This window comes from Marinobacter sp. CH_CUG1437-1 (assembly GCF_037029655.1).
Lineage (GTDB): Bacteria > Pseudomonadota > Gammaproteobacteria > Pseudomonadales > Oleiphilaceae > Marinobacter > Marinobacter salsuginis.
This window is the reverse complement of sequence record NZ_JAYMEW010000003.1, coordinates 1-115,343: the sequence shown is the minus strand read 5'-3', so window position 1 is coordinate 115,343 and position 115,343 is coordinate 1. Positions and strand designations below refer to the sequence as shown.

The 115,343-nt window shown below is 57.0% G+C and carries 107 protein-coding genes (1 of these 107 running past the window's edge); 49 read left to right on the top strand and 58 right to left on the bottom strand.

Features of this window, described 5'->3' with window-relative positions; translation table 11 throughout:
* The 4 genes in view from WA411_RS09245 to WA411_RS09230 are tightly spaced (at most 33 nt apart) and all read left to right on the top strand, a layout consistent with a single transcriptional unit that may run on beyond the window.
* Positions 1-30: the end of a PrkA family serine protein kinase gene (locus tag WA411_RS09245; RefSeq protein WP_291906508.1), read on the top strand. 1,893 nt of this gene lie to the left of the window's left edge; 30 of the gene's 1,923 nt are visible here — the last part of the coding sequence; its start codon lies off the left edge, out of view; the stop codon is at positions 28-30.
* A 33-nt stretch (positions 31-63) separates the two neighbouring features.
* Positions 64-1,359: a YeaH/YhbH family protein gene (locus WA411_RS09240; RefSeq protein ID WP_291906511.1), complete on the top strand. Its 1,296-nt coding sequence runs from the start codon at positions 64-66 to the stop codon at positions 1,357-1,359.
* On the top strand, positions 1,356-2,915 hold the full coding sequence (locus WA411_RS09235; protein ID WP_069184451.1) for a SpoVR family protein: 1,560 nt from the start codon (positions 1,356-1,358) through the stop codon (positions 2,913-2,915). The genes WA411_RS09240 and WA411_RS09235 overlap by 4 nt, the downstream gene beginning before the upstream one ends.
* A complete protein-coding gene (locus WA411_RS09230; RefSeq protein ID WP_291906685.1) occupies positions 2,912-4,843 on the top strand; it encodes an alkaline phosphatase D family protein in 1,932 nt (643 codons plus the stop codon). Before WA411_RS09235 ends, WA411_RS09230 begins: the two co-directional genes overlap by 4 nt.
* Here WA411_RS09230 and WA411_RS09225 read toward each other — a convergent pair whose 3' ends face one another.
* From WA411_RS09225 to WA411_RS09205, 5 genes are all read right to left on the bottom strand, one after another.
* Positions 4,844-6,202 (bottom strand): TrpB-like pyridoxal phosphate-dependent enzyme, encoded by a 1,359-nt coding sequence (locus tag WA411_RS09225; RefSeq protein WP_209400307.1) that lies wholly within the window; start codon positions 6,200-6,202, stop codon positions 4,844-4,846. It lies immediately after the preceding gene.
* A gap of 38 nt (positions 6,203-6,240) precedes the next feature.
* Complete coding sequence (locus WA411_RS09220) at positions 6,241-8,319, bottom strand: TonB-dependent receptor family protein (protein WP_291906515.1); 2,079 nt, start codon at positions 8,317-8,319, stop codon at positions 6,241-6,243.
* Positions 8,320-8,480: 161 nt separating this feature from the next.
* Positions 8,481-9,218: an LrgB family protein gene (locus WA411_RS09215; RefSeq protein ID WP_209400948.1), complete on the bottom strand. Its 738-nt coding sequence runs from the start codon at positions 9,216-9,218 to the stop codon at positions 8,481-8,483.
* Complete coding sequence (locus WA411_RS09210; protein ID WP_153633917.1) at positions 9,211-9,591, bottom strand: CidA/LrgA family protein; 381 nt, start codon at positions 9,589-9,591, stop codon at positions 9,211-9,213. The genes WA411_RS09215 and WA411_RS09210 overlap by 8 nt, the downstream gene beginning before the upstream one ends.
* 15 nt (positions 9,592-9,606) lie before the next feature.
* Entirely contained in the window at positions 9,607-10,491 is an 885-nt protein-coding gene (locus WA411_RS09205) for a bile acid:sodium symporter family protein (RefSeq protein WP_291906518.1), read from the bottom strand.
* 216 nt (positions 10,492-10,707) lie between these two features.
* Here WA411_RS09205 and WA411_RS09200 point away from each other — a divergent pair, with 216 nt between their 5' ends.
* Complete coding sequence (locus WA411_RS09200; protein ID WP_291906519.1) at positions 10,708-12,177, top strand: WS/DGAT/MGAT family O-acyltransferase; 1,470 nt, start codon at positions 10,708-10,710, stop codon at positions 12,175-12,177.
* A 12-nt stretch (positions 12,178-12,189) separates the two neighbouring features.
* Here the strand turns inward: WA411_RS09200 and WA411_RS09195 are convergent, their stop codons facing one another.
* Positions 12,190-12,816: a TetR family transcriptional regulator gene (locus tag WA411_RS09195; RefSeq protein WP_291906522.1), complete on the bottom strand. Its 627-nt coding sequence runs from the start codon at positions 12,814-12,816 to the stop codon at positions 12,190-12,192.
* A gap of 196 nt (positions 12,817-13,012) precedes the next feature.
* Here WA411_RS09195 and WA411_RS09190 point away from each other — a divergent pair, with 196 nt between their 5' ends.
* Both WA411_RS09190 and WA411_RS09185 read left to right on the top strand, forming a co-directional pair.
* Positions 13,013-14,116: a ferredoxin reductase gene (locus tag WA411_RS09190; RefSeq protein ID WP_291906524.1), complete on the top strand. Its 1,104-nt coding sequence runs from the start codon at positions 13,013-13,015 to the stop codon at positions 14,114-14,116.
* 53 nt (positions 14,117-14,169) lie between these two features.
* On the top strand, positions 14,170-15,243 hold the full coding sequence (locus WA411_RS09185) for a fatty acid desaturase family protein (RefSeq protein WP_291906526.1): 1,074 nt from the start codon (positions 14,170-14,172) through the stop codon (positions 15,241-15,243).
* Between the two features lie 41 nt (positions 15,244-15,284).
* Here the strand turns inward: WA411_RS09185 and WA411_RS09180 are convergent, their stop codons facing one another.
* Genes WA411_RS09180 through WA411_RS09170 form a run of 3 tightly spaced genes read right to left on the bottom strand, consistent with a single transcriptional unit; the run spans position 15,285 to position 16,391 of the window.
* Positions 15,285-15,722, bottom strand: coding sequence for an RrF2 family transcriptional regulator (locus WA411_RS09180; RefSeq protein WP_069184461.1), 438 nt, complete (start codon positions 15,720-15,722; stop codon positions 15,285-15,287).
* A gap of 28 nt (positions 15,723-15,750) precedes the next feature.
* Positions 15,751-16,119 carry a YbaN family protein gene (locus WA411_RS09175; RefSeq protein ID WP_069184462.1) on the bottom strand — a complete coding sequence of 123 codons (369 nt, stop codon included), beginning with the start codon at positions 16,117-16,119 and terminating at the stop codon, positions 15,751-15,753.
* 47 nt (positions 16,120-16,166) lie between these two features.
* Entirely contained in the window at positions 16,167-16,391 is a 225-nt protein-coding gene (locus WA411_RS09170) for a hypothetical protein (protein WP_069184463.1), read from the bottom strand.
* Positions 16,392-16,653: 262 nt separating this feature from the next.
* On the opposite strand from WA411_RS09170, the gene WA411_RS09165 reads away from it, so the two are divergent.
* Together WA411_RS09165 and moaA are read left to right on the top strand one after the other, a co-directional pair.
* Positions 16,654-18,945, top strand: coding sequence for a nitric-oxide reductase large subunit (locus WA411_RS09165; protein ID WP_291906531.1), 2,292 nt, complete (start codon positions 16,654-16,656; stop codon positions 18,943-18,945).
* A 145-nt stretch (positions 18,946-19,090) separates the two neighbouring features.
* Complete coding sequence (gene moaA, locus WA411_RS09160) at positions 19,091-20,083, top strand: GTP 3',8-cyclase MoaA (protein ID WP_136629304.1); 993 nt, start codon at positions 19,091-19,093, stop codon at positions 20,081-20,083.
* Positions 20,084-20,140: 57 nt separating this feature from the next.
* On the opposite strand, the gene WA411_RS09155 is transcribed toward moaA, so the two are convergent.
* The 15 genes from WA411_RS09155 to WA411_RS09085 form a co-directional block, all read right to left on the bottom strand.
* Entirely contained in the window at positions 20,141-20,677 is a 537-nt protein-coding gene (locus WA411_RS09155) for a nitrous oxide reductase accessory protein NosL (protein ID WP_291906534.1), read from the bottom strand.
* Between the two features lie 14 nt (positions 20,678-20,691).
* Positions 20,692-21,522 (bottom strand): ABC transporter permease, encoded by an 831-nt coding sequence (locus WA411_RS09150; RefSeq protein ID WP_209400285.1) that lies wholly within the window; start codon positions 21,520-21,522, stop codon positions 20,692-20,694.
* Positions 21,519-22,451 carry an ABC transporter ATP-binding protein gene (locus tag WA411_RS09145; RefSeq protein ID WP_291906536.1) on the bottom strand — a complete coding sequence of 311 codons (933 nt, stop codon included), beginning with the start codon at positions 22,449-22,451 and terminating at the stop codon, positions 21,519-21,521. The genes WA411_RS09150 and WA411_RS09145 overlap by 4 nt, the downstream gene beginning before the upstream one ends.
* Positions 22,448-23,716, bottom strand: coding sequence for a nitrous oxide reductase family maturation protein NosD (locus WA411_RS09140; RefSeq protein ID WP_291906538.1), 1,269 nt, complete (start codon positions 23,714-23,716; stop codon positions 22,448-22,450). Before WA411_RS09140 ends, WA411_RS09145 begins: the two co-directional genes overlap by 4 nt.
* A 233-nt stretch (positions 23,717-23,949) precedes the next feature.
* Positions 23,950-25,845 carry a TAT-dependent nitrous-oxide reductase gene (gene nosZ / locus WA411_RS09135; protein WP_291906539.1) on the bottom strand — a complete coding sequence of 632 codons (1,896 nt, stop codon included), beginning with the start codon at positions 25,843-25,845 and terminating at the stop codon, positions 23,950-23,952.
* A 63-nt stretch (positions 25,846-25,908) separates the two neighbouring features.
* Entirely contained in the window at positions 25,909-28,008 is a 2,100-nt protein-coding gene (gene nosR, locus WA411_RS09130; RefSeq protein ID WP_291906689.1) for a transcriptional regulator NosR, read from the bottom strand.
* A 157-nt stretch (positions 28,009-28,165) separates the two neighbouring features.
* Positions 28,166-28,567 carry a ribonucleotide reductase subunit alpha gene (locus WA411_RS09125; protein WP_136629297.1) on the bottom strand — a complete coding sequence of 134 codons (402 nt, stop codon included), beginning with the start codon at positions 28,565-28,567 and terminating at the stop codon, positions 28,166-28,168.
* Positions 28,568-28,603: 36 nt separating this feature from the next.
* On the bottom strand, positions 28,604-28,990 hold the full coding sequence (locus WA411_RS09120; RefSeq protein ID WP_136629296.1) for a putative zinc-binding protein: 387 nt from the start codon (positions 28,988-28,990) through the stop codon (positions 28,604-28,606).
* A 43-nt stretch (positions 28,991-29,033) separates the two neighbouring features.
* On the bottom strand, positions 29,034-29,783 hold the full coding sequence (locus WA411_RS09115) for a Crp/Fnr family transcriptional regulator (protein WP_136629295.1): 750 nt from the start codon (positions 29,781-29,783) through the stop codon (positions 29,034-29,036).
* 348 nt (positions 29,784-30,131) lie between these two features.
* Positions 30,132-30,938 (bottom strand): peptidylprolyl isomerase, encoded by an 807-nt coding sequence (locus WA411_RS09110; RefSeq protein WP_291906544.1) that lies wholly within the window; start codon positions 30,936-30,938, stop codon positions 30,132-30,134.
* A 64-nt stretch (positions 30,939-31,002) separates the two neighbouring features.
* On the bottom strand, positions 31,003-31,680 hold the full coding sequence (gene narI / locus WA411_RS09105) for a respiratory nitrate reductase subunit gamma (protein ID WP_069184500.1): 678 nt from the start codon (positions 31,678-31,680) through the stop codon (positions 31,003-31,005).
* 23 nt (positions 31,681-31,703) lie between these two features.
* A complete protein-coding gene (gene narJ, locus WA411_RS09100; protein WP_069184477.1) occupies positions 31,704-32,444 on the bottom strand; it encodes a nitrate reductase molybdenum cofactor assembly chaperone in 741 nt (246 codons plus the stop codon).
* 10 nt (positions 32,445-32,454) lie between these two features.
* Positions 32,455-34,029, bottom strand: a complete 1,575-nt coding sequence (gene narH, locus WA411_RS09095; RefSeq protein WP_062781173.1) for a nitrate reductase subunit beta — start codon at positions 34,027-34,029, stop codon at positions 32,455-32,457.
* Positions 34,026-37,769 carry a nitrate reductase subunit alpha gene (locus tag WA411_RS09090; protein ID WP_291906549.1) on the bottom strand — a complete coding sequence of 1,248 codons (3,744 nt, stop codon included), beginning with the start codon at positions 37,767-37,769 and terminating at the stop codon, positions 34,026-34,028. The genes narH and WA411_RS09090 overlap by 4 nt, the downstream gene beginning before the upstream one ends.
* Positions 37,770-37,891: 122 nt before the next feature.
* Positions 37,892-39,160: an MFS transporter gene (locus WA411_RS09085; RefSeq protein WP_291906550.1), complete on the bottom strand. Its 1,269-nt coding sequence runs from the start codon at positions 39,158-39,160 to the stop codon at positions 37,892-37,894.
* A gap of 181 nt (positions 39,161-39,341) precedes the next feature.
* Here WA411_RS09085 and WA411_RS09080 point away from each other — a divergent pair, with 181 nt between their 5' ends.
* The 4 genes from WA411_RS09080 to WA411_RS09065 all read left to right on the top strand — a co-directional run bounded on the left by WA411_RS09080 (position 39,342) and on the right by WA411_RS09065 (position 42,813).
* Positions 39,342-41,201 carry a histidine kinase gene (locus tag WA411_RS09080; protein WP_291906552.1) on the top strand — a complete coding sequence of 620 codons (1,860 nt, stop codon included), beginning with the start codon at positions 39,342-39,344 and terminating at the stop codon, positions 41,199-41,201.
* A gap of 17 nt (positions 41,202-41,218) precedes the next feature.
* Complete coding sequence (narL, locus tag WA411_RS09075; protein WP_291906554.1) at positions 41,219-41,878, top strand: two-component system response regulator NarL; 660 nt, start codon at positions 41,219-41,221, stop codon at positions 41,876-41,878.
* 68 nt (positions 41,879-41,946) lie between these two features.
* Positions 41,947-42,477, top strand: a complete 531-nt coding sequence (ubiT, locus tag WA411_RS09070) for a ubiquinone anaerobic biosynthesis accessory factor UbiT (RefSeq protein WP_291906556.1) — start codon at positions 41,947-41,949, stop codon at positions 42,475-42,477.
* A gap of 9 nt (positions 42,478-42,486) precedes the next feature.
* Positions 42,487-42,813 (top strand): carboxymuconolactone decarboxylase family protein, encoded by a 327-nt coding sequence (locus WA411_RS09065; protein WP_136629288.1) that lies wholly within the window; start codon positions 42,487-42,489, stop codon positions 42,811-42,813.
* Between the two features lie 83 nt (positions 42,814-42,896).
* Here the strand turns inward: WA411_RS09065 and WA411_RS09060 are convergent, their stop codons facing one another.
* Complete coding sequence (locus WA411_RS09060; protein WP_291906558.1) at positions 42,897-43,259, bottom strand: DUF488 domain-containing protein; 363 nt, start codon at positions 43,257-43,259, stop codon at positions 42,897-42,899.
* A 166-nt stretch (positions 43,260-43,425) separates the two neighbouring features.
* Between WA411_RS09060 and WA411_RS09055 the strand changes: the two genes are divergently transcribed.
* Complete coding sequence (locus WA411_RS09055) at positions 43,426-43,896, top strand: cytochrome c (RefSeq protein ID WP_291906560.1); 471 nt, start codon at positions 43,426-43,428, stop codon at positions 43,894-43,896.
* Positions 43,897-43,902: 6 nt separating this feature from the next.
* Here the strand turns inward: WA411_RS09055 and WA411_RS09050 are convergent, their stop codons facing one another.
* Both WA411_RS09050 and ubiU read right to left on the bottom strand, forming a co-directional pair.
* Positions 43,903-44,793: a U32 family peptidase gene (locus WA411_RS09050; protein ID WP_136629285.1), complete on the bottom strand. Its 891-nt coding sequence runs from the start codon at positions 44,791-44,793 to the stop codon at positions 43,903-43,905.
* Between the two features lie 13 nt (positions 44,794-44,806).
* Positions 44,807-45,802: a ubiquinone anaerobic biosynthesis protein UbiU gene (gene ubiU, locus WA411_RS09045; protein ID WP_136629284.1), complete on the bottom strand. Its 996-nt coding sequence runs from the start codon at positions 45,800-45,802 to the stop codon at positions 44,807-44,809.
* Between the two features lie 292 nt (positions 45,803-46,094).
* On the opposite strand from ubiU, the gene WA411_RS09040 reads away from it, so the two are divergent.
* Positions 46,095-48,110: a methyl-accepting chemotaxis protein gene (locus WA411_RS09040; RefSeq protein WP_291906563.1), complete on the top strand. Its 2,016-nt coding sequence runs from the start codon at positions 46,095-46,097 to the stop codon at positions 48,108-48,110.
* Positions 48,111-48,181: 71 nt separating this feature from the next.
* Here the strand turns inward: WA411_RS09040 and hemN are convergent, their stop codons facing one another.
* Positions 48,182-49,600, bottom strand: coding sequence for an oxygen-independent coproporphyrinogen III oxidase (gene hemN, locus WA411_RS09035; protein WP_136629283.1), 1,419 nt, complete (start codon positions 49,598-49,600; stop codon positions 48,182-48,184).
* 206 nt (positions 49,601-49,806) lie between these two features.
* Here hemN and WA411_RS09030 point away from each other — a divergent pair, with 206 nt between their 5' ends.
* On the top strand, positions 49,807-51,339 hold the full coding sequence (locus tag WA411_RS09030) for a cryptochrome/photolyase family protein (RefSeq protein ID WP_291906565.1): 1,533 nt from the start codon (positions 49,807-49,809) through the stop codon (positions 51,337-51,339).
* A gap of 15 nt (positions 51,340-51,354) precedes the next feature.
* Here WA411_RS09030 and WA411_RS09025 read toward each other — a convergent pair whose 3' ends face one another.
* From WA411_RS09025 to WA411_RS08995, 7 genes are all read right to left on the bottom strand, one after another.
* Complete coding sequence (locus WA411_RS09025; protein WP_069181798.1) at positions 51,355-52,473, bottom strand: ABC transporter ATP-binding protein; 1,119 nt, start codon at positions 52,471-52,473, stop codon at positions 51,355-51,357.
* Between the two features lie 18 nt (positions 52,474-52,491).
* Positions 52,492-53,361: a carbohydrate ABC transporter permease gene (locus WA411_RS09020; protein ID WP_069181799.1), complete on the bottom strand. Its 870-nt coding sequence runs from the start codon at positions 53,359-53,361 to the stop codon at positions 52,492-52,494.
* A complete protein-coding gene (locus WA411_RS09015) occupies positions 53,354-54,280 on the bottom strand; it encodes a carbohydrate ABC transporter permease (protein ID WP_136629281.1) in 927 nt (308 codons plus the stop codon). Before WA411_RS09015 ends, WA411_RS09020 begins: the two co-directional genes overlap by 8 nt.
* 53 nt (positions 54,281-54,333) lie before the next feature.
* Positions 54,334-55,593 (bottom strand): ABC transporter substrate-binding protein, encoded by a 1,260-nt coding sequence (locus WA411_RS09010; RefSeq protein ID WP_291906570.1) that lies wholly within the window; start codon positions 55,591-55,593, stop codon positions 54,334-54,336.
* A gap of 36 nt (positions 55,594-55,629) precedes the next feature.
* Positions 55,630-57,069 carry a carbohydrate porin gene (locus tag WA411_RS09005; RefSeq protein WP_291906572.1) on the bottom strand — a complete coding sequence of 480 codons (1,440 nt, stop codon included), beginning with the start codon at positions 57,067-57,069 and terminating at the stop codon, positions 55,630-55,632.
* A 110-nt stretch (positions 57,070-57,179) separates the two neighbouring features.
* Positions 57,180-58,646, bottom strand: coding sequence for an ATP-binding protein (locus WA411_RS09000; RefSeq protein ID WP_291906573.1), 1,467 nt, complete (start codon positions 58,644-58,646; stop codon positions 57,180-57,182).
* Positions 58,633-59,349, bottom strand: a complete 717-nt coding sequence (locus WA411_RS08995; RefSeq protein ID WP_291906574.1) for a response regulator — start codon at positions 59,347-59,349, stop codon at positions 58,633-58,635. Before WA411_RS08995 ends, WA411_RS09000 begins: the two co-directional genes overlap by 14 nt.
* Positions 59,350-59,469: 120 nt before the next feature.
* Here WA411_RS08995 and WA411_RS08990 point away from each other — a divergent pair, with 120 nt between their 5' ends.
* Positions 59,470-60,714 carry a substrate-binding periplasmic protein gene (locus WA411_RS08990; RefSeq protein ID WP_291906575.1) on the top strand — a complete coding sequence of 415 codons (1,245 nt, stop codon included), beginning with the start codon at positions 59,470-59,472 and terminating at the stop codon, positions 60,712-60,714.
* Between the two features lie 34 nt (positions 60,715-60,748).
* Here WA411_RS08990 and WA411_RS08985 read toward each other — a convergent pair whose 3' ends face one another.
* Positions 60,749-62,437, bottom strand: a complete 1,689-nt coding sequence (locus WA411_RS08985) for an HAD family hydrolase (protein ID WP_291906577.1) — start codon at positions 62,435-62,437, stop codon at positions 60,749-60,751.
* 126 nt (positions 62,438-62,563) lie between these two features.
* On the opposite strand from WA411_RS08985, the gene WA411_RS08980 reads away from it, so the two are divergent.
* The 5 genes from WA411_RS08980 (at position 62,564) to WA411_RS08960 (ending at position 66,697) form a co-directional block, all read left to right on the top strand.
* Positions 62,564-63,403 carry a cytochrome c oxidase assembly protein gene (locus WA411_RS08980; RefSeq protein ID WP_291906579.1) on the top strand — a complete coding sequence of 280 codons (840 nt, stop codon included), beginning with the start codon at positions 62,564-62,566 and terminating at the stop codon, positions 63,401-63,403.
* Positions 63,400-63,993, top strand: a complete 594-nt coding sequence (locus tag WA411_RS08975) for an SCO family protein (RefSeq protein ID WP_291906581.1) — start codon at positions 63,400-63,402, stop codon at positions 63,991-63,993. Before WA411_RS08980 ends, WA411_RS08975 begins: the two co-directional genes overlap by 4 nt.
* Before the next feature lie 74 nt (positions 63,994-64,067).
* Entirely contained in the window at positions 64,068-64,982 is a 915-nt protein-coding gene (locus WA411_RS08970; RefSeq protein ID WP_291906583.1) for a cation diffusion facilitator family transporter, read from the top strand.
* 54 nt (positions 64,983-65,036) lie between these two features.
* Positions 65,037-65,183: a DUF2256 domain-containing protein gene (locus tag WA411_RS08965; protein ID WP_083231714.1), complete on the top strand. Its 147-nt coding sequence runs from the start codon at positions 65,037-65,039 to the stop codon at positions 65,181-65,183.
* Complete coding sequence (locus WA411_RS08960) at positions 65,180-66,697, top strand: FAD-binding domain-containing protein (protein WP_291906587.1); 1,518 nt, start codon at positions 65,180-65,182, stop codon at positions 66,695-66,697. The genes WA411_RS08965 and WA411_RS08960 overlap by 4 nt, the downstream gene beginning before the upstream one ends.
* A gap of 14 nt (positions 66,698-66,711) precedes the next feature.
* Here WA411_RS08960 and WA411_RS08955 read toward each other — a convergent pair whose 3' ends face one another.
* The 4 genes from WA411_RS08955 to WA411_RS08940 form a co-directional block, all read right to left on the bottom strand.
* Entirely contained in the window at positions 66,712-67,224 is a 513-nt protein-coding gene (locus WA411_RS08955; protein WP_069181809.1) for a hypothetical protein, read from the bottom strand.
* Positions 67,225-67,348: 124 nt separating this feature from the next.
* Complete coding sequence (locus WA411_RS08950) at positions 67,349-68,095, bottom strand: copper resistance protein B (protein WP_291906591.1); 747 nt, start codon at positions 68,093-68,095, stop codon at positions 67,349-67,351.
* Positions 68,092-69,840, bottom strand: coding sequence for a copper resistance system multicopper oxidase (locus WA411_RS08945; protein ID WP_209400231.1), 1,749 nt, complete (start codon positions 69,838-69,840; stop codon positions 68,092-68,094). The genes WA411_RS08950 and WA411_RS08945 overlap by 4 nt, the downstream gene beginning before the upstream one ends.
* A 37-nt stretch (positions 69,841-69,877) precedes the next feature.
* A complete protein-coding gene (locus WA411_RS08940) occupies positions 69,878-70,405 on the bottom strand; it encodes a cupredoxin domain-containing protein (RefSeq protein ID WP_209400229.1) in 528 nt (175 codons plus the stop codon).
* Positions 70,406-70,605: 200 nt separating this feature from the next.
* On the opposite strand from WA411_RS08940, the gene WA411_RS08935 reads away from it, so the two are divergent.
* From WA411_RS08935 to WA411_RS08920, 4 genes are all read left to right on the top strand, one after another.
* The gene (locus WA411_RS08935; protein WP_209400227.1) at positions 70,606-71,271 is read left to right on the top strand and encodes a response regulator transcription factor; all 666 of its coding nucleotides are present in this window, start codon (positions 70,606-70,608) and stop codon (positions 71,269-71,271) included.
* Entirely contained in the window at positions 71,258-72,613 is a 1,356-nt protein-coding gene (locus tag WA411_RS08930; protein WP_291906595.1) for an ATP-binding protein, read from the top strand. Before WA411_RS08935 ends, WA411_RS08930 begins: the two co-directional genes overlap by 14 nt.
* Positions 72,610-73,068, top strand: coding sequence for a Cd(II)/Pb(II)-responsive transcriptional regulator (cadR, locus tag WA411_RS08925; RefSeq protein ID WP_069181818.1), 459 nt, complete (start codon positions 72,610-72,612; stop codon positions 73,066-73,068). Before WA411_RS08930 ends, cadR begins: the two co-directional genes overlap by 4 nt.
* An 87-nt stretch (positions 73,069-73,155) precedes the next feature.
* A complete protein-coding gene (locus WA411_RS08920; protein ID WP_069181819.1) occupies positions 73,156-73,809 on the top strand; it encodes a cation transporter in 654 nt (217 codons plus the stop codon).
* On the opposite strand, the gene WA411_RS08915 is transcribed toward WA411_RS08920, so the two are convergent.
* Positions 73,806-74,723 (bottom strand): AEC family transporter, encoded by a 918-nt coding sequence (locus WA411_RS08915; protein WP_069181820.1) that lies wholly within the window; start codon positions 74,721-74,723, stop codon positions 73,806-73,808. The genes WA411_RS08920 and WA411_RS08915 overlap by 4 nt on opposite strands.
* A gap of 174 nt (positions 74,724-74,897) precedes the next feature.
* Here WA411_RS08915 and WA411_RS08910 point away from each other — a divergent pair, with 174 nt between their 5' ends.
* Complete coding sequence (locus WA411_RS08910; protein ID WP_069181821.1) at positions 74,898-75,605, top strand: Crp/Fnr family transcriptional regulator; 708 nt, start codon at positions 74,898-74,900, stop codon at positions 75,603-75,605.
* A 94-nt stretch (positions 75,606-75,699) separates the two neighbouring features.
* Here WA411_RS08910 and wrbA read toward each other — a convergent pair whose 3' ends face one another.
* Positions 75,700-76,299, bottom strand: a complete 600-nt coding sequence (gene wrbA / locus WA411_RS08905; RefSeq protein ID WP_069181822.1) for an NAD(P)H:quinone oxidoreductase — start codon at positions 76,297-76,299, stop codon at positions 75,700-75,702.
* Between the two features lie 166 nt (positions 76,300-76,465).
* Here wrbA and trhA point away from each other — a divergent pair, with 166 nt between their 5' ends.
* A complete protein-coding gene (gene trhA, locus WA411_RS08900; RefSeq protein ID WP_291906600.1) occupies positions 76,466-77,155 on the top strand; it encodes a PAQR family membrane homeostasis protein TrhA in 690 nt (229 codons plus the stop codon).
* Here the strand turns inward: trhA and WA411_RS08895 are convergent, their stop codons facing one another.
* The gene (locus WA411_RS08895) at positions 77,156-77,719 is read right to left on the bottom strand and encodes a Yip1 family protein (protein WP_291906602.1); all 564 of its coding nucleotides are present in this window, start codon (positions 77,717-77,719) and stop codon (positions 77,156-77,158) included.
* A gap of 94 nt (positions 77,720-77,813) precedes the next feature.
* Here WA411_RS08895 and WA411_RS08890 point away from each other — a divergent pair, with 94 nt between their 5' ends.
* The 3 genes from WA411_RS08890 (at position 77,814) to WA411_RS08880 (ending at position 81,416) form a co-directional block, all read left to right on the top strand.
* The gene (locus WA411_RS08890) at positions 77,814-78,950 is read left to right on the top strand and encodes an NnrS family protein (RefSeq protein WP_291906604.1); all 1,137 of its coding nucleotides are present in this window, start codon (positions 77,814-77,816) and stop codon (positions 78,948-78,950) included.
* A 254-nt stretch (positions 78,951-79,204) separates the two neighbouring features.
* Complete coding sequence (locus tag WA411_RS08885) at positions 79,205-80,836, top strand: antiporter (RefSeq protein WP_291906605.1); 1,632 nt, start codon at positions 79,205-79,207, stop codon at positions 80,834-80,836.
* Between the two features lie 163 nt (positions 80,837-80,999).
* On the top strand, positions 81,000-81,416 hold the full coding sequence (locus tag WA411_RS08880; protein WP_291906607.1) for a globin: 417 nt from the start codon (positions 81,000-81,002) through the stop codon (positions 81,414-81,416).
* Positions 81,417-81,509: 93 nt separating this feature from the next.
* Here the strand turns inward: WA411_RS08880 and WA411_RS08875 are convergent, their stop codons facing one another.
* Both WA411_RS08875 and WA411_RS08870 read right to left on the bottom strand, forming a co-directional pair.
* Complete coding sequence (locus WA411_RS08875) at positions 81,510-83,012, bottom strand: MFS transporter (protein WP_136631285.1); 1,503 nt, start codon at positions 83,010-83,012, stop codon at positions 81,510-81,512.
* 47 nt (positions 83,013-83,059) lie between these two features.
* A complete protein-coding gene (locus WA411_RS08870; protein WP_069181828.1) occupies positions 83,060-83,521 on the bottom strand; it encodes a universal stress protein in 462 nt (153 codons plus the stop codon).
* Between the two features lie 309 nt (positions 83,522-83,830).
* On the opposite strand from WA411_RS08870, the gene WA411_RS08865 reads away from it, so the two are divergent.
* Together WA411_RS08865 and WA411_RS08860 are read left to right on the top strand one after the other, a co-directional pair.
* Positions 83,831-85,153 carry an MFS transporter gene (locus WA411_RS08865; protein ID WP_291906609.1) on the top strand — a complete coding sequence of 441 codons (1,323 nt, stop codon included), beginning with the start codon at positions 83,831-83,833 and terminating at the stop codon, positions 85,151-85,153.
* An 87-nt stretch (positions 85,154-85,240) separates the two neighbouring features.
* Positions 85,241-85,699, top strand: coding sequence for an EVE domain-containing protein (locus tag WA411_RS08860; RefSeq protein ID WP_291906611.1), 459 nt, complete (start codon positions 85,241-85,243; stop codon positions 85,697-85,699).
* Positions 85,700-85,723: 24 nt separating this feature from the next.
* Here the strand turns inward: WA411_RS08860 and WA411_RS08855 are convergent, their stop codons facing one another.
* On the bottom strand, positions 85,724-87,076 hold the full coding sequence (locus WA411_RS08855; RefSeq protein WP_291906613.1) for a hypothetical protein: 1,353 nt from the start codon (positions 87,074-87,076) through the stop codon (positions 85,724-85,726).
* Between the two features lie 220 nt (positions 87,077-87,296).
* Here WA411_RS08855 and WA411_RS08850 point away from each other — a divergent pair, with 220 nt between their 5' ends.
* The 8 genes from WA411_RS08850 (at position 87,297) to WA411_RS08815 (ending at position 97,221) form a co-directional block, all read left to right on the top strand.
* Positions 87,297-87,932, top strand: coding sequence for an ion transporter (locus tag WA411_RS08850; RefSeq protein ID WP_291906615.1), 636 nt, complete (start codon positions 87,297-87,299; stop codon positions 87,930-87,932).
* Positions 87,933-87,972: 40 nt separating this feature from the next.
* Complete coding sequence (locus WA411_RS08845) at positions 87,973-89,166, top strand: tyrosine-type recombinase/integrase (RefSeq protein WP_291906617.1); 1,194 nt, start codon at positions 87,973-87,975, stop codon at positions 89,164-89,166.
* Complete coding sequence (locus WA411_RS08840; protein WP_291906619.1) at positions 89,163-91,259, top strand: hypothetical protein; 2,097 nt, start codon at positions 89,163-89,165, stop codon at positions 91,257-91,259. Before WA411_RS08845 ends, WA411_RS08840 begins: the two co-directional genes overlap by 4 nt.
* The gene (locus WA411_RS08835) at positions 91,256-93,940 is read left to right on the top strand and encodes a hypothetical protein (protein ID WP_291906621.1); all 2,685 of its coding nucleotides are present in this window, start codon (positions 91,256-91,258) and stop codon (positions 93,938-93,940) included. Before WA411_RS08840 ends, WA411_RS08835 begins: the two co-directional genes overlap by 4 nt.
* Positions 93,941-93,945: 5 nt before the next feature.
* Positions 93,946-94,452: a hypothetical protein gene (locus WA411_RS08830; protein ID WP_291906623.1), complete on the top strand. Its 507-nt coding sequence runs from the start codon at positions 93,946-93,948 to the stop codon at positions 94,450-94,452.
* A gap of 229 nt (positions 94,453-94,681) precedes the next feature.
* A complete protein-coding gene (locus WA411_RS08825) occupies positions 94,682-95,500 on the top strand; it encodes an ion transporter (protein ID WP_291906625.1) in 819 nt (272 codons plus the stop codon).
* A 229-nt stretch (positions 95,501-95,729) separates the two neighbouring features.
* Positions 95,730-96,137, top strand: coding sequence for an antitoxin Xre-like helix-turn-helix domain-containing protein (locus WA411_RS08820; protein ID WP_291906627.1), 408 nt, complete (start codon positions 95,730-95,732; stop codon positions 96,135-96,137).
* Positions 96,138-96,843: 706 nt separating this feature from the next.
* Positions 96,844-97,221 carry a multicopper oxidase domain-containing protein gene (locus WA411_RS08815; RefSeq protein WP_069184690.1) on the top strand — a complete coding sequence of 126 codons (378 nt, stop codon included), beginning with the start codon at positions 96,844-96,846 and terminating at the stop codon, positions 97,219-97,221.
* A 55-nt stretch (positions 97,222-97,276) separates the two neighbouring features.
* On the opposite strand, the gene sorU is transcribed toward WA411_RS08815, so the two are convergent.
* From sorU to WA411_RS08785, 6 genes are all read right to left on the bottom strand, one after another.
* A complete protein-coding gene (sorU, locus tag WA411_RS08810) occupies positions 97,277-97,591 on the bottom strand; it encodes a SorU family sulfite dehydrogenase c-type cytochrome subunit (protein WP_069184689.1) in 315 nt (104 codons plus the stop codon).
* Positions 97,592-97,657: 66 nt separating this feature from the next.
* Positions 97,658-98,887, bottom strand: coding sequence for a SorT family sulfite dehydrogenase catalytic subunit (gene sorT, locus WA411_RS08805; RefSeq protein ID WP_083231865.1), 1,230 nt, complete (start codon positions 98,885-98,887; stop codon positions 97,658-97,660).
* A gap of 114 nt (positions 98,888-99,001) precedes the next feature.
* On the bottom strand, positions 99,002-99,847 hold the full coding sequence (locus tag WA411_RS08800) for an anti-sigma factor family protein (RefSeq protein WP_069184688.1): 846 nt from the start codon (positions 99,845-99,847) through the stop codon (positions 99,002-99,004).
* Positions 99,840-100,424, bottom strand: a complete 585-nt coding sequence (locus WA411_RS08795; RefSeq protein ID WP_141697240.1) for an RNA polymerase sigma factor — start codon at positions 100,422-100,424, stop codon at positions 99,840-99,842. The genes WA411_RS08800 and WA411_RS08795 overlap by 8 nt, the downstream gene beginning before the upstream one ends.
* Positions 100,425-100,506: 82 nt before the next feature.
* Complete coding sequence (locus WA411_RS08790) at positions 100,507-101,964, bottom strand: cytochrome D1 domain-containing protein (RefSeq protein WP_291906635.1); 1,458 nt, start codon at positions 101,962-101,964, stop codon at positions 100,507-100,509.
* 746 nt (positions 101,965-102,710) lie between these two features.
* Positions 102,711-103,703: a YeiH family protein gene (locus WA411_RS08785; protein ID WP_069184684.1), complete on the bottom strand. Its 993-nt coding sequence runs from the start codon at positions 103,701-103,703 to the stop codon at positions 102,711-102,713.
* 745 nt (positions 103,704-104,448) lie between these two features.
* Between WA411_RS08785 and WA411_RS08780 the strand changes: the two genes are divergently transcribed.
* Positions 104,449-104,700: a methyl-accepting chemotaxis protein gene (locus WA411_RS08780; RefSeq protein ID WP_069184683.1), complete on the top strand. Its 252-nt coding sequence runs from the start codon at positions 104,449-104,451 to the stop codon at positions 104,698-104,700.
* Positions 104,701-104,991: 291 nt separating this feature from the next.
* On the opposite strand, the gene WA411_RS08775 is transcribed toward WA411_RS08780, so the two are convergent.
* Entirely contained in the window at positions 104,992-105,417 is a 426-nt protein-coding gene (locus WA411_RS08775) for a MerR family transcriptional regulator (RefSeq protein ID WP_008175593.1), read from the bottom strand.
* Positions 105,418-105,491: 74 nt separating this feature from the next.
* Here WA411_RS08775 and merT point away from each other — a divergent pair, with 74 nt between their 5' ends.
* Genes merT through merB form a run of 5 tightly spaced genes read left to right on the top strand, consistent with a single transcriptional unit; the run spans position 105,492 to position 108,452 of the window.
* A complete protein-coding gene (merT, locus tag WA411_RS08770; protein ID WP_008175596.1) occupies positions 105,492-105,842 on the top strand; it encodes a mercuric ion transporter MerT in 351 nt (116 codons plus the stop codon).
* A gap of 13 nt (positions 105,843-105,855) precedes the next feature.
* Positions 105,856-106,152 carry a mercury resistance system periplasmic binding protein MerP gene (gene merP / locus WA411_RS08765; protein ID WP_008175598.1) on the top strand — a complete coding sequence of 99 codons (297 nt, stop codon included), beginning with the start codon at positions 105,856-105,858 and terminating at the stop codon, positions 106,150-106,152.
* 2 nt (positions 106,153-106,154) lie between these two features.
* On the top strand, positions 106,155-106,394 hold the full coding sequence (gene merF / locus WA411_RS08760; RefSeq protein WP_008175600.1) for a mercury resistance system transport protein MerF: 240 nt from the start codon (positions 106,155-106,157) through the stop codon (positions 106,392-106,394).
* Between the two features lie 5 nt (positions 106,395-106,399).
* A complete protein-coding gene (gene merA, locus WA411_RS08755) occupies positions 106,400-107,803 on the top strand; it encodes a mercury(II) reductase (protein WP_008175602.1) in 1,404 nt (467 codons plus the stop codon).
* Between the two features lie 13 nt (positions 107,804-107,816).
* The gene (gene merB / locus WA411_RS08750) at positions 107,817-108,452 is read left to right on the top strand and encodes an organomercurial lyase MerB (RefSeq protein WP_008175605.1); all 636 of its coding nucleotides are present in this window, start codon (positions 107,817-107,819) and stop codon (positions 108,450-108,452) included.
* Positions 108,453-108,861: 409 nt separating this feature from the next.
* Here merB and WA411_RS08745 read toward each other — a convergent pair whose 3' ends face one another.
* A complete protein-coding gene (locus WA411_RS08745) occupies positions 108,862-109,557 on the bottom strand; it encodes a hypothetical protein (RefSeq protein ID WP_153740613.1) in 696 nt (231 codons plus the stop codon).
* A gap of 15 nt (positions 109,558-109,572) precedes the next feature.
* Positions 109,573-110,307, bottom strand: a complete 735-nt coding sequence (locus WA411_RS08740) for a HupE/UreJ family protein (RefSeq protein WP_248237236.1) — start codon at positions 110,305-110,307, stop codon at positions 109,573-109,575.
* Positions 110,308-110,819: 512 nt separating this feature from the next.
* Here WA411_RS08740 and WA411_RS08735 point away from each other — a divergent pair.
* Positions 110,820-111,098: a metal-sensing transcriptional repressor gene (locus WA411_RS08735; RefSeq protein WP_153740610.1), complete on the top strand. Its 279-nt coding sequence runs from the start codon at positions 110,820-110,822 to the stop codon at positions 111,096-111,098.
* 31 nt (positions 111,099-111,129) lie between these two features.
* Here the strand turns inward: WA411_RS08735 and dmeF are convergent, their stop codons facing one another.
* Positions 111,130-112,059 (bottom strand): CDF family Co(II)/Ni(II) efflux transporter DmeF, encoded by a 930-nt coding sequence (gene dmeF / locus WA411_RS08730; RefSeq protein ID WP_153740609.1) that lies wholly within the window; start codon positions 112,057-112,059, stop codon positions 111,130-111,132.
* Positions 112,060-112,209: 150 nt separating this feature from the next.
* Here dmeF and WA411_RS08725 point away from each other — a divergent pair, with 150 nt between their 5' ends.
* Entirely contained in the window at positions 112,210-113,520 is a 1,311-nt protein-coding gene (locus WA411_RS08725; protein ID WP_153740621.1) for an MFS transporter, read from the top strand.
* A gap of 255 nt (positions 113,521-113,775) precedes the next feature.
* On the opposite strand, the gene WA411_RS08720 is transcribed toward WA411_RS08725, so the two are convergent.
* Positions 113,776-114,042: an EAL domain-containing protein gene (locus tag WA411_RS08720; RefSeq protein ID WP_081496573.1), complete on the bottom strand. Its 267-nt coding sequence runs from the start codon at positions 114,040-114,042 to the stop codon at positions 113,776-113,778.
* Between the two features lie 133 nt (positions 114,043-114,175).
* Positions 114,176-115,279: an NAD(P)/FAD-dependent oxidoreductase gene (locus WA411_RS08715; protein ID WP_291906648.1), complete on the bottom strand. Its 1,104-nt coding sequence runs from the start codon at positions 115,277-115,279 to the stop codon at positions 114,176-114,178.
* Positions 115,280-115,343 lie beyond the last annotated feature (64 nt).

The following is a 115,343-nucleotide window of genomic DNA, read 5'->3' as shown; positions in this document are numbered from 1 at the left end:
TGGTACCTGCGGGTTCGCAAGTCTCACTAAGTCAGTGACCATTCACTGATCTGGAGTAACGCCATGGGAATGACCCACATAGTCGACCGGCGACTGAACGGTAAAAACAAGAGCGCGGTGAACCGGGAACGGTTCCTGCGCCGCTACCGCCACCACATCAAGCGTGCGGTGTCGGATGCGGTTCAGAAGCGCTCAATCACCGATATAGAACGGGGCGAGAAGGTCAGTATTCCGTCCCGGGACATTGAAGAACCCATCTTCCACCACGGCCAGGGCGGCAAACGGGAGGTGGTGCACCCCGGCAATCAGGAATTTGTGGCCGGCGACACCATCCCCAAGCCAGAGGGCGGCGGAGGCCAGGGCTCCGGACAGGGCCAGGCCAGCCCGGACGGCGAAGGTATGGATGAGTTCGCCTTCCAGATCACTCAGGAGGAATTCCTCGATTTTCTGTTCGACGATCTCGAACTGCCCAACCTGGCCCGCAAGAAACTCAAGGACACCGAGGCCTTCAAGTATATCCGCTCCGGCTTCAGCACCGAGGGGGTGCCGGCCAAGCTGGATGTCGTACGCTCGTTGCGCGGTGCCCACGCCCGACGCCTGGGCCTGGGAGGCGCGCGCAAGAAGAAGATCCGGGATCTGGAAAGACAGCTGGAAGCACTGAAATCAGCGCCGGAAGACCTGGATCCCGCGTTCAGCCACGAAGACCAGATTCAGGTTCTGGAGGAGGAAATCGCGCGACTGAAGGCGAATGTTCGCCGCATTCCCTTCATTGATGAGATCGACCTGCGCTATCGCCAGCACGTGAAAAAGCCACAGCCGGCCACCAGTGCCGTGATGTTCTGCCTGATGGACGTGTCCGGGTCCATGACCCAGATGCACAAGGACATTGCCAAGCGCTTCTTCATCCTGCTGTACCTGTTTCTGAAGAAGAACTACAAGAAGATTGAAGTGGTCTTCATCCGGCATCACACCAGCGCCAAGGAAGTGGACGAGGAGGAGTTCTTCTATTCCCGGGAAACCGGCGGCACTATTGTCTCCAGCGCCCTCAAGCTGATGCACAAGATTATCGAATCCCGGTATTCCCCGGCCGAGTGGAACATTTACGCTGCCCAGGCATCGGACGGTGATAATTGGAACGATGACTCGCCGGTGTGCGGGAAGATCCTGGCCGACAATATCCTGCCCTTGGTGCAGTATTTTGCCTACGTGGAGATCACACCCCAGGACCACCAGATGCTCTGGTACGAGTACGAGAAGATCCAGGAGCAATTCCCCCAGAGCTTTGCCCTGCAGCAGATCGCCGACCCCGGCGAAATTTACCCGGTATTCCGGCAGTTGTTCGAGAGGAAAGCCGCATGACTAACCTCATGGACCGTCCAAACTCGCCCGAAAGCGATCAGCCCAGAGCCCGGGAGCCGATCTCGACCGGTTCTGAATGGACGTTCGAGCTGATCCAGAAATACGACGACGAGATTGCCAAGTGCGCCGCCGAGTTCGGCCTGGACACCTACCCCAACCAGATTGAGGTGATCAGCGCCGAACAGATGATGGACGCCTACAGCTCCGTGGGCATGCCGGTTGGCTACCATCACTGGTCCTTCGGCAAGCAGTTCCTCAGTACCTCCAAGGGCTATCAGCGCGGTCAGATGGGCCTGGCCTACGAGATCGTGATCAACTCCAACCCCTGCATCGCTTACCTGATGGAAGAGAACACCCTCCCGATGCAGGCGCTGGTTATCGCCCACGCTTCCTACGGCCACAACTCGTTCTTCAAGGGTAACTACCTGTTCCGCACCTGGACCGACGCCAGCGCGATCATCGATTACCTGGTGTTTGCCCGCCATTACGTGGCGGAGTGCGAGGAGCGCTATGGCGTGGATGCCGTCGAGGAAATCCTGGATTCCTGCCATGCCCTGATGAACTACGGCGTAGATCGCTACAAGCGCCCTGCACCGATATCGGCTTCAGAAGAAGTGCGGCGCCAGAAGGAGCGTGAGGAGTACCAGCAGCGGCGCATCAACGATCTCTGGCGCACCATTCCGAAAATGGACGACGAGGATGACCCGGTTAGACGCGGCAAGCGCTACCCGGAAGAGCCACAGGAGAACATTCTCTACTTCATCGAGAAGAACGCGCCACTGCTGGAGACCTGGCAGCGGGAAATCATCCGCATCGTGCGGAAGCTGGGCCAGTACTTCTATCCCCAGCGCCAGACCCAGGTCATGAACGAAGGCTGGGCCAGCTTCTGGCACTACACCCTTCTACACCGTATGTACGACAAGGGCCTGGTGACAGACGGTTTCATGCTGGAGTTTCTCCAGAGCCACTCGGCGGTGGTGTATCAGCCACCGTTCAATAGCCCCTGGTACTCCGGCCTGAACCCTTACACCCTGGGATTCTCGATCTTCACGGATCTGCGCAGAATCTGCGAGAACCCCACAGACGAAGACCGGGAGTGGTTCCCGGACATCGCCGGCGGCGACTGGCTGGAAACCCTGCATTTCGCGATGAAGAACTTCAAGGACGAGAGCTTCATCCAGCAGTTCCTCTCACCCAAGGTGATGCGGGACCTTAAGCTCTTTGCGATCCAGAACGACGATCAGGAGGACGTCTATCGGGTAACCGCCATCCACGATGAACCCGGTTACCGGGACCTGCGCGAGAAACTGGCGCGACAGTACAATCTCAGTTATCGCGAACCCAACATCCAGGTATGGAATGTGGATGTGCGCGGCGACCGCTCCCTGACCCTGCGCCACATACCGGTAGACCGTGTGCCACTGGGCAAGGAAACCGACGAGGTTCTGCGCCATGTGCACAGGCTCTGGGGCTTTGATGTGCATTTGGAAAGCGTGGACGATGGCACCGTGGTGGAAGACCACCACTGCCCGCCAAGGGAACTTGAGGAGGACTGAATCTGGAGCCTGATGGCAAATTCGGGCCGGTACTGGCCGGCCCGATTCTACGTCATTCCGCGCCGGACTCACTTGTTCTGTGGCTGGTAACCAGCGAACGGACAGCGCTCGCCGTTCAGGTATTCAAAGGCAAAGAGCTCCTGCTGGATCGTCCGCTAGCAGAATCAGAGGTTTCACGGCTTCGAATTGGTACCCGTGCCTGGCTGAACCTTCTGACAATCACACCGGACTCCGCTCTGCCCCGGGACACCCCGCTTGAGTACGACCTGGGGCTCACTGGTGACGGATCCGCCCCACCCCGATGGATCCGCAGCTGGGCTACGCATCTTTGCCCGGAGAGCCGCGATCGCCCTGGCTTTACCCTGAAGTCGAAACTGGATCGCATACTCCATGGCTCCTGCCGGAGACCTCACCATCCCTCGCGAGACGGTTTGGTTCGGGTGGATGAGGAACTGCAGAAGGCACAGAGACTAGAGGACGTTCCGTCTCTGCTGCTGATGACCGGCGACCAGGTCTACGCCGATGATGTGGCCGGTCCGATGTTGCACGCCATCCAGTGCGTTATTCACCAGCTGGGTCTTTACCAGGAAGTGCTGGAAGGCGCCTCGCTTTCACACAGCAAGGAACTGACTTCGGTAGCAAATGCCTATTACCACCGGGATGAACTGCTGCCGGAATCCGAATTTAAAGAGGACCTCACCGAGCGTTTCTTTGGTGGCGTCCGCAAGCCAGTGTTCACAACCGCCAACGCCGGCAATCACCTGATCTCGTTCGCCGAGGTGATGGCCATGTACCTGCTGGTGTGGTCGCCGGAGCCCTGGCACCTTGTTACCAGCGCGGAGCCAGTCGAAGATCCGGACGAACTGGCGCGTTATCGGAAAGAACAGGCCGCTATCGACGAGTTTCGCAGAACCCTTCCGCGGGCAGCGCGGGCCATGGCTAACGTGCCCGTCTATATGATCTTTGATGATCATGACGTTACCGACGACTGGAATCTCTCGGCCCTCTGGGAAACCACCGCTTATGAACACCCCTTTTCCCGGCGCATCATCGGCAATGCCCTGCTGGGCTATCTCTTGTGCCAGGGCTGGGGTAACCAACCGGGTAATTTCGGGGACCTGATCGAACAGTGTCAGAAGCTGTTCGATTCCAGTGACGGACAACACGAGCTGGACAAGGCCATTCAGGATGAATTGATCGACCAACTGTTTCACTTCCAGCACTGGCATTACAGCCTGCCCACCTCGCCCAGACTGGTGGTTCTGGACACCCGCACGCACCGCTGGCGCAGTGAGATCCGGCGCAGCCACCCGTCCGGCCTGATGGACTGGGAATCGCTGACCGATTTCCAGCATGAGATCATGGGCGAGGACGCGGTCGTGGTGGTCTCCCCGGCGCCCATGTTCGGGGTGAAGCTCATAGAGATGATCCAGCGGGTGTTTACCTTTTTCGGCAAACCCCTGCTGGTAGACGCTGAAAACTGGATGGCGCATCGAGGCGCCGCCAGTGTACTGCTCAATATTTTCGGCCACCCCCGAACGCCCAGACACTTCGTGATTCTTTCCGGGGATGTCCACTATTCGTTTGCCTATGACGTTAGGCTGCGCCACAAACAGAATGGTCCACATGTCTGGCAGATCACCAGTAGCGGCATCAAAAATGAATTCCCCAACACCCTGCTGGAATGGCTGGACCGGCTCAATCGCTGGCTGTTTGCGCCCTGGTCGCCCCTGAACTGGTTCACCAAGAGACGGCGAATGTGGATCTCTCCCAGGCTACCGGAGGGCCGGGAAGCCGGAGAGCGCTTGTGGAACGGGGCGGGCATCGGGGATGTGAGGCTGGATGAAGAAGGCGAACCCACCGCCATCCGGCAACTGGATGCCGGCGGCGGGGGTACGATTTTTCAGCGACGCGCTAAAGAAAACTGATCAGGCGTTGACCGAGGGCAGCCCGGACAGGGCCATTGCCAGTTCCTGTTCGTCGTACTCGTGGTCGCTCAGTTCACCGGCGAAGTAGGAGGTGTAGGCCGCCATATCGAAATGGCCGTGACCGCAGAGGTTGAACAGAATCACCTCCTCCTTGCCTTCCCGCTTGCAGCGCAGGGCTTCATCAATAGCGCCCTTGACCGCATGATTGGCCTCTGGTGCCGGCACAATGCCTTCGTTCTTGGCGAACAGCACACCGGCTTCGAAGCACTCCCGCTGGGTGTAGGACACCGCATCAAACAGCCCCAGTTCCTTGGCATGGGACACAAGTGGTGCCATACCGTGGTAGCGCAGGCCACCGGCGTGGAAGCCGGGCGGTGTGAAGCCCGAACCCAGGGTATGCATCTTGGTGAGCGGGGTCATGTGGGCGGTATCGCCGTAATCATAGGCGTATTTGCCCCGGGTCAGTGTGGGACAGGCCGAGGGTTCCACCGCAACGATCCGGGATTTCTCACCGCCTCTCAGGGCGTGGCCCATGAACGGGAAGGCAATACCTGCAAAGTTGGAACCACCGCCGGTGCAACCCACGATCACATCGGGCCAGCAGTCCGCCATTTCCATTTGCTGCATGGCTTCCAGTCCGATGATGCTTTGATGGAGCAGCACATGATTGAGTACCGAACCGAGGGCGTACTTGGTGTTAGGATCCTGGACAGCCAGTTCCACGGCTTCAGAGATGGCGATGCCCAGACTGCCGGTGTGGTCAGGATTTTCGGCCAGCACTTTGCGTCCAAACTCGGTCAGCTCCGAGGGTGAGGCGACACACTTGGCACCGTAGGTTTCCATGACGGCCCGGCGATAGGGTTTCTGGTTGTATGAAACCCGGACCTGGAACACGGTCACGTCCATATCAAACAGGGAACCGGCAAAAGACAAAGAGGTGCCCCACTGCCCGGCACCGGTTTCCGTAGTCAGGGTTCGAATGCCCGCTTCCCGGTTGTAGAAGGCTTGCGGAATCGCGGTGTTCGGCTTGTGGCTGCCCGCCGGGCTCACGCCCTCGTACTTGTAGAAGATTTTCGCCGGGGTGCCGAGGGCCTTCTCGAGGCGATGGGCCCGGTACAGGGGTGCCGGACGCCAGAGATTGTAGACGTCACGCACCGGCTCCGGAATCTCGATTTCCCGCTCGGTGGTCACTTCCTGTTCGATCAGCGCCATCGGGAACAACGGCTCAAGGTCCGAAGGCTCTACCGGTTTCTGGGTGCCCGGGTGCAGTACGGCCGGCAACGGCTCAGGCAGGTCCGCCTGCAGGTTGTACCAGTATTTGGGCATCTGGCTTTCTTCGAGAAGGAACTTGGTTTGCATGAATCAAAAATCCCTACTGTTTATGTTGTTATCGCCCCTCAGAATACCCATTCCAGGCCTGCATAAAAAGTTCTTCCGGGACCGGGCTCGAAATAGCCCCGATCTTCCACCGGACGGTTCGCATTGGCGTTTATCCGCACGTTACTGAAATAGTCCTGATCCAGCAGATTGCGGATACCGGCATACAGGTTCAGGCTCTGATCCGCTATCCGGACTGAATCGCCGGCACGCAGACCAGCCAGCCAGTAATCACTGACCAGGGTCTGGTTGCTGTTCTCGGCGAAGAATTCGCCCACATACTGCCACTCGAGGGCCGCAAAACGGCCGCCTGTTCCGCGCCACTCCAGTTCGTTCACCCAGAGCTGCTCGGGCAGACCGGGAATGGCATTGCCGCTGGCATCGTTGCCCTGCTCATCGGCAAAGTCCCGTAATTCGTAATCCGCCAGGGTCAGCGCGCTGGTTACTCGCCATGCGTAGGAAAGCTCCCAGGCCAGTCCCAGTTCGAAGCCATTGCGACGGGTTTCACCGGCGTTTTCATAGAAGGTCTGATCGCCCACGTTGAAGGGCAGGATCTCGTCCTCCACCCGAATGGAAAACAGCGCCATATCATAGCTCAACCCCGCGCCCAACAAACCACGCATACCCAACTCGCGATTCAGCGCCTGCTGCGGCTCCAGTTCGGGATTGAAACCACCGCCGTTGGGGTTGGCAAACTCGGTGAAGGTGGGGGACTCGAAAGCGGTACCCAGGGTGGCGTATACCTGGTGCCTCGGTGCCAGTTTGTAGCTGATTCCGGCAACACCACTGTACTCCCGGAAGGTCCGGTTGCCCGAATCATCGCTACCGTCCTGCAGCCATTCGTCGTCTATCGCCATATGCAGCCGGTCGAACCGCACGCCCAGGGAGATGTTGAGTACGTCGCTCAGCGCCAGATCGCCCTGGCCAAACACGGCGACATTGGTGGCGCTCTGGTTTTCCGCCTGGGTCTGGCCGGTGATATCACCATCGATCGACACGGAATAACGGCGCCGATCATCGGACTGATGGTGTACATCAAGGCCGGTGACCCAGACCAGAGGCAATCCGGCCAGCATCGATTCCTGCTGGTACTGGGAACTGATGCCGTAAAAATGCCGGTCGTAGGCTATCCGGCTGCTTCCGGGAAACGGCAGTTGCTGCGCGAAATCCCGGTGGGTGTAGAAGGTATCGAGGGTGAGCTGGCCGGGCAGCACGAGGGAATCCTCCCATCTTACACCCAGGGTCTGCTGGTTCACGGTCTGGCTACTATCCAGCCTTTTGGCAAGCGCGGTGGCCTGTTCCGGATCCTCTTCGGCCTGGGGCAGGGTAAGCCCGCCGGGGTCTTCGGATTTCGGGTTATGCAGCGCGTTGAACGTTGCGGTCAGACGCCTTCCGGACTCCAGATCCCGCGCGACACGGGCGTTGAACAGCGCCTTTTCCGCCTCACTCTGCTCCCGGTGGCCATCGAATGTCAGCCACGAAAGCGTTGCTATGCCGCTGGTATCGCCATCCACGCCGTTGCCCTGTATGGCAGCCTTGCGATAGTCGTCACTGCCGCCATCCAGCCGCAGACGGCCGCCCGCCGGGAGTTCGTCGCCTAGCGCGGTCGAAATATCGATGACACCGCCGGCAGCGTTTCCGTACTGTACCGAAGCCGGCCCCCGAATAACCTCGATGCGCTGGGCCGAATCCAGATCAATGGCATCAATCTGCGACTGGCCGTCCGGCAGCGTGTAGGGGATGCCGTCCACCTGGATCCGGATACCCCGAATACCGAAAGGCGCCCTGGCCCCGAACCCGCGAGTGGACAGCCGGAGGTTCTGGGCAAAGTTGTAGCGGTTCTGGAAGAACAGGCCGGGGACGGTATCGAGGGATTCGTCCAGCTGCAGGCGCTGCTGTCCCTCACGGATGCCCGGAGCGTTGACCACGGAGACCGCTGCGGGCGTTTCATACAGGTCCCGCACCAGCCTCGGTGACGTAACCTCCAGAACCAACTCTTCCTCTCCCTGGCCTGCAGGTGGTTGGGCCGTCACAACAGGGGAGACTGAAAAGCAGATGGGAACCAGTGCCAGAGTTGCAAGGTAATTATTCTTGTTCAAAGGGCCTCCAGGGGACTCGTTATCAAGAACTTCTCCTGACAACGGGTACGCCAGCAATCGGAAAATGGTGTCATCCCATTCAATCCGGCGGAAAGCCAGTTTTAAATAATCATTTCATCTGTTTTTTATAGGACTTTGGTTGCAGGTACAAGGCGGCGAAATCAGGCGGGGATCCACGCTTCAAGCAGATCAACCAGCCAGGGCACCAGCAAAGCCGTTGCGAACGCCGAAAGTGCCATCGCCAGACCTGAGAAAGCCCCCATCTGCGAGCTTACCTGAAACGCCCGGGCGGTTCCGATACCGTGGGCTGCAACACCCATGGCGATGCCTTTGGCGGTGTCATCCCTAACCCGGATCCACTCGAAGAGTTTTGTGCCCAGAACGGCGCCGGTGATGCCCGTTATCACGACCAGGACGGCCGTCAGAGACGGGAGCCCGCCAATTTTTTCAGAGATACCCATGGCTACCGGTGCCGTTGCCGATTTCGGGGCCAGGGACATCTGGATCTCCGTAGACCCTCCGAGAACGCGGGCCAGACCAATGGAACTGCCGGCAGCGATGACGACGCCGCAGAGGAGCGAAATCGTCACGGGCAGCCAGAGCTGTCGCAACCGGGAAAACTGCTGGTACAGGGGAACAGCCAACGCCACCGTCGCCGGACCCAGCAGAAAGTGAACAAACTGCCCGCCTTCAAAATAATCACTGTAAGACGTGCCAGTGGCCAGCAACAGGATGATGAGCATGGCGACGGACGTGACGACCGGATTGGCGAGGGGATTGGAGTTGGTTTTCAGGTACAGCCGGTAGGCCAGACCATAGGCCACCAGGGTGATGGTCAGCCCAAGCAGCGGCGATGTGGAAAGGTAGACCCAGATGTCTTTCAGCCCCGGCTCAGTCATCATCTGCCTCCTTTTCCGAAACGGGCGACGCAAACCAGCGCGTGGTTACCTGCATGATCAGGGCCGTGGCAACCATGGTTATGACCGTACTCAGCAGCAGCGCGAGGGTTATTGGAATCCACTCGTCGGCGATGCGGCCGAAATGCGCCATCATTCCCACACCGGCCGGAACGAAAAGAAGCGAAAGATGGCTCAGCAAGGCGGTAGACGCCTGGTCAACGGACTCCGGGGCTTTGCCCCGGATCATCAGGGTAATGAACAGCATCACCATACCCAGCACCGGCCCTGGAATGGGCAGCCCCAGCAATCGAACCGTGATCTCACCCACCAGCTGATACACCAGTAGCAGGGTAATGCCGTTCAGGAACTGCATGACGCAGGACTCCAGTCAGGGTTTGCTTTGTAAGGTCGAAATGGGAATGATACTCCGGCCATACATGGCCAGGACAAAACCGATCGGGAACATCAGCACTCCGTATACCGCTGCCGGAATGGCCATGGCGCTGGACTCCAGCAGGGTCAGGGTAACCATCAGGGCAATGGTGCCGTTCTTCACACCCAGCTCCACCGCCACCGCAAGCGATTCTCTCTGGGTCAGCCCCGTCATACGACCCGCAGCAAGGCCCAGCCCGATACCGGCCACATTCAACAGAATAGTAGCCGGCCCTGCCTGCTTCAAAAGCTCCCAGATCTGGTCACGAACCCCGTACACCAGGGCCACAATCAGGACGGCCAGCACAATACCGCCGAAGATGCTAACGATGCTTTCTGCCTTGCGGGCAACCTCAGGGTTGCGGGTACGAACCACCATTCCAATGGCTACCGGGAAGAGCACGATACCAACCAGCATGCCGATGGTTTTCCACACCGGTAGCACAATGTCTTCCTCGGTTCCCATGTAATGCTGAAGGGCAATGTTGGTGAACAGCGGCAGGGTCAGGATGGTGATCAGACTGGCACTGACCGTCAGCACAATAGACAGTGCAATATTACCCCGTGAGAGCAGCACAAACAGATTCGAGGTCGTGCCCCCGGGGCAGGCGGCAATAATCACCAGCCCAACGGCGATGGCCGGTGGAACCGTCAGCAATGTGGCCAGCATGAAAGCAATGAGGGGCATGACCAGAATCTGGGCAACGGTGCCGACGATCATCCCTTTCGGATACACCGCTACCTGGCGGAAGTCACGTATCGTCAGGGTCATGCCGATACCGATCATGATAATAAACAGAGCAATCGGCAGTCCTGCCGAGATAAGCGGGCTGGATTCCACAACGCCTCCGGATGTTTTTGTTTTTACTGCAACCAACCGATGAAAAGTAGCACACACTGTGCCCTTTCGGGAGCTTTCAACGGCAACAGCGTGTAACGGTTAAACGCTGCAAAACCGGGGAACTTTATGACCTAAAGCATCGTGTCATGAAGCAGTTGCACGTATACTTGCATCAGACAATTAAAATACCTGGACACTGGTGGAGACACACAAGGAATGAAACGCCTGGGAACCCTGGATGCCTCTTGGCTGGCCGTAGAATCTGAAGACACCCCCATGCACGTGGGCAACCTGCAGATTTTTTCGCTACCGGAGGGCGCCCCTGACACTTTTCTGCGGGACATGGTGACCCGTATGAAGGAGACCGGCGATGTAGCGCCTCCCTGGGGTTACAAGCTTGCCTGGTCCGGATTGCTGGGCCGGGTTCTGGCGCCGGCATGGAAAGTCGACAAGAAAATCGATCTGGATTATCACGTTCGCCATTCCGCCCTGCCGCGCCCGGGCGGTGAGCGGGAACTGGGTATCCTGGTATCGCGCCTGCACTCCAATCCCCTGGATTTCGCCCGCCCGCTGTGGGAATGCCACGTTATTGAGGGTCTTGAGAACAACCGGTTTGCGCTCTACACCAAGATGCATCATTCCATGATCGATGGCATAAGTGGTATGCGCCTGATGCAACGGGTACTGACCACTGACCCCGACAAACGGGATATGCCGCCCCCCTGGTCGGTACGTCCGGAGCGTCGCCGCGGCAGCAAATCCGACTCCGAGGCCAGCGTGCCCGGCGCGGTTTCACAGGCCATGGAAGCCCTGAAGCTGCAGGCGGATATGGCGCCACGCCTGTGGCAGGCGGGCAACCGGCTGGTGCATTCGGTGCGTCATCCCGAAGACGGCCTCACCGCGCCATTTACCGGGCCCGTTTCCAAGATCAATCACCGGGTCACCGGGCAGCGCCGGTTCGCCACCCAGCATTACCAGCTTGACCGCATCAAGGAGCTTGCCCACATCTCCGGCGGCTCCCTGAACGACATTGTTCTGTACCTCTGCGGTACCGCCCTCCGACGTTTTCTGGTCGAGCAGGACGAGCTGCCAGACATTCCGCTGACCGCCGGTATCCCGGTGAACATTCGCCCCTCCGATGACCAGGGCACAGGCACGCAGATCAGTTTCATGATCGCATCCCTGGCGACCGACGAGGCGGATCCATTAACGCGGCTGCAGAACATCAAGACATCCACCCGCAGGGCCAAAGAGCACCTGCAAAAGCTGCCCAAAAGCGCCCTGACCCAATACACCATGCTGTTGATGTCACCCTACATCCTGCAATTGATGTCGGGCCTCGGCGGGCGGATGCGACCGGTGTTCAATGTCACGATTTCCAATGTGCCGGGCCCCCAGAGGACCCTCTACTACGAGGGCGCGAAACTGGAAGCCATGTACCCGGTGTCCCTGATCGCACACGGCGGTGCGTTGAACATCACCTGCCTTAGTTATGACGGATCACTGAACTTCGGCTACACCGGCTGCAGGGACACACTGCCAAGCATGCAGAGACTGGCGGTTTACACCGGTGAGGCGCTGGACGAACTGGAAAGCCTGATTCTGCCGCCAAAGGCCAAATCAGAAGCGGCGGCCAAGCCCAGGGCACCACGAAAGCCGGCGACAAAAAAGAGTAAAGCAGACTGATCGAACAGCCAGTCAGCCCGTACTTTGCCAGTGGGCAGCGCCCACGAAAATCAGTTGAAGGAAGCGGGTTGTCCGCTTCCGGATCTGTTCAATCTGATAGTCATCATCGGCTGAAACGCCGAGCAGATCGGTCAGGCTGAAGGCCACACTGCGCACTACCAGATCACAGGTCATGTCCAAATCCTGGTCGGTAAGGTGATTCACCAGCCTCAGCCTGCGCAGGTCGTTGGCAAGCTCACTGGCAAAGAAACGCATCTCGCTCCGGATACCTTCCTGAACCGCCCTGCTTTCACCGGCCAGCCCTTGAGCCATAAACAGGAAAAAGCTCCGGTTCGCCTGGGCGTGACTGATAAAAATGGCCACCGACTCTTCAATCAGTTTATCCGCCTGCGACACGTTTGCCCTGGCCTCTCGCATCATCCTGCGCAACACCAGTCCCAGCTCATCCACGAGCTGAAGCCCCAGATCGTCCATATTGCGGAAATGCCGGTAAAACGAGGTTGGCACCACACCCGCCTGACGGGTCACTTCCCGGATACCAAGACTGGCGAAATGCCGCCCCTTGCCGACCAGCGTTAACGCCGCGCTCATCAGTTTTTCGCGGGTTTCGCCGGGCTTTCTGCGTTGTTTTTCCGCCATCTTTTGTCAGTACCGCCTGCCGTCAACGAATGGTTCACAAGTGTACACATCCGAAAAAATAAAAGTACATAATGCTTGTCATTTCGAGCCATTACCAGCTGATCCATTGTGACTTTAACGCTCCGTGTGTACAGTCGTACACATTAGTGAACACTTGTACACATGGATAACGGAAAGCCTCAGGGAGGCACTCAGCATGTTAGCGAGAAACACCCAGCACAAAGCTCTGCAATGGCTTGGCAGACAGCTGTTCAACCGAAACGATCCAGAGGCATTTTTCGACCCTCTGCTTGAGCGCATCAATCCGATGTGGGTACAAGAGTACACACCGGCCCGAGTAGAGCAGGTTCTCTCTGAAACCCATGACACCAAAACCCTGGTGCTGAAACCGGCCCGACGCTGGTCCGGCTTCAGTGCCGGCCAACATGTGAACATCTGCGTTGAAGTGGATGGAGTCCGCCGCAACCGCACATTCAGCCTCTCGAGTTCTCCCCTGCTCTGGCGCGAACAGGGGCTGGTCACCCTGACCATCAAACGCCTTCCGGGCGGCCTGGTGACCAACTGGCTGCATGATCACCTGCAAACTGGTGCGGTAATCGGTATGGGCGAGGCTTTTGGCGACTTCCTGATACCAGAACCTGCCCGGCCGGTCCTGTTCATTGCTGGCGGCAGCGGCATTACGCCAGTCCTGAGCCAGCTTGAGACCATGGCGGCACAGGATTATCGGGCACCGGTGACATTGCTTTATTTCGTTCGAACCCGTGAAGACGTCATCGCCCGGGAAAAACTGCGGGCACTGGAGGCACGCTATAGCGCACTGACGCTGAATATCATTGCCACCAACGAGTCAGAAGAACCCCGCTACCTGCGTGACCGGGATCTGGAAGCGGTGCCGGGCATCAAGGCACGGCAGGTCTATCTGTGCGGACCGAAGGGGCTCATGGATCTGGCCCGGGACCTTCTGTACCGGAGGGGTATTGCTGACTCGGATATCCACAGCACCTTTTTCTCGGTGCCAACGGCGGATCTGGACAGAGCAACGCTTGGTGGCGAGGTTCAGTTTGAAACCAGTCAACTGGAAGTCGGATCCGAGGGCGATGCCACCTTGCTGGAGATCGCCGAGGCCGCAGGCCTGACTCCGCGCCACGGCTGCCGTATGGGCATATGCCACCAATGCAGTTGCCGGAAAACCACGGGCACCGTCATCAACCGCCTGACCGGCCAGGCCTCCGGCCCCGGCGAGGAAAACGTTCAGCTTTGCATCTCCGTACCCCGGGGCCCGGTGTCACTCGACCTTTAAGCCTATCACCCGATTTTATCGCGGAGCCTTGATGCACCGCAGGGAGTATCACCATGAAAAAGATGACCGAAGCGCAACTCGCAGAGCTTGAAACCGATCTGAACGCGATCCGGGACGAGGTTCTCGCAGACCTCGGCGACCGGGACGCGAGCTATATCCGGCGGATGCTCCGCCTGCACCGAAGTCTCGAAGCCGGCGGCCGGCTCATGATGCCGTTTGGCTTTATACCGCCTGTATTCGTTGCCGCGACGGTGACCCTGGGCGTTGCCAAGATCCTGGAGAACATGGAAATCGGCCACAACGTAATGCACGGCCAGTATGACTGGATGAATGACCCGAGCCTCCACTCCCAGACCTACGAGTGGGACACGGTGTGTACATCAGATTCCTGGCGTCGCACCCACAACTACGAGCATCACACCTACACCAACATCATCGGCAAGGACCGTGACTACGGCTACGCCGTGCTGCGACTCACGGATGAGGAGCCCTGGAAACCCTGGCACGCACTTCAGTTCATTAATTACATCCTGCTGAGTGTGTTTTTTCAGTGGGGCGTGGGGCTGCACGAACTCGAAACCGAGAAACTTCGCAGCCGGGAAATCAGCTGGCGTGAAAAGCTTCCGTTTCTCAAAGAGTTTGCTCGTAAGGGTGGCCGGCAGGCGTTCAAGGACTACGTCTTCTTCCCGCTGCTCACGTTTCCGGTGGCCCCGATTGTTCTGGCGGGGAACGTGGGCGCAAATCTGATCCGTAATCTCTGGTCGTCCACGGTAATTTTCTGCGGCCACTTTACGCAGGATGCGGAAACCTTCACGGAAGAGGAGTGCGAGGGTGAAAGCAAGGGCCACTGGTACCTGCGCCAGCTAACAGGGTCCTCAAACTTTACCGGGGGCCGCTGGCTGCACGTTCTGAGCGGGCACTTGAGCTACCAGGTGGAGCACCACGTATTCCCGGACCTGCCCGCCCACCGGTATCCGGAAATTTCCGGGAAGGTTCAGGCTGTGTGTCAAAAGTACGGCATTCACTACAACACGGGTCGCTTTGCGAAGCAGTACGGCACGGTGTTGAAGCGGATACTCCGGCACTCACTGCCTGAAAAGGTGACCGGAATGGCCAGAGCGGCTTGAGCAGGCCCGACCGGCCAGTCGCTTAGATGCGGCTGGCCGGATCAGGCTATCTGAAGCAATCTCAAAAGCTGGGGTCTGTGCTGATCCTGGATAACGTCGGCCAGAGTGTATTTGTCGAGCACTTCCAGAAAAGCCTTCAGAGCTTCACCAAACATCGATTTCAGACCACAAACCGGCGTTATCTTGCAGGCATTCTTGGAGGAAAAGCACTCCACGATGCTCAGATCCTGTTCGGTTTCCCGAACCAGAATACCGATACTGATGTCAGAAGGGGAACGGTGCAGGCGCATGCCTCCTTTCTTGCCCCGGATGGTTTCAATGTATCCCTTCTTGTTCAACTGATGCACCACCTTCATAAGGTGGTTCTTGGAAATGTCGTAGCTGTCGGCGATTTCCTGAATGGTGGCCAGACGATCACCCTGAACTGCCAGATATATCAGTACTCGAAGTGAATAATCCGTGTAGCGGGTGATGTGCATTCAATACTCCAGTTATTGTCACAATCGTTCAGTAAGAAGGTCGGGTTAACAGATAGCAGGCTGTGCCACACAGAAATACGCCAGAGATACCCAGCACCACTCCGGACGCCCCAAGCGCAAACAGCATTCCCCAACTCAGCGCCATCATGCTGCAGGCCAGCACCTTCGCCCGTGCCGGCACGGCTCTGCGTGTGCGCCACTGATCAATGGCCGGACCAAACCTGGGGTGGTCTTCAAGCCACTTGGCAAAAGCCGGAGACCCCTTGCTGGCAAAAAATGCAGCCAACAGAACAAAAGGCGTCGTGGGCAACAGTGGAAGCACGACACCAGCGGCAGCAAGCGCAACAGACATATACGCAAGAATTCGGAATCCGGTTTTCCCAAAACGGTCGCCCATTGCTGGGTTCTCACCAAGGTTGATAACTGCATCTATTCTACCGGGATTCAATGAACAGGTCTGCCCAAACGGCTCAGAAAAACCAGACGCGCCACATAGGCCACCTTGACACCAACTGCAAAAACCAGGGTTCCGATGTGCGCGGCAATTTGCACAGAGAGCAACAGCGCGTCCGCAAGCGGGTAGGCAAGCAGAATCGTAGCCAGCAAACCGAAGACGGACAGTCCGAGAGCACCGTTTGCTGCGAACAGCCATTTTTCGTAGTCAGCCATGACAAACCTCTTTAACATTTACTATAAATACATGTTAATGATATGGCCACTTCCTCAGAAAATCAAACCGGAGAGGTTCACCTGCTCTTCTCAGGAGCTCTACGGGCAATACCTCATCGGATATACCCATAAATTAAATTTGACACCTGAAATACACCTAATCAAAATTCCTCCATAAAGATTTATTTTGAATGAATGTTAAAGAGGAGAAGTTTCATGAAGTTCAAAGAAGCCTACACAAGCCGACTGGAGGGAGCGCACCATGGCTAAATATCGCCGCCTGTGGTTTTTGCTGATCGGAATCCTGGCAGTAACTTTCACGCTACTGGGGTATTTCGGTGCAGAGGTGTATCGCGAAGCACCGCCAATTCCGGAGCGGGTTGTATCCGCCGATGGCGACACCCTGATGACCGGGGAAAGTATTCTTGATGGCCAGACAGCCTGGCAGTCCGTCGGGGGTATGCAGCTTGGCTCAATCTGGGGTCACGGCGCCTACCAGGCACCGGACTGGACGGCCGACTGGCTGCACCGGGAACTGGAGACCTGGCTGGAAATCGCTGCCCAGGAAGAGTACGGACAGGACTGGCACAGCCTCAGCGGGCAACAGCAACACGCTCTGCAGTACGACCTGAAAACCGAGTACCGCACCAACACCTACGACGCCGCAACCAGCACCCTGCACCTTTCCGAGCGCAGGGTCGAGGCCATTGCCGAAACCGCCGACTACTACAGCCGCCTATTCAGCGACGCGCCGGAACTACAGTCTACCCGCGAAAACTACGCCATGAAGGAAAACACCCTGCCCAGCGCCGAGCGTCGTGAGCGGATGACCGAGTTTTTCTTCTGGACCGCCTGGGCCGCCGCTACCGAGCGCCCGGAGAGTGACGTTACCTACACCAACAACTGGCCCCACGAGCCGCTGATCGACAACCGGCCAAGCGGTGAGAACGTTGTCTGGTCGTTGATCAGCGTGGTTCTTCTTATTGCCGGTGTCGGTGGCCTGATCTGGGCCTGGGCCTTTCTTCGCAAAGAGGACGAGGAGCCTGAGGCGCCAGTCCAGGACCCGCTGACTGCCGTTGGCCTCACGCCCTCCCAGAAGGCACTGGGCAAGTATCTGTTGCTGGTGGTTGGCCTGTTCACCTTCCAGGTAATGCTGGGTGGCTTTACCGCCCACTACACGGTGGAAGGTCAGGGCTTCTACGGCATTGAAACGTCCGAGTGGTTCCCCTACTCCCTGATGCGCACCTGGCACATTCAGTCGGCCATGTTCTGGATTGCCACCGGCTTCCTCGCTGCCGGCCTGTTCCTCGCCCCCATTATCAACGGCGGCAAGGATCCCAAATTCCAGAAACTGGGTGTCGATGTGTTGTTCTGGGCACTGGTGGCTGTGGTTGCCGGTTCATTTATTGGCAACTTCCTCGCCATCAACCAGATCATGCCGGCCAACCTCAGCTTCATGCTGGGCCACCAGGGGTACGAGTATGTCGACCTCGGCCGCCTCTGGCAGATCGGCAAGTTCCTGGGCATCGTGTTCTGGCTGTTGCTGATGCTGCGCGGTATTGTGCCCGCCCTGCGCCAACCTGGTGACAAAAATCTGCTTGCCCTGTTGACTGCGTCGGTCGTAGCCATCGGCCTGTTCTATGGCGCCGGATTCTTCTACGGCGAGCGTACCCATATCTCGATCATGGAGTACTGGCGCTGGTGGATTGTCCACCTGTGGGTTGAAGGCTTCTTTGAAGTGTTCGCAACCGCGGCCCTGGCGTTCATTTTCTGCAGCATGGGCCTGGTATCCCGCACGGTGGCGACAGCTGCAAGCCTGGCTTCCGCCAGCCTGTTCATGCTCGGGGGTGTACCCGGCACCTTCCACCACCTGTACTTCTCCGGCACCACCACACCGGTCATGGCAGTGGGCGCCACCTTCAGTGCACTGGAAGTAGTACCGCTGGTGGTACTCGGCTACGAAGCCTGGGAAAACTGGCGCCTGAAATCCCGTGCCCCGTGGATGGAAAATATCCGCTGGCCGCTAACCTTCTTTGTGGCAGTTGCCTTCTGGAACATGCTGGGAGCCGGCGTGCTCGGGTTCATGATCAACCCGCCCATCGCGCTGTATTACATCCAGGGCCTGAACACCACGCCCACCCATGCCCACGCAGCCCTGTTCGGTGTCTACGGCTTCCTGGCCCTGGGCTTCGCACTGATGATCCTGCGATATATCCGCCCGCGCATCGTCTTTGACGAGCGGCTGATGAAAGTCGGCTTCTGGTGGCTGAACATTGGCCTGGTTCTGATGCTGTTCACCAGCCTGTTGCCGGTCGGGTTCATCCAGTTCATTGCCAGCGCCAGCGAAGGTCTCTGGTACGCACGCAGCGAAGCCTTCATGCAGAGCGATATCCTGCAGACCCTGCGCTGGGTAAGAACCATTGGCGACGTGGTCTTCATCGTCGGCGCCCTGGCCGTCACCTGGCAGGTGGTGAAAGGGGTCTTCTTCCCGGATCTCGAGCCGGTTGCCCTGGAAACCGATGAAAAGGGCGCTGCCAGCGAACTAAGCGCCTGATCAAACAAAGCATGGGCCAGGGACGGCCCACTCTGGAATACCTGATGGGAGGCTTACCTCCCGAGGGGTATCGGAATTGGTGATCTGATCTGTAATACTTGGTCTATAATCAGGTTAAAAAACAATCGGCAACAGGACCAACCCGATGCCCCAGAACAAGCTGACAGACCGTTTTGGCCGCACCGTCAACTACGTGCGTCTGTCCGTCACCGACCGTTGTGACTTCCGCTGCGTGTACTGCATGGCCGAGGACATGACTTTCCTGCCCCGCCAGCAGGTTCTGACGCTTGAGGAAATCGCCCGCGTTGCCCGCAACTTTGTTGATCTGGGTACCGAGAAAATACGCCTGACCGGCGGCGAGCCTCTGGTACGCAAGGATATTCTGGAACTGGTCAAGGAAATCGGCACCTACGGGCTGCGCGATTTCGCCATGACCACCAATGGCAGCCAGCTACCCACCATGGCCGAGCCCCTGCGCAAGGCCGGTATGCATCGCCTGAACATCAGCCTGGATTCTCTGGATGCGGAGAAATTCCACAACATTACCCGCACCGGCAAACTCTCCCAGGTTCTGGACGGCATTGATGCTGCCCGGGAGGCCGGCTTCCGCGGCATCAAGATTAATACCGTGGTGATGAAAGGCCGCAACGATGAAGAGGTCCCCGAGCTGGTCGAGTTCGCCCGGAAGAAGAACGTGGACATCACCTTTATCGAAGAAATGCCCCTGGGTGAGATTTCCGAACACGACCGGGGCCTGGCCCTGTGCACCAGTGAGGAAGTGCGGGACATCATCCGAAAGCACCACGAGCTGGTTCCCGCCACAGAGGATACCGGCGGTCCTGCCCGTTATTACCGCATGGAAGATAGCAAGACCCGGGTCGGTTTCATTTCACCCCATTCCCACAACTTCTGCTCCACCTGCAACCGGGTGCGGGTAACCGTCGAAGGGCGGCTGCTACTGTGCCTGGGCAACGAGCACTCGGTGGATCTGCGCAGGGTTCTGCGGGGCAATCCGGTGACCGATGACAAGCTGCGGGAGACCATCATCAATGCCATGGATCTGAAGCCTGAGCGGCATCACTTCTCCAGTAACGGGGATGTGCAGATTCTTCGGTTCATGAACATGACTGGCGGTTGAACAGCCAGCATAAAAAAGGGGCCAGATGAAGGTTTTCATCTGGCCCCTTTTTAGTTTCTAGTGGTCCATTCCATCCATGCTGTTCATATTCATTCCAGCATTCAGGTTCTTCATCGTTACCTCGCTGAACGCGAGCACCTCACCACCATGTGAATTGGCAAAATGATCTGCATCAGCCTGACTGGCAAACGATGCCAGTGTTGGACCCATGGCACCCTTTCGGCTGGAACCAACAACATAGAAGGCGTCTCGGGCGTCGATCAGGGCGGTATCGTCCGGGCTTGCCCACTCGGTTTCAGCCATGTCGTGTACGTACAGGGTATGATTGCGGTTAACGTTCTCTGGCTGGAGCGCCCACGCGAACATGTCCCGGGTGGAGCAGAATTTGCGCACATGCTGGTCCTTTTCGGTGATCGCCTCTCCCTTGGGACCGGGGAAGTTGGTAATGACCATGCCGCAAACGTGGCACTCGTCGCCGGTTGCGAAATTGACCGGGGCGACTTTGGCAGTCGTTTGTTCTTCGCTACCTGAACAAGCGGTCAATGCGAAGGCTGTCAGGGCGACCAGGAGCCAGTTGGGTTTACTTCTGTTCATCGGGATAACTCCGTTCAGATACGGCGGTTTCGGAAAAGTAACAGAGCGCCTGCCAGCGGGATGGCAAACCACAACACCAAACCAATCCACAGGCCGGCGGCGCCGACGGGCAGATCGGCGCCAAGGCTGAGCACGCCACTGAGCTGGGCGCTGTCGCCAAAGGCAACGATATTGAGCAGGCGGTAGATATCCGTGGGATTGAGCATCAAGAGCCAGGGCAGCAGTTCCGCGCTGAACTGGCCTTCGCTGGCCACCAGGGTACCCAGCAGCATCAGGTCGAAGATCAGCACGAAGAAGAACCAGATCGCCAGGGCCAGGCCGGCGGCGATGGGCTTTTCGCTGACCCGGACACTGATCACATAGGCAAGGGCAATAAAGCCCCACCCCAATAGCACGGTAGAGCCGATGAAGCGCAGCATGGCTGCCGCGAGACTGGCGATGGCCACGTCTTCGACCAATACGGCAATGGCCACGCCCGCTACGCCGAAACCAATTACGGTGGCCAGCGCGAGGGTCAGACCATGGCCTAGAAACTTGCCGAGCAGCAGTTGGCTCCGACTCAGTGGGTAGGTCAGCAGCAACAAAAGGGTTCCGCCCTCTTCTTCGCCCACGATGGCGTCGTACGCCAACAGCAATGCGATCAGTGGAATGAGGAAAATCCCAAGGCTCGCGAGGCTGGCAATGGTGGCCGGCGTGGAGGCATACCCCACCTGCCCCGACGCTGCGGCACCAAACCAGGCGATGCCCAAAGCCAGGGTCGCAAACACCAGGGAAATGGCCATCAACCAACGATTGCGCAGGCTATCGCTGAGTTCTTTTCGGGCAATGGTCCAGATACTGTTCACTGGCTGCCTCCACGGTGGGCCAGGCCACCCGAACCGATAAAGTGCACGTAGATGTCTTCCAGGCTGGGCTGATGAATGCTGATATCGGCCACTTCCCCCGAGGCCATTACGGCATTCAGCAGCGTCATCTTTTCCCTCGGCTGCACATCTACCTGCAGGCGCCCGCTGTCAGTCCTGAGGATCAGGCCACTGTTACTCGATGCCCTGTCAATTACCTTTTCCAGCGCCGAGATACTGTTCGCGGGATCCAGAGACAGGGTTACCGGCATATTGGCCTGCCGCCTCAACGCGGCCAGATCCCCGGCGGCCTTCAGCGCACCATTGGTAAGAATGGCGGCACGATCAATATAGGGCTCGACACCGGGCAGGACATGGGAACACAGCACGATGCCCGTGCCGCCATCACGCAAATCCCGTAGCAGCCGGTACAGGTCTGCCGTGGCGACCGGATCCAGTCCAACGGTAGGCTCATCCAGCATCAGCAGCTTGGGCTCGCCCAAAAGCGCCTGGGCCAGACCAAGACGCTGGCGCATGCCTTTCGAGTAGGTCTTGGTGCGGGCATTCATGGCATCGCCCAGGCCCACCTGCTCAAGCAGTCGGGGCACTTGCTGCAATGACGCACCTTTCAGCCGGGCAAAATGGGTAAGAATCTCCCGCCCGGTCAGCTGCGGATAAAACATCACATTCTCTGGCAGGTAACCGATATGCTGGCTCACCTGCGGATCTCCAGCGTGACCACCCAGCACGGAAACAGAGCCCTGATTGGGCGTCATCAAACCCAGGATCAGCTTGATGCAGGTTGTCTTTCCGGCCCCGTTGTGACCAAACAGTCCCAGGATCTCGCCCGGCTCCAGGCGCAGATCAATTCCGTGCAGCACCGGGCTCTTGTCGTACCGGTAACTCACATTTTCAAGGTGAAAACAGCTCATCGGATCTCCGGTTGAAGCTCTGCGGGCATCCGCATCAAGGGGTGGGAATCGGTGACACCGGCGGCCTTGACCACCGGAAACGCATCCTGCACCCAGCGCAGGGTATCCACCGCCGGGCTGAACATCAGAACCTTGGCTTCCGGGTATTTCCACAGCAGCCGGTCCACGTTGTCGTTGGGCTCATAGGGCACATCGCCAACGCCATCCTGATTCCGGTCCCAGCCCAGGTAATCACTCCAGAAATTGCCGCTGTTACCTTTCGACCACTCCTGGGTGCGGGTGGCCACATACTTGACCTGCCGCTGATTGTTCACGAACGCGTTGCCAAAAACCTCGTTGTCTTCCGAACCCGCCGTCAGATGAATGCCGATATTACTGTCAGCGAAAACATTGCCCTCAAAGGTGTTGTACAGGGAGTTATAGATAAACACCGCCTTGCCTTCGGCGCCCTCAATGGCAACACCAGCTGTCTGCCCCTGGGACACCCCCGTCACCACATTCCCCCGCAGCTCCGACTGGGTAATGAAATTCATCAGAATCCCGTAGTTCTCATCATTCACCGACCGGTTGTTGATCACCGTCAGACGCTTGCTCTGCATCAGCGCATAACCGGTTCGGGTGTTGCGGGTAACGTTGTTCTCAAGCAGATTATTCATCGAGTACATGTAATGAATGCCATAACGCAGATCCGCCATCTCATTGCCGCGGATCGTATTGTTATTCGCCGTCTCGATATAGATCGCATCCCGGGTCTGACGAATGTCATTACCCTCAATCAGTGCCCCCGTCGTGTTGAACAGATGAATCCCGTTACCCCGATCATTCGGACGCAGCGAGTCATCACCTCGAATCGTATTATTGCGAACCCTCACATCCGGCGTTGCATCCAGCCACACCCCAAAACCCGGCCCCTGCAACCGATTGCTCTCCACCACGGCACCACTCGCCTCCCGGGCGACAAAAATCCCCGCATCCAGCTCGTTCAGATTGCTGCCCCAGTTGCGAACGGCACAGCCGGAAAACGTCACCTCCTCGGCGACGATATCCACCGCATTGCCCTGCCCGCCCGGGTCAATCACTGTTTCTTCATGACAAGACACAGACACCCCGGGCACCCGGATTGCCAGAGACGAAATCTGCTCAGGGGGAAGCTCAAAGCTCGCACCCGGTTCCAGGGCATCAAGCTGTTCTTGCAGGTCCGCTTGCGCGGTCAGCGATAACAGAGCGACTGTCAGGGCCACTCCATAACGCAACTGTGGATACATCAATGTCTCTCTATAAAGCGAAAAGGTTGCAGAGGCCTGCACTCAAGCTTGGCGAACCAAGAGGGAAGCCCTTTCCAAAACTGTGCGGAGCCATGGATGGCGGAGCCCAAGCGCCACAGGGATGTGCCGCCAGGAGCGTGTTTTGGAAAGGGCTTCCCTCTTGGTTTGCTTCTCCGAAGTCGGTGGATGGAGTGCCGGGGCCCGTTCAAGAGCCCCGGCAAGCTAGAGGCCTATCAGGCCTTCTCTACAATCATGCGACCCCGCATCTCCATATGCAGCGCATGACAGAACCAGTTGCAGTAGTACCAGTGCACCCCGGGGCGATCCGCCTTGAAGGTCACTGAAGACGTCTGCTGCGGACTGATCTCCATGCTCACACCATGGTTAACCATGCAGAAACCGTGGGTCACATCCTCAATGGTGTCCAGGTTGGTTACGTACACCGTCACCTCGTCACCCTGCTTCACCTTGAACTCGGTCATCCCGTACTGCGGCGCAATCGAGGTCATGTAAACACGAACCTTGTTGCCATCCCGGATAACCTTGTTGTCGACTTCCAGAGTCACACCATCCTTCTTGGCCTGCTCAACAGCAGAGGCAAAGAACGGATCGTCACGCTCGTAGATCTTCCGTGTCTTGATCTGATCACGACGTACAAGGATGCAGTCGTGGGGCTCAGCGAAGGTCGGGCCGTCGTGAACCAGCTTCATCTCCTCGCCGGAGATATCGATCAACTGGTCGTTCTCCGCGTGCAAAGGTCCAACCGGGAGGAACCGGTCCTTGGAGAACTTCGACAGTACCACCAGCCACTTGCCATCAGCATCCCGGGATTCGGTCAGGGACGCGTGGTTGTGGCCCGGCTGATAATGCACGTCCAGCTTCTGACGGATGTAGTTCACATCCTCGCCGTTGTAGTGCCTGATGGCATCGGCAATGTTCCACTTGGCCACCTGGCTGTCGATAAACAGAGTGGTGTAGGCATTGCCACGGCCGTCAAAGGTCGTGTGCAGGGGCCCAAGACCCAGTTCCGGCTCGCCCACCACGGTATCCCGCGGCTCGATCTTGCCATCGAACAGATCGTCCAGCTTGTCGATTGCAATGATGGACACGGTCGGAGACAGCTTGCCGTTGGCAATGAAGTATTTGCCGTCCGGAGAGGTATTCAGACCGTGCGGGTTCTTCGGAACCGGGATGTAACGGGTCAGCTCCGAGCCGGCACGACCGTCTACCACAGGCACCTTGGAATCACCCAGGGTCTTGTAGTTGCCATTCTTGACCGCCTGCTCAATACGCTCGATGTTGAACACCACCGCCCAGTCGCGATCGTTGCGCATGGTACCGGCCAGATCCAGCGCCTTCTCCGAGTTGTAGCAGGTGGAGCAGGCGTACTTGCCGGTGTAGTCGGCATCGGTGTTATCCAGGTTGCCGTCAACAATCACCTGGAAGGCCACTTCCATGGTTTCCGCATCCAGGGCGTTAAACATGGTAAAGCTGCTCTCAAGGCTGGTGTCGCTGCCATCGTTCGGATGGGGAATGACATACTCGGCGTTGCAGAACACATACTTGGTCTTGGGCACCTTCTGCAGCCGCAAGCCGTGAATGGCCTGAACGTTCGGAATCGTGGTGATCTTGTCACACTTCATGATATCCAGGCGGATCCGGGCTACCCGGGTATTGGCCTTGTCGTTGATGAACAGGTATTTGCCGTCGTAACGACCGTCCGTCATGGAAATGTGGGGGTGGTGGGAATCGCCGTTCAGGTGGGTATTGTCATGGCCCAGAACGTCCTTACTCTCATTACTGATACCCCAGCCCGTCGCGGAATCCACGTTGAACACGGGGATACGCATCAGTTCCCGCATGGAGGGTACGCCCAGAACCCGAACCTCACCGGAGTGCCCACCGCTCCAGAAGCCGTAGTACTCATCAAGCTCTCCCGGATGGATCACGTATTTGTTGCGGGCCTCCTCGGCTGCGGCCGCGAATGCCTCACGGGACATCACCGCGGTGCCGAGCCCGGTTGCACCGGCGACACCCGCCAGAGCAGCAGCCCCCATGAACCGACGGCGACTCTGGCCGCTTTCCGGAAGCTCGTTCAGGTCTTTGGTCAGATCATCTCTTCTTTTCATAACATCCAACTCCGTTATTGGTAATGGCGGTTTACTTCTCATGCTTTCTTTTTTTGGGACTACTCAGGACACCTGAACCACGGGTATTTCCTCCGGGTGGCCCGGTGCATTATGACCACGGCGCTTACCGCGTCGCTTGACGATCAGCGGCGGGCACTTGTGGTCATCGAAATAGGTCATCTGGCAATCCAGGCAGTAATGGCATTCCATGTAGTTGATGTGCCCGTCCGGATGGATCGCCTGAACTTCGCACTCGTGATCGCACAGCCGGCAGGGGTTGCCACACTCCTTGCGCCGCTTGAGCCAGTCGAACACTCTCAATTTGCTGGGCAGCGCCAGGGCTGCACCCAGCGGACACATGTAGCGGCAGAACACCTTGCGGGTGAACAGGTTGACCACCAGCAACAGGACGGCGTAAGTCACGAAAGGCCAGCTACGATCAAACTTGAGGGTGATGGCGGTCTTGAACGGCTCTACCTCGGCCAGGCGCTCGGCGGTTGCCATGGAATCGAGGGACACCCCGAACAGCACCAGCAGGATGATGTACTTGATGGCCCAGAGCCGTTCGTGCACTGCGAAAGGCACGGTGTATTGAGGCACCTTCAGCTTCCGCGCAATTTCATTCAGCAATTCCTGGAGTGCACCGAATGGGCACAACCAGCCGCAGTAAACCGCCCGCCCCCAGAGCAGGACGATGGCGGCCACCACGGCCCAAAGGATGAACAACATGGGATCGATCAGGAACGTGCTCCAACTGAACCCGCTGATCAGGCTATTGGCAAATGTGAGCACGTTGACGATGGACAGCTGCCCCATGGCGTACCAGCCGATGAAGAACAGCGTGTAGGTGAGAAAGGCGTGGCGAATCCAGCGCATCATCTTCGGCTTTTTCACCAGCCAGTCCTGGAAAAACAGGATGAACATCAGCACACCGATACCGATACCCAGCACCACAATCTGGAATTCCCGCTGGTACCACACCTGAACCCACATGGGCTGGCTCTCCAGCCATTCTTCCTCGGAGACGACCGGCTCCGGACGGGTGTAATACTGCTCCGGCAGCTGATATTCCAGCGGAAACACCTGGAACTCGCTGTCCAGGGGGCCGGTCTGGCGTTTCACAGTGAGCTCGAGTGTCCAGGGGGTGCCGGGATCGAAGTTGTACTGCTGGCGAATAATGAAGATCGCCATCTCGGTGAATTCCGGCATGCCCTCGGCGTAGACATCGCTCAGCCGGTAGAAATCCAGGTCCCGGAAGTTGAAGGTATCGCCGAACTGACGGATCTGGATGCGGTCGAAAATGCCACCGCGAACATAACCCGAGCCCTTGAAGGAGTATTCGCCGTTAGCCATGACGACAATGGCGTGCTCGCCCTCCTCCAGCTCGGATGTCAGCCACTGGTACTGGCTCTCTCCCAGCAGGTTACGACCAATAGTCGGAACATCCAGGTAGGCGGTATACAGATCGATCAGCGGCTCATTTCGTTCTTCGGGCCCTGCGGTATCAACACCCTCGGCTTCCGTACCCTTGAAGGAATCATCCACCTGCCCCTTGGTGAGCAGCAGCCGGCGCACCGAGCCGTCTCCGGTCAGTTCCTCCCAGGTTTTCTGCTCGAAGGCCTGCTTGTCCACGGTAGCCAGCGGCGGACGGGTGCCGTCCTCGCCCTCGACCATACCCAGCTCCACGCCCACCCGATGGGCAGTACGCATGATCACTTCGTTGATGACCATTACGGTTACCGTGGCGCCGGACAGTCCGTCAACGGCTACCTTGCGCTCCGAGGAGGTTCCGCCCACGGTTACCCGCTGGTCGGCTTTCAGGCCCGTGTACTGATCGGTAAAGGTGTGAAGCTTACTCTCCGGAATACCCACCAGAAGTATGGGCTCATCGTGGTGGATGACTTTGGCGGCCTTGATGGTACCTTCGGTATCCAGTACGACCATGGCGTTGACGGGCTTGCCCGAGTAGGCGGGTGTCTGGACAAAATCCAGGGACTGATAGGCATAACCCACCAGCTCCTTGTGGGCATAAAGCTCCTGAATGGCTCGGTTGCCTTTCCGGGGGACAACCCGGGTGACTTCCGGGAAAGCCTGCTCGATGACCTGACGACCGGCAACGGGCTCATACTTGGACAAAGGCGCTGCATTCAGGGCCATGGCCATGATCGACGCGAAAAAGAGGAAAGCGAAGCGGGAAAAAACGGACACAGAAGACTCCCTGAGAAAAAGCGCCTTGTTGCTTCAGCCTAGGCAAATTAGAGGAAAATCAAATACCTCTTATTGAATACACCTGGCAGGTAAACTGATCGGATTCTCGCTGTCAGCCCAGGCTGACAGCGTTTCCCTGCGTATCGAGAGGGAGGTAATTACTGATATGACCGAGGCGGATGGACTCCACCATCATGGTCAACGGCTGCTGCGCCTCATCGGTGGATGGAGGGGTGCCACCGCGGCCTGACATCGCGGCGACAAACACCACATCCCAGGACTGGCCTGTGGCCCGGGACTCTTCCTCCAGCGCCGCGAAATCCGGTGCTTCATCGGGGGTTTTGTCGACACAGACCACCGGCGTCAGGGCGCCACCCTCGCCGCGCTCAAAGGCGGCTCTTTCTTCCGGGGAGGCCTCGTCCGGCAACTCTGCCCGGCAGAACACGAATAGCAGGCGCTGGGGTTCCTGCTGGCTATAAGAGGCCTGAATCAGGTCACTGTAACTGCTGATCATTTTGGTGAATCCTTACTGGTACCGGGCCGCTGCGATTTACGCCTGGCGGGCAATGAGCTGGTGGTTTGAGGTGAGCCTGCGAACTTCGTCGCACACTTCTTCCACGGCGTCTTCGCCGTAACTCTGTCCATAACGTTTCTTGAAGCCGAAGTCGTAGAGCCGGACATGCTCGTCCGGTTCAACACCAATGTTCTCGAGACAGGCCCGGGCGCAATGCAACGGACAGCCGTCAATCACGGTGATCGGGCGACCGGATCTGGCGGTTTTCACCAGGGACGGCACTTTCCCGCCGACCCCCGAGATGCAGGACATCTCGAATTCGCCGGCATGGTCGAGCCGGACCGCCACATTGTTGGCCAGCTGCGCCACGTCAGAGCAGCCGGAACATGAGTAGATCAGTGGGCGCTGCTTTCTCGCGGTCACTTGTCCTCCTTTCCAGAAAGCCTGGAGGCTTGAGCGTGATCAGTTACTGGCTGATTTCAATCAGGCGCTGGGGGTCTGAAATGAACAGTCGGCTTCGGTTAACCCGAACCAGGCCGTTGGACTTGAGGTCCGCCAGAATCCGGGAGAAGGTTTCCGGTTGCATCGCCAGCCTGGAGGCCACCAGACACTTGGGGAGCGGCAGTTCCACTTCCCCGCCTTCCTCTGCACCGTTCGGCAGCAGGTCGATCAGGTAGCGGATCAGACGGTCACGGGCGTTCTGGACGGTCATGATTTCCAGGTCATGGAATCGGGAGACGGCACGTTTGGCGTAATGTCGCAGGGCAGCCTGGGCGTATTTCGGGTTGCTTTCCAGCATGTCCTGGTAGGCCTTGACCGGAATCATCAGTACTTCGCTGGATTTCAGGGCCTCGGCGTAGCAGGCATACCGGGGCGGATCGGCGTAGATCATGACTTCGGCAAAGCAATCACCGGGGGCGATGCTGTCGAGAGTTCGGTCGATACCAGAGGAGTCCAGGCGGTACAGACGCAGGCGGCCGGAAATCACGAAGAAGAAATGGTGCGCCGGCATGTCCTGGCGGTAGAGCAGCTGGTGATGGCCAAGGCGGATTCTCCGGGATTGCTGGATCAGGTGCTGCAGGTCTTTGCCATTGAGTTCCGAGAAAAGTGGATGGCTACGCAGGGCCTGGAGGTCGTCTTCATCATCGAAAGGCTTGTTGACGGCGACGAGCACGGGTTTGGTGTAGCGGGTTTCGGCCGTTTGGGTCATTGCCATTGGTGTATCCTCTCTGCATATTCATGCATTCGAAATCATGTTTTAAATAGTAGAAGGATACTGGGGGAAAATCGCTCCCCCCATGGGGGTAGTCGGGGAGTTATTCGGGAGTAATTGACCTAACTCAAAGTGTTCTGTTGCCAACTAATTTGAGCTCAACAGGAATTCACTGAGCCTTGGTATTGGCGGACTGACTGTAGAGCACAGGTTGGCAGCCAGTAGGGCTTCCCAAAACGCGCTCCTTGCGGCACGTCCCTGTGACGCTTGACTGCAGCCATCCATGGCTGCAGACAGTTTTGGGAAGCCCTACTGACCACCAACCTCCCGACCCCGGAGCCAAACCCTTAATTACTGCATCAGGGGCGAGTCTGGGAGTTCCAGATCGACACCTTCCACGCCAGTTTCCGCTGCAAGCACCTGCAGGTACTGACGGAATGCCCGGCGGGTTACACTCTCGCTCAGATACTGCCGGATCTGGGGTTTGACGTGTTCGTACGGGAGCTGCTGGCCGTCGATTCTCTGGTCAACGCGAACGATGTGCCAGCCGTAGCGGGTTTCGATCAGTTCCGGGTTCAGGCCTTCCTGGAGGGCAAGGACCGGGCGCTCGAATTCGTCGACGGTCTGGCCTTTGCTGATCTGGCCGAGGCTGCCTCCCTGGTGACGGGATTCGCAGGCGGAGTATTGTTTGGCCAGTTCGGCGAACTGGGAGCGGCCGTCGATGAGGGACGACAGTAACTGTTGGCCGGCTTCTTCCTGGCGGATGCGTTCCTGGACGTCGTCCGGGGCAGCGGCGAGGAGGATGTGGCTGACAGCCATCAGTGTGGGGCTGCGGAAGCGGGCCGGATTGGCGTTGTAGAAGCGTTCGCAGTCCTGTTCGGTGGGCTCCGGAACGTTGAGCTCAAGTTCCAGAACCCGGGCAATGCGGTCTTCTTCGTCGTCGATGTCGTCGAGCTTGAGACGGTTGGCCTGCTGCAGGAGCAACTCTCGGATGACGAGGCTTTTGGCAGCTTCGTGCCAGGCTTCGGCGACTTCCTCGGCCGGGTGATGCTGCATTTCCCGGGCGATGTCGTCTTCGCCGATGAGGGTTTCACCCACATAGACCGGCGGGAACTGGTTTCTGGGTTTTTCGGCGTCGCCGACGGGGATGAGTTGCATAGCAATAACCTCAGGGAACATGGGGTCAGATGAAGGCTTTCATCTGACCCCGTTTTCATTTACATCAAGCGCGCTTGCGAACCACCTGGTACTTCCGCCCGAAATACTCCACCGGCACGCTGAGCATGTGCACCAGGCGGGTGAAGGGGAAGAGCACGAAGATGGTCAGGCCCAGGAAGATGTGGGTCTTGTAGATCCAGTGCACATCGGCGATGTAGCCGGCCACGCCGCCCTGGAGGGTGACAATGCCCTGGGCCCAGGCCGAGAACTTCAACATGGTGCTGCCATCCAGATGGCCCATGGTGGGCAGGATGGTCAGAAGGCCGAGTGCCAGCTGAACCACCAGAATGACGATGATCATGTTGTCCGCAAAGGTGCTGCTGGCCTTCACGCGTGGGTCGGTCAGGCGGCGCCAGGCGAGCATGCCGCCGCCGATGATCGCCATCACGCCTGCAATACCGCCGACTACGATGGCCATGACCTGCTTGGTGCCGGGGGTCATGAACGGCTCGTAGAAGGCGTGTGGAGTCAGCAGGCCCACCAGGTGGCCGAAGAAGATCACCAGCACACCCACATGGAACAGCACGCTGGCCATCACCATGTTTTTCTTGCGCAGCATCTGGCTGGAATGGGCTTTCCAGGTGAACTGGCCCTGGTCATAGCGTGCCCAGGTACCAATCACCAGAATCGCGAGAGCAATGTAGGGATAAACCCCGAACAGTAGTGTATTCAGATAGGACATCATTTCCGTTTCCTCCTGCGCCCTCAGGCGCGCCCTGCCTGACGGGGTGTTGCATCCGTCATCAGCTGATCACTCAGGTGAATGGTCTGGGTCTGTTCCAGTTCGCGGCGGCGTTGGCCTACAACGCTGCCGGTACTGCAGGAGCTGCCCTGATCATCAACAAATTTCACCATTTCCTCTTCCCAGACCTTGTCCAGAGCCTCCGGGGTATCGTCGCGCTCTTCCGCGGCGACAATCTCCGCAAGCTCCTGGCGGTTCGCGCTTCGACCGGACAGGGTCAGCAGGGAATCCATCACCACGTGATAGAAGCTTTCCCGTTGATACAGTCGCTCGCCCAGCAAACCCAGGATGTGGTGGATGTCCTCCAGCCAGTTCCGGATCTCGTCCCAGGGGCGGGTGGAGAGGTATTCCAGGAACAGCGGCAGGTAATCCGGCAGCTCCCGGGCGTCGATCTCCAGACCGTTGGTACGGTACTCCTCCATCAGGTCCACCATGGCCTGGCCCCGGTCGCGGGATTCCCCGTGCACGTGTTCGAACAGCAGCAGGGATGTCGCCCGGCCCTTGTCGAACATGCCCACGTAGTTCTCCTGCATGTCCAGCAGGTCGCCATCGCAGATCATTTCTACACAGCGCAGCAGTTGCTCCTTGTTCTGCCTCGGCAGCCGGCTGTCCTCAAGGACTGCGGCTACCAGGGCGTCTTTGGAGGCCTGGAGTTCTTCGGTCGGGTACTCAAGCACCCGTGCCAGTACTTTCAAGAGTTGCATCTCGGCCTCCTTATTCCTGCAGCTGTTTCGGGTCAACCTGCTTCACGGTCGACAGCTTCTGAACCATGCTGGTGGTCTGCTTTCGGCCACCGAACATGTTGAACTTGCTGTCGCCGTTGCAACCTTCACCGAAGCTGAAACCACAACCATTGCGCTCGCCGTGGGCGGTGGCATCGGGGAAGGCTTCCTTCGCCAGCTCGCGGTGGCTGGTGGGAATCACGAAGCGATCCTCGTAGTTGGCGATGGCCAGGTAGCGATACATTTCGTCCGCCTGGGCCTTGGTCAGACCGGCTTCCTCAAGGGCGCGCAGGTCTTCCTTGCCTTCAACGGTTTCAGCACGCTTGTACAGGCGCATGGCCATGATCCGCTTGAGGGCCAGCACAATCGGCTTCTCATCACCGGCAGTGAGCAGGTTGGCCAGGTACTTCACCGGGATCCGCAGGCTTTCGATCTTCGGCAGTACGCCGTCGAACTCGACCTTGCCGGCCTCCGCCGCAGACTGGATCGGGCTCAGGGGCGGCACGTACCAGACCATGGGCAGGGTGCGGTATTCCGGGTGCAGGGGCAGGGCCAGTTTCCAGTCAACCGCCATCTTGTACACCGGGCTTTGCTGGGCAGCTTCGATCACGTTCATCGGGATGCCGTCTTTCTTCGCCTGCTCGATCACTTTCGGATCGAACGGGTCGAGGAAGATTTCCAGCTGCTTCTCGTACAGCTCGTGCTCGCCCGGGGCGCTGGCCACTTCCTCAATGCGGTCGGCGTCGTACAGCAGCACGCCCAGGTAGCGAATCCGGCCAACACAGGTCTCGGAGCACACAGTGGGCATACCAGCTTCGATCCGCGGGTAGCAGAAAATGCACTTCTCGGATTTGCCGGTTTTCCAGTTGAAGTAGATCTTCTTGTACGGGCAGCCGGAGACACACATCCGCCAGCCACGGCACTTGTCCTGGTCGATCAGAACGATGCCGTCTTCCTCACGCTTGTAGATGGCACCGCTCGGGCAGCTGGCAACACACGCCGGGTTCAGGCAGTGCTCGCACAGGCGCGGCAGATACATCATGAAGGTGTTCTCGAACTGGCCGTAGATATCCGCCTGCACCTGGTCAAAGTTCTTGTCCTTGCGGCGCTTGGCGAACTCGGTACCGAGAATCTCTTCCCAGTTCGGACCCCATTCGATTTTCTGCATGCGCTGGCCGGAAATCAGCGAGCGCGGCCGGGCAACCGGCTGGTGCTTGGTATCGCCAGCGGTGTGCAGATGCTGGTAATCGAAATCGAACGGCTCGTAGTAGTCGTCGATCTGGGGCAGATCAGGGTTGGCGAAGATGTTCGCCAGTACCCGGAAACGGCCACCGATCTTCGGGCGGATCTTGCCGGAGCTGTCGCGCATCCAGCCGCCCTTCCACTTGTCCTGGTTCTCCCATTCTTTCGGGTAACCAATACCGGGCTTGGTCTCGACGTTGTTGAACCAGGCGTACTCCATGCCTTCACGGCTGGTCCAGACGTTTTTGCAGGTGACTGAACAGGTGTGGCAACCAATGCACTTGTCCAGGTTCAGCACCATGCCGACTTGGGAACGGATTTTCATTTTACAGCCTCCTGAACAGTGTCATTGCCTTCACCGTCGAGCCAGTCGACGTTGTGCATCTTGCGGACCACCACGAATTCGTCGCGGTTGGAGCCGACAGTGCCGTAGTAGTTGAACCCGTACGAATACTGGGCGTAACCGCCAATCATGTGGGTCGGTTTCGGGCATACCCGGGTAACCGAGTTATGGATACCGCCCCGGGTGCCGGTGATTTCAGAGCCGGGAATGTTCACGATCCGCTCCTGGGCGTGATACATCATCACCATGCCGGGCATCACGCGCTGGCTGACCACGGCCCGGGCCGCGATGGCGCCGTTGGCGTTGAACAGCTCGATCCAGTCGTTGTCTTCAATCCCCAGTTCTTTGGCGTCGTCCTCACTCAGCCACACGATGGGGCCACCGCGGGACAGCGTCAGCATCAGCAGGTTGTCGCTGTAGGTGCTGTGGATACCCCACTTCTGGTGCGGCGTGATCCAGTTCAGCGCTTTCTCGGCGTTGCCGTTGCTGCGCTGGTTGAGCATGCTGCCCACCGCCTTGGTGTTGATGGGCGGGCGGTACACCAGAAGGCTTTCACCGAAGGCACGCATCCACTCATGGTCCTGGTAGAACTGCTGACGACCGGTCAGGGTGCGCCAGGGGATCAGCTCATGCACGTTGGTGTAGCCGGCGTTGTAGGACACATGCTCGTCTTCCAGACCAGACCAGGTGGGGCTGGAGATGATCTTGCGCGGCTGCGCCACGATGTCCCGGAAGCGGATCTTTTCCTCTTCCTTGTTGGTCGCCAGGTGTGTGTGGTCCAGACCGGTAATGTCAGACAGCGCCTGCCAGGCCTTCACCGCCACCTGGCCATTGGTTTCCGGAGCCAGGGTCAGGATTACTTCCGCCGCATCGATGGCAGACTCGATCTTCGGACGACCGGCGTTGGCACCGTCGATGTGGGTGTAGTTCAGATCCTTGAGGAAATTGACTTCCTTCTCGGTGTTCCAGCTGATGCCCTTGCCACCGTTACCCAGCTTGTCCATCAGCGGACCAAGGGAGGTAAAGCGGGCGTAGGTATTCGGGTAGTCCCGCTCAACGGTGATGAAGTTGGGCGCGGTCTTGCCCGGAATCAGGTCGCATTCGCCCTTCTTCCAGTCCTTCACGTCAAAGGCCTGACCCAGCTCTGCCGGCGCATCGTGCAGCAGCGGCAGAGTGACCACGTCTTTCTCGACACCCAGGTGGCCTTCGGCCGCCTTGGAGAAGGACTTGGCGATACCCTTGTAGATCTCCCAGTCACTGCGCGCTTCCCAGGCCGGATCGGTGGCCGCGGTCAGCGGGTGGATGAACGGGTGCATGTCGGAGGTATTCAGGTCGTTCTTCTCGTACCAGGTTGCGGTCGGCAAAACGATGTCCGAATACAGACAGGTGGTAGACATGCGGAAGTCCAGGGTGACCAGCAGGTCCAGCTTGCCTTCGGGCGCTTCGTCACGCCATTTCACTTCCTGGGGCTTGGCACCACCTTCGTGGCCCAGGTCCTTGCCCTGCAGGCCGTTCTTGGTGCCCAGCAGGTACTTGAGCATGTACTCGTGGCCCTTGCCGGAGGAGCCCAGCAGGTTGGAGCGCCAGATGAACAGGTTGCGCGGGCAGTTCTCGGGTGCTTCCGGGTCCTCGCTGGCAAAGGCCAGGGAGCCATCCTTCATGGATTTGGCCACATAGTCGGGCACTTCCATGCCCGCCTTCTCCGCTTCAGCGGCAATGGTCAACGGATTGCGGTTCAGCTGTGGTGCCGACGGCAACCAGCCCATGCGCTCGGCGCGCACGTTGTAGTCGATCAGGCTGCCACCAAACTTCGACTTGTCAGCCAACGGTGACAGGATCTCGTCCACGCCCAGCTTCTCGTAGCGCCACTGGCCAGAGTGGGCATAGAAGAAGGAGGTGGAGTTCATGTGCCGGGGCGGACGCTGCCAGTCCAGACCAAACGCCAGCGGCTGCCAGCCGGTCTGCGGGCGCAGTTTTTCCTGGCCGACATAGTGGGCCCAGCCACCGCCACTCTGGCCGATACAGCCACACATGATCAGCATGTTGATCAGGCCGCGGTAGTTCATGTCCATGTGGTACCAGTGGTTCATACCGGCACCCACGATAACCATGGAACGGCCCTTGGTTTTGTCGGCGTTGTCGGCGAATTCACGGGCGATGCGGATCACTTTCTCGGCGGGCACGCCGGTGATCTTTTCCTGCCAGGCCGGGGTGTATGGCTTCACTTCGTCATAGGAAGTGGCGCCGTCGTCGTCGCCCAGACCACGACTGATGCCGTAGTTGGCAACCATCAGATCGTAAACGGTGACAACGCGGCCTTCAGAGCCATCCGCCAGCTGTACCTTGCGGGTACCCAGCTTGTGCTTAAGCACATCCTTGATTTCAACATGCTTGAAGTGGTCATGCTCGATACCACCGAAGTACGGGAAGGCAACGTCCACAACCTCGTCGTGCTTCTCGACCATAGAGAGCTGCAGGTTGACGTCTTTTTCCTTGGCGGTCTGCTTGAGGTTCCACTTGCCCTTCTCGCCCCAGCGGTAGCCGATGGAGCCGTTGGGCGCGGTCAGTTCCCCAGACGCCTCGTCGATGGCAATGGTTTTCCATTCCGGGTTGTTCTCTTCACCCAGTCCGTCCACCAGATCGCTGGCGCGCAGGAAACGGCCCGGCACATAGCTGCCGTCGTCCTTTTCTTCCAGCATGACCAGGTACGGCATGTCGGTGTAACGGCGTACGTAATCGGTGAAGTACTCACTGGGCTTCTCGACGTGGAACTCTTTCAGGATCACGTGGCCCATGGCCATGCCCAGAGCCGCGTCGGTACCCTGCTTGGGGTTCATCCACTCGTCGGACAGCTTGGAGACTTCTGCGTAATCCGGAGTAATGGCGACAGTCTTGGTGCCCTTGTAGCGCACTTCGGTAAAGAAGTGGGCATCCGGGGTACGGGTCTGGGGCACGTTAGAACCCCAGGCAATGATGTAGCCGGAGTTGTACCAGTCGGCGGACTCGGGCACGTCGGTCTGCTCACCCCAGGTCTGGGGAGAGGCCGGCGGCAGGTCGCAGTACCAGTCGTAGAAGCTCATGCACACGCCACCGATCATGGACAGGTAACGGCTGCCGGCTGCATAGGAGACCATGGACATGGCGGGAATCGGCGAGAAGCCGATGATGCGGTCCGGGCCATACTTCTTGGCGGTGTAGACGTTGGAGGCGGCGATCAGCTCATTCACCTCGTCCCAGCTGGAACGGACGAAGCCACCCATGCCACGGCGGGGCTTGTATTCGGCGGTCTTTTTCGGGTCTTCCACGATGGACGCCCAGGCTTCCACCGGGTCGTTGTGCTGGACCTTCGCAGCCCGCCAGAGCTTCATCAGATGCTTGCGCATCAGCGGGTACTTCAGCCGGTTGGCGCTGTACATGTACCAGGAATAGCTGGCCCCACGGGGGCAACCACGGGGCTCGTGGTTAGGCAGATCCGGACGGGTACGGGGGTAATCGGTTTGCTGGGTTTCCCAGGTCACCAGGCCGTTCTTGACGTAAATTTTCCAGCTGCAGGAGCCGGTACAGTTTACGCCATGGGTGGAACGCACGATCTTGTCGTGCTGCCAACGCTGGCGGTAGCTGTCTTCCCACTCGCGACTGACTTCGTGGGTTTCGCCATGGCCGTTGGAGAACGGCTCGCGCTTCTTCCTGAAGTAATTAAGTTTATCGATCAAATGACTCATGGTCTCTCTCTCCGTCTGCCGGATCGTTGCTCCGATTTGAGACCATTGTGTGTGAGAAAAACCGCGAAATCTGCGTGGTTACTACCTCATAACCCGCTTCTACCACCCTGGGGGTAGGTGGCTTATATCCCCGGGTGGAGTAGGTGTTCACGCTCGTGCCGGCGACTTTCCCTGGCAAAGAGGAAAAGACAGCCCACAAGCAGCAGGAAGAGAATCATGAAGACCGCACTGCGGACGCCCAACCAGTGGTTAACGCTGCTGAAGATCACTGGCAGAACAAAGGCTACCGAACAGGCGCTGACCAGCAACAGGCCGGCCACAAACGCCGCAACCCGACGGTTTTCAATGATTACCAGCCGCTGAAGACCTCCCATGGTGCACCCCATGGCCATACCGAGGGCGACCACAAATACCGCCTCGACTCGGATGGGAAGCGCAAACTCAATACGGATGACCGAATCAACGCCCTGGACAAACAGCGTCATCGGTGGGTAGGACAACACGAACAGTGCAACAAGACAGACCAGCAGGGCCCGACTAACCACCTTTGCACTGCCTAAGCGATCAGAAAGCCCGCCTCCGACTATCTGGGCCAGGGCACCGGGAATAACAAACCATTGGGCCAGACGCGCACCGGAATCCACTGACAGATCGAACTGGGAGGACAGATAATCCGGCAGCCACAAAGCCAGCGCAAAGAAACTTCCCGCCACAACGCCAAAGTAGGCGCAGAGCTGTCCGGCTCGTTTTCGCCGCATACCACGTATCAGTACACGAACAGACGTTTCCGCGCCGGGCTCCGCGGCGGCATCCTCGGGATCGGTAAGCAACAACAGCAGCACAAGCACCAGGGCAAGCACGATGAGATAGGCCAGTGGCACCGCATGCCAGGAAAATGCCTGGTGAATCAATGGTACAAGGTAGTAATTAAAACCCGCGCCAGTCACACCCGCGCCAAAGCCCCCAAGAACCAGGCCGAGACGCGGGGAATCGCAGTGTCCCGTCACAAACTGCAACCCGGCACTGTAAAAACCGCCAGCAAGTCCGAGACCGCCGGCGGCAACCAGGTACCCGGGGAAGGTATCGGTAGTCAGGAGTATCACCATGCATGCAGCAAGTCCGGCCAGACAGAAAAGCATGATCCGGCGAGCGCCGAATTTTTGCGCCGCCAGGCCAGCCGGAATTGCCAGGACAGCGCCTACCGCCATCGGCATTGCCAGAAGGAACCCGAACTGAAAATTGCTGAGATCCAGTTCCGAGCGTAGATGGACTCCGGCCACCGCAAACAGCGTCCAGCAGCCGGCGGCGACAACAAAGCCTGCCACAGCCAACGGCAATACCACTGCCAATGACGCCAGCCGGTCATCTGCACGATCCGTTTCGGACTTCATTACTGTCGCTCTTGTGGAAACTTGCTTTTCAGTTTCATCTTTTGCTCATAAAAGGGTCAAAGATTATGATGGGTTACCAACCATTGGGGTAATTGACTATCCTCAAGGAGGTATCACGGAATCCAGGTGCGGGGCATAATTCACTCAGCCCCGTCAAACGCATTGATGCGCAAGAGACTTAATGAAATCCAGAAGCCCGCTTGTAACCCGAATCGCCCTCGTCGTTGGCGCCGTGGTGGTGACAGCCCTTGTCAGCATGGCGGCCACGCTTGCGGTTTCCAAAAGCATCGAGGGCAATGCCACCGCGATCAATCTGGCCGGCGCCCTGCGCATGGGCGCCTTTCAGTTGCTTGCCCGGAGCGCGGGGCCAGCCATTCCGTATTCCGGGGAGGCGTCGATAGGACAGCTGCTGGACCGTTACGAAACCAGGTTGGCTGACGCCAGCATCAGAAACGCCATCCCTGAGAGCCGCGACCATCCGCTGGCCACCCAGTACCAGGCCATTCTTCAGTCCTGGGAAACCATGCTGCGTCCCGCCCTGCAGGAACACGACCAGGGCACACCTGTTTCCGCGGCAATGCTCGCTTCAACTCAGCAGTATGTTGATGACGTTGACCAGTTGGTGACGATGCTGGAACAGCGGACCGAAGCCCGAATTGACCTGCTGCACCTGATCCAGATCATCAGCCTGGCTTTCTCCCTCCTGATCATCGTGGCTCTGTTCATCGATCTGAAAAACCGCATCCTTCGACCACTGCGAAAGCTGGTCAGTATCGCCATTGCTGTTGGCGAACAGGACTTTACCCGCAAAGCCAACCTGGGCGGCTCCGACGAACTGGCGAAGCTGGGCCAAGCCTTCGACCAGATGACCAGCGAACTGGCCCTCACCTACTACGAGCTGGAGGAACGTGCACGTCTGAAAACGGAAGAGCTTGAAAAAAGCCACACCGCCCTTCAGCTACTGCACTCCGCAAGCCGCGACCTGTTCGCCAAGCATGACCTCTGTCATGGGGCGATACCCATGCTTCAGGAACTTGAGCAGCTCCTTGGCATAGGCCCGATTCGTCTCTTCCTGCATGACAAGCAGTCTTCCGAGCCGGTTGAGGCTATCACGACAGCCAGCCGAGAACGTCCCTTCTATTGTCGTGATCACCACTGTAACGCCTGCCTGGTCAAACCTGAGGTATACGATGAACTGCCGTTGGAGAATAACGACGGCCGCAGGCTTCTTCTTCCAATCCGGACGCCCGGGCAACTCCTCGGCACACTGGAGGTCTGGTATCCCGCTGCAGAGGGTCTGTCGAAAACCAACCGCCGCCTGCTGGAAACCCTTAGCGACCAGCTGGCAACGGCCATTTTCCTGGAACGACAGATTACCGAGGAACAGCAGCAGACACTGGCCGAGGAACGTACGGTGATCGCCCGGGAGCTCCATGACTCCCTCGCCCAGTCACTGTCGTACTTGAAAATGCAGGTTGCCCGGCTGCGCCGACTTGACATCGAGGGCGAACAACAGGAAATTCACGAGGCCATTCTTGATGAATTGAGCACCGGCCTGAACAGCGCCTATCGCCAGCTCCGGGAGTTGCTGGCCACCTTCCGGCTGAAGCTGGATACACCAGATCTGTTTACAGCCCTGGAAAAGACCATCGAAGAGTTTTCAGAGCGGCTGGGTAAGCCGGTTGAGCTGCAGTACAATCTGCCGCCACAGACCCTGTCTCCGAATGAGGAGATACACACCCTGCAGATCGTGAGAGAAGGCCTTGCCAACGCTGTGAAACATGCAGATGCCACAAACATAAGTGTGGCAGTTGTATTTGAATCGCCCCAGGTAAGGGTTCGGATCCGCGACAACGGCAAAGGCCTGCCCGGCAGTGACCAGCCCGTAAACCACTACGGTCTGATTATCATGCAGGACCGTGCCCGCAACCTTGGCGGTAAAGTTGAGGTAAGCAACCGCGATGAAGGGGGTGTGGAGGTCACCCTGGGCTTTGTTCCAAAAAGCCGGAACCTGATTCCCACCGAAGCATCAAACGCCTGACAACAAGAGAGAACCCGATGTCTGAGTCACCCGCAAGTATTCTGTTGATCGACGATCACCCGCTTCTTCGCCAGGGCATCAAACAGTTGATCGACATGGAAGACGATATGGTCGTGGCCGGAGAGGCCAGCAATGCCGCCGACGGTATTCGGAGGGCGACCGAGCTGGAGCCCGACCTGATCCTGATGGACCTGAACATGCCGGAGATGGACGGCATCGAGGCGCTTAAGAAATTGCGGGAACAGAACATCAGCTCCCGCATTGTGATGTTTACCGTGTCAGACCAGGAAGACGACGTTGTTGCGGCACTCCGGGCCGGTGCAGACGGCTACCTGCTGAAAGACATGGAACCGGAAGACATGATCAAGCAGCTCCATCAGGCGGCAGTCGGTAAAATGGTGATCAGTGAACGACTTACAGCTTTGCTGGCCGAGGCGCTTCGCTCAAATAAGCCCCAGCAAGCATCACGCCCGGATTTCGACAGCCTGACACCCCGAGAGAAAGATATTCTGCGTCATATTGCCGAGGGGCTCTCAAACAAGATGATCGGCCGCAAGCTCGACATCAGTGACGGCACCGTCAAGGTCCACGTGAAGCACCTGCTGAAGAAACTGAACCTGCGCTCACGGGTGGAAGTTGCTGTTTGGGCGGTGGAAGAAGGCCTTCACAAAGGCTGAGTTATATCAAATCGTTTCAGAAAAGTTTGCTTTACTCTGTGCCGGTTACTGACCGCCCGGAGTAAAGCATGGCCTTTTCACTACCTTCCATTGCCTCCCTGAAATCTCCCCTGATTGGGCAAACGTTGTTGGTCCTTCGGGAATACCTGCCCTCCCCGGTGCCCGTGCTGGGCGCTATTGATCGCCGAATCCCGGTGCCCCTGAAGCAGCTGGCTGCAGAAGCGCCGCTCAACCGCATTTTTGGCCAGGCAATTAATGACGGCGAATTCGATGACTTCGAAGGCCGCCGTATTCGCCTGGAAGTGAACGGCGGACAACCCGGTATCACCATTGGCTTCTGGGCCGGCCGCCTCCGAGTAATCGATGGCCCCGGCGAGGCAACCATTCGCGGTTCACTGGCTGCTTTCAGGGCGCTTGCGGAACGCCGACAGGATCCCGACCAGTTGTTTTTCCAGCGTCGGCTGATCATTGAAGGCGATACCGAGCTAGGACTACGCCTGAAAAACCTGCTCGACAGCGTGGAGTGGCGGGTGAAGATCGACTATCTTTCCAAAAGGTTCAAGAGCCGCCCATGGCGGCAAAGCAAACCCCAAATTTGAGGAAATACAATGGCTAAACACGACAGCGAACTCCCCAAAACCTTCGTTAACTTCAGCGAACGGTTTCCAGAGCTGCAACAAGCGCACAAACAGCTTGGTAAGGCCCTCGCCGATGCCGGCCCTCTGGATGAAAAGTCGCGTGCTCTGGTTAAACTCGGCGTTTGCGTTGGTGCGGGTCGAGAATCCGCATTGAAATCCCACATTCGTCGCAGTCTGGAACTGGGCATTACTCGCGAGGAAATCGAGCACGCACTGGTGCTGGGCATGAATTCAATAGGCTTCCCGGCAACGGTTGCTGCCTGGCAGTGGGCGCAGGAAGCACTCAGTAAGGAATAAGGCTCGCCAACAGATCAAGAAGGTGCGAGCGTTTTCAGCAATCTGGGCGGCCCAGAAGGCGAAGGCCGCCACCCTCTGACTATTTAGAGTTGGTCGTTCAAAATATAATCCCGAAGCGCCACAGCATTGTTGTGCTCGGTATCCTTCGCGGCAAACACGAGCGATATGCGGTCATATTGCTCAAGCAGCTCCTTGAGTGCCTCAAGATCCTCGCTGGCATCACCTGATGTCAGCTCATCAAGGTACCGCTCCCGGAACTCCGGCCATTTGCCAGGATCGTGGCTGAACCACTTCCGCAGTTCAGTCGACGGTGCCAGCCCTTTCAGCCAGAGAGTAATATCTGCATTTTTCTTGGCCACGCCGCGTGGCCAGATACGGTCTACAAGCACCCGTGGGCCATCTGAGCGTGCGGGTTCTGCATATGCGCGCTTCAGTCGGATATCCATGAGCTCTCACCTCTTCAGCGGACTTCTGGACGTTGCTCGGCTCACAATCTTGTGCCTACACATCATCGGACGCCAGTGTTGAACAATTAACATATCTCAACAGGTACACCAGCCAAGAGTGATAGCCTGAATGATGCTCAACATTAATCGATAGAGGGGCATCCTCATGATAAAAACAAACAGAGCGCTTCTGAGCATCGTCATTCTGACCATCACTGTATCATTCGCTGCCTCTGCCACCGAACCGGTCACTCCCAAGCTGACCGACAAGCTGGACCGTCTGCTGCGCGAAGAGATGCGGTCCATTCAGTCAGCCATGGGTCAGATTCATTCGGCCATCGTTATGGGTCAGCACGGCAAGGTTGCAGAGCAGGCCCAGAACATCCACGACAGCTTCATCCTGCAGCAGTCCCTCACTGAACAGGATCGCAAAGACCTGATGTCGGCAGTACCAGAAGGCTTTATCAAGCTGGACAAGGAGTTTCATCAGCTGGCGGCGGCGCTGGCCGAGGCCGGCAGGAATGACGACACGGAGAAGCAAAACCAGCTGTTTGGCAAAATGACGGGCAACTGCATCCAGTGCCACAGCACCTACGTGTCGGACCGCTTTCCTGGCGTCAAACCTGTTCAGGACTGATCGGCCTCAGCCGATCAGATCCATTCCCGGCTTGCCGTACCAGTACCCGTTGCAGGGGGGCGCCTCCACCAACTGCAGCGGGTCGGTGTCCGGCATTCCGCCCCGGCGGACCTTATCAAAGCGCCTGACCACCTCCTCCATGCCCTGATGTTCCGGGCTCAGCCGTACGGTGCTTACCCCCATACGCTCCATAGCCGGCAATTCCCGCATCAGGTCGTAACGGGAGCCCGACAGGGTAGAAATGCCGTTGATGCGAAACAGCTCCTGGCTTTCCCGGGATCTCAGTTCCATGCCATCCGGATGCTGCAGGCAGCGGAACTCGCAGTTGTCCTTGGGCAGGTTGTAATGACGGGCGGTAAAGCATCGGGAGGACCAGGCCAGAGGCAGGAAGCCCCAGGAGAACACCTCGGCGGGAAGATCCAGTCCTTCCTGATGCAGCTCCTTGATCAGCTGCTCGAGGGTTTCCTTGCCCAGTTCTACCGGCAGGTTCCATTCTTTCAGGCCCTGTTTGGCAAGGATCTTCAGGGTGGCTGTGTTGTAGATGTTCATCGAGGGGCCGGTAATAAACGGAATTCGGTTCCGGATGGCCACTTGCAAGGCGCTCTGATCGTTGGCCTCTACCAGGAATTCATCCTGCTCACAGAACCGTCGCAGGCGGCGCAAATCGGCCTCCGACTCAATCAGTGTGAGCGTGGAGAGCACCACATTCTTGCCGCAGGCTTTCAGATCACGAGCCAGATCCAGCCAGTCATCCGGTTTCAGTTCCCGCCGGCGGGAGCACACCACTTCCCCCAGATAAATGGTATCCACCGGCCACTCGGCGGCATTGGCATAAAACTCGAAAACGGTCTGCCTGGACCAGAACCACAGGATCGGCCCCAGGGATAACTTCAGCATGGGTGGTGAAACCTTATTTCCATTTGCGATGGTAGGCGCCCAGTGTGGTCAGGCCGCCCTCGGAAAGACCCGCCAGCGTCTGCTGCCATTGAGGCTCAACCGTAAAGCCTTCGGTGCCGGCTTGAAGGTCGTCCAGAGCATGACGCCAGGTTCTGGCTACGTCCGCGATGTAGGCCGGGCTCCGTTGGCGCCCCTCAATCTTCACGGCACTGATACCCAGCGCCTGAAGCTCCGGCAAAAGGTCCAGAGTGTTCAGGCTAACCGGCTCCTCAATGGCGTGATAGACATGACCCTCAACTTCAAAACGGCCTTTACACAGAGTCGGGTAGCCCGCGGGTTCACCCTGGCCATAACGGTCAATCAGGACATTGTTGAGGCGGGATTCGAGCCCGTTCGCTGTTTCCTGCCAGCGCACGGCCTTGGCGGGGGAACAGGCTCCGCGGGTGTTCGGGGATTCGTCGGTCAGGTAGGAAGACAAGTAGCAACGGCCCTCGGCCATGATGCACAGGCTACCGAAGGCAAAGACTTCCAGTTCCACCGGACTCTGTCTGGCCACACCACGAACCTGGTCCAGTGACAGAACCCGGGGCAGCACGGCCCGGCGAATATCGAAGTTGTCTTTGTAGAAGGAGAGGGCTTTGTGGCTGGTGGCAGACCCCTGAACCGACAGATGACGGGGGATGTGCGGATATCGGTTGGCGGCATAATCCAGCAGGCCCATATCGGCCAGGATAATGGCATCCACACCAAGACCTGCGGCGCGGTCTACTGCCCCCTTCCATTGCTCCCAGCCGTCTGGCTGCGGGTAGGTGTTGATGGCACAGAACACTCTTGCGCCCCGGAGATGGGCGTATTCAATGCCTTCAGCGGCGCGTTTATCATTGAAGTTCAGGCCGGCAAACTGACGTGCGTTGGTGCTGTCTTTAAAACCGAAATATACGGCGTTGGCGCCGTTATCAACGGCGGTTTTCAGGGCCGGGAGGCTGCCGGCCGGACACACAAGTTCCATGGTTTTCTCCGCCTTGGATTAACGGCATCGACCATATCGGACGCATGGCCCGAGTACCTTGACCTTTGTCAGCAGGATAGCCCCGGTCTGCTGTATACCTCTGTGGTGGTACTCTACGCGGTATTACGGATGCCACAGTTAATTGATAATTATCAGAAACTTAACAAGCAGAAACATAAGCTTACCTGCCCGTAACTACCTCCACTGCTACTCCTTCACGCTGATAGAGAGCGACCTTGCTATGCCGGGATAATAGCGGCATATCCGACACGGACAGCCAAGGCAGAACGCTATGAAATTTATCAACAATCTCTCCATGCGGGGCAAACTGATCACTCTGGTGGTACCGGCCCTGCTTGTTATCCTATTTTTCGCGGCAGAAAGCGTCGTTCTGAATCAGGGCAAACTGGATGACATGCGACAACTGCTCTCGAAGATCGAACTGGCTGAAGCCGGTGATCCTCTCACCGAAGCCCTGCAGAAAGAGCGTGGTCGCTCCGCGGTTTTCCTTGCCAGCAGCCCGGGAAGCGATGCCGCCCGGCAGGCCGAAAGAGATCTTGCGGAACAGCGGCGACAAACCGACACGCGGATTTCAGAGTATCAGCGCCACATCACTGCCCTGATGACAGATGCATCGTTTGACAGGATGGTTGAAACAAGCATTCAGTCCGTTCGCCAGGAACTCGACAACATAGACGCTCTGCGTCGGTCGGTCGACAACCGTAGCGACGTCGCTCCGCGCTACACCGCGATGATCATGGGATTAATCGACCGGATTGGCCTTATTGTCCGGCGCTCAACCGATCCGGAATTGACCCGCGAGGTTAACGGCTACTACGCCCTCGCCAAGGTTGCGGAGATGGCCGGCCGTGAGAGAGCCGCGGGCGCCTCCATGATTCGCAGCGGTGACTTCGACCTGCCCACCGTGGCCCGAATTGCGGGTCTCGGCGGCCAGCAGGAAGCCTTCCTCAACGAAGCCATCACAATGCTGGCGTCTGACAATGAGATCCGTGCAACCCTGGAAAATCATAACCGCAGTGTTGCAAGCCAGGCTCTGGCCCAGCGCCGTGAAACACTTTTCAGCAGCCCGTCAGGCATGTATGCACTGGACGCCTCTGACTGGTTTACAACCACCACCCAGCGAATCGGCAACCTCAATCAGGCGAGAAAGGATATGTTATCCGACGTGGTGAGTCTGGCATCAGATGGCGTTGCCGACGCCCGGAACGACCTGATGCTGGCCTCCGGCATTTCCGCAGGTGCCGTTCTGGCTGTACTGGTGCTGATGCTGGTGATCATCCGTGCCATCAATCTGCAGGTCGGCCGACTGCTCGATGGCGTTCGGTTTGCCATGGACAACAAGGACCTGACCCGCGAGATTGAAATCTCCAGCCGGGATGAGGTGGGCACCATCGGTAAGGCCATTAACGAGCTGTTCGGACGCTTCGGCAACGCCCTACTGCACATCGACAAATCCAGCGTCCAGCTGGCCACCGCTACCGAGGAGACCAGCTCCACCGCCGGCCAGAATGCCAGCCAGGTGAAAAACCAGCAGCAACAGATCGAACAGGTGGCAGCGGCCACCGAAGAGATGTCTGCCACTTCCGAGGAGATCTCCCGGAACACCCAGCAGGTGGCCGATGCTGCACGCAGCGCCATGGAAAAAAGTCGGAGTGGCGAGCAGGTGTTGCACGGCAGCGTAAAAAGTATTCGTTCCCTGGCCAAATCGGTTCAGAAGGTGAACGAGGTGATCGAAGAACTGGAAAACCGCAGTTCAACCATCGCCGATGTGGTGGACGTGATCCGGAAGGTTGCCGACCAGACCAACCTGCTGGCCCTGAACGCAGCCATTGAAGCCGCCCGCGCGGGCGAGCACGGCCGAGGATTTGCGGTGGTTGCCGACGAAGTTCGGACCCTGGCGCAACAGACCCACGAGTCCACCACCCAGATCGAAGACATTATCAATGGCTTCCAGAGCATAACTGACAACGCCAGCCGCTCGATTGTGGAAAGCCACAAACTGGCGAATGCCACCAGCGAGCAGGCATCCGAGCTGGAGCAGACCTTCGCGGATATCCTGACCGATGTGAACAGCATTTCCGATATGGCCAGCCAGATTGCCACCGCCTCCGAAGAACAGGTAGCAGTTACAAGGGAACTGGCAGGCAGCATGGAATCGGTCAGCGAAGCCGCCATCCTGACCCTGGCCGGCTCCCAGGAAATCACCCAGGTAACCGGCGAGCAGGCACGGCTGGCGCGGGTGCTGCAGGACCTGGCCAATGAGTTCAAGGTGCCGGCTTATAGCTGACGCCAGTAGATGCAAAACGGGGCTGTCCGGTAACGGGCAGCCCCCTTTTTATTTGGGAAAATGAAAAGGGGTCAGATGATCCTGGAGAACCGCTGGCTGGCGCCTTCCTTGCGATAGAGATCAAAGATCTGGCAGATGGCCCGGATCAGCAGCCGACCGGCGGGCTGCACCTGAAGGGTATTGCCATCATCAGCAATCAACTCATCCTGAATCATGGGCTTCAGACGGCGGAGCTCATCGGCAAAATAGCGGTCCAGATCTTCGCTCCAGGCCTCTGCAAACTGGTGGCGGTCCAGCCGGAACTGGCAGATCAGCTGGCCGATCACCCAGCGGCGGATCCGGTCGTCGCGAGTCAGGTTCACGCCCTTGGTGATGGCCAACTGACCGGCATCAATGGCGGCCTCCCAGGAAGGCAGGTCGTGATTGTTCTGGAAATAGGCATCGTCGGTCTGGCCGATAGCGGAAACACCGAGCGACACCAGGTCGCATTCGGAGTGGGTGGTATAGCCCTGAAAATTCCGGTGCAGGCGGCCTTCGCGCTGTGCCACAGAAAGGCTGTCGTCCGGCTTGGCGAAATGGTCCATGCCGATGTATTCATAACCGGCGTCCAGCAGGCGATTGATGGTGTTGTGCAGGATGGTCAGCTTCTGCTGCGGACTGGGCAAGGTGTCGCCCTGAATCCGGGTCTGCGGATAAAAGCGGTCCGGCAGGTGGGCATAGCTGAACACCGACAGCCGGTCCGGAGACATCTCGATTACCGCTTCCAGTGTCTCGGCAAAACTTTCCGGCGTCTGGTACGGCAGGCCGTAGATCAGGTCCAGGTTAATAGAACGGAAGCCGATGCGCCGCGCCTCATTGAGCACGGCTTCGGTCATTTCCCGCGGCTGGATACGGTTCACGGCTTTCTGAACCTCAGGGTTGACGTCCTGAACGCCGAGACTGATCCGGTTGAAGCCCAGGTTCCACAGGGTTGGCAGGGTATCCTGGTCCACTTCCCGCGGGTCAATCTCCACACTGTAATCCCGCTCATCGCCGGTTTGCAGGTTGAACAACTCCCCGTATCCCGCCATCAGGTGTTCCATCACATCTTTTGGCAAAAACGTGGGGGTACCGCCGCCCCAATGCAGCTGGGTGACCGGCCGGTCGGCCCCGAACAGTTTTGACTGGATGGCCGCCTCTTTCAGCACCCGCTCCACGTAGGGCATGGCTTTGTCGCGCTTCTTGGTGATCACCTTGTTGCAGGCGCAGTAGTAACAGAGGTGCGCGCAGAACGGCAGGTGGGTATAGAGCGACAGCGGACGATTGCTGGCCTTGCTGCGGGCCGCAGCCTTGACCATCTCTTCCACCGGGTAGTTCTGGTTGAACTCGACGGCCGTGGGATAGGAGGTGTACCTCGGGCCGCTGAGGTCGTAGCGTCGGATCAGGGCATCATCCCAGATGAATTCCGGCAGGGTTGAGTCATGGGCTTTGAGTGCGGATGTGGAGGTCATAATAAGCGCTCTGGGGTATAACGGGGGCATCGAGGATTTGCCGGCATTCTAGGGCAATCCTTTGGCTGGCTTCTTGATTCGGGTCAGGTGACTGATGGTTTGAGTTTACCAGCCCGGAGACTGAACCACCCTTGGGCTCTTGGCGTACTTGGTTTACCCCTTTGTGGGCATAGCCCGCAGCTTACTGACTGGAGGATTCCCCCACCATGGCCAACCTGATTCTGATTCTCGGCGACCAGTTAACGAGAAACATCAGCGCTCTCGACAACGCCGACAAGGATCGGGATCTGGTGGTGATGGCCGAAGTTCATGACGAAGCCAGCTACACCAATCACCACAAGAAGAAGATTGTGCTGCTGTTCAGCGCCATGCGCCATTTTGCCCGGCAACTGGAGAGCGATGGCTGGCAGGTGCACTACCAGCCGTATCACCGGGACAACAAGCACCAGAGCCTCGAAGCGGTGGTTGGCGAGCAGGTGGAGCGTATGAACGCGGAAAAAGTCATCACCACCGAGTGCGGGGAATGGCGGCTGCACGAACAGATCAGTGGCTGGCATGAACGCCTCGGTGTGCCGGTGGAGATCCGCCCGGATACACGGTTCATTGCCACCAAGCAGGAATTTACGGACTGGGCCGAGGGCCGGAAACAGTTGCGGATGGAATTCTTCTACCGGGAGATGCGGCGCAAGACCGGTTTGCTGATGACCTCCGAAGGCGAACCGGAGGGCGGGCAATGGAATTTCGACGCCGATAACCGCAAGAAGTGGACCGGCAAGCCGCCGGCCCCGGCGACCTTTCGGGTGGAACCGGATGCCATTACCCGGGAGGTGATCGCGCTGGTGGACGAGCATCTTGCCGATCATTTCGGCACCACCGACGACTTCCACTTTGCCGTAACGGCGGAAGACGCACAGGCGGCGCTTGAGCACTTCATTGACTATGCCCTGCCCTGCTTTGGCGATTACCAGGACGCGATTTCCGACACCGAAGACTGGCTGTTCCATTCCATCCTGTCGCCCTATATCAACTCCGGGCTGCTGGATCCGGTGGCGGTTTGCGAAGCGGCGGCCCAGGCCTGGTATTCGGGACGGGCACCGATCAACGCGGTGGAGGGCTTTATCCGGCAGATCCTGGGTTGGCGGGAGTTTGTGCGGGGTATTTACTGGATGAACATGCCGGAGTATGCCCAGGAGAACCGCCTGGGTAACACCCGCGCCCTGCCCTGGTTCTACTGGACCGGCGATACGAAAATGCGTTGCATGCACAAGGCCATCGATGCCACCCGCCGCAACGCTTACGCTCATCACATCCAGAGGCTGATGGTCACCGGCAACTTCGCACTGCTGGCAGGCATCAAACCGGAGGAGATCTGCGACTGGTACCTGGCGGTCTACGCCGATGCCTATGACTGGGTGGAACTGCCCAACGTGCTGGGCATGGTGATGCACGCCGACGGCGGTTACCTGGGCTCCAAGCCCTACGCCGCCAGCGGGAAGTACATCCAGCGCATGTCGGATCACTGCTCGAACTGCCATTACAAGGTGAACAAGGCCACCGAAGAGGACGCCTGCCCGTTCAACGCCCTGTACTGGCATTTCATAGATCGCCATCGGGACGACTTCGCCAACAACCCGCGAATGGGCATGATGTACAGGAACTGGGACAAGCAAAAACCCGAGAAACGGGAAGCCTTGCTCCAGCGCGCCGAATACCTGCTGGCGAACGTGGAGCAACTTTAAAGCCGCAACAGCCTGTCAGTGCGGGGCGATCCGCTTTTCCGTGTCCGGATCGAAGAACACGACCTTTTTCATATCAAACATCAGCTCGGCAGTCTCGCCCCAGGTTACCGGGTGTTCCGGGTCGATCCGGCAATGGACGTTGGTATCGTTCAGCTGGATCAGAGCGATCACATCCGGGCCGGTGGGCTCGGTGACTTCAATCGTGAACTCACCTTTCGCCACCAGAGACTGGTCGTTCTTCTGATCCTGGGGCTGGGTGATGTGCTCCGGTCGGATACCGAGAATCACCTTTTTTCCAACCCGGTTGGCCAGGTAGTCCGGCACCGGAAGCCTGAGGGTGCCGCCATTGTTTCCCCGTACCTCGGCGTACAGCCCCTGTTCTCCCTGGGCCACTGTCACCGTCACAAAGCTCATGGCCGGCGACCCCATGAAACCGGCCACAAAAAGATTGGCAGGGGTGTTATAGACCTCTTTCGGAGTACCCAGCTGCTGCAGCTCGCCGTCCTTGAGCACGGCAATCCGGTCCGCCAGCGTCATGGCCTCGATCTGATCGTGGGTTACGTACACGATCGTGGTTTTCAGGCGCTGATGCAGCTTCTTGATCTCGGTACGCATCTCCACCCGCAGCTTGGCGTCCAGGTTGGACAGCGGCTCATCAAACAGGTAAATGCGCGGCCGCCGGGCCAGTGCCCGGCCCATGGCGACCCGCTGCTGCTGGCCGCCGGACAGGTTGGCCGGCTTCTTGTTGAGCAGCTGGGAGATTTGCAGCAAATCGGCCACCCGCTCCACTTCCTGATCGATCTCATGCTTTGGCAGACCGCGTATCTTCAGGCCGAAGGCGATGTTCTCACGCACGGACATAGTCGGGTAAAGGGCGTAGGACTGGAACACCATGGCGATGTCCCGGTCTTTGGGCTCCATGGTGGAAATGTCCTTGCCGTCGAGCACTATCGAACCGTCGCTAATCGTTTCCAGACCGGCGATGGTGTTCATCAGCGTGGACTTGCCACAGCCGGACGGGCCCACAAGAATGATGAATTCACCGGAGGCGATGTCGATGTCGATCCCCTTGAGGGTTTCCTCGGCCACGCCCGGATAGGTTTTGCGGATGCTCCGCAGTTCCAGTTGAGACATTGTTGTTATCCTCTCAGATCAACCTTTCACAGATCCGGCGGTCAGACCCCGGATGAAATATTTGCCGGCGACGATGTAGACCACCAGTGTGGGCAGCGCCGCGATCATGGCTGCCGCCATATCCACGTTGTATTCCTTTACTCCGGTACTGGTGTTGACCAGATTGTTGAGCGCCACGGTGATGGGCTGGCTATCACCGCTGGCGAACACCACGCCAAACAGGAAGTCGTTCCAGATCTGGGTGAACTGCCAGATCAGCGACACCATGAAAATCGGCGTGGACATGGGCAGCAGGATGCGGAAGAAAATGGTGAAGAAGCCGGCACCGTCCAGGCGCGCTGCCTTGATCAGGGCATCTGGAATGGCCACGTAATAGTTCCTGAAGAACAGCGTGGTGAAGGCCACCCCATAGATCACGTGCACCAGCACCAGACCAGTTGTGGTGTTGGCCAGGCCCAGTTTCCCGAGGGTGGCTGCCATCGGTAACAGAACCACCTGGAACGGCACGAAGCAGCCGAACAGCAGCATGCCAAAGAACAGGTCAGAGCCCTTGAACTTCCACTTGGAGAGCACATAGCCGTTGAAGGCACCCAGCAACGTGGAAATCAGTACCGCGGGCACGGTCATCTTGAAGGAATTCCAGAAATACCCGCTGATCCCTTCGCACTGGACCCCGGTACAGGCCTCGGACCAGGCTTTGGTCCAGCCGATGGTCGTCCACTCCGTGGGCAGGGCCATCAGGTTGCCGGTACGGATATCCATGGGTGTCTTGAAGCTGGTCACCAGCATGATGAACAGCGGAATCAGATAGACCAGGGCGGCCAGGAGCAAGAGCCCGTAGATGGCCACGCGGCTGGGACGAAAGCCCGTGCGAACGACATCAGTCATGGCGTTTCTCCCTTAGTTCCGAGTACAGGTAGGGCACGATCAATGCCAGGATGGCGCCAAGCATCAACATGGCACTGGCGGAACCCAGGCCCATCTGGCCGCGGGTGAAGGTGTGGGCGTACATGAATACCGCTGGCAAGTCGGTGGAATAGCCCGGTCCACCGGCGGTCATGGCCATCACCAGGTCAAAGCTCTTGATCGCAATGTGGGCCAGTACCATGACGGCACTGAAGAATACCGGTCGCAGGGACGGCAGGATGATTTTCCAGTAGATCAGCGGCAGGCTGGCGCCATCGACACGGGCGGCCCGGATAATGGATGAATCCACACCGCGCAGCCCCGCCAGGAACAGGGCCATGACGAAGCCGGAGGCCTGCCAGACCGCGGCCATCACGATGGTATAGATGGCCATGTCCGAGCTAACCAGCCAGTCGAAACTGAACGACGTCCAGCCCCAGTCATGCATCAGCTTTTCCAGCCCTAGGCTGGGATTCAGGATCCATTTCCAGACGGTGCCGGTGACAATCATCGACAGGGCCATGGGGTAGAGATAGATGGTGCGGATGGCACCTTCCTGGCGAATCCGCTGATCCAGGAAAATCGCCAGTATCACGCCAATAACCAGGCAACTGAGAATGAAAAGGCCGCCAAAGATGCCCAGATTGACAGAGGCGGTCAGCCAGCGGTCGTTGGCCATCAGCTTGGCGTACTGATCGAAGCCGACAAAGTCATAAACCGGCAGGAAGCTGGAGCTGGTGAACGACAGAACGCCGGTCCAGAGCATGTAGCCGTATATGCCAACACCGATAAGAACGAATGTGGGTGCCACAACCAGCTTTGGCAGCCAGCGCTGCAACGCGTCCAGAAAGCGTGACGGCGCCCGGGCCACCCTGGCAGGTTGGCGTTGAGTGTGTTCCATGATGAGTCTCCCGAGAGGATCGGGGGCCACCCGGACGGGCGGCCCCTACCGGATCAGAGCGCCGCCTGGATGGCCGCTGCCAGCTGATCGGTGGCCGTGGCCGGATCCTTGTTATCGGAGTTCACGAAGTTGGTGACAACGTCAAAGATCTGGCCCTGCACATAGCTGGTGGTGGCCAGGCCATGGGCAAAGCTGGGCACCAGTCCGCCGTCGTCAGCACTGCTTTTGAACGTGTCCATGGACGCCTGGGCGCAGGTGTCAAAGCCGGACATGTCCATGTCGGTACGGACCGGGATCGAGCCCTTGGCCTTGTTGAACACGGTCTGGAACTCTGGCTCCATGATCGTGCGGGCCAGGTCTTTCTGCGCCATGGTGTTGTCCTCATCGCTGAGGCTGAACATGGCGAACGAGTCGACGTTGAAGGTGAACTGCCCACCAGTACCCGGGGCCGGGGCACAGATGTAATCCTCACCAGGAGTCAGGCCAGCAGCGGTGAACTCTCCCTTGGCCCAGTCGCCCATGATCTGCATGGCCGCCTCGCCTCGAATAACCATGCCGGTGGCGGTGTTCCAGTCACGGCCGGCTGCATTGTCATCCACGTAGCTCATCACCTTGGCAAACTCGGCGAAGACCTCTTCCATCTGTGCGCTGTTAATCACGTCCATGTCGTGCTCAACGAAGGCGCTGGCAAAGTCTTCCGGGCCCATGACCGCGAGAGCCACGGCCTCGAAAACCGTTGCGTCCTGCCAGGGCTGGCCACCATGGGCCAGGGGAACAATGCCATCGGCTTTCAGCTTCTCGGCCGCGGCGTAGAATTCTTCGAGGGTCGTGGGCAAGGAAACCCCGGCGTTCTCAAGTACCTCCGGGTTGGCCCAGAGCCAGTTAACCCGGTGCACATTCACCGGTACGGCGACATAGCTGTCCTCGTACTGCATGACATCGGCAATCACCGGCGGAATCAGCTGGTCCCAGTTGTTGGCCTCGGCCACATCATCAAGGCTGGTCAGAAAGCCCAGCTTGGCCCACTCCCGGATATCCAGGCCCTTGATCTGGGCGGCAGCCGGCGGGTTGCCGGAGACAGCGCGGGTCTTGAGCACGGTCATGGCCGCTTCACCGCCACCACCGGCCACGGCAAAGTCTTTCCAGGTGTGGCCCTGATCTTCCATCATTTCCTTCAGTGCAGCCGCGGCCCGGGCTTCACCACCAGCGGTCCACCAGTGCAGAACTTCTACTTCGCCCGCCTGGATGGCCTGGGTGGGAAGCAACGCTGCAGATACGGCTGCAGCGGCAAGCGTTTTTTTGAACTTAGTCATGGTCAATTCCTTCCTGTTTTGTTGTCCAGATCAGGTTCAGAACCAGATTTCCATCTGGGTACCAAAGGTCCACTGACTGCTTTCGAAATCACTGTCGACGCCAAGTGCATCGCCAGCAGCGTAGGTTTCAAGCTCGTCATCCCAGGTGGAGTAACTTGCAAACACGCGGATTTCCGGACGGTTCCAGAACCCGCCGACCTGGGGCTTGAAGGTGGGCGCTACCGTAAAACGGCTGTAGTCGCCATCCACGGAATTTCTACCCTGGTAGCCGAGGGTGGTGAGATCCATGGTTTGCCAGGAGGCCTCGTACTGCATTTCAAAATTCGCACTCAGCTCCTGGGCAATGCGGGCGTTGAAGGTCAGCCACTGGTATTCGTCGCCCTTGATGTAGCGATCCTCACTGGTTTCCGCCAGAATCGCCGGCGCAAACCGCCAGCTTTCGCTGAGATACGTGGTGCCGTAGACAGCAACACGGGTGCTGACTGCATCCTCATGCAGGTCGCCATCAGCGCCGATGTTCTTGGTTTCGGCCCCCAGGCCGGTGCCATGGATGACCGCGGCCTTGAAGTTACCGTCTGACAGCCCGAAGAAACTGTCCCCGTGATACGCCAGCATGGTGTGCAAGCCGGTTTCGGCGGCTTCAGTGACACCACCAACCACGCGGAGATCGTTTTCCTGGGCCTTCATGCCATTGATTAGAAACTGCACGTTACCGAAGTAGTTATTGGCGGTAAGGATCAGGTTGTCTGTGTCTGATGTGATGTCCTGGTCCTGAATGTCGGAAGGGAATTCCAGAAAGCTTCGGCCGTAGAGGGAGAAGTTGGACTTTACGCCGTCCGCAAAGGTCACGTCGTAGACGCCCGCGCCCAGACCACCCAGAAAAACGATGTCGCTGTCGAGCCAGTGGATATCGAAATTCAGGTCCCGGTCAAAACGCTTGCCAGCCCAGATCGCGGCCTCCTCGAAAACACCGGAAAAACTGGCCAGGTTACTGAATTCCACGTAGGCCTGACGAACGTTCAGGGCGCCATCGCCGGCGGTCCAGTCATTCGAGGACGTTGTGGAATCGGCGATCATCAGCCGGTAGTGGGATCTGGTACCGTTCTCGGCCACCTGTTTGTAGTTCAGGATGGCTTCAAGGTAGGTATCAGGCTCATTGCCGAGGCGGCCCACAGCGCCACCAACGGAGCCTGCGGGGGTCAGGTAAGGACCACCCTGTGCGCTTTGCAGGTCGCCATTGAGAAGCAGCCCGGACCGGGCATAGGTATTGAACGAAAAGCCCTCCAGGCCACTGGCCTTCGGCTCCACCTCGGCCAGCTTTGCCTCAAGGGCCGCGAGCCGCTCTTCGACCGTCTGGTCCTGGGCCTGCGCCTGTCCGGCCATCAGACCCAGCGATGCCAGGCCAACCGCAGTGGGCAACAGGCGTGCGATAGGTGTTCTTTTTGCAGGGGTAGTGCCATCGATAACATTGAGCATTCTTGACTCCTTGTTTTTGTTTTATTGGCAACGATGGAGTCTATGGCAAGAAACGAACGCTCTACGTATCAAAGGGAAATAGCCATGTAACAGGGTTGTTACATGGGCTGTCAGTGGCGCGGCAAGCTAAGTTCAACATGCAGCCCACCGGCGGAGCGGTTACTGATCTCCAGGTCACCGCCATGGCTTTGTGCGATGTTACGGGCTATTCCCAGACCGAGACCAAAACCCTGGTGCTGGTTTTTATCCAGCCGGTAATAGGGCTCGAAGATGCGGGACAACTGTTCCTCGGAAACACCGGGGCCCTCATCCTCCACGTGGATCACCAGTTGGCCCGCCATGTCTTCAATTCGCACCAGGGCTTTATTGCCATACTTGACGGCGTTATCCACCAGGTTTCCAAGGCATCGTTTCAGAGCCAGAGGCTTGCCCCGATAAGGGCTGCAGTGGCCCTGCACGATCACCCTGTCGGGCCCGTAGCCCTGATAGGCTTCTGCCATTCCCCGAAGCATACGCTCCACATCCACGGGCTCGGCATTTTCGTGTATATCGGTGTCTTTCATGGACTGGAGGGCATTTTTTGCCAGTAGCTCCAGCTCATGGAGATCAGCCTCCAGGCGTTCGCGCATAACGTCGTCGTCAATCAGATCCACCCGCAAACGCAAGCGGGTGATCGGGGTTTTGAGATCGTGGGAAATGGCACGGAACAGCTGATTCCGGTCGCTGATGTAACTTTGCAATCGGCGACGCATGGTATTGAAGCTTCGGGTCACTGCCCGAATCTCAGCACTGCCCTTTTCCACCAGTGGGGGCTGATCATCCTCCAGGGGCAGATCCCGGGCGGCCTTGGCGAGCTTGCGTAACGGCCGTGTCTGTTGTCGTATCAGCCATGCCAGTACCGGGAACAGTATGGCGATCATTACCACCAGGAACAGGACCTGCTGCCCGGGTATACCCTCATCCTCAAGTGACACGAAGGGGGCCGGCAGTGCCGCGGCCAGGTACAACCATTCGCCGTCTGCGACTTCAACCTGGGTAACCAGGACCGGTGGATTCAGGGGCTCCAAGGTCAGTGCATAGTGGGCCCAGGACTGTGGCAGCGCATCAAGTGGCAGCTCAGTGTTCAGGATCCTCAAATCGGCTGGATCGACAAAGTCGACGTAGAGGTTGATCTCATTACCCAGTCTTTTGCGAAGTACCGTTTCGACCTCTTCCGTCACCAGCCGTTTCCGCTCAGTGTCGGGTAAAGGTTCCATATCGATACGCTTGTCATTGAGAGAGACAAAGAAGCGGGTCCCGCCCATGTCCCGTAGCTGATCGAGCACGATATGCCGGTATTCCAGCGGAAGCGAATTGAAGAACTGGGCCGTTGCAGCAGCCGACTGCGCCAGGTTACGGGTGGTGGCCACCAGACCCTCAACCTGCTGGGCCCGGAATGTGGCAATCCAGGCGGCGCTGGAAATAATCTGGGCACTCGCCATTGCCAACAGCGTAAGCAGAAGTACCCGCCCGAGCAGTGAGGAGGGAAACCAGCGCCAGTTTCTTTCTTCCGATCGACTTTCCCTACTCGGAAACATGGGTCACCGTTGCCGCCAGAAGGTAGCCGGCGCCCCGCACAGTCTTGATCAGTCTGGGATTACGCCCCTGATCGCCCAACCGTTGCCGTAAACGACTCACCGCCACATCCACCACCCTGTCCAGGGGCATGGATTCACGGCCACGGGTAACGTCAGAAATAGTGTCACGGTCCAGCACTTCATTGGGATGACTGAGAAACAGCTGGAGCAGGGCAAAGTCTGCACCGGACAGCGCCGTGCCCTGCTGATTCTCGTCGATCAGTTCGTGGGCCAGGGTATCCAGCCGCCAGCGATCAAAGACGACGTAGCGGGGGTTGTCGGATCGACTGAAGCTCGCCCTGCGAAGGAGCGCCTTGACTCGGGCCTGAAGCTCCCGGGCACTGAAGGGTTTGGCGAGGTAGTCATCGGCGCCCAGCTCTAGCCCAACAACCCGATCAGTTTCGTCGGAGCTTGCCGTGAGCATGATGATCGGAACCCGACTGTGTTCACGAATCTGCCGGCACAGGGTAAAACCGTCATCGCCGGGCAACATGACATCCAGAACAATCAGGTCAACATGAGCCGAATCCAGCTGTTGACGCATCTGATCGCCTTCGCCCGCGGTCCTGACCTCATACCCTACCCGGGTCAGATGCTCCTCCAGCAGCTCACGGATCGCAGCGTCGTCATCCACTACCAGTATCGATGCTTTTCTTTCATTCATGGGTTGGACTTTGTTGTTATTCATACCTATCAGAATATGTCCTAACGTTGTGCAGCAAAAGCCCCACATTGGTGCTAGCCTGACGTTAGGATTGTCAACATCACGGATGCTGCCTTCACGATGAACCTTCGACTCGCTCTGAGTCTGACAACAATACTGTATTCAACCGTGTGTCAGGCCCAGCCTCCGACACTGAACCTCTACACTTTCGAAAGCCCACCCTATCAGGTGGCGAGCCAGGAAAAGGGTGGAGGCAATCGAATTTCCGGCGAAACCGCAGACACGGTGGTTTGTGCCGCAAACCGCGCTGGCTGGGCAACGCGTATTCGGATTACGCCCCAGAATCGCGCCATACATTCGCTGGAACGCAATATGATCGATGGCTATTTTGCCATTGATCCCTCCGCAGAACTCGACAACATAGCCAGGCGCAGCGATCCGGTGGCTCTGGAGAAATGGTACTTTTTTACCGGGGGCAATAAAGCGTTTACCAATAACCTGCGAATCGGAGTCGTGGCCGGCAGCAACGAAGAAGCCTGGCTGGAAGCCAACGGCTATGCCATTTTCCTGAGCGTGTCTTCGCCGTCGCAGTTGCTTGCGCTGCTCAAACGCGGCCGAATCGATACGGCACTGATGGATGAGCGAGTCATGAACCGTTTGCGTTACGAAAACGATTCCGAAGCCACGCAGCTCACTGCAAACTTTGTCCGTTACGCGCCGCTTTACCTGTACCTGAGCGAAGCCTTCGTTTCCGAATATCCTGATTTTCTTGGCACTTTCAACCGTACTCTGAACAGTTGCATGGCCGGTCAGCTCGCACTATCCGAAGAGGAAACACGCCGCATCACGGAACTATCGGGGCGCCTGTTCAAAGAAATGAACAGCGTTCTGGACATAAACCAGATCATTGAGGCAGGCCCCAGGCAGGAAAGCTTTACCGATGTGATGACCATCGACAGTCAGTGGCAAGCGCTGGTGCCGGTCACAACGCCGGATCTGGCCGAAAGGATCCTCGCGCTGCCGGGCTCCAGGGCACTTCTGGCCTGGCAGGAGTCTCACAGGGGCCTTGTTACTGAGGTAATGCTGATCAACGACATGGGAACTTTGGCCGCAATGAGCCAGCTCACATCCGACTACTGGCAGGGAGACGAACCCAAGTTCCAGAGGGTAATGGAAAACCGGGTCACCGGCACCGAAGCCGAAAGGCGGCTGTACATATCCCCGATTCGCTATGACACCTCCGCGGCCCGATTTCAGATCACCTCCAGCACGCCAGTGGTACCCGGCCACGGGAAGTCAGCCATCGGCGTGGCTGTAATCGGTCTCAGCATCGAGGAAGCACTCAGCCAGGTTGAACAGTACTGACCATTCTGGTCGCCTTCCCAGGTTCCGCCCTAATTCAAGGTGGCCCTACCTCGCAGGCCAGCACTAGCGCCCAGAACTCCGAGAAGTCATTAACTACCACGTCCGGTTTATCCGGGTGCTTGTGGGTGCCCGGGAAAATCTTGTTCAGCCAGGGCAGGTCCCATTGGGCGCCGTTGAAAAAAACCGAGGTGAGGCCGGCGCGCTTGGCGGCAATCACGTCGGTGGTGCTGTCGCCCACATACCAGACGCTCGGATCCGGCGGATAGTCCAGCTTCTGAACCGCCAACAGCAGTTGATCGGGGTGCGGCTTTCGCAGGGGCGTGTCGTCGCCGCAGACATCGACATCAAACAGATGAGTCCATCCAGTGTCTTCCACAGCCGTCAGCTCATGCTCGAAAAACTCGCGATCCCGATTGGTAATAACGCCCACCTGGATACCAAGCCGTCTTAAACCTTCAAGAACCTCCCGAACCTTCGGTTCAAAGGCCTTCACGGTACCGTAGTGCTTTCGATAGTGATGATTGAACGCCTTGTGGGCGACCTGTTTGGCTTCCTGATCGTCCCCGAACAGCACCTCAAAGATATCGGTCCTCGAAATTTTCCGGTCTGCCTTCACCTTCGGGTGCAACTTCGCAAACTCCCGCACGTAGGCAACCAGCTTCACGTCTTCCGGGGTCTTGCTGTCTTCCGGCGCCACCATGCGGTCCATCAGTTTGAGTTTGTGGAAATCCGGCAGCATGTCATCCACCGCGTGGTACATGGCGTCCAGGGTATCCACCAGGGTGGCGTGCCAGTCGAACAGGATGACCGCCGGGCGAATGAGCTTGACCACCGCCGGGTGCCAGTCCGGCTCAATGCGGGGTTCCGGGCGCTGCGGCGGCGGGAAGGGCCTTGGGCGAACATCGGCAGGCGTCTGTTCAAAAGCTCCCGGCTGGCTCCGTTCAAGCAGGGCCAGCAGGTCCATCAGGTCTTCAAAGCTGTCCAGAATGGCCGCGGGGGCGTCCCGGTGGGAAAACCAGCTGTCGATCCGGCCGGATTCCCAGCAGGCCCCGTTGTAGAACACGCCCGACACGCCCGCTTTGTTGGCGGTGAGCATGTCAACGTAGCTGTCACCCACGTACCAAGCCTTTTCATCGGCCGGAAGATCGAGCTTCTCAAGCGCCTTCAGGATCACCTCAGGGTCGGGTTTGTACTCGGTGACATCATCGGCGCAGACCGTGGCATCAAACAGGTTGCGCCATCGGCCCTCGTCCACCGTCTGTAATTCCCGGTCCAGAAACTCCCGGTTCCGGTTGGTGGAGACCGCCAGTCGGATTCCCATGGCTTTCAGGGCGGAGAGGTACTCGTAGGCCCCAGGCTGGAACGGCTTTACCTGACCGAAGTATCGCCGATAGGCCTCGTTATAGGCCTTGTGGGCGATCAGTTTGGCGCCTTTGTCATCACCAAAGATGGCGTTGAAGATGTCGGTCCTCGACACCCGGCGCTCCGCCAGGATACGTGGATGCAGCCGCCGGAAAATCCGGATGTAGCGCACCAGGCGCGCATCGTCCGATGTTCGGCATTTGTCCTCGGGCAGCAGCCGTTCCACCAGCCCCAGATCCTCCAGCTGCGGCAGCATGTCTTCCATGGCACTGAACATGGCATCGTGAGTGTCTACAAGCGTGCCGTGCCAGTCGAAGATCAACACCGACGGCGCTGAAATGGAATCGCAAAATCGGGCCATGCCCCGTCTCCGTCAGAAGTTTCCTGAAGCCGGCCTTGAAATCCGCCGCCGGGCCGGCAAAACTCGGCGGTACTGACAAGAAAGATAAACCCGGTTTCCAGTGCGTGCACGCATCGAGTCCGATCCATGCCAATATCGAGCTACCTGCTGCCCTACGATTTTTCGCCTCTGACCCTGCTCAGCTACATGCTGGTGCTCGGGTTTTATGGTGTCGCGATACTGAAGATGCCGGAGAAAGAGCGACCGGGATCGGGCCGAATTATCACTTTCACACTCGGCTTGATGCTCTGTTACGGGGTGATGCAGACCCGATTCGACTACTACTCCCAGTACATGTTTTTCGTTCACCGGGGGCAGCATCTGATTCTTCATCACCTGGGGCCAATACTGATCGCGCTGTCCAATCCGCTGCCAGTGATGCGCTTCTGGTACCAGAAGATGTCACCGTCTTTGCGCTACTGGCTACAACCATTTGGCTGGATTTACCGGGTATTGCAGCAGCCCTTTATCGCCTCGTTTCTGTTCGTGGGGCTGATCTATTTCTGGCTCTGGCCGCCCATCCATTTTGACGCCATGCTGAGCCGGCAGCTCTACTGGATCATGAACTGGAGCATGTTGCTGGATGGTCTACTGTTCTGGTGGCTGATCTTCGACCCCCGGTCGCCGGCCATTACCAACGCATTGGGTTACGGCAAGCGTATTCTGCTGCTGGCGCTGGTAGCCATTCCCCAAATGGTACTCGGGGCCTGGATCGTCTTTTCCCGGGGCATGGTGTACGACGTGTACGAAGTATGCGGCCGGGCATGGCCCATGCCTCCGGAAACCGACCAGTTATTAGGCGGTCTGCTGACCTGGATCCCCCCGGCCATGATGAGCATTATTGGCATTCTGATCGTGCTCCGCCGGGCCATGCATGAAGATGGCAAATTTCCCAGGCGCCGCTCTCTGGCAGGAGGAAACGCATGAACCGAACGCTGCCACTGTGGTTCGTCTTCATTGCCCTGGCACTCGCTGGCTGCGGCGGCGATGAGAAAAGCTGGCATGGCAAGGACATATCGGGCCTGATGCCCGAGCTCCAGTTCCAGCTGGAGGGCACCGATGGGAAAACCGTGACTCCTGATGACTCACAAGGCAACATCCGGCTGGTGTATTTCGGCTTTACCTCCTGCCCCGATGTCTGCCCAACCACGCTGACCGATCTGCGCCGCTCGGTTCAGCAACTGCCCGCAGAGTATCAGGACGATGTCACCACCCTGTTCGTCAGCGTTGACCCGCGCCGGGATACCCCCGAACGCCTGGCCAGTTACGTAAGCTTCTTCGGGGAAGGAATCGTTGGCCTCACCGCCGAAGAACCCACGCTTCGAAAGCTCGCCAAACGCTACCGGACCACCTTCGGTTATGACCAGCCCGACGCCAACGGCAACTACAACGTCTCCCACAGCAGCGCCGTTTATGTGTTCGATCGCAGTGGCAGCGCCCGGCTGCTGCTACGCCCCGGCCTATCACCCGAGCAGATCAGTGAAGATCTGGCCCAGCTGGCGAAGGAGTCAGGTTAATCTGATTCTTGACCCTGTAGCTACTACAGGGTTTTGAATGCTCACCAGACGCATCAGAAAATGGAGAGCAGACAATGCACAGCCACCACGATCACGGTCACGGGCACGGCCATGCGCAAAATTTCGACACCCACAACCGCTCGTTTGCGCTGGCCGTCGTGCTCAACGTGGTCTTTGTTGCCATCGAGGCAGTCTACGGTGTCCTGTCCGGATCCCTGGCCCTGCTGGCTGATGCCGGCCATAACCTGAGCGATGTGCTAGGCCTCATCATGGCCTGGGTTGCGAGCTGGATGGCCACAAAGAAAGCGACCGACCGGAACACCTACGGACTGAAAAAATCCACGATCCTGGCAGCCCTGTTCAATGCGCTTTTTTTGATCGCAGCCGTTGGCGGCATTGCCTGGGAAGCCATTGGCCGCTTCAGCGAACCGGCGGAGGTTACCGGTTTGACCGTCATCGTGGTCGCCGGCATCGGGGTCGTTATCAATGGCCTCACGATGCTACTGTTCATGAAAGGCCAGGAGGGTGACCTCAACATCCGCGGCGCGTTCCTGCACATGGCTGCAGACACGGCGGTGTCCGTTGGCGTTGTGGTTGCCGGACTTGTGATCATGTTTACCGGCCTCAACTGGATAGATCCTCTCGTAAGTCTCGTGATCGCAGCCGTGATCTTTCTGGGAACCTGGCGGTTGCTGAAAGATTCCCTCAATCTGGCAGTGGACGCGGTACCGAGAGAGATCAACCCGGAGCAAGTTCTCGATAGCCTCAAGGAACTGCCCGGCGTTGAATCGGTTCATCACCTCCATATCTGGGGGCTAAGCACAACGGAAAACGCCCTCACGGTGCATCTGGTAAAGCCTGACCCGGCCAGTGACGATAAGGTCATCGAGCAGGCCACCCGCATGCTGGCAAGCGACTTCAACATCCATCACGTGACCATCCAATGGGAGCGCGAGGCCGGTAGTTGCCCAACACTTGCCTACTGCTGATCCCCGCGTGTGAGCCGGACGTACTATGGCCAGAAACCTGAACGGAGCCCGCTAGTGCCCCACAAAAAGCTCAACCTGCCCGAAAAGACCTGCCCGGTCTGCCAGCGGCCCTTTAAGTGGCGGAAAAAATGGGCCAAAGACTGGGACAACGTGCGCTACTGCAGCGAACGTTGCCGGCGTGAAAGGAGCGCATCGTCATGACCACCGTGGTGTGGTTCAAGCGCGACCTTCGCACCCGTGATCATGCCCCGCTGGTGGCGGCAGCCGCCCTGGGAGAGCCGGTCATACCCTTGTACGTCATCGAAGATGAGTACTGGCAACTGCCGGACACCAGCGGCCGCCAATGGGCGTTTATCCGGGATTCTCTGGACGACCTGGACCGGCAGTTGCGCAAGGCCGGCAGTCAGCTGCTGGTACTGCGAGGGTCGATGATTGATGCCCTCAAGCAAATTCAGGCCCACCAGCCAATTAACCGCATCTTCTGCCATCAGGAAACCGGCGGGCAGTGGACCTACGAGCGTGACAGGTCGGTGATTGGCTGGTGCTCGGAGAACCATGTGGAGTTCCGGGAGTGGAACCAGTTTGGCGTGGTTCGTCGCCTGAGCGACCGGGATGTCTGGGACAGGGCCTGGACCGAGCTGATGCGGCAACCGTTGCAGGACGCTCCGACTGTAATTCCGACATCGGATACGTTGAAGACCCTTTGCGCTGGCGACAATCACAAGGCTTTTGAAGTACCTGACGAGTGTCCGGACCGCCAGATGGGTGGGAGCGCAAGAGGCGAAAAGCTCCTGACCTCGTTCCTGGATCGCCGTTGCGTCGGCTACCAGTACAACATCTCCAGCCCGAACACCGCCGTAAGAGCCTGCTCGCGCCTGAGTCCGCACATTGCCTATGGCACTGTCAGCCTGCGGGAGGTCTACCAGGAGGCCAAGAGCACCGGCAATCACCGCAACACCCTGCCCCGGAAAAAGAAAAGCCTGACCAGCTTCCGGTCCCGGCTGCACTGGCACTGCCACTTTATCCAGAAACTGGAAGATGAGCCCGAGCTGGAATTTCGGGCCATGCACCGGGAAATGGAGGCGCTTAAATCGGGACCTAACGATTCCGAGCGCCTGCAGCGCTGGCAGGAAGGCCAGACCGGCTGGCCCCTCGTGGACGCCAGCATGCGCGCACTGGCCCATTCGGGCTGGATCAATTTCCGGATGCGCGCCATGTTAATGGCAATCGCCAGCTATCAGCTCTGGCTACACTGGCGGGACCCGGCCCTTCATCTGGCCCGCCTGTTTACCGATTTCGAGCCGGGCATTCACTATTCACAGACCCAGATGCAGTCTGGCCTGACCGGCATCAACGCCCTTCGCATCTACAACCCGGTGTTGCAGAGCCAGAAACTGGATCCAGAAGGCGAATTCATCCGGCGCTGGATCCCGGAGCTGTCGGGCGTGCCCAGTGAAATGATCCACACGCCCTGGCTGATGACTCCGGCCCAGAAAGAGCGTTATGGCGGCAATACCTACATCTCACCGGTGTGTGACCATGAGCAGGCGGCCCGGGTTGCCCGCAAGGCGGTTGGCGACTTTCGCAAGCAGCACGTCAGCAAGGCAGAAACAGACCGGGTGCTGGTCCGCCACGGCAGTCGCAAGGGGCCTGTCCAGAAACGCCCCGGCGTGCCAGCGAAGCAGCCGCCCGATCAACTGTCACTGTTTGACTAGAGGGCAGGAACACATCAGTTGCGGTTCATTTGCCGCTGATGCTCCAGCATTTGCTCCATCATCATCTGCATCTGGTTCATCCGGTTCTCCATCATCTGAAGACGCTGCTCGTTGTCCATCCCCGGACCACCAGAGCGATTCCCCTGGGCATTACCGGACTGCTTTTTACCCTGGCCCTGATTATTCATCATGCCCTGGTTGTTCATCATGCCCTGGCCATTACCCATCATTCCTTGGCCACTGCCCATCATGCCGGGGCCCATCATGCCGCCACGCATCATCTGCATGTGCTCCTGCATGTATTCCATGTGTTGCTCGCGCAGTCTCTGGCGTTCAGCGTTGGAATTGGCATTCCGCATTTCCTGCATCATGGCCTGCATCCGTGCCATGTTTTCATTCATCTGCTGCACTTGTTCCTCGGTCATCATGCCGCCGCGAGGCATTTGCCCCGAGTTTCCCTGTGCAAAAGCAAAGGCAGGCAAAGCAACGAGCACGGAACACGCTACAAAACGGGTTAATCTGTTCATAAGATCCTCCTTATCGGCTGCAACTCTGTGCATCCTTCTCAGTAAAGACCATGAAACTGAATTGAAACTGAAAATTTGACCGCTGGTTCGGTTTAGCCCCTTCTTGTTGACCTATGTCATTCGGTTAGAAGGCGATTCGCGCACCAACAACGGCAAACCAGTCTTCGGTACTGCCGCCCTCGGCCTCAGCCAGGTCGGCGGTGTCGCCGTATTTGCGTTCGTGCACCACACCAATGTAGGGCGACACGGCCCGGTCGATGAGGTCATAGCTCAACCTGAGGCCGGCCTCTGTTGAGCTAAGCCCCTTACCCAGGCCAATCTCCCGATCCTCACTGAATGCCACCGTTGCATCCAGAGCAGCGGAGAGAATCCAGTGATTGGTGAGCAACAACTCGTATTCGGCATCTACCTCCGCCGATGTATCTCCCTCATCACTGACGTACAGGCTCGCGTCCACTTCGAACCATTGTGGCGCCAAGCCGGTTACCCCAAGAACCGCATAGGTGCGATCGGGTCCTTCCGGCGTGTCGAACCGAACGCCCGCCTTGGCATCGAAAAACTTGGAGATGGGCGTCTGCGCAACCAGCTGGTTTTCCAGGCCCTCATAGGCCTGTTCTTCGATGGCATACTCGCCCTTACTCAGCCAGCGGAACTTGAGCTCGTCGGTGCCATAGAACACGTCGGATTTCCAGACACCAAGCTCCTCATCCGAATCGCTGTAACGGTACTCCAGCTCCTCGAACTGCACACCCCAGGTCGCCAGGGGCTGCTTGCGGGCAGTGGTGTCCTGGATCATGGTCTGGGCCGTCGCCGGCGTTGACACTACCAACGAGCTCAATAGCCCCAGAGTCAGGAATTGCACACGGCTCATGCTTCACCTCCATTGTCGGCAACAGTGTCAGTTTTGGCCTGAGTCGTGTCGGGACCACCCTCGACAATCACCTTGCGGAACATACCCGCGGCCGCATGGTAGGAAAGATGGCAGTGGAAGGCCCACTGTCCCGGCTCGTCCACCTCGGTTTCCATATAGACAGTGGTGCCAGGCTGAACACTGATGGTGTGCTTGATGGGGTTCCACTGATCGGCGCCGACATCAAGAATGGACCACATGCCGTGCAGGTGCATGGGATGAGTCATCATGGTTTCGTTCACAAACTTGAAGCGGACACGTTCGCCATACTGCAGGCGGATCGGGTCAGCGTCCTCGTATTTCACACCGTTGATGCTCCAGGTGTAACGCTCCATGTTGCCGGTGAGCTTCAGCTCGATCTCGCGAGTCGGTTCGCGGTCCTCATAAAGGGGGTTCTGTGCCCTGAGATCAGCGTAGGACAGGAACTTTCCGCCGTTGGCGGCGACCGGCACAATTCCACTGCCTTCGGCGTAGAAAGGATCGCTGGCACCATTGCTGGACATCATCATGCCGCTGTGATCCATGCCCGCCATGTTTGAATGATCCATCCCCGACATCTCAGACCCATTCATACTTCCCATGGCAGAATGGTCCATACCTGCCATATCACCGGAACCGCTCATATCCATGCTTCCGTGATCCATGCTTCCGTGATCCATACCGTGCATGCCGGCCATATCGGCCATGGTCAGCCGAGCCGGATCGCGCAATTCGGGAACCACACCTTCCATGCCTTCTTCTGGTGCCAGTGTTGCCCTTGCATAACCCGAACGCCCCATGGATTCAGCAAAGATGGTGTACGCCTGTTCATCGCGGGGACGAACGATGACGTCATAGGTCTCAGCCACGCCGATGCGGAACTCGTCCACGTTTACGGGCTGGACATTGTTGCCGTCAGCCTGAACCACCGTCATGTTCAGACCCGGGATACGAATATCGAAGTAGGTCATTGCCGACGAGTTGATAAAGCGCAGCCGGATTCTCTCTCCTGGCTCAAAAATACCCGTCCAGTTCTGGTCAGGACCCTTGCCGTTGATCAACGCGGTAAACCCCTGCAGGTCCTCGACATCCGCCTTCATCATCCGCATATCGCCCCAGGCCATCCGATCCTTCAGGGTATTCATGAAGCCATGCTCGGCGGCATCGGAGAAGAACTCGCCAACGGTCTGCTGCTGGCGGTTGTAGTAGTCCGGCATCATCTTCAGGTTGCGCATGATGCGATCCCCGGAGTGCGGGTGTTTGTCAGTCAGCTGAACCACATATTCGCGGTCATAACGGAACGGCTCGCGGCCTTCCGGTTCGATAACAATGGCACCGTAGGCACCATCCGGTTCCTGAAAACCGGAGTGGCTGTGAAACCAGTAGGTGCCTGCCTGTTGGATGGGGAACCGGTAGGTAAAGGTTTCACCCGGCTTGATACCCGGGAAACTGATGCCGGGCACGCCATCCTGTTGATAGGGCAGGATAAGCCCGTGCCAATGGATGGAGGTCATTTCATCAAGATTGTTGGTGACATTGATGGTCACCTCTTCGCCCTGCTTGAAGCGCAAAACGGGTCCCGGGGATTCGCCGTTATAGCCAATGCCCTCTTTGACAAAATCGCCGGTATCAATCTGGACCCGGTCCACTGTCAAGTTGTATTCACCAGCCAGGCCAAACGCCGGCATCAGCAAGGCCGCAAGGCCTGCCAGAAAGGATTTCTTCATGGTTGACTACTCTCAACTACGTCGTTGTTTGGAGGGATCAGTTGAAATTCACATCTCCGTACATGCCGGCCTGATAATGCCCGGGCACGTTGCAGGCAAACTCGATATTGCCCTCCTCGGAGAATTTCCAGACGATCTCTTTGCTCTTGCCGGGCTCAAGAAGAACGCTGTTGGGATCATCGTGCTTCATGGAGTGGCCGTTGCCCATGTCCATTTCCATCATGTCGTGATTGAGAGTTCCGCCCTGGATCACGCCATGTTCAACCATCATCATCATTTCTTCCTGATGGGCCTCATGCATATCGGGCGTGCCAATGTTGAACTCGTGAACAAGGTTGCCTTTGTTTTCAATAACAAAACGAACCGTTTCACCGGGAGTAACCTCGATGGACTCGGGCTCGTAATAGTTGTCGTGCATCTCAACGTTGATCGTTCGGCTGACCTCGGAGGCCTTGCCCGGCTCTCCGCTTCCTCCCCCGTGGCCACCGCTGTGGGCGCCGGCGGCAAAAGCCGTTGCTGACATGGTCATGGCTGTGGCGGCAACCAGAAATGCGGATGCGTTCATCTTGTATACTCCTGTGAATTGGTGAGACTCGAATGAACCATGGTTTGATTCGAAAATTGAGCAATATCCAGAAACGATGAATACCATCGCGCACAAACCTGAATCCTTTCTGAAAATGACGAATTATTTAGCGTTCAGGCTGGGTTCAGTTAACACAGGGATACTGAGTCGCTGAGGTTCACATTCTGAAGGACAGACTTATGCGTTTACTGCTCGTCGAAGATGACCGACTGCTGGCCGACGGTCTGGCCAGCCAACTTGAAAAGGCGGGTTTCAGTGTGGATTCAACGTTTACTGCCAAAGAAGCCTTGATGCTGGCAGAGCAGGAGGATTATCGGGCCGTTGTCCTGGATCTGGGCCTGCCTGACGGCAACGGACTGGACGTTCTGCGCAAGTGGCGGATGAACAGGGCCAGCTTCCCTGTCCTGATTCTGACTGCCCGAGGCGACTGGCAGGACAAGGTCAACGGACTAAAAGCCGGCGCCGATGACTACCTGGCCAAACCCTTCCAGACCGAAGAGCTGATTGCACGACTGAACGCCATCATTCGCCGGAGCGAAGGGCGGGTGCACTCTCTTGTGAAAGCCGGCAATCTCGAGCTGGATGAGAATCGCCAGAGCCTGAAACTGGCCGATGGCACAGAACACAGTCTCACGGGCACCGAGTTCCGCTTGTTACGTTGCCTGATGAGCCGACCAGGGCACGTGTTCTCGAAAGAGCAACTTATGGAGCAGCTCTACAACCTGAACGACAACCCCAGCGAGAACGTCATTGAAGCCTACATTCGCAGGCTCCGGAAACTGGTAGGCACGGACACCATCTCAACACGACGTGGCCAGGGGTACCTGTTCAATGACCTGGTTTAAAAAACCGGCATCCGTCAAGGGAACCCTGCTGGCACTGCTGCTGCCGGCCGGCATTCTTCTGATGGCTCTCGCATGGTTGGTGCACGGGCTGCTGCTTGACCGCATGTCCCGCCAATTCGTTGAAACCCGCCTGAAAGACGAAGCCGCTTTTCTCGAACATCAGATTCGCGATTCCAGTGGTCGGCTGGACACTTTACAGACCGGTGATTATTTCCAGGAAGTTTTTCACCACGCATTTGCGATCCATTCCGATACCCGAACCATTATCTCCCCGGAAACCTGGGCGCCACTTTTAATGCCGCTTGTAGAGTCCAGTCAGGAGGGTACGCTGCGGGTCAGTGGCGCCCAGATTGAGGAGGCGCCCTCAGATATCCTTGCTTACCGGAAGTCCTTTCGCGTGAACGACCAGCCCATCGTGGTGATCGTTTCTGAAGACCTTGGTGCCTTGAGCCGCAGTCAGGCCGAGCTTCATGCATGGACAGCCGTTGTTTCCCTGCTCCTGATCCTTCTGCTGGTTGGCGCACTCTGGCTGGGCATCAACCTGTCCATGCGGCCCGTCGTGAGCCTCAAGGCGGCATTGAGGCGGCTGCAGGATGGCGAGATATCACGGATTGATGTGAAAGCGCCTGAGGAGTTCCAGCCCCTGGTACTGCAACTCAACCAGTTACTCGACTCATTGGATCAGCGGCTGGAGCGTTCCCGGGACGCGCTGGCCAACCTATCCCACAGCGTAAAAACGCCCATCGCTGCCGTTCGCCAGATTCTGGAAGATACGGACCGACCTCTGGCCAACGATCTCAGACAACAGATGGCCGGCAGGCTCGACGATATCGACAGACAACTGGAAGCAGAAATGCGGCGCAGCCGTTTCGCCGGTCCACAGGTGGGCAAAAGCGCCTACCCTCTGAAGCAGGCCCGGGATCTTCTGTGGATGCTCGGCCGGCTGTACCCGGCAAAATCCTTTGAAATGTCGACCGTCCTGACAGAAGAAAGACGCTGGCCCATTGAGGAACACGACCTGAACGAGGTGCTGGGCAACCTTCTGGACAACGCCGGGAAGTGGTCCACCAGATTCGTGGAGCTGGGCCTGAACGAGGACCGGCAGGGATTTACCATTACCGTCAAAGACGACGGCCCCGGAATTCCTCCGGACGCGCTGGACACCCTGGGCACCCGCGGTCTGCGTCTGGACGAACAAACGCCGGGGCACGGACTGGGGCTTGCCATCGTGCGGGAGATTACAGAGCGCTATGGTGGTACCCTGAATTTCAGCGCCGACTCGATCGGAGGCCTCAAGGCCACGGTGCATTTTCCGGGTACAACCGGGGGGACCCCTCAGTGAAAATTGGCGAACTCGCAAAGACAACAGCCATTCCTGTTGAGACCATCCGCTACTACGAAAAGATCGGCCTGCTGCCGGAACCGGACAGGGACAGCAGCGGCTACCGCTCCTACCGCAATGCCCACCTGGACCGCCTCCTCTTTATCAAACGCTGTCGCAATCTCGATATGGCGCAGGACGAGATTCGTGAGCTGATCGGGTTGGCCGAGCAACCGGAGGCAGACTGCAGCGATGTAGACGCCCTGCTTGCGCGCCATTTGACTCACGTGCGTGAACGCTTGAGAGAACTGGCGAGCCTTGAAGAGACCCTCGTGCGGCTTCAGAAGGCCTGTACGGATGGCAGAACAGTCCGGGAGTGCGGCATTCTTGGAGAACTGAATTCCGAACTCGGTGCATTGGAGCCAGAAGATCGCCACAACCACGTGCCCGGCACCCATGGCCCCGGCCAAAAATGACCGGTGTGAAAAATTTCGGCGACAACTGTTGACCCTGTAGCAACTACAGGGTTTTCAATAGGGGGGATCTGGACGAAGGAGGTCTTTATGGCGTGCAGTTGTTCTGCCCCAGAACCCAAATCCCCGGCCCCGGGCTTTCGCAAAGCGTTATGGATTGCCTTGTGGGTGAACCTGGCCATGTTCGCCGTGGAGGGCATGGCCAGTCTTTCCTCGGGCTCTGTTTCGCTAATGGCGGATGCCATCGATTTCTTTGGAGACAGCGCCAACTACATTCTTTCCCTCACCGTACTGTCCATGGGTATGCTCTGGCGCGGACGAGCAGCCATGGTGAAGGGGATTACCATGGCCGTGTTCGGCCTTGTGGTCTGGGCCAGGGCAGTCTGGGTGGTGCAGGCTGGCATAACGCCAGAGCCGTTGACCATGGGGGCGGTAGGTCTGCTGGCACTTGCCGCAAACGTGAGCGTGGCAGCAATACTGTTCAAATTCCGTGAAGGCGACTCCGACATGCGCTCGGTCTGGCTGTGCAGCCGGAACGATGCCATCAGCAACATCGCCGTTATGGTAGCCGCCCTGGGTGTGTTCGGTACCGGAACCGCCTGGCCCGACCTGGTCGTTGCCGCGATCATGGGTACGCTGGCGATAACAGCCGGCATCAGTGTGGTGCGCCACGCCCGTAGCGACATCGCGGAAGCCAAGGCCTGCTCTGTTGAGCCGGCAGCGGCAGGCTCTAGCAACCGTTAGAACGCCAGCGAAATCATCACCGGAATGAACGCCAGGGCAAACAGCGTGGTAAGCAGGACGGTACCCGCTGCCTGCCTTGGCGAGGTATCCAGCAACGTGGCAATAACCACGGTGTTGGCGGCAATCGGGGTGATCGATATCAGGAACATGGCCTTGTGAACGGCCGGCTCGTAAATGCCCAGAACCGCGGAATCCACCCACCAGAACACGATAGCCACCAGGGGCCAGATCACAAACTTGCCGAAGAACGCCAGTGCCGTGAAACGGACATTGCCCGCCAGGCCGCGAAAGCTGGTGATGCTCATGCCGATGATCATCATGCCCAGAATGCTGTAGGCGCCGCGCAGGTTATCGAACAGCGGCACGAAGATATCCGGAATACCAACACCGGCCAGGTTCAGGGCGACGGCCGCCAGGAAGGCGTATACCGACGGCAGTTTCAACACCCGCCAGAGCGCATCCTTGATGCTGTAGCGTCCTCTCGCCGCCAGATAGAAGCCCACCGAGTTCTCGAACAGCGTGGTGCCCAGCATGCACACGATATAGAGCCCGAGCCCCTCTTCGCCAAACAGCAACAAGGCCACCGGCACGCCGAAGTACCCGGTGTTGCCGGACCCCACACACAGGGGAATGATGTTGGCACTGCCATCATCAAGCACCCGCCTGGCCAGCTTTAATTGCACAACGCCCAGAACAGAAGAAATCCCGAATACCAGAAACGGCAGCAGGATGACCTCGGGAGAAAGCGGAGCGGCCATAACCCCTGAAAACACCACAGATGGTGTCACGATATAGAGCATTATGCCGGCAATATGACGACCACTGGCCTCAAGGTAACGACCGGCGACCCAGCCCAGGGCGACCGTCACATAGAGCGGAATAAGCTTGAAGAAAAGGGCAAAGGCTGCGGCCATCGGGACTCCGTGAGGAAAGGGGGTAACTTCCAGCAACAGGTGCCGGAGTCTATCACTGAATGTTCGTCAGATCGCGATATCGACTCAGTGAAAAAGCCTTAATGATTTAAGTCATTTCAAAAGATGCTTCTCTGATACCATAATTCATCGAACACTCGTAACAGGGTCAACGCCATGAACAGCATCTTCAGGCCAGACGTTTCCTCCGCCCCCTGCATGTTGGGAGAAAACAACCCCGATATTATCCAGCAGGATGCCGCACCTGAGTCGGCCGCCTTGCTGAATGGTCTAAGCCGGGTCTTTGGTATTCGCCTGGCGGGTCACGAGAATGATCCGGACGCACGGTTTCTGGCAGACCTCGCGCGACTTTTCCATCTTTGTCGGGTTGATTCTGAGACCGCTCTGGAAAAACACGATAAACCCTGGGCAAACGTGTATCTGGTTCAGTACGGCATACTACGGCTGTTCCGGGAAGCACCCAGTGGCAAGGTGTCCGTGCACCATTTCTTTTCTGAAGGCGATATGGTCTGGCCGGTTTTTGGCCGTAGCCGAACCGTCAGAAATACCCTCTGCCTGACTTCAGTAACGCCGGTAACAGCGTGGGTTGCCGACTTCGCTGCCTTCCGGTCTGCAATCCAGTCTCACGGTGAGGGACTCTGGCCCCAGTTCGCCCTTGCCCTGACGGAAGAAATTGCCGAGCTGACCAGCATGAGAGAGTTCCGCAAGCACACCATGCCGGCAAGAGAACGATACAAGTTACTGCTTGAGGAATACCCGGAGCTGGTTAAACGGGTACCGGATAATCAACTGGCATCATGGCTCGGCGTCGTGCCAGCGACCTTTTCCCGGCTGAAAACCGCGAGTGCGAAAAGTAGGCCATGAGGCGACACGCCAACCAGGCACAACATAAAAAAAGGGCAGCACGCTCTCGCCTGCTGCCCTGGAAAACGCTCAACGCTTTGGTAATGCTTCAGATTCAGCCGTGCAGTTTTACCGCCAGCTCGGCCACATGCTTGCCCTGGAAGCGGGCGATGGCCAATTCTTTCTCACTCGGCTGCCGTGAGCCGTCGCCCCCGGCGATGGTTGACGCCCCGTAAGGCGTTCCGCCATTCACTTCCGAGATGTCGAAAAACTCAGGGATACCATAGCCCAAGGGGACGATCACCATGCCGTGATGGGCCAGGGTGGTCCAGAATGAGCTGATGGTGTGCTCTTGCCCACCACCGGTGCCTGTAGAGGTAAACACGCTCGCCACCTTGCCGTGGAGTTTGCCCTCAGCCCACAGCCCACCGGTCTGATCGAGGAACGTCCGCATTTGACCGGCCATGTTGCCGAACCGGGTCGGTGTGCCAAAAATCACCGCGTCGTATTCGGCCAGTTCTTTCGGGTCGGCTACGGGAGCTTGCTGGTCAGCCTTACCGCCAGCGCCCAGGAACGCCTGATCAGACATGGTTTCCGGCACCCGCTTAATCGTAACTTCGGCGCCATCAACCTCTTTGGCACCTTCGGCAATGGTATTTGCCATCGTCTCGATGTGGCCGTACATGGAGTAATAAAGAACAAGTACTTTTGCCATCTGAAAAACCTCCTCTGTCCGAAATCTGTTATACGCATGCTAACCAGCGGTGGACTCGAGAGAAATCGGAACTTTTCCGACAGGTTGTTCAGTTTTTCTGAACAGCTTCACAAGATGGTCACCATCAGCCATTGCGTACACGTGTACGCTCAAGTATTTTATGGACATGGCTTACAAGGAAGACCTCTCAGTGACAGCATCTGTATCCGCGACACAGAACATCCATCACCGCATTGAAGAGTGGCTGAACAGTGCCACCCACGGCCTGGGCGCCATATTGAGTGTTATTGGCACGATTGCGCTGATCGTGGGCGCCAGTCAGGTCGGGGATGCCTGGAAAATTGTGAGCTTCAGTATTTTCGGCGCTTCCCTGATTCTGCTCTACCTGGCGTCCGCCCTGTATCACGGTGCCCGGCGGCCAGAACTGAAAAGGGCATTCAAAACCCTTGATCATTGCGCCATTTTTCTGCTGATCGCCGGAACCTACACGCCGTTTCTGCTTGTGAACATGCGTGGAACGGTGGGCTGGACCCTGTTTGCTGTGATCTGGTCACTGGCGATCACTGGCGTGGTGCTGAAGGTGATTTTCAAGAACCGCTTCAAGCTCGCAAGGGTCGGCATCTATGTGGCCATGGGCTGGCTGATCACGTTCGCCTCCTCGGACCTGGTGGCCAACCTGAGTGAAACAGCCCTGAACCTGACGATTGCCGGCGGCATTGTGTACACCGCCGGTGTCGCCTTCTACCTGGCCGACCGCATACCTTATATGCACGCGATCTGGCACCTGTTCGTGATCGGCGGCAGCGCCTGCCACTTCAGTGCCATCTATTTTGGCGTCCTGCCCCATACGGTCTGATCAGAACGCCCAAACCATCGCCATCAGCACCCCCCATGCCAGCAAAGACGCCGACATAACGGTGTAGGTGGCGGACATGACCACCACATCATTATCGCTTCGTTCGCAGAATGAGCGAACGCCCTGGTACACCAAAGCACAAGACAGGAACAAGGCGGCAAACACCGCCACAACGCTTACTGCCAGCGCAGGCACCAGAAGTGCCAGTGATGACAGCCAGAGCGGCAGCGGCGCAATTGCAGCCAGCAAATAGGCATCCTGATAACTGATTTTCAGTTGATGACTGCCCATGACGGCGTGGATGAGCCAGCCCATCACGAAGAACGTGAGTAACTCTGCCAGGAAAAAAATAGTGGTGATAAACCGCCACTCTTTGCCTCCGAACCCTTGCATGAAGGCGTCTCCGTACTGCGTGCCGGCGAAGTAAAGCAGCACCGGCGGCAGAAACGACATGGGCACGACCACCACCCATGCCAGGAACGGAATGGACAGGTCAAGGCGCCGAAGCTCTGACCAGGCGCCATTGCCAGAGAATGGTAGACGGGCAAGTTGTGTAATATTCATGATGCACCTTTAAAATGTTTCCCGCGTTATTTTTACTGATAGTTTCGGTGCGCCGAACGGTCAAGGATACGAGATGACTTCGGACAACTCAGGCATGCCACGAAAGAACATTCATGCGTTCTGGCTATTCTTCCCTGCCGCATCGCTGTTCGCCGCCTTGACTGTTCCCCTGTCGGTTTTCAGTGTGCTGTCCGGGACAGGTTGGCCACCTGGTTTGCTGGGGGCGGGACACGGCCACGAACTGATATTCGGCTTCGCCCTGGCTCTTGTCGCCGGCTACACGCTTGGTCCTCAACCGTACCGGGTGCTTACCGTACTCTTCGTACTCTGGTTACTCGCGAGGGTGAGCTGGATCCTGGCCCCGGAAAGCCTTGCTGCCCAACTTTTGAGCCCGGCTTTCGCCCTCTTGCTGGCGCGCCACGCCGTCCCGAGATTTCAGGCAGCCAAAAAGTGGCGCAACCGGGTTGCCGGCCCGCTGATTCTGCTTCTTTGCCTGTTGTCAGCGGTTTTCTGGCTCGCCAGCAACACACCGGCCGCAAGCACACCGGCATTTCCCGATAGCCGCCAGGTACTGACAACCGCCATTGTTGGTTTGCTGCTTCTGATGACGTTTATCGGTGGACGCATCATCGCCCCGGCCGTAGCGGGCACGTTGGAAAAGCGGGGCATTCCCCTTGAGGCCCGGGTTCAGCCACGCGTTGAGGGAACGCTTCTGGCCACGTTGCTGCTGGCACTGCTGCTCAGTTTTCTGCCAATCGCGACCCCGGCCGTGGGGATGCTGTTGCTGGTTTCGGGCTTTCTGATTGTGTTTCGTACCGTTCGGTGGAAACTCTGGCATTGTCGAAACCGGCCGGACTTACTGGCCCTGGCAATTGGCTACCTGTGGCTGGCTTCAGGAGCTGTCGCAAGCGGGTTCAGCCTTCTGAACAAAAGCGACCCAATCCCCTACATGCACCTTACTACGGTTGGCGCCCTCGGCACACTTTCCACCGGCGTTATGTTGCGCCTGGCCTGGCAGCGAGCCAGACGAATGACACCACCTGGCTGGCAGGTTGTGGGTATCGCCTCCGGCATGGCCGTTGCCGCAATAGCCCGCTTCTATGCAGGGCAAACGCCCTTTCTTGAACCGGCTGCTCTCTGGCTCTCAGCGGCGAGCTGGTCCTTAACCTATGGTTTTGTGGCGCTGCAGGTGGCTTTGCTGTTCCGACACGGCCAGAACCGCCGGAAATGATTGGCTACCTCCACTGCGCTGATGGCCGCCTTGGCTACCCCCTTCGGAATATCCCCATCGCATCCAACTGATTTATATAGCTTTTAAAGAGCAAAAACAGGACACCAATGGCTCCTGAAAACCAGTCACTCATCACGTAATTCTGTCCTTGAGAAATATCAAGAATTCCTCCCGGCCCTGCTTTGCACAATGGCACAAAGCCCTGACGCCTCGAACCTGAGGCCACGGGTCAGGTAAACCGAGGAGCACAAATCATGGCCAACAGCACAGCGAGCGCCGAACAAATCGGCGCGAAGAACAGGACAAACGCTGACATCGAAAACTGGGATGTCGAAAGCGAAGAATTCTGGCAACGGGAAGGCAAGCGCATTGCGTCCCGCAACCTCTGGATTTCCATACCCAGCCTTCTGATGGGCTTTGCCGTCTGGCTGATGTGGGGAATGATCACCACCCAGATGAAAAACCTGGGCTTTCCATTCAGTATCGAGCAGCTGTTTACCCTGTCTGCGATTGCCGGCCTGTCTGGGGCAACTCTGCGGATCCCGGCCTCGTTCATGATCAAGATTGCCGGCGGACGAAACACGGTGTTCCTGACCACCGCCCTGCTGATGATTCCTGCTGCCGGTACCGGCATTGCCCTGATGAATCCGGATACTCCGTTTCTTGTCTTCCAGGCCCTGGCACTGCTCTCCGGCATCGGTGGCGGTAACTTTGCATGCTCCATGAGCAACATCAGCACCTTCTACCCGAAAAGCAAGCAGGGCTATGGCCTGGGCATGAATGCCGGTCTCGGTAACTTCGGCGTGACCACCATGCAGGTGCTCATTCCGCTGGTGATGACTGTCGGTATCTTCGGCGCCCTGGCCGGTGACCCGATGCAACTACAGAGCCCCAGCGGCACGCTGATTGGCCGAATCGAAGCGGGTACCGATACCTGGATCCAGAACGCCGGGTTTATCTGGCTCGTTTTTCTGATTCCGCTCGCGTTTGCCGGCTGGTTTGGCATGAACAACCTGAAAGTGGTTACCCCAAATCCCGGTAAACCGCTTTCGGCCTTTGGCAAGATTCTGGGGCTCTACGGCGTAGGCATTCTCGCCTCTATCGCAGGCGTCTGGGCCCTGGGTGTATTGAACATGTGGCTGGCCCTGCCTCTGACGATTGTACTCACGCTGATTCTTCTGCGGCTGATACCGGGCGACATCAAGCCCAACATCCAGGCCCAGTTCGCGATCTTCAGCAACAAGCACACCTGGTCCATGACTGTCCTCTACATCCTTACCTTTGGATCATTCATCGGCTTCTCCGCTGCCCTGCCGCTGTCTATCAGCGTTATCTTCGGCAACATGATGGAAGTAGCGGCCGATGGCACGGTCACCCGCGTGGTGAACCCGGATGCGCCCAGCGCACTCACCTGGGCTTGGATGGGACCGTTTGTAGGCGCGCTGATTCGCCCCGTGGGCGGCTGGATTTCTGACAAGGTGGGAGGCTCCATTGTTACCCAGATCATCTCGGTTGTGATGGTTGCAGCCTCTGTAGCAACCGGTTATGTGATGATGCTGGCCTACAACTCCACCGATCCGAACGCCTACTTTGCGCCGTTCCTGATCCTGTTCATCATCATGTTCGCGGCCAGTGGTATCGGTAACGGCTCTACCTTCCGCAGCATTGGCTTTATCTTCAACCAGCAGCAGAAGGGCCCGGTCCTGGGCTGGACCTCCGCGGTTGCCGCCTACGGCGCATTTATCGCCCCGCGGGTGATGGGTCAGGAAATCCAGGCCGGCACTCCGGAAGTGGCCATGTACGGGTTTGCGGTGTTCTATGCACTCTGCCTGGTGGTTAACTGGTGGTTCTACCTGCGCAAGAACGCGTACATCAAGAATCCCTGATAACAGCCTCTTTTAACAACCGGTGCCCGTCAAAGGCGCCGGTTTTTTTTACGTCTGCATTCCAGCGGGCCCTGCCTCCCCATCTGCACCGAATGACGCCCACGCCGGCAAATGCTAGATTCAGGATATTGGATTAATTCCCGACAAAGCCAGGGAGCCAGCCATGTCCTTCGAAGAGCTCTTCGATGCAAGCTACGAACGCGTGCTTCAGCCCCGCCCCGGCTTCCCGGACTTCTTTGAAGCCTTCTACCGCCGGTTCCTGATGGCTTCGCCGGAGGTGCGAGCATTGTTCCGCAATACCGATATGGCGGTTCAGCGGAGTATGCTGAAGAAATCCTTTTTCAGTCTGGTAGCGTTTTATGCCAGCGGCAACGTGGACGATGTTCTCCACCGGATTGCCTGCCTGCACAGTGCCCGCCACCTGAGTATCAAGCCCCACCTCTACGATCTCTGGTTGGACTGCCTGACGGATACAGTAAGAGCTTATGACTGGGAGTGCAGCGACGATACAGAACTGGCCTGGCGCCTGGTGCTGAGCCCTGGCATCACCTACATGAAATTCAGCTACGATCACTTCTGATCGACGGGCGTGAACCTTATTGGGGACGGCTCAAGCAAACGCAAAAAAGCCGCCGGGCAATGCCTCGGCGGCTTTCTCTTTGACAGCTACGGATTAGCTGGTAGCGGCAGCCTGACGGCGACGCTCCTCTTCCTCGATTTGCAGATCCACAGAAGACACGTGGTATTCCTCGGAGAACCCGCTTTCCGGCTCTTTCAGCCACATCATGCACAGCAACCAGCTTATAAACGCACCGCCGGCAATGATGTAGAAGAACTGGGTCGGGGTTACGAAGGTGAAGATAGTCAGGTAAACCACCGCACCCACGTTGCCATAGGCGCCCGCCATGCCGGAAATCTGGCCGGTCAGGCGCCGCTTGATGGAGGGGATAATGCCGAAGGTGGCGCCTTCTGCCCCCTGCACGAAGAAGGACGTGAATACAGTAATGCCCACGGCAATGATCAGCGGCCAGTTGGAGTTCATCAGCCCCATAAGCGCGAAGCCGACAGAAATGCCGAACATGTAGCTGAGCATCACAAACCGGCGGTTACCCATTCGATCTGATACCAGGCCACCCATGGGGCGCGCCACCAGGTTCACGAAGGCAAAGGAGGCAGCGATAAGGCCGGCAGCGGTCGCGCTCAGGCTCCAGGTTTCCTCGAAGAACATCGGCAGCATAGAGACTACCGCCAGCTCGGCACCAAAGTTGGCGAAGTAGGTACTGTTCAGAGCGGCAACGCTGTTGAACGGGTACTTGTCATCTTCGGGCACGCCTTTTTTCAGGATCGGCACATTCACCCGCAGGATCTGGATAATCTGGTAGGTCACGATGGCCACAATAACCGCGTAGCAAATAGCGGCGCCGGTGGCGCTCAGATAGCCCATGTTCTCGATGCGCCATACCAGGATCGCCAGCACGCCCACCAGGGGAATGGTCCAGAGGATAAGCTTGATCATGTCGCCCCAGCTGCTGACTTCCAGCGCTACGGCCTTGCGGGGCTTACGGTGGACTGTGCCGGCCGGACCGTCGGTAATCGCAAACCAGTAATACACGCCATAGGCCGCCATCACGATCGCGCTCTGGGCGATGGCCCAGCGCCAGCCGTCCTCACCGCCATACATGTGCAGCGCGATGGTTGGCAGGGTAATGGCCGCAGCGGCAGAGCCGAAGTTGCCCCAACCGGCATAGAAGCCCTCGGCAAAACCGATGTCTTTGGGCTTGAACCACATGGCGGTCATGTGGATACCGACCACGAAGCTGGCACCGATAGAGCTGAGCACCAGACGGCTGACCAGCAGTTGCGTCATGGTATTACCAAAGGCAAACACCAGAGCCGGGATGGACATCAGGACCATCAGAACGGAAAACACCCGACGGGGACCAAAACGGTCCAGGGCCATGCCCACGATGATCCGGGCAGGAATGGTCAATGCCACGTTGCAGATAGCAAACAGGCGGAGGTCATCGGCGGTCAGCCAATTGACGCTTTTGAGCATGCTCGATGCCAGCGGCGCCATGTTGAACCACACATAGAAGGTAATAAAGAATGCAATCCAGGTCAGGTGCAGTGCCCTGACTTCAGGATTCTTGACGTGGAAAACGTCTGCGACTTTCATGTCAGCCTCCCTGGGCTTTCAGATTCAGAAACGGTTGCTGGCCAGACTCAACGGCTGGGCAGAATAAGAAGCGGGCACTGGATGCGGCGGGCAAGGAATGAGCTCACGCTGCCGAAGGTCATGTAATCCAGTTCGTCCACGAAATAGGTCAGTGAGCGGGCGATGAAGCCACCGTCGGGCTCATGGCTGTGGCGCGCGATAACCAGCATGTCCGGGTGGACCTTCTTTTCCGCGGCGAACAGCAGCATTTTTCTGGGGTCGCCCTCCAGAAGCATGTTCTCGGCTGAAATCTGTTCCTGGTCACATAACTCCATGGCCTCAGCCAGGTGCTTTTTGAGCTCTGATACTTCTTCCTGGAACAGGTCTTCGTTTCCGGAGGTGATGTCCCGCGGATTCTCGGCCACTGCAACCAGGGTGATTACAGGTTTGAGATCGCGAAACATGGTGATGGTCTGAGCCAGCGCCAACCTGGCATTTCGCGATCCGTCGTAGGCAATCATGATTTTCATTTCTGGGTTCTCCCGAGGGCGTTTTGCCCCCCTCTCAAAGGCGATTTCAAAAGGCATCCATTGATATCTGTCAGCATTAGCCCACACTCTGGTGGCGCCCATAATTGACGTATATCAACCCTTTCAACGCGTACCCCACGAGAGAAATCAAGGGCCTATCCCCTGCGCGCCAAAACCCTCAAATTGCCTACCACCACTGCACCCAGCAGGAGGTACCTCCAATGCCCCGCATGAAAAAACCCTGTTTTTGGTATGGTTTAAGAGGTGCTTTCAGACAGCACTCGATGGATATTTGAAAGGAGGGGAAAAATGGCCATTAGCCCGTCAAAACCCGAGCAATATCGAGCGCTGGGTTTATCCACTTTCGCCTTCACCCTGTGCTTTGCGGTGTGGACCATTTTCTCCATCATCGGGATTCGCATAAGCGAAGATCTCGGGCTCTCGGATACCCAGTTGGGTCTGCTGATGGCGACGCCAATTCTGACCGGCTCGGTAAGCAGGCTATTCCTCGGCATATGGACAGACCGGTATGGCGGTCGCTGGGTATTCGGCATTCTGATGCTGACCACTGCCGCCTGCGTGTATCTGCTCACCTTCGCTACGACCTACCTCATGCTGTTGATCGGTGCCCTGGGTGTGGGCCTGGCAGGCGGGGCTTTCATCGTGGGGGTGGCCTACACGGCGGCCTGGTTTGAACCGGAGCACCAGGGCACAGCGCTGGGCATTTTCGGAGCGGGCAACGTGGGGGCGGCAGTAACCAACTTTGGCGCGCCCTTCCTGCTGGTGGCATTCGGCTGGGAAAGCACGGCACAGATCTATGCCACTGTACTGGCAATCATGGGCGTTGCCTTCATCCTGTTGGCCAAGGAAGATCCCCTGGCCGCAGAGCGGGCCGGCAGCAAGTCCAAGACCTTCCTTGAGCAGATGGAACCCCTGAGGGAACTGAGGGTCTGGCGTTTTGCCCTGTATTATTTCTTCGTGTTCGGCGCCTTTGTGGCTTTGGCACTTTGGCTGCCGCACTTCCTGATTGGCGTATACGGCCTGGACATCAAGACCGCGGGCATCATTGCCGCGCTTTACACCATCCCGGCTTCCCTGTTCCGGATTCTGGGCGGCTGGATGTCAGACCGTTTCGGCGCCCGCCGGGTCATGTACTGGACCTTCGGTGCTTCGGTTCTGTGCACGTTTCTGCTGAGCTATCCGCCCACCGATTACGTGGTCCAGGGCATTGATGGCGATATCCGCTTTACGCTGGCCATGAACCTGCCCATGTTCGTTGCTCTGATCTTTATCCTCGGATTCTTCATGTCCCTCGGCAAGGCAGCCGTGTACAAGCACATTCCGGTCTACTACCCCATGCACGTCGGCGCTGTAGGCGGCGTGGTTGGCATGATTGGCGGGCTTGGAGGGTTCATCCTGCCACTGACCTTCGGCGTCCTGAACGACCTTACAGGCATCTGGCAGAGCTGCTTTATGCTGATGTTCGTGATCGTGGCAGCTGCCCTGGCTTGGATGCACTACGCAATCCGCTCTGCCGAGCGTGTGGAGTGGGCCGCAAACGAGGAAAGAACCGACCTCCCGGAACTGGCCTCGCCACAGCTGTTTTATCCGCTTAACCGCAAAAAGCCCTGACCGGGCATGACCCTGCGCCTCTGTGCCCCCTCTCCGGGGGCTTTTTTTGGCTTATAATTCAGGCGAATTCAGTGATGGGAGGACTCAATGGCCAAGTGGCTGGTTAAATCAGAGCCCGCGGAATGCGGCATCGAGGATTTCGCCAAGGCGCCAAACGGGATTATCCCGTGGGACGGCGTGCGCAACTACCAGGCCCGCAACTTTCTGGCCCGCATGGCAGAAGGCGACGAAGTCTTCCTGTACCACTCCAGCTGCAAACACATCGGAATTGCCGGTATCGTCATGGTTGTTCGCAGCGCCTATCCCGACCCCACCCAGTTTGACCCGGAATCGCCCTACCACGATGCCAAGAGCACGAAGGAAAAGCCTCGCTGGCAGGCTGTAGACATGAAGTACGTCCGCACGCTGCCAAAGCTGATCCCGCTGGATGAGCTGAAATCCATGGCCGGGCTCGAAAACCTGCCTCTGGTGCGCAAAGGTAACCGGCTTTCCGTCATGCCGGTCGGTGAAGAGGAATGGCAGATCATCCTGAACCAGGCTGGCTGAGACCCGGGATCTGCCACCTACCAATCACTCGTCGTGCGGAATCGGATCCGGGCTCCGGTCCCAGCCTACCAGAGCCAGGGTTGCCACCACGCCGATCAACAGCCCCATCCACGGTTCGAAGAAAGCCAGCGCTGCACCAATCAGAACCACCGTGCCCCGGGAAGCATTATCCCTTGGAATCGACATGGCAATGTAGGCGCAGGCAAAGCCGGTCAGCACCAGGGTCAGCGACAGAGCGACGCCCAGCAGCGGTTTGAGCCCTGTCAGCAACGGCAGAAGGAAGAAGATGAACGGCAGGCCCATCAGATAGTAGGAAGCCAGGCCGCTGTGCAGGCTGTTCATGGCCTTCGGCCCCTGCTTCCAGCGCTGCACAACGATCACATGCACCCCGGTCCAGACCGCTCCCTGGGTCGGGAAGAACGGCGCAACAATGCCCATGATCGCGTTGCGGATCGAGAGGGAGAAGTGGGTACGATTGAGGTTGATATCCACGTGTTCGTCCTTGCGCACCTTCAAACCGTCCCGAAGCACTTCGTTCCCTGTGACCAGATCGCCAAAAAGAATGATGTAAGCAATCAGCGCCAGCGGAATACTCTGGAGAATCATCTCCTGGGACGGCCAGCCTATCGCCAAAGGCGAAACCTTCGCCAAGGCTTCGCCCAGCGGTGGCACCAGGATTCCCCACTGGATATCGAAGTTCACCTCACCGACTAACGGCCCGACAATGGCTGCAGCCAGAAAGCCCGGTAGCAGGCCAAGGGCTCCCAGCATGAAGAAGAACCGGCTGCGCTCCTTGAGCTTCTGCATCGGAATCGAGAAGGTGAAGATCAGGCAAATGGCGCAGGCAAGCCCCGTCGCAATGGGTTGCTCAAGGAGAAAACGTTCAGCATCGTCGACAAACACCCGCTTGAGTGCTGCAATCGAGGCGCCCAGGATAATGCCCGCCTTGAGTGTGTCTGGCAACCAGATCACGAAACGCCGGCCCAGGCCGGTTATTCCCAGAAACAGCACAAGGGTGGCAAATACCAGGCTCAGCGCGGTCATTGCCTGGAACCGGCTTACCGGGTCCTCATAACCCCCTATGACAAACGCCAGAATCAGGGGCAAGGCCGGAGTAATCCAGCCTCCCGCGTAAGGCTCACCAAAGACGATCACCGCCGAGGCGATCAGGGAGGCGTGAACCATGGACAGTGCGACGGCTTCTTCAAAACTCAGGCCAAAGAAGGCGGTCATCACCGGTATCAATGCCAGGCCTGTGGCGGCAGAAACAAACAGCCCCTGTAGGAACTCGGACCAGCACAGGCGCGTGTGGTAAAACGGCACGCGGAAGGTAAACGGCCCCCAGCGCCAGCCGGCTAACTCCGGTCTGTCTTCCATGGAATGTCACTCGCTTTTTGGTTTTATTTTCGGTGACCTGATTATGGGAAGGGTTTCCGGATCGCACGAATGAATATTTCTGATCAAGCTGAATAACTCAGACTTATTACATATTGCCGCTTCCCCCTCAGGGAGGCACTACCATCCTTCAGGCTATCCAATTCAATCCCGGCCCTTTAGAATTCGGCCTTCCCCGAATTATCTGGAGCCGCCGTCTGCCATGTCGTCCCAATTAAGCCCCGCCTCCGGTTTCGAGAGACTCCGCCGTATTGAATCCAGCAAGGTTTTCCAGGGCGCCGTCATTACCATCATCATTTTGTCGGCGCTGACCATTGGCGCCAAAACCTATGATCTGCCGCCCCTGGTGGAGAAGTCGCTCATCGTGATGGACAACGCCATCACCCTCTTCTTCCTGGTGGAAATCCTGTTCCGTTTCGGTGTGTGTGCCAACAAAAAACGCTTTCTGTTCGACGGCTGGAACCTGTTCGACACCCTGGTGGTCATCGGTAGCCTGGTTCCGCTCGATAATTCCGAAGCGGTGTTGCTGGGGCGCCTGCTGAGGGTGTTCCGGGTGTTGCGCCTGGTGTCGGTGGTGCCCGAACTCAGGTTCCTGATCAACTCGCTGTTAAAAGCGATCCCGCGCATGGGCTATATCGCCCTGCTGATGTTCATCATCTTCTACATATACGCGGCCATGGGTTCCATGTTCTTCGCCAGCGTGGACGAGGAACTGTGGGGCGACGTGGCCATAGCCATGCTGACGCTGTTCCGGGTGGCCACCTTCGAGGACTGGACGGACGTGATGTTTTCGAGATCACAAAACAGTCTAAGAAAGTGTTGTTCTTTATCCATTTAATCTGATTATACTAATGATAACTAAATTATTGGATTATGTTGTGCTCATCCAAGTAGAAAAGTTTGCAAACAGAACATATGACGGCTACTCGCTGGAGCCATACTGGGTGATCTATAACGAACGCTGGAAGCCACCGTTGGCGCCACTTTTGTTTACTACATTTCTTGCCCGATTCAACACTGTTTTCGAAGCCCGACTTTTCTCGAGTGGAGCAACGCAGAGAAATGGTGGAGAAAAAGTTGAATTGATTGAGAGGACGATATCTGATTCGACGATTCGTGCCTATGTATATGCTCTCGCAAAATTTCTAAGCTACCTGGAGGAATGTCGCTTGGAAGACCAAACGCCCGGTATGCATGCGTCAACATCCTGCAGTGAAAGATTCGTGAATCACTATTTGAATGCAGTCCTCGCTCGCCGACTGAAGTCACCTTCATCGCTTGCCACCCATCGATCAGCGCTTATCGCTTACTACAACTTTCTCCACTACATGGAATTTACGCCTCGTTTGAGATTGGAAATCTCTAGACGCACGAGGCAGGCAATGGCCGAAAGCAGTACCAAACAGCATTACATCCAATACATACCTCGGCACTCACGCAGCGCATTGATTGGACATTGCCGCACTTTAGCTGAAAAACTGATGATGCGAATGGGATTCGAGGTTGGCCTGCGGACCTCCGAGCTACCAGGTCTTCGCATACCTGCTCTGCAAAAACTATTTCTCCAACTTAACAATAAAGATTTTGAAAACGTCGAGCTGTTCAAATTCTGGTTAGAGGGCAGATATACCAAAACAGGTAAGTCGCGATGGATCTATTTTGATCGTGAACTTCTTCGCGATATGCAGCGATACTACGAGACAGAGCGACAATGGCTGATTGATGCTAGTGCAAGCAATCATGAAAGTTTTTTTCTCCGAACCGACCAAGGTGGCCTTGGCAAGGAAATCAGCAAGAGCCACGCCACAAATGTTTTCAGGAAAAGAGCAAAAGCGGCGGGTCTCAAACCTGAATTTTCGTTTCATGATCTGCGTCATACATTTGCTACTGAGCTGTTTCATGAGGAAGTCACAGGCCCAGAAGGCAGAGAGACACGCTCCGAATCGGCAGCACTTATTGTCGTTGCACAGCGGCTTGGGCACTCCATAACCAAAAACGGTCATGCGCCAGAGGTGACGACTCGGTACATACGGATGCGCATACAGATGCAAGAAATGGAGGGGATCTTTTGACCGAAGTTAACGACACGGTTAAGGAATCTTCCTATGACGACGAAATGAGCAGGGCTTTTGATCAGACCTTGCCCAAATTAGTGGCATCAGCTGGCATCAGCTCAACCCGAATTGCTTTCAAAAGGCGATCTGGTGCAACTGTAACGATCGAGTTGGAACACGACAATCAATATCACCGAGCCATATTCAAGACTTTTTACGCATCTTCTCAAACATCGTGGTTTAGAAACCTCTCTGAGAGATCCCAGATAGACCGTTTTGAAACTTTCAAAGGCTTTGTAAATTGGCTGAACAACACTGAACACGAAACTTTTGAGGTCAGACGCTACCAATGCCTCAAAGACGACGAATCATCAAAGATGAACGACGAAGGTTGTAAGAGTTCTCCAATTAAATCTCTTATTCCCGCTTTCAAAGCCGGTCTCGGAAGCAAGTCTCTGACTGAGGAAGAATACTCCTTCATGACGACGCTTTTAAGACTGTCAAAAGCAGCCAGAAACGCAAATCCAGAGCCTTACACGCTTACAGACTGGCTCGCTTTGCCCTGGTTAAGATCGATTCTCGGTGAGCATAAATATTTGTCACTGGAGAGTCCCAGTCGGCTATTAACAAGCTTTCGCGTCACAGTGGCGGCGACACTATCTTACCTGCTCGAAGTACGAGCACGTTGGCAAAAACAGGCTCTGGGCATGACCGAACCACAACTCTCCCAAAATAGTTGGTTTGAGAGTTGGAATATCAACGTACTCCAGCGCTGTGGCGCTTTCGAAGCACATGGTGAGCCGGCGGATGATTTAACACGTCTGCTGTTACTCGACTTCACTAGGCCCGACAAGCAAGCCCAAATCAAACTACTCATCGCGAGAGAAGGACTTGGAGGACTGAGGAGGAAGCCGTATGTCGACGGAAAGCCCACGCGACCATGGCAGCCTCCTGCTCTTTTTCACCCTGAGTACCAGCATTCGTACTCTCCCTTGGAGGAGTGTCTAATGGCCTGGCTAGTAGCCTGCGAAACAGTGCAACCCACCGATATCAATAAACTCAAAACCACTGATTACGCCTACGAACACAATTCTTCTGGCCGCCTAATTGCAATGCAATGCCGCTACTATAAAGGACGAGCGGGATCTTCACGTGAACCAGCCATGCTAATGGCCTCAGATTGCTGGACCAAAGCACAGTATGCTTACATCAATGGACTGCCATATGCTGGGAGGCTTTTTAGTTTCGATGTCTCCAGACAGAAACCAATGCCCAACATCACTGAAAACCCCAATAGCATCTCCAGGCACACAGATATGATATTGCTATGGAACCTATGGCAATTACCACAACTCCAATCCCGAATCGCTAACGCAACCAAAGCCGTCGGCACCCCAACAATATTTTTGGATGCTGTTTTGGCGCTAAAGGAAGGAAGTGAGACTTGGCATTCCAATACAGGAAAAAGTAATGGAACCTTGGAAAACTATAGAAATTCCGTTTCTAGACCCCTACCCACAGTCTTATTCAGTCTGACTCATATAAAAACTACTGCGGTTCACGCTGGGTCGGATCAATACCGTGAGGGAGACCTTATCAATCACCACTCACATACGTCTCGGACAGAAAAACATTCTTACTTGACCGACGCAAATAAGGATTTTGTAAACCGTGCAGGGCGAATCACACGCCTTATACTCAATGATCTTGAAAATGTCGTTTACCAGCCATCAGTCAGTTCGATGGCGAATGCCCTGAAAGATTTGGAGCTGCGCAGCCGAGTAATTGATGCCACAGGATCTGATAATGCTCAGGTTCAAACGCTCTACCCTCCTTCAAAGCAACACGAAACGGACGGTCTGATAATTGTGCCTGACACTGTCGAACAGGCTCTAATGTTCATACATGCAATCGACCAAGCCGAGAATAAATATAAGCAACTGCTTACTGTTCGGCCAGACTGGGTAGAGCGAACCCTGCTGGTTCAGTTGGAGTGGATGACTCGCACATTGCAGAAGATGAGATCCGAAAGCGCCGCACGAGAACAGTATCGCAACCTTAAGCCCCACCTCCCCCCCATGTTTGATCACTTTCTAGAGACTCAAGAATGACAACTCTGACTGCTCGAGACGAATCGTTCCGGCTTGATGGTAGAGAACTCGACGCACGTTTGAGCGCGCTGCCTGGAAACCATAATAACTCTCTCGTGGACGATTCGTGGTCGTTCATTGACCACAACAAATACCTTCACAACATAAACTTTAACGAGACTTTGGCTCTTTCCCGTGCCTATCCGGAGTGGAAACATTTGAGGGGTGTCAACTCAGTATTGTTGGTCAAAGGTCTTTGGACATTACTCGCCGAACATTTAACAATTTCGACTTACCCCCTTATTTTCCGAAACCTCATGCTCTGGATGTGGGCCATGGCAGAACATAATGCCGATGTCATCACCCGTGAAAACCTTCCAAACCTCATAAAATTTGTTTTGACTCATACTTGGTCTCGCGAAGGTCCAGTTCCATCAAGAGTATTAAAGGGCAAGCTGACACTCCAGAGGCCAACCTTGCAAAACCTGAAAACAGTTTGTGAGGAAATGGGGTTACCCTTAATCAGCCGAAAAATCTCAGAAGCGCAGGTTAGCGCTACCTTAAAAACACTTATTCCCGAAATAGCAGACGGCGAGCTCACTTACCAAGACTGGAGGCAAGGGAAAAGCTTTAACCTACTTACGCTGGATCACGGTCGCTATTACGTGGAGCACTGTCTGAACTTTTTCGAAGAACATGCTCCACTCGCTATAGCGCTGCGACAAACACAACAAGAATTGCCGAAAATTGCCAAAAAACTCAAGATCAAACCTCAAACACTGAAAGCCATTCTACCCCGGATTCTCGAAGGCAATTCCCCTGAGGAATTTTCTTCGCTAAGTCCGAGATATATCCGCCGCATCCAGCCAGTCGTGCTCAAACATTTCTGGTCTCTCCATCGGCAGACTCGCTTTGAATGTAAGCTCTTGGAAGAGGATATATTGAGAGAAATCGCATTCAAATTTCGATTGGCCGCGTCTCCAGACAACGTAGACCGCTTGCGAGTTGTGATTTGGAACTGGCTTCAGACTCGTGACCAGAAAGAAACGCAGCGCCTCCTTCACGGATGTCACGAAGACGTGTCGTGGTCTTCTTTTTTAGAGGCATTGAACGAAGTCAAACAGCGATGCGATGACATGCCCAATTTTTCGCCCACAGTTGCATTTTTTAAGTCTTTTGACCTTCAACCGGAGGGAGCTGTACACGAAACTAAAGCAAATAAACGAGGCCTGCTGGGACAATTTATTAACCGAGTCGCAAAGGCCGGATTAACCAACGTTGCGGCATTAACAGGGTGGCGGAAAAGCGAGTTCGGTTTCCCTTTTACGGCGATTCAGCAAACTCACAACAAAGACAAACTTGATGAGTACGCCTTTCCTCACCGATACCAGATCGATTGGTATGTGCACAAAACCAATGGGCAAGTCCGTGAATTACGTGAGGTGACTTTCAGCACGATTACAATTATTGAACGACTAAAGCGCCTTAACTGCACGGGGGAAAATCAACCATGTCTGTATTCAACGAAATCTTCGAAGAGAAATCAATTCGATTCCAGTATAGCGGTTAATATCGCTGTTACGGCACTGTGGCCTCATTTTGTTTTTAAGTATCCAGGTTTCGAGGAGATCGACGACTGGAAATCATGGCAAACACTGACCCAAATCGAAGCCTCGGGCAACGTTCTTACAATGGCACAACATCAGGAACGAGAGCGCCTTCTTAAAATTAAAGGCGCCGCGGAGTGGAACAGTTTCACCGTAGACGAAAATTTACAGGAGGCCCGGAGACAGGTTCGCGAACAATGGCCAATGCTCTCGTTTGCATGGACCAAGAACAGTGAAGCTAGCGATTGGGTATTACAATATCGGCACGGCGTATTGCGCTCCGATTGGGCTGCACTTCTTGATACTCAACTCTCCGATGAAACCAAGACCTGGCTGTCCTCATTAAGCGACAAAGAATGCAAATCCAATGCAGTAGTTGGAAGAGTGCTGATGAACGAGCTATTGGCTGAGGCGCTGTATCCGAGCCCTCATGCGTTTCGGCATATGTGGGCTGAGGCTATTTATCGGCGTTTTGATGGGGATGCCGGCTGGATGATTCGCTCCCAGTTTAAGCACATTAGTCGCACCATGTGGCTCTCCTATATCCGCAACAAGGACAACCGCGCAGGCCATCAGCGTGCAAAACTCAGGGTAATCCACTCGTTAGTAAGAAACTACATCCAACACCACGGAGAGGGATACGCTGGTCAGATGAACAAGCTGCTTCGGCGACTATCACGTTCAACCCAGGTACTAAGTTCCGAGCAGCAAATGGAGCTCGCAGACCAATTGGCGACAAAGGAAATCGAAAACATTAAAGCTAATCCTTGGGGCTACTGCCTTCTGATGCGCCGGACGCGCCACAAAGCCAAATGCGCTGAAGGTGGCGAACCGATGCGCCACAATGCGTCGCCAGAATTATGCCTCGGATGCCTTCACAATTTCATGCAGACCCAGAATGTAGAGTGGATGTTGCTTACAATTATTCACCATGTCGAGGCCCTCAATGACCCTGTTGTACCGGGTATTTTCAAGCACTCCTCCTACGAACTGGTTAGCAATACTGCACGCCATCTCCGAACACTAAACGCAACACACGAAGCACTCCCGGAATTGGAGACCGCCCTAGAGAACTATCGATTGGGGGCTGCATGATGGTAATGGGGTATCTGAAAGATCGTTTAGAGAAAGCAGCTAAAGAAACAGGGGAAAATCCCCCTAGCTGGGTATCGGAAAAAAACGCCAGCGGGGCGGCATGGAAATGTGTTGAGGAGTTAAGACGCGAAAAGGAACTCTTTATAAGACGCCACCGAACAAGCACCGATTTCTCAATTAAGAAACACTATCAAATTAAAGGTTCTGAGGTAGCAAGGACGCTGGGAATGAATCGATCCGCCCTGATGAACACCTCAAGTTTTTCAGGCGATCTAGCACAGTACATTGAGGCAGTTAACTCAGAACTGGAAAAGGCAAAAAACGAAAAGCTGAAACGGGCTCACAGTCCTACGCCAGGCGGAATGCATCGGAGCAAGAAAGAGGATTTGATTGAACGAGTCCGGTTAGCCGAACATCGTTATGATGAGCTGAAAATGCGGCTCGAAGAGCCGCTGAATGAAATATATGACGAGCTTCCTCTCCCGATAAAAAAGAAACTAGGGATTGCCTGAGCAATAATGAGTAATGGCTGAACGAGTTGATATCGGCCATTGGCACATTGCAATACCTTGAACAAAGTACTGTTTAGGCAATTTTGTAGAAAGTTCTTTTGCACGTGGCGGTCAATTCCCATATTGCCGGATCTAAGGGTCTGCGAGCCACGGCGCCGCAAAGCCGCGAAAGACGATGAAGTGCGAGTAGAATCACAGACCTCCTGCATTTCCGAAGAGAATTAATCAAATGGAATCAAATGCATACTCTCAGTCTCTTGTTTTTTCCAAGTTGCGAAGCATTGAGGCGAGCCCAATTTTTCAGGGCGTAGTTATCGCAATCATTGTGCTATCGGCTCTAACTATTGGCGCTAAAACCTACGACCTACCTCCGATATTCGAGAAATCGTTGACGTTTTTTGACAATGCAATCACAGTATTTTTTTTGTTAGAAATTTTGTTCCGATTTTCCGCCTGCCCAGTAAAACGTCGTTTCTTTCTCGATGGCTGGAATATTTTCGACACTCTCGTGGTCATTGGTAGCCTCGTCCCCTTGGATAACTCAGAAGCGATTCTGCTAGGGAGACTACTCCGAATATTCCGAGTGTTGCGGCTAGTCTCTGTCGTCCCGGAACTAAGATTTTTGATTAATTCACTGCTCAAAGCTATTCCCCGCATGGGATACATCGCCCTGCTGATGTTCATCATATTTTACATCTATGCCGCAATGGGCTCGATGCTCTTCGCTAACGTGGACGAGTTTCTCTGGGGTGATTTATCCATTGCGATGCTCACGCTCTTCCGGGTGGCAACCTTTGAGGATTGGACAGATATAATGTATCAGACGATGGAATTCTATCCGCTGAGCTGGATCTATTATTTGACGTTTATCTTCTTAACTGCATTTGTATTCCTGAACATGATGATCGGTGCCATTCTGGAAGTAATGAGCGAGGAACAAAACGCCAAACAGGCTCAGGACGCTCATGATGAAAGAGATGAAATTACTCGTCAGCTACGAAAGGTGCAGGATCAACTAAAAGAGTTGACAGAGAAAATTGGGCGGTAGCGGATGAGCCATGGACCTGCCCCAGTGCAGTCGACACTCCTAGCCTAGGTACCAGCTATGCATGACCCCGTTACAGTACCGCTCATTGTCAGAAAAATCCGGCTCTAATTGCTGCTTCAGACGACCCGAAAGAGCGTGTTTTCGGACTGGGACCGCACTTAAAAATGTGCACATATGGGCAAATCTTTTCTAAAATGTTTATTCGAAGTCATATGAGGGTACTTTCCCAATGGCCCAACAGAACGAGAGACAACCCGAAACCTCCGATGCCGAGGCTCTGCGCGGGCATGTTGCCCTCAAAGGCTTCTTCAACATCTGCCATGAGTGGGGTTGCTCCCAAGAAGAGATGACGCAAATGCTCGGCGGTTTCTCCAGGACCACGCTTTCCAAGTACCAGAAGCTCCCCCACATCCAGCTCTCTCGGGACACGTTGGAGCGCATCAGCTACATCATGGGGATCTACAAGTCACTGAGAGTGATGTACCCATCGGCGGAGCGTGCCAATCGCCGGGTTCGGCTGCCAACCAGTGAAGTCCCTTTCTCTGGGTCATCCGCCCTGGACTTCATGGCCCGGGGTTCGATGAAGCATCTGATGCAGGCCAGACGTTACTTCGATGCGAAACGGGGTTGGACGTGAGGCCTACCCCGTAACTGGTCCTTCCCGAGTGGCGGGCACACCACATCACCTCCTGCCATTTCCCACCGATCGACCTCTTTGAGCGGATCTACGACACGCCGGAGGCGAAGGTCTCAGGTTCGAATTCTGACGGGCGGGCCATTAACTCGGCAAATCAGCGAGTTATCATCACAATAACCCCCTAGCCTAAATCACTCTCAGCTGAGCAATTTGAAAACCTCCTATGCCATCAGTGACCATCGCACAGCAAGATTAAAAATAGGAATTTTTCTCGATTATTGCGCCTGTGCCCAAATGGCGCCTTGGCAGTGCCCAGTCATTGTAGGCGGATATATCACCACCCATTAACGTGATCTTTGGACGGTTTCCGGCCCACCATCTCTGTGGCACACCTACCCTGCTATATTTGAGCAAACAAAATCGATCAGTAATTTTAGGTTTGGTCGCAAAGCGAACATTCGGAATGGCCTTCAATGCCGCCCAATTTGCCTCCGTTTGAGGCTCGGGGTTGTCGTGTTTAGTGGGGGAAGTCCAGACTGGATGGTGGGTCAAGGTTTGTTGAAGGATTTATCAAGGAAATGTCAAATCCCAAACTTAGGCTTTGACATGGGGTAAATATCCACACACCCTGAACGGCTGAGCAATGAACTGGCCGACCTGCCACGCCCGGACACGATCACAGCCCCCCCGATTGTTCCGGCTTGGCATGAAATTGATGCAAGGCTTTACCATCAAAGGTCGTCAGTTTGAAGGTGCGACGGTGGCCGATGGCGAAGTTGTTTTGTTGGGCGAAAGCGAGGTTTGTGAGTTCTTCAACAACACCATGATACCGAATCCCATGCATGTCCGTGGATTGCAGTTCAGGGTGCTAAGCCGACGCTACGCCGATGCACTAGCTGCCGGGCAGTTGGCGGCCGGCATCGTGGATTCAGGGCTGCACGACACCGTGCTGGTGCTGCCCGGAGAGAGGGTCCGGATTGCGCTGACCTTCACCGACTTCCCGGGACTCTATCCTTACCATTGTCACAATATGGAGCACGAGGACAATGGCATGATGCGCTATTACGAGGTGCACAAGGTCTAGGCAACTCAGCAGGGTTGGGTGAACTCCGGGACCGGCACGGCGGTCCCTCCTGCGTTTATTTCCCGGTTACGGATTCAACGTAGTGAGCAACGGCCTCGATCTGTTGCTCCGACAGCGAATCACCGAACGCTGGCATGATCCCCACGCCACTCTTTACCGCATTGCGGACCTGCTCCGCAGAGGGTTTGAGCTCGTCCAGATTGGGGCCAATTTCGCCAACCGATCCTGCATCGTTCAGTGCGTGACAGATGGTGCAGGAGGGTTGAGCCTGCTCGGTGAACACCTTCTTGCCCAGTTCGAGTTGTTCATCCGCCATCACGGTGGCAGACGCAGAGACAAGTACAGCGAATAACAGTGTACGTAGTGACATGGAAAATCCTGGTTCGGTCAAAGAAACGGGCGGCCCGGCGGGCGAACCGCCACAAGGTTCATGCATTTATGAAACGGTGACGGTCACGCCATGGTCTTTCCAACTGGTGTTGCCGTATCCGCGCTCGTTTTCCGTGCGTGTGGGCGGCTGGGTATTGCCCTCGGTGTCGGTTGCGCGGCTGACAATCCGGTGATCGCCGGCGCTCAGATCCATCGACACCACAAACGGCCGCCAGGCATAACGCCCCATGTCGGGCCCAAGGAAGCGGGCGGTCTTCCAGGTTTCGCCACCGTCGGCTGACACCTCCACCTTGCTGACAGCATTCATGCCGCCGAAGGCAACGCCGTACACCAGGTTTTTGCCCTGGCTGGCGGTGGTCAGGGGGGCGGTAACCCAGGATTTGACCGGCATCTCCCACATGGACGGCTGATCGGGTGCTCCTTTCTCGCCAATGGGACGAATGCGATAGCCGGAGGCCTGAATCTTGGCGTCCGACTGGCCCTCGGTGAACGCCACCCGATCCACGTATTTCACGTTGTTGACCCCGAAATAGCCGGGCACAACCATGCGCAAAGGGCCGCCGTGGGCCAGGGGCATGGGCTCATCATTCATGTCCCAGGCCAGCAGGGCCTGATCCAGAGCCTTCAGGGGAATGGACCGTTCCACCATAATGGTTTTCGGGTCCAGCCCGGCAGGCAGGCTCTCGCCGCCCGTGCTGGTGATGTAATTCATCCCGGGTTTCACGCCGCCCAGTTTTGCGACAACCTCCCGTAATGGCACACCGGTCCAGATCAGGCAACCGGCCGCACCTGTGCCCCACTGGGTGCCCCCCGGCCCGTGCTGATAGTAGGCCCGCCCGTTTCCTGAACACTGAAGCACCGTGGTCACAGTTTCCACGCCGATTTTTTTAAGGTCGCCAAGGGTCAGGGACTGGGGGCCATTCACGCCTTCAAAAGTCACTTTCCAGGCATCGCGGTCAGCAACGATATCGGCATTCGGGGCTGGCAGATTGTTGCGCACGTACAATTTGTCACTGTCAGTGACCACACCACTGCCAATCGCTCCCCGTTCGGTTTCGATGGTGTTGGCACTGTGAACGATGACGTCATTGGCGTTTTTCCAGCGAACGTAGTCCGGCAGCGTTTTGGGCTCTGCGGCTTTGGCCAGCGGGCTGAGCCCCAGCAGACTGACGGACGCCATGGCACCGGCGGAGCCCAATAAAAGGCGCCGACGGCTCATTTGGATTGACTCTGCCGGAGACTGGGAGGCAATGGCGGGCGAATCATTGATCGACATGGTATTTCCCTCATTGTTGATCACTCCGGACTGGTTCCGGTTTTGTTGTTGGGCTGATTGCGAATGCATGAGTTAAGTGTAGGGATTGATTAGAAAATAACCACCGAGGTCGGTTCAGGAAGCACTCATCGCTGACTTGTCGATGGGTGGCACATTGCCCGATGGCGCCACAACCAGTAAGCCCGATGCCCGCATCGGCAACCCAATAACTTCCAGCTCGTTGTCACGGGTTCGAAAATCACCGGCACGGGCCACGGCCTGTCGCACGTCCGGATTCCGGAAAAACACGCGCTCCGATATTTGGTACTGAACGATCAGGCTGTTGCCCAGCCGCACGGCGTAGGCCTCGGCGGGCTCGCCACCTACTCTGGTTGTCCAACGGGCCAGAACGCGGCCATTGGCCCACTGCATGGGCGGCGACAGGTCGGCGTCGTCAGACGGCGTGCGCAGATCGTTGCCCACCACCCGCTGATAATCGGCCAGCACGTCGTTGACCATGGGAATCTGACTGGCCACCGCCATCTGATTGGGATCTTCGGGCGTCAGGCTGGGTACCAGAAGCATCGCCGCCAGCACCATGGCCACCGCCCAGCCGCCGCCTCCGATGACAGCCGATGGGCTCAGGCGGGTCAACCAGTGTTTCAGGCCTTCCAGAGGCTTCTGACCGACCGGGCGCCTGTCGCTGGTCTGGACGCTGGCAAGGGTATCGTCGAGGCGCTTGGCAAATGCGGGGGACAATCTGGGCGCGGGTATCTCTTGTAGTCGTTCAGAAAGCATCCGCTGGCGTTCGGCATCGTGTCGGCAGGCCTCACAGCCAGCAAGGTGAGCTTCAACCAGAGTGATGTGATGCTCATCCAGCTCGCCATCGGCATAGCCCGCCAGCCAGTCCTGAATCTGGTGGTGCAGGTCAGACCACTGATGGGATTCCGAAGAGGGGGTGATAGAGGGCTTATCACTCATGGGGGGTCACCCTTGTGTGCGTGTTGTCACTGGCAGCCGGATTGTCGGATGCCACCTTGATCAATCGCTCGGCCAGCAGGCGACGGCCTCGTGACAGGCGGCTCATCACCGTGCCTGGCGCCAGGTCCAGAATCTGCGCAATGTCCTGATAGCTCAGATCTTCAAAGTCCCTCAACAGAACCACCTGCCGGAAGTTGTCCGGCAGGTCGCGAACGGCGGCCATCACCTGCGCATCGGTCTGATGTTTCAGTGCCTGCTCGAACGGGCCGGGAGCGGCGCAGGGGTGTTCGCTCAGCACGGCGTCTTCGGTTGTGAGTACCGGGGCCAGTTGCCGCCGCCGATTGTCCCGGCGGTAGCCATCGGCAACCACACGGTTGAGAATTCTGAGCAGCCAGGCATAGATTGCTACCTGGTCGTCCAACTGGCCAAAATCCCGCCAGGCCCGAAGCAGGGTTTCCTGAGTATAGTCTTCCGCTATTTCAGTCGAGGCGGACTGGCGTTGCGCAACACCGTACAGCCGGTAACGCCAGGGGCGTACTAGGGTGTCAAACTGCTGCTTGCTTCCGGTGCTGCGCATTTTGTGTGCCCGTTTGGAATCGGTGGACTTGTTAACCAAAGACGTCGCCTGTGTTCAGTTTATTCCCTGTCGCCACATTTTTTTACGGGTTGCCGGGAACCGCAATCCAGAACGGGAACTTGCCGTCCACGGGTTGCCGGCGAACGACCTTCAAGGATTGGCTGTCAATCACGGCAATCTGGTTATCCGCCGTGACAGAGGCGTATATGAACCGGCCGTCACGGCTGGCGCGAACGCCATGGGGGCCGACGCCCACATCGACGTTCTTGACAATTTCCAGGCTTTCGGGGTCGATCAGGGTCACGGCGGACGCGGAAATCGCCCCGGTCGCGATGTATTTCCCGCCGGGCACCACGTCGATGCCGCCATGCCCACTGCCCACCTTGAAGGTTTTCAGCATGGTTTCACTGGCCAGGTCCATCACGCCCACGTTGCCCGTAAAGTCGCGCAGCCACAGCCGTTGGCCGTTGGCGCTGATGTCAACGTTGTGAGGCGTCTCAAGCCCCGGCGTCGGAATCTGATGCTGTTTTTCCAGGGTTTGCATGTTCACGACTGCCAGAGCGCCTTCGCCCTGCAAAGTGACGTAGGCAAATTTGCCGTCGGCGCTGTAGATGAGATTGTGGGGTACCTTGCCCACCGGAATTATCTTCACCAGTTCGAGGGTGTTCATGTCGATCACTGCAACGTCGCCCTGGGTCGGCGCAACCGCAAGGCCATAGCGGCCATCCGGTGAGATCTTGACGCCCTGGGCCACCTCGCCTATCGCCACACTGGCCATGACGTCGCCATTGGCCGTATCCAGAACATAGACATTACCGGTTTTAAAACCAGACACCATCAGGCGAGAGCCATCCGGGCTCAGAGCATCGTAGTGCGCCCCTGCCACGCCAGGCCAGGCCTGTTTTGACGGTAAGGCTCTTACAATACCGCTGTTCTGGACGGCCACATAAAGCGGATCGCGGATGGCGTTCTCCAGGCTCAGCTCTGGGGCCGACCGGGCGGTTGGACCTTCCCGGGATGGCGCTACTGACTGACCCAGCACCGCCTGTCGCAACTGGTACACGTCCTTGCCGGACAGGTTCTGGCCCGCAATCGCCTTGATCTCCTCAGCGGTGTAGGGCTGAAACTCTCCCGCAAGACGCTGCTCGTTACCAAAGGCTGTCAACACGTAGTTCAGCACATCCGCGATCTGCTGGTTCGTGAGGGCACCGCCCCAGGCGGGCATGTTGCCGTTGTACGCCGTGCCCCCCACTTCGATGGACCCCGTCAAACCGTATTGCAGCACGTGGCCAAGATACTGGCGGCCACCAATGCCGTCGGTGGCGTTGTACAGTTCAGCGGTGTGGTTTTTCTGGGGCGGAAACGAGCCCGGTATGCCCTGGCCCTGTGCCTGATGGCAGGCCGCACACTGCTGGCTGTAAACCTTGGCCCCGCGCTCGAAGCGGGTGGATTCAGCCGCATTGGCAGACAAGCTGATACCGATTGCCGTTCCGGCAACAGCGATGAAGGATAGAACGTATTGGCCGATGGTTGGATGCATGCTGAAAGCCCCGAACGCTGAATGAAAGCCGACCGCCTCCATGCTGTGGCAACGCGATGCCAAGATCGAGCCGGTCGGATAAGAACTCAGGGGCCAAGGGCGTTGCCGGGCCGGAATTTATTCCCGACGTAGGTTTGGAACCTGTTCAGATCATGGGCCCCTGCAGACCGTTACGGGCAAGATGCAGTGCGATGGCAGCCATCATGGCACCGAACCAAATCACGGACGCAGTGCTGGCAACTGCAAAAAAGCCACCAGGCTGCCACGAATCACATTGAAAAAGGCTACAACGGCCAACCCCGACGGGCCAGAAACTGTTGAATCATTTACATTAGGTTCAGTCAGGAAGATGTGCTGATGGATCTGGTGATTGAGGATCAGGACGTGGGCCTTCGCCGGAGTTTCGGGACCACTTCTTCGCAGACGGTATCAGCCTGGACTCGCTGAGCCGCGCACCCGCCATCGTTTACGGCCCAAACGACCAGTTACAGCATCGGTTCATGGACAGCTTTGGGTATCACGGCGGTTTTCGCTATCACCTGTGCCCGTCCTCGCAGGGATTTGTCCAGTTTGCACTGGCCGGAGTGGGTTACGGCATGATTGCAGAAAATCAGGCCCTGAGTGTTCCGCTGTATTGGCATTTCTGGCGACACAGCGGCCACACCATTCAGTTTCTGACAACCCGGCTTGAGCGATTTTTTAACAGAGCGTCGTAATACCCACCCCGGGCGATTGCGTCCAGCATTTCAGGCCAGTGCAATCATCGGAGTCACCGCAAGCCCGCCACCGATCAGCAGTACAAACAACATCAGTGCCAGAGCAAAAGGCTTGATCCCCAGGGCGCGAAGCTTCGACATGCGCGTTTCATAACCCAGCGCTGCCATAGCCATGGTAAGTGCGATCTGGCCCGTCAGCGTCAGGCTTTCGTGCAAGGCTTCCGGCAGCGTGACAACGCTGTTAAACAGCGCCACCGCCACAAAACCGAACGCGAACCAGGGAACGGTCAGTTTACCGACGGATTGGGTGCCATCCTGTCTGGTTGCGTGGCGATTGAGCCACCATCTGCCCACCAGCAGCAGGAACGGTACCAACAGCATCACGCGTACCAGCTTGACGACAACCGCGTTCGCCAGCGCCTCTGGGCCAATTGCATTGCCGGCCGCAACCACTTGAGCGACCTCGTGCACGGTGGCACCGATGTAAATGCCATACAGGCCCTGATCCCAGCCGATCATCGAAAACAACACGGGCTCCACCACCATGGCCAGGCTACCGAACAATACAACCGTTGCCACTGCCATGGACGTAGTGGCAGGCCGCGCCCGAATCGTGGCTTCCGTTGCCAGAATGGCCGCCGCCCCGCATATGGCGCTTCCCGCACTGGTCAGCAGGGCAGTCTCCGGGTCCAGCTTGAACCAGCGGGTGCCCAGTTGGTAGCCAACAAACAAAACAGTGACAATGACCAACAGATCCAGAACCACAATGCGCGGCCCCAACGCAAAGACCTGCTGCATGGTGACGGAAAATCCGAACAGCACAATGCCTGTGCGCAACAGCCAGCGGGTCGAAAATTTCAGTCCGGCCTCAACGGATTGGCTTTTCCATGGCATGGGAAGATTCCCGACGATGACCCCCAGCACCAGAGCAAACACCAGCGGGCTGACGCGGTCGCCTGTCAGCGCGGTGAGCAAAAAACCACCGATGGTGAATAGAACACATAACCCAAGACCTTTGTACATAACGCTTTCCTTTATTATCTAATGGAATTACGTTATGCCTTAAATTGTTATCTGTAAAATGAATAAAAAAGGAGATATAAATCGAATATGTAGATTAGTGGTGTTTAATCCGCTGCTATTGTCTCGTGCGCCTTACCTTTTAACCTGTAGTTTGATAAGCTCCGCGCCCGCTGTCGGTGGGCAATTCCGACCCGTTTTCCCGCGTTTTACTCTCGTTGTCACCGCAAGTTGTGTTCGTAACCTGCCTTTTCGTTGATAAAGAGAACCCGCTGACACCCTTCCTGTTTTGACGAGTGCACTGGAAACTCAACTATGGTTAACAAACTCAAAGCCGACTGGCTTTCCAACATCCGAGGCGATTTACTGGCCGGCATCGTGGTTGCACTGGTTCTGGAGCGCTAAACAGCAACTTCTGGGGCTGGTTCAGCCTGGACATCAGGGCCGAGTTTTTGATCGAGACTTTCTGCGGGTCTGGGACACACGTTCTGCATTGAGTAACGGTTAAGGACTTTATGTTGCGACGGTTGGCCAGCAAGCAAGAAATCGCTAGCAGCTCGTGCCGGAATCCCTGCCGCGTTTTAATCAGACCCGCGAGAGCCTCGTTCGAACTCTTGAAGTAGCGCGTTGGGCCATCAAAGTTTCAGAGGTGTATTATCCAGACGCGTTAAGTGGTTCCTTGAGGACAAACGATGTGTCTTATGATGGAGCTATAAACGTCGTTGCACTTTCCACCGAGTGTCATTGAATGGGGTGGAGTCCGATCATAGCCGAGCAGACAAACCTTCTTGTCCTTAATGCCTCCATCGAAGCACTCCGCGCTGGCGAGCAGCGCCGAGGCTTTTCCGTCATTGCCGATGAGGTTCGAACCCCGGCCCAGCGCAATCAGAGATCTACTGAAGAATTGGCATTGACTGCTGAAGCCGAGATCCATGGAGTAGTCGAGGCGACAACAAACATTGTCGACGGCATCCGCAATTCATTTAAAGGTTTTCGCTGAGATCTCAAGAACCATGCAGGAAAGTTCAAGGTCTGGAGCCGCTTTTGAATATACGTTCTGATTGACGAGAGCAAAACTTCCTCCAGCGATACCAATGATTGTTGCGTATTCGTCTATCTTTAATGTTCGCTTTTGTTTAGCTGGGTCTAGAGTAAGCCCTGGTCGCAAAGCGAACGTTTAGATTTGGCGTAGGCTCGGGGATAAGCGGCGACGTATGATGCCGACCGGATCGGCCCCCTTGCTGGTTGCCATAACCGACCCCGGCAGAGAAGTTGGCTCTCGTAGATAAGCTCACGACGTGTTTTCCTCTACGCCCTTATAAAGAGACGTAATGAGCGGGCACTTCACGTCACCCTGCTCAGTGCAACATGCCTGCACCAGCCCCTCCAGCGTTCGCTCGATACGCCGCAGACTTGAAATTTTCTCACGCACCTTGGCGAGCTTCTGTCCGCCCAGTACCCGTGCTTCATCGCAATGGGTGCCGTCTTGCAGTGTTAGCAGTCCTCCGATTTCATCCAGGCTGAAGCCCAACCATTGGGCCGTTCGAATGAACTGAAGACGCGCCAACGCCTGATCGTCGTAATGGCGGATGCTTCCATAGGGTTTGTCAGGCTCTGCCACCAGTCCCCGGCGCTGGTAATAGCGGATGGTTTCCACTCCAATATTGGCGGCCTTGGCCAGGGCGCCAATGGTCATTGAACGTGGTTTCTTGGACATAGGGGGTTGATTCCGTAGCTGACTACGGGAGTAACCTTATCTCAGTCATCCATCTCATGAAAGGAGCCAACGTAATGTCTGAGCCCAAATCCGGTCGCGGTTCGCTGATCGCAGGGGGCGTTGCCGCCGTCCTGGCATCCGCCTGCTGTCTTGGTCCCCTGGTTTTAATCGCGTTAGGAGTTTCAGGCGCCTGGATCGGCAATCTGGCCGCCCTGGAACCCTATCGGCCCTGGTTCATCGGTGCGGCACTGGTGGCCATGGTGTTTGCCTGGCGCCGGATATACCGGCCTGCACAGGATTGCCAGCCGGGCGATGTTTGCGCGGTGCCGCAAGTACGCACAACCTACAAGGTTGTTTTCTGGATTGTCGCGCTGCTCATTCTGACTGCGCTGGCGTTCCCTTATGTTTTACCCCTATTTTACTGAGAGGCATAGCACCATGAAAAAATCACTGATCGCCACAGCGTTATTCCTGTTCGTTAGCCTGCCGGCCCTGGCAGCACCACAAACCGTCACCCTGTCAGTCCCTGGCATGACCTGTTCGGCCTGCCCGATCACCGTCAAGGCCGCTCTCAACCGGGTGGAGGGCGTGACCTCTGTGGATGTTCGTTATGAAGAACGCGATGCGACGGTCACCTTCGACGACGAGAAAACGACCGTTGAGGCACTGACGCAAGCCACCACCAACGCCGGCTATCCGTCCACGCTGAAACAATCTCAGGCAAAACAGGAGTAACCATGGCAAACCCCAAAACCCTGTTGCGGGTGAGCGTCATCGGCACGGTGCTGGTCGCCCTGTGCTGCTTTACCCCAATACTGGTGGTTTTGCTGGGAACCTTAGGCCTGGCAGCCCTCACCGGCTATCTCGACTACGTGCTTTTGCCCGCACTGGTCTTTTTTATTGGCCTGACCTGCTATGCCGTCTGGCGTAAAAAGAAACACGACGCCTGCTGCGACAGCCCTTCAACCAAGGAGTAACGTTTATGAGTGACAACAACCTGCACATTGCGGTGATTGGCAGCGGTGGCAGTGCCATGGCTGCGGCCCTGAAAGCGACGGAGCGCGGTGCCCGGGTGACGCTGATTGAGCGCGGCACCATCGGCGGAACCTGCGTCAACATTGGTTGCGTACCGTCCAAAATCATGATCCGGTCGGCGCATATCGCCCACCTTCGCCGGGAAAGCCCGTTTGACGACGGACTGAGTGCCCAGGCACCGGTGGTGGATCGTTCAGCCCTTCTGGCTCAGCAACAGGCCCGGGTGGAGGAGCTGCGCGAGTCCAAGTACCAGAGCATTCTCAATGACAATGCCGCGATTACCGTCCTCAAGGGCGAGGCGCGGTTCGTGGACGAGCGCACACTGACGGTTACGCTCAACGACGGCGGCGAGCAGACGGTGCACTTCGACCGGGCCTTTATCGGCACCGGTGCCCGGCCCGCCGAACCGCCTGTTCCGGGGCTATCCGAGACGCCCTATCTCACGTCCACCAGTGCGCTGGAGCTGGATCACATTCCCGAGCGCCTCGTTGTGATTGGTGCCTCGGTGGTGGCCATCGAGCTGGCTCAGGCCTTTGCCCGCCTTGGCAGTCGGGTCACCATTCTGGCCCGCAGCCGGGTGCTGTCTCAGGAAGACCCGGCGGTGGGTGAAGCCGTGGAAGCGGCCTTCCGTCGCGAGGGCATCGAGGTGCTCAAGCAGACCCAGGCCAGTGAGATTACCCACAATGGCCGGGTGTTCACCCTCCAAACCAACGCCGGCACCCTGGAGGCGGAGCAACTGCTGGTGGCCAGTGGCCGCACACCCAATACCGAGAACCTGAACCTGGAGGCCGTCGGCGTGGCTACCGAGCGCGGCGCGATCCGGATCGACAACCACCTGCAAACGACCGCGTCCGGCATTTATGCAGCCGGGGACTGCACCGATCAACCCCAGTTCGTCTACGTGGCTGCCGCCGGTGGTAGTCGGGCCGCCATTAACATGACCGGCGGTGACGCCAGCCTCGACCTCAGCGCCATGCCCGAGGTGATCTTTACCGATCCACAAGTGGCCACCGTCGGTCTGTCCGAGGCGGAGGCCCAGGCTCAGGGATACGACACCGACAGCCGCACCCTGACCCTCGATAACGTGCCCCGGGCCCTGGTTAACTTCGATACCGGGGGCTTCATCAAGATGGTCGCTGAGCGTGGCAGCGGACGATTGCTGGGTGTCCAGTCCGTCGCGGGCGAAGCCGGTGAGCTGATCCAGACGGCCGTCATGGCGCTGCGTGCGCGTATGACCGTGAACGACATTGCCGATGAGCTGTTCCCGTACCTGACCATGGTGGAGGGGCTCAAGCTCTGTGCCCAAACCTTCACCAAGGACGTGAAGCAATTGTCGTGCTGTGCGGGATAAGACGGTGCCGCCAATGTATAACATGGATGAGATCGTGGAACGGCTGGGTCTGACCGGCGAAAGGGAAGCCGCGCTTCATGTGACGCTGTTGCGCGAGCTTGCCCTGGGACAACCGGTCACTGTTGAGCGGCTCGCGAAGTCGCTCAACTGGACGACTGATGAGGCAGAGTTGGTGCTGGAAAAACTGCCCTGCGGGACCATCGAGTACGACGGCCAGGGACGGCTGATCGGCTCCGGCATCACACTGCGAGAAACCCCGCATGCATTTGTCATCAACGATCGGCCCCTTTACACCTGGTGTGCACTGGATGCCTTGATGTTTCCAACCGTTATTGGCGAACGGGCGCAGGTGCAATCGCGTTGCCCGCAGACGAACAACCCGATCAACATGACGATTACGCCACAGAGAGTGGTTTCGCTTGAGCCGGAGGACGCGGTCGTCTCTTTAGTGTCGGTGGCCGCATCGGGAGACATTCGAAGTGCGTTTTGTTGCGATGTCCTTTTCTTTGCCTCTCGACAGGCCGGGGAGGCCTGGGGGCGAGATAAACCAAGCGCGCAGCTGGTGACTGTGCAGGAAGGTTTCGAACTGGGACAGCGGATTGCGCACCTTATGCTCGACAGAGCAAGGCGTTACCAACATGACCTTTAATACCTGAATGTTCGATACCAATCTTGAACGTAGGTCAGCACCCAGGAGCTAGGCCATGTCATTTCCAAAGCGTTCCGTCGCTGCACCCTGTCTGTGCATCAAATCAGGAATTATCTGGACATGCGATTGGTGTATTCCTGTGGTGCCTCACCCGAACAACCGGACATGCACCCATTACACTGGCGATCGACGTGCATCGAATGTTCGCTTCTGTTTAGGTGCTTCTGGTCGCAAAGCGAACATTCAGACGCACCTTATTGCGACCACATTCCTAGCCTCCCACGGCGCTCGGTACAAGCTTGGAAGTTAACCCTGCGGATGAGTCCCCAAGCACCATTTAGCTGCTGAAAAGACATCCAGCCCCGTGAGCACGCGGGGCTGGATGTTGCTACGTTTATCTAATGGTTAATCACAACATTTTCTTCAACTGACCGTAGTCTCCTCCAGTACGCAGTACCAGAGTGATGTCGTTGTCGTTCCGATTTCTGAAGAACCAGCCGTGATTGCCGGTAAAGGCTGCTTCCAACTCGCCCTCGTCTTCAGGCACGCCCCGGCCTTTTTCGTAGGAAATTGACTGACCACTTCCATCACCATGGGTATCGAAGTTGATCGGGCCACCCTCTGATACCCAGGAGAATCGGGCTGTAGCGCCTTCCTCCATAGTAAGTTTGAACTCTGTGCCTTCTCCCGGTGTGAGAACCACGCGCACTTCATCCTGCCACTGCGGTTCCACAACTTCTGGTGCAGGCGCAGGTTCTGGCTCGGCAGGTGCAACCTCTGCTTCAGGTGAGGGAGCTGGCTCCTCAACGGCTTCAGCCACGACAGGCTCTTTGACTTCCGGGGCCTCTCGCTCAGTTGAGGATTGAACAGCAACCATCTGAGCAGCCTCGTCAGCAGCAGCCTCTTCGGCGAGCTGCTCCTTGATTTCGCCCATTTCAGTCAGGCCCAAAAGGCGACCTGCGCCGGTTGGGTCCAGGGCATACTCGGCGGGCATGACCACGGTTACAAGCAGAACCAACGCCACAATTGCCGCAATGATGGTTGATCGAACCAGCTTGGCAGTGCTGGGCAGTTCTTCACGGTTGGGAATATCGGTGTTGTACATAAAAAATCTCCAGAATCAGGCGACGAAGTAACCGGTGAGCTGATAGGCAAAGAGCAGAAAACCTGCACTCATCATGGCCACGTTGGCGGTGTAGGCATGGCGGAAAAATCCGTCGGTTTTTCGCCAGAAGCTGATGACAATCAGGATCATGGCCAGGGCGATCAATTGTCCGATTTCCACGCCCACATTGAAGGCGAGGAGGTTCGGAATCAGGCCGTCCTGTGAGATGTCGTATTCGATGATCTTGGTGGACAGACCAAAGCCATGGAAGAACCCGAAAATCAACGTGGCGGCTTTGGTGTTGGGCTGGAAACCAAACCACCGCTGATAGGCACCGATGTTGTCCAGTGCCTTGTAGACGATGGACAGACCGATAATCGCATCAATGATGTAACTATTGATGCCCACGTTGAAGTAAACCCCCAGCAGCATCGTGGTGGAATGCCCCAAGGCAAACAGGCTCACGTAGATCGCGATGTGCTTCATCTGGTAGAGGAAGAAAATGACACCCAGCAGGAACAGCAGGTGGTCATATCCGGTGACCATGTGTTTGGCCCCCAGATAGATGAACGAAATAAGGTTTATCCCGGTAATTTCCTGGATGTACCCCTTGTCGCCCTGGGCGACGGCATGAGCGAGTACATCGGTACTCAGACCCAGCAAGCCCAAAGTTAGAAATATCCAGAGTAGACGATTGCCTGTGCCCGTTGAGGACACACCACGGCATCGGCCAGGCAAGCTTGACAACATAAAGACTCCAATCGAATTTGTTTTCTCGGGCCGCGTAAGCGGCAAGAATCAAGTGGAAAGGGAGGCTTTTGGAGGGCGTTCAAGCCGATAACGCAAACTGCGGGGAGAACCTCCGGCAAAGGGTACGGGCTGCCGGAGAACGGTCAGGCTTTGGGAAACAAACGGAACCCTGAGGTGGTCCACGGTCTCGTGGGTATGATTGCCAGCATCATGATGCATTGATGATGTCTCTGGCTCTTTGTCAAAATCGTGGGTGTGTCCATGCGCACCATGATTGGCTGGATGGCCGTCAGACTGCGATTCCCACTCGCCTGCCAAGTTGGCCACACCGTGAGAGAATGACTCGCCAATCACCGACAGTGACAGGCCCGCCAATGCCAAGAGCATGACGAGCGTCGGAAGCAGTTTTCTCTGGTGAATGGCCGAAATCATCAATCTAATGCGTCGAGTCTGTGGTTGGATTTCAACGAAAACAGAGGATACCATCCCCCCATGGGGGATAGGAATTAAACATGGTAAATGATCACACGCATCAATCTCACCCGAACATTATCAAACGTCTTAAGCGGGCTAACGGCCATCTGGAAAGCGTGATTGGCATGATTGATCAGGGAAAACCCTGCCTGGAACTGGCCCAGCAACTTCACGCCGTGGAAAAGGCCATTCAACAGGCCAAACGCGTGCTAGTACAGGACCACATTGAGCATTGCCTCGACGATGCTATCGGGCCGCTGGAGCCAGACCAGCAGCGGCGTGTCGATGAATTCAAGGCAATTGCCCGGTATCTCTGACCTGATTGCTTTTCAACCTGCGCTCTCCCCGTTAATCACACCGGAGAGGCTCCACCGTCACGTGAACCAGGGACTGGCAGTGTGCCTGAATGCGCTCCTTATAGACTGTAGGCGACTCGGGCTGATGCGAGACCACTGAGACAATAGCCGCATGAATGTTTGGGCCTATCGCCCACACATGCAGATCACTGACTTTGGCATCGTCGTCTTCGACGGCCTGTTTAACAGCTTCCTCCATGTCCTGATGTTGCTCGTCGAGGAGGACCTTTGAGGTGTCTTTCAGCAGATGCCAGGACCAACGGGTTACCAGAATCGCACCGATAATCCCCATCATCGGGTCCATCCAGTTCCACCCGGCATATTTACCCGCCAGAAGAGCAACAATAGCAAGGACTGACGTCAGCGCATCCGCAAGTACATGCAGGTAAGCGGCCCGGCGGTTGTGGTCATGGTGATGATGGTGGTGACCGTGATCATGGCCGTGACTGTGACCATGATCATGGCCTGCATCCCCCAGTATCCAAGCTGACACCCCGTTGACCACCAGGCCAATTATGGCCACAAAAATAGCCCCATCGAAAGAAATGGCGACGGGCTGGATAAAACGCCCCACGCTCTCGATGACCATGTAGAGCGCAAAGGCAGCCAGCAGGATTGCACCGGTAAAGCCACCCAGCGCGTTGACCTTTCCTGTTCCGAAAGAGAAACGGTCGTTGCCCGCGTTTTTCCTGGCATACGCGTAGGCGAAGGCCGCAATGCCCAGAGCCACTGCGTGGGACCCCATATGCAGGCCATCGGCCAGCAACGCCATGGAGCCATAAACGATTCCGGCCAGAATTTCCCAGACCATCATCGCCAGTGTCAGGCCCACCACGATGAGTGTGCGGGTTTCGCCAGAGCGCTTCTGATCCTGACCAAACACGTGATTATGTTGCCAATGGTCGAGTCGTTCATGGTGCATAACAGTGTTCCCGGCAAGACTGATGGTTGGTAGACCTGTAGGCAAAATCTCACTTTTGACCTATCCCCCCTGGGGGGATAGCATGGAATGCTACTGGAGTCAGATTTCTACCACAACCTTTCTGCTTCTTATGCTGTCACTGGTGAAGCCATGCTTGAGATTCTGAAGCACCGAACCTATCGCCATTTGTTTCTGGCCCAGGTCGTTGCATTGCTGGGTACGGGGCTGGCTACGGTGGCCTTGAGTCTGCTGGCATTCGATCTGGCCGGAGACGAGGCGGGACAGGTGCTCGGCACCGCCATGGCTATCAAGATGGTCGCTTATGTCTTGCTAGCCCCCCTGGCATCAGCTCTGGCGGAGAACATACCCCGTCGTGCTCTGCTGGTCTCTCTGGATGTGATTCGAGCGGCGACGGCGCTGGCTTTGCCTTTCGTCACCGAAGTGTGGGAAGTGTACGTGCTAATCGCGGTCCTTCAGTCCGCCTCGGCGGCCTTTACACCAACCTTCCAGTCTACGATTCCGGAGACTCTTCCAAATGAAGACGATTACACCAAGGCGCTGTCGCTTTCCCGATTGGCTTACGATCTGGAAAACCTCATCAGCCCTGCGCTCGCGGCGTTGATTCTGCTTGCCACCAGCTGGCAGGCATTGTTCTCGGGCACGGTAATCGGTTTTATCGCATCAGCCTTGCTGGTGGTGTCCGTTGCTTTGCCCTCCGGGGCCAAATCAGAAAAACGTCGCGGCGTTTATGATCGCGCACGGGCCGGATTCAGAATTTTCATGGCAACTCCTCGCCTGCGCGGGGTGATGTCACTGAACCTAGTTGTCAGTCTTGCGGGAGCCATGGTGATCGTGAATACGGTTGTCCTGGTGCAGGGACAATTCGGCCTTACCGACCAGCATACGGCTATGGCTTTTGCCGCGTTTGGTGGCGGTTCCATGTTGGCGGCATTGGCGTTGCCAGCTTTATTGAAACGCTGGCAGGACCGGCAAGTCATGCTCACAGGAGGTGGGATTCTGGTTGCCGGGTTGGTTCTTGCGCTGCCGGTAGGCTCTCTGGAATGGCTGTTACCCGTTTGGGCATGGCTAGGCGTTGGTTTTTCCACCGTTCAAACGCCCATAGGCAGGGTCCTTACGCGGTCGTCGCATGCTGAAGATAGGCCAGCTCTGTTCGCTGCCCAGTTCTCTTTATCGCATGCCGGATGGCTGATCGCGTATCCATTAGCTGGTTGGCTGGGCTCTTCTGCGGGAATGACCATCACTCTATTGATACTTCTGGGGTTTGCTCTCGGCGGGCTGATCCTTGCCGTGAAGTTATGGCCATCTGTTGATCCGTCAGAACGTTCGCACCACCACGACGATCTTCCAAGTGACCACCCTCATATCGCAAGTGATTTCAACTCCAGTGTCCACAGTCACAACTACGTCATTGATAGCTTGCATCCCAAATGGCCAGATTGAGTTTTGCAGTCACCGCTTAGAAAACTTCAATGGCCGCCACCTCTGGAATGGGGGGGGGGAATGCAGGGGCGTTTCTTAGGCAACTCGGGGGAATTAAATCCAGAAATTTGGGATGCTGCGAACGTTCGCTTTTGTTTAGCTGAGCCCGGAGTGCGCCCAGGGGTCGCAAAGCGAACGTTCAGATGGTGCGATAACGCCGGCGCACACTAAGCGTTCGGTGATCCCAAATTGATTCGATGACCACCATCGGGCCAATTAAACCCAGTCAGTAACTTGTAGGTACTCCTCGCACCTTTTGACTGAGAGCGGCTTAGCATATAGATAGCCTTGTCCCGCATCACAGCCAAGGATTCGGAGATGGTTTTCTTGCTCTTTGGTCTCAATTCCCTCGGCCAGTACATCGAGTCCTAGGCTATGTCCCATCTGAATAATCGCTTTGGCAATTGCTCCACTTTCCTGGTCGTTAGGTAAGCCCCGGGTGAATGACTGGTCACTGTGGCCATCACAGCTGGGCTGGGCGATTCTGTATCTCCTGCTCTACAGCAGAGCTTGTGGGAGGGCCAGAATCCCCCTGCAGCTGGATATGCTCAGTCACGAGGCTCGACACATAGAAATCTCAGAGATGAGAATGAGTTGCATCCCATCTCGCTTACACTTACCCGGAGAGAGCTTTAGATAGCTTGGCTTGCCGGGTGGGAAGATTGACCGTTTCAGCTGCGATCATCCGGTCTCCGGAAAAGAGCCAGAATTCACAGGCATTGTCACTCTCTGTGGGACGCCGCTGAATTCGGTCGTATCCAGTGGCGATTCCAATACACTGGACTTTCATGCCGTTGAGATCTGACCAAAAACGAGGAGGAGAGGCAGGCGGAGACGGTTTACCACAAATATGAGCCGCCGCAATTTGTGCTTGAAGCATGGCATTGTGAATAGTTTCTATTCGGATGGGTGTATTGGTGGAAACGTTGACGGCTTTAGCGCAATCTCCGATCGCAAATATGTCAGGGTCAGAGCTACGCATGCCGCTGTCTACTATAATACCACCGTCGCAATCCAGGTTTGCGTCTTGCGCAAGTTCAGCATTGGGGATGGCTCCTATACCGATAACAACGACGTCTGCGGGTTTCGTAGTGCCGTCGGACAAACGGATACCGGAAACTCGGTCTCCCTCAGTGAGAATCTGGTTGACGCTAGCATTGAAGTAGAACATTACGCCGGCGGAGGCCATGCGGTTTCTGACAAAATTACTTGTTAATGGTGACGCTACTCGACACATCGCTCGGCTGTTGGCCTCAAACACAGAGACTTGTTTTCCCTGTAGATTGGCAGCGGAGGCGACTTCAAGCCCGATAACACCCGCGCCGAGAATGGCCACCTTCTCGCATTCCGGGGCTAACAGGGCATTACGTAATGCGGCGGAGTGGTCAAGATTCCTGAGATAGAAAACATTTTTTGCGCTCTCACCAGGTAAATCAATAGGACGTGGCCTCGCTCCTGTTGCCAAAATCAGCGTGTCGTATTTAATTTTCCTGCCGCCTTGAATCACTACTTGCTTTGCCGATCGTTCAAGCGCTATTACTTTACCGCCTTGTTCAAATTCAACTTTGTTGTCCCGAAAGAAATTAGGAGAACGGATCGGAGTTGGCGAGGGCAACTCATCTGAGGTCAAATAGGCTTTGGACAACGGGGGACGCTGGTAAGGCAGCGTGTTTTCCTCGCCCAAAATGGTAATCGTTCCGTCGAATCTGTCAATGGCCATTTATTTTGACCCACCTTTGGCCAATAAAATTGACCCACCTTTCATAGTCTAGCTTGTAACTTTC

Coding starts and splice junctions, on each gene's coding strand:
- WA411_RS09240 (WP_291906511.1), top strand. CDS start 64: ATGGGAATGACCCACATAGTCGACCGGCGACTGAACGGTAAAAACAAG.
- WA411_RS09235 (WP_069184451.1), top strand. CDS start 1,356: ATGACTAACCTCATGGACCGTCCAAACTCGCCCGAAAGCGATCAGCCC.
- WA411_RS09225 (WP_209400307.1), bottom strand. CDS start 6,202: ATGCAAACCAAGTTCCTTCTCGAAGAAAGCCAGATGCCCAAATACTGG.
- WA411_RS09215 (WP_209400948.1), bottom strand. CDS start 9,218: ATGACTGAGCCGGGGCTGAAAGACATCTGGGTCTACCTTTCCACATCG.
- WA411_RS09210 (WP_153633917.1), bottom strand. CDS start 9,591: ATGCAGTTCCTGAACGGCATTACCCTGCTACTGGTGTATCAGCTGGTG.
- WA411_RS09200 (WP_291906519.1), top strand. CDS start 10,708: ATGAAACGCCTGGGAACCCTGGATGCCTCTTGGCTGGCCGTAGAATCT.
- WA411_RS09195 (WP_291906522.1), bottom strand. CDS start 12,816: ATGGCGGAAAAACAACGCAGAAAGCCCGGCGAAACCCGCGAAAAACTG.
- WA411_RS09190 (WP_291906524.1), top strand. CDS start 13,013: ATGTTAGCGAGAAACACCCAGCACAAAGCTCTGCAATGGCTTGGCAGA.
- WA411_RS09185 (WP_291906526.1), top strand. CDS start 14,170: ATGAAAAAGATGACCGAAGCGCAACTCGCAGAGCTTGAAACCGATCTG.
- WA411_RS09180 (WP_069184461.1), bottom strand. CDS start 15,722: ATGCACATCACCCGCTACACGGATTATTCACTTCGAGTACTGATATAT.
- WA411_RS09175 (WP_069184462.1), bottom strand. CDS start 16,119: ATGGGCGACCGTTTTGGGAAAACCGGATTCCGAATTCTTGCGTATATG.
- WA411_RS09170 (WP_069184463.1), bottom strand. CDS start 16,391: ATGGCTGACTACGAAAAATGGCTGTTCGCAGCAAACGGTGCTCTCGGA.
- WA411_RS09165 (WP_291906531.1), top strand. CDS start 16,654: ATGGCTAAATATCGCCGCCTGTGGTTTTTGCTGATCGGAATCCTGGCA.
- moaA (WP_136629304.1), top strand. CDS start 19,091: ATGCCCCAGAACAAGCTGACAGACCGTTTTGGCCGCACCGTCAACTAC.
- WA411_RS09155 (WP_291906534.1), bottom strand. CDS start 20,677: ATGAACAGAAGTAAACCCAACTGGCTCCTGGTCGCCCTGACAGCCTTC.
- WA411_RS09145 (WP_291906536.1), bottom strand. CDS start 22,451: ATGAGCTGTTTTCACCTTGAAAATGTGAGTTACCGGTACGACAAGAGC.
- WA411_RS09140 (WP_291906538.1), bottom strand. CDS start 23,716: ATGTATCCACAGTTGCGTTATGGAGTGGCCCTGACAGTCGCTCTGTTA.
- nosZ (WP_291906539.1), bottom strand. CDS start 25,845: ATGAAAAGAAGAGATGATCTGACCAAAGACCTGAACGAGCTTCCGGAA.
- nosR (WP_291906689.1), bottom strand. CDS start 28,008: ATGGCCATGGCCCTGAATGCAGCGCCTTTGTCCAAGTATGAGCCCGTT.
- WA411_RS09125 (WP_136629297.1), bottom strand. CDS start 28,567: ATGATCAGCAGTTACAGTGACCTGATTCAGGCCTCTTATAGCCAGCAG.
- WA411_RS09115 (WP_136629295.1), bottom strand. CDS start 29,783: ATGGCAATGACCCAAACGGCCGAAACCCGCTACACCAAACCCGTGCTC.
- WA411_RS09110 (WP_291906544.1), bottom strand. CDS start 30,938: ATGCAACTCATCCCCGTCGGCGACGCCGAAAAACCCAGAAACCAGTTC.
- narI (WP_069184500.1), bottom strand. CDS start 31,680: ATGTCCTATCTGAATACACTACTGTTCGGGGTTTATCCCTACATTGCT.
- narJ (WP_069184477.1), bottom strand. CDS start 32,444: ATGCAACTCTTGAAAGTACTGGCACGGGTGCTTGAGTACCCGACCGAA.
- narH (WP_062781173.1), bottom strand. CDS start 34,029: ATGAAAATCCGTTCCCAAGTCGGCATGGTGCTGAACCTGGACAAGTGC.
- WA411_RS09090 (WP_291906549.1), bottom strand. CDS start 37,769: ATGAGTCATTTGATCGATAAACTTAATTACTTCAGGAAGAAGCGCGAG.
- WA411_RS09085 (WP_291906550.1), bottom strand. CDS start 39,160: ATGAAGTCCGAAACGGATCGTGCAGATGACCGGCTGGCGTCATTGGCA.
- WA411_RS09080 (WP_291906552.1), top strand. CDS start 39,342: ATGAAATCCAGAAGCCCGCTTGTAACCCGAATCGCCCTCGTCGTTGGC.
- narL (WP_291906554.1), top strand. CDS start 41,219: ATGTCTGAGTCACCCGCAAGTATTCTGTTGATCGACGATCACCCGCTT.
- ubiT (WP_291906556.1), top strand. CDS start 41,947: ATGGCCTTTTCACTACCTTCCATTGCCTCCCTGAAATCTCCCCTGATT.
- WA411_RS09065 (WP_136629288.1), top strand. CDS start 42,487: ATGGCTAAACACGACAGCGAACTCCCCAAAACCTTCGTTAACTTCAGC.
- WA411_RS09060 (WP_291906558.1), bottom strand. CDS start 43,259: ATGGATATCCGACTGAAGCGCGCATATGCAGAACCCGCACGCTCAGAT.
- WA411_RS09055 (WP_291906560.1), top strand. CDS start 43,426: ATGATAAAAACAAACAGAGCGCTTCTGAGCATCGTCATTCTGACCATC.
- WA411_RS09050 (WP_136629285.1), bottom strand. CDS start 44,793: ATGCTGAAGTTATCCCTGGGGCCGATCCTGTGGTTCTGGTCCAGGCAG.
- ubiU (WP_136629284.1), bottom strand. CDS start 45,802: ATGGAACTTGTGTGTCCGGCCGGCAGCCTCCCGGCCCTGAAAACCGCC.
- WA411_RS09040 (WP_291906563.1), top strand. CDS start 46,095: ATGAAATTTATCAACAATCTCTCCATGCGGGGCAAACTGATCACTCTG.
- hemN (WP_136629283.1), bottom strand. CDS start 49,600: ATGACCTCCACATCCGCACTCAAAGCCCATGACTCAACCCTGCCGGAA.
- WA411_RS09030 (WP_291906565.1), top strand. CDS start 49,807: ATGGCCAACCTGATTCTGATTCTCGGCGACCAGTTAACGAGAAACATC.
- WA411_RS09025 (WP_069181798.1), bottom strand. CDS start 52,473: ATGTCTCAACTGGAACTGCGGAGCATCCGCAAAACCTATCCGGGCGTG.
- WA411_RS09020 (WP_069181799.1), bottom strand. CDS start 53,361: ATGACTGATGTCGTTCGCACGGGCTTTCGTCCCAGCCGCGTGGCCATC.
- WA411_RS09015 (WP_136629281.1), bottom strand. CDS start 54,280: ATGGAACACACTCAACGCCAACCTGCCAGGGTGGCCCGGGCGCCGTCA.
- WA411_RS09010 (WP_291906570.1), bottom strand. CDS start 55,593: ATGACTAAGTTCAAAAAAACGCTTGCCGCTGCAGCCGTATCTGCAGCG.
- WA411_RS09005 (WP_291906572.1), bottom strand. CDS start 57,069: ATGCTCAATGTTATCGATGGCACTACCCCTGCAAAAAGAACACCTATC.
- WA411_RS09000 (WP_291906573.1), bottom strand. CDS start 58,646: ATGTTTCCGAGTAGGGAAAGTCGATCGGAAGAAAGAAACTGGCGCTGG.
- WA411_RS08995 (WP_291906574.1), bottom strand. CDS start 59,349: ATGAATGAAAGAAAAGCATCGATACTGGTAGTGGATGACGACGCTGCG.
- WA411_RS08990 (WP_291906575.1), top strand. CDS start 59,470: ATGAACCTTCGACTCGCTCTGAGTCTGACAACAATACTGTATTCAACC.
- WA411_RS08985 (WP_291906577.1), bottom strand. CDS start 62,437: ATGGCCCGATTTTGCGATTCCATTTCAGCGCCGTCGGTGTTGATCTTC.
- WA411_RS08980 (WP_291906579.1), top strand. CDS start 62,564: ATGCCAATATCGAGCTACCTGCTGCCCTACGATTTTTCGCCTCTGACC.
- WA411_RS08975 (WP_291906581.1), top strand. CDS start 63,400: ATGAACCGAACGCTGCCACTGTGGTTCGTCTTCATTGCCCTGGCACTC.
- WA411_RS08970 (WP_291906583.1), top strand. CDS start 64,068: ATGCACAGCCACCACGATCACGGTCACGGGCACGGCCATGCGCAAAAT.
- WA411_RS08960 (WP_291906587.1), top strand. CDS start 65,180: ATGACCACCGTGGTGTGGTTCAAGCGCGACCTTCGCACCCGTGATCAT.
- WA411_RS08955 (WP_069181809.1), bottom strand. CDS start 67,224: ATGAACAGATTAACCCGTTTTGTAGCGTGTTCCGTGCTCGTTGCTTTG.
- WA411_RS08950 (WP_291906591.1), bottom strand. CDS start 68,095: ATGAGCCGTGTGCAATTCCTGACTCTGGGGCTATTGAGCTCGTTGGTA.
- WA411_RS08945 (WP_209400231.1), bottom strand. CDS start 69,840: ATGAAGAAATCCTTTCTGGCAGGCCTTGCGGCCTTGCTGATGCCGGCG.
- WA411_RS08940 (WP_209400229.1), bottom strand. CDS start 70,405: ATGAACGCATCCGCATTTCTGGTTGCCGCCACAGCCATGACCATGTCA.
- WA411_RS08935 (WP_209400227.1), top strand. CDS start 70,606: ATGCGTTTACTGCTCGTCGAAGATGACCGACTGCTGGCCGACGGTCTG.
- WA411_RS08930 (WP_291906595.1), top strand. CDS start 71,258: ATGACCTGGTTTAAAAAACCGGCATCCGTCAAGGGAACCCTGCTGGCA.
- WA411_RS08920 (WP_069181819.1), top strand. CDS start 73,156: ATGGCGTGCAGTTGTTCTGCCCCAGAACCCAAATCCCCGGCCCCGGGC.
- WA411_RS08915 (WP_069181820.1), bottom strand. CDS start 74,723: ATGGCCGCAGCCTTTGCCCTTTTCTTCAAGCTTATTCCGCTCTATGTG.
- WA411_RS08910 (WP_069181821.1), top strand. CDS start 74,898: ATGAACAGCATCTTCAGGCCAGACGTTTCCTCCGCCCCCTGCATGTTG.
- wrbA (WP_069181822.1), bottom strand. CDS start 76,299: ATGGCAAAAGTACTTGTTCTTTATTACTCCATGTACGGCCACATCGAG.
- trhA (WP_291906600.1), top strand. CDS start 76,466: ATGGCTTACAAGGAAGACCTCTCAGTGACAGCATCTGTATCCGCGACA.
- WA411_RS08895 (WP_291906602.1), bottom strand. CDS start 77,719: ATGAATATTACACAACTTGCCCGTCTACCATTCTCTGGCAATGGCGCC.
- WA411_RS08890 (WP_291906604.1), top strand. CDS start 77,814: ATGCCACGAAAGAACATTCATGCGTTCTGGCTATTCTTCCCTGCCGCA.
- WA411_RS08885 (WP_291906605.1), top strand. CDS start 79,205: ATGGCCAACAGCACAGCGAGCGCCGAACAAATCGGCGCGAAGAACAGG.
- WA411_RS08880 (WP_291906607.1), top strand. CDS start 81,000: ATGTCCTTCGAAGAGCTCTTCGATGCAAGCTACGAACGCGTGCTTCAG.
- WA411_RS08875 (WP_136631285.1), bottom strand. CDS start 83,012: ATGAAAGTCGCAGACGTTTTCCACGTCAAGAATCCTGAAGTCAGGGCA.
- WA411_RS08870 (WP_069181828.1), bottom strand. CDS start 83,521: ATGAAAATCATGATTGCCTACGACGGATCGCGAAATGCCAGGTTGGCG.
- WA411_RS08865 (WP_291906609.1), top strand. CDS start 83,831: ATGGCCATTAGCCCGTCAAAACCCGAGCAATATCGAGCGCTGGGTTTA.
- WA411_RS08860 (WP_291906611.1), top strand. CDS start 85,241: ATGGCCAAGTGGCTGGTTAAATCAGAGCCCGCGGAATGCGGCATCGAG.
- WA411_RS08855 (WP_291906613.1), bottom strand. CDS start 87,076: ATGGAAGACAGACCGGAGTTAGCCGGCTGGCGCTGGGGGCCGTTTACC.
- WA411_RS08850 (WP_291906615.1), top strand. CDS start 87,297: ATGTCGTCCCAATTAAGCCCCGCCTCCGGTTTCGAGAGACTCCGCCGT.
- WA411_RS08835 (WP_291906621.1), top strand. CDS start 91,256: ATGACAACTCTGACTGCTCGAGACGAATCGTTCCGGCTTGATGGTAGA.
- WA411_RS08830 (WP_291906623.1), top strand. CDS start 93,946: ATGGGGTATCTGAAAGATCGTTTAGAGAAAGCAGCTAAAGAAACAGGG.
- WA411_RS08825 (WP_291906625.1), top strand. CDS start 94,682: ATGGAATCAAATGCATACTCTCAGTCTCTTGTTTTTTCCAAGTTGCGA.
- WA411_RS08820 (WP_291906627.1), top strand. CDS start 95,730: ATGGCCCAACAGAACGAGAGACAACCCGAAACCTCCGATGCCGAGGCT.
- WA411_RS08815 (WP_069184690.1), top strand. CDS start 96,844: ATGAAATTGATGCAAGGCTTTACCATCAAAGGTCGTCAGTTTGAAGGT.
- sorU (WP_069184689.1), bottom strand. CDS start 97,591: ATGTCACTACGTACACTGTTATTCGCTGTACTTGTCTCTGCGTCTGCC.
- sorT (WP_083231865.1), bottom strand. CDS start 98,887: ATGTCGATCAATGATTCGCCCGCCATTGCCTCCCAGTCTCCGGCAGAG.
- WA411_RS08800 (WP_069184688.1), bottom strand. CDS start 99,847: ATGAGTGATAAGCCCTCTATCACCCCCTCTTCGGAATCCCATCAGTGG.
- WA411_RS08795 (WP_141697240.1), bottom strand. CDS start 100,424: ATGCGCAGCACCGGAAGCAAGCAGCAGTTTGACACCCTAGTACGCCCC.
- WA411_RS08790 (WP_291906635.1), bottom strand. CDS start 101,964: ATGCATCCAACCATCGGCCAATACGTTCTATCCTTCATCGCTGTTGCC.
- WA411_RS08785 (WP_069184684.1), bottom strand. CDS start 103,703: ATGTACAAAGGTCTTGGGTTATGTGTTCTATTCACCATCGGTGGTTTT.
- WA411_RS08780 (WP_069184683.1), top strand. CDS start 104,449: ATGGGGTGGAGTCCGATCATAGCCGAGCAGACAAACCTTCTTGTCCTT.
- WA411_RS08775 (WP_008175593.1), bottom strand. CDS start 105,417: ATGTCCAAGAAACCACGTTCAATGACCATTGGCGCCCTGGCCAAGGCC.
- merT (WP_008175596.1), top strand. CDS start 105,492: ATGTCTGAGCCCAAATCCGGTCGCGGTTCGCTGATCGCAGGGGGCGTT.
- merP (WP_008175598.1), top strand. CDS start 105,856: ATGAAAAAATCACTGATCGCCACAGCGTTATTCCTGTTCGTTAGCCTG.
- merF (WP_008175600.1), top strand. CDS start 106,155: ATGGCAAACCCCAAAACCCTGTTGCGGGTGAGCGTCATCGGCACGGTG.
- merA (WP_008175602.1), top strand. CDS start 106,400: ATGAGTGACAACAACCTGCACATTGCGGTGATTGGCAGCGGTGGCAGT.
- merB (WP_008175605.1), top strand. CDS start 107,817: ATGTATAACATGGATGAGATCGTGGAACGGCTGGGTCTGACCGGCGAA.
- WA411_RS08745 (WP_153740613.1), bottom strand. CDS start 109,557: ATGTACAACACCGATATTCCCAACCGTGAAGAACTGCCCAGCACTGCC.
- WA411_RS08740 (WP_248237236.1), bottom strand. CDS start 110,307: ATGTTGTCAAGCTTGCCTGGCCGATGCCGTGGTGTGTCCTCAACGGGC.
- WA411_RS08735 (WP_153740610.1), top strand. CDS start 110,820: ATGGTAAATGATCACACGCATCAATCTCACCCGAACATTATCAAACGT.
- dmeF (WP_153740609.1), bottom strand. CDS start 112,059: ATGCACCATGAACGACTCGACCATTGGCAACATAATCACGTGTTTGGT.
- WA411_RS08725 (WP_153740621.1), top strand. CDS start 112,210: ATGCTTGAGATTCTGAAGCACCGAACCTATCGCCATTTGTTTCTGGCC.
- WA411_RS08715 (WP_291906648.1), bottom strand. CDS start 115,279: ATGGCCATTGACAGATTCGACGGAACGATTACCATTTTGGGCGAGGAA.